The organism is Staphylococcus parequorum, assembly GCF_039237145.1.
In the GTDB taxonomy this organism is placed as follows: Bacteria; Bacillota; Bacilli; order Staphylococcales; family Staphylococcaceae; genus Staphylococcus; species Staphylococcus equorum_A.
Window position 1 is genome coordinate 865,072 of sequence record NZ_CP150682.1, and the last position, 115,343, is coordinate 980,414.

The 115,343-nt window shown below is 33.2% G+C and carries 113 protein-coding genes and 1 pseudogene (2 of these 114 only partly in view); 70 read left to right on the top strand and 44 right to left on the bottom strand.

Annotated features, from left to right (window positions below; all coding sequences use genetic code 11):
- Both AAA453_RS03935 and uidA read left to right on the top strand, forming a co-directional pair.
- Positions 1-251: the 3' portion of an MFS transporter gene (locus AAA453_RS03935; protein WP_427706426.1), read on the top strand. 1,153 nt of this gene lie to the left of the window's left edge; the window shows 251 of its 1,404 coding nt (coding positions 1,154-1,404); its start codon lies off the left edge, out of view; its stop codon occupies positions 249-251.
- Positions 252-294: 43 nt separating this feature from the next.
- The gene (gene uidA / locus AAA453_RS03940; RefSeq protein WP_427706428.1) at positions 295-2,088 is read left to right on the top strand and encodes a beta-glucuronidase; all 1,794 of its coding nucleotides are present in this window, start codon (positions 295-297) and stop codon (positions 2,086-2,088) included.
- Between the two features lie 444 nt (positions 2,089-2,532).
- On the opposite strand, the gene AAA453_RS03945 is transcribed toward uidA, so the two are convergent.
- Positions 2,533-4,257 carry a glycoside hydrolase family 3 protein gene (locus tag AAA453_RS03945; protein ID WP_427706430.1) on the bottom strand — a complete coding sequence of 575 codons (1,725 nt, stop codon included), beginning with the start codon at positions 4,255-4,257 and terminating at the stop codon, positions 2,533-2,535.
- 4 nt (positions 4,258-4,261) lie between these two features.
- Positions 4,262-5,107, bottom strand: a complete 846-nt coding sequence (locus AAA453_RS03950) for an HAD hydrolase-like protein (protein ID WP_427706432.1) — start codon at positions 5,105-5,107, stop codon at positions 4,262-4,264.
- Between the two features lie 515 nt (positions 5,108-5,622).
- Here AAA453_RS03950 and AAA453_RS03955 point away from each other — a divergent pair.
- Positions 5,623-5,808 (top strand): hypothetical protein, encoded by a 186-nt coding sequence (locus AAA453_RS03955; RefSeq protein WP_069817088.1) that lies wholly within the window; start codon positions 5,623-5,625, stop codon positions 5,806-5,808.
- A gap of 240 nt (positions 5,809-6,048) precedes the next feature.
- Here the strand turns inward: AAA453_RS03955 and AAA453_RS03960 are convergent, their stop codons facing one another.
- The gene (locus tag AAA453_RS03960; RefSeq protein WP_069817078.1) at positions 6,049-6,318 is read right to left on the bottom strand and encodes a DUF1413 domain-containing protein; all 270 of its coding nucleotides are present in this window, start codon (positions 6,316-6,318) and stop codon (positions 6,049-6,051) included.
- A 187-nt stretch (positions 6,319-6,505) separates the two neighbouring features.
- Here AAA453_RS03960 and AAA453_RS03965 point away from each other — a divergent pair, with 187 nt between their 5' ends.
- The 3 genes from AAA453_RS03965 to AAA453_RS03975 all read left to right on the top strand — a co-directional run bounded on the left by AAA453_RS03965 (position 6,506) and on the right by AAA453_RS03975 (position 8,030).
- Positions 6,506-7,210: an SDR family oxidoreductase gene (locus AAA453_RS03965; protein WP_427706434.1), complete on the top strand. Its 705-nt coding sequence runs from the start codon at positions 6,506-6,508 to the stop codon at positions 7,208-7,210.
- A gap of 86 nt (positions 7,211-7,296) precedes the next feature.
- Positions 7,297-7,797, top strand: a complete 501-nt coding sequence (locus AAA453_RS03970) for a GNAT family N-acetyltransferase (protein ID WP_427706436.1) — start codon at positions 7,297-7,299, stop codon at positions 7,795-7,797.
- Between the two features lie 47 nt (positions 7,798-7,844).
- Positions 7,845-8,030, top strand: coding sequence for a hypothetical protein (locus tag AAA453_RS03975; RefSeq protein WP_176721522.1), 186 nt, complete (start codon positions 7,845-7,847; stop codon positions 8,028-8,030).
- 83 nt (positions 8,031-8,113) lie between these two features.
- On the opposite strand, the gene AAA453_RS03980 is transcribed toward AAA453_RS03975, so the two are convergent.
- Positions 8,114-8,482 carry a VOC family protein gene (locus AAA453_RS03980; RefSeq protein ID WP_069817072.1) on the bottom strand — a complete coding sequence of 123 codons (369 nt, stop codon included), beginning with the start codon at positions 8,480-8,482 and terminating at the stop codon, positions 8,114-8,116.
- A gap of 177 nt (positions 8,483-8,659) precedes the next feature.
- On the opposite strand from AAA453_RS03980, the gene AAA453_RS03985 reads away from it, so the two are divergent.
- Positions 8,660-9,577: an ABC transporter substrate-binding protein gene (locus tag AAA453_RS03985; protein ID WP_427706438.1), complete on the top strand. Its 918-nt coding sequence runs from the start codon at positions 8,660-8,662 to the stop codon at positions 9,575-9,577.
- Between the two features lie 153 nt (positions 9,578-9,730).
- On the opposite strand, the gene hisIE is transcribed toward AAA453_RS03985, so the two are convergent.
- The 10 genes from hisIE to AAA453_RS04035 all read right to left on the bottom strand — a co-directional run bounded on the left by hisIE (position 9,731) and on the right by AAA453_RS04035 (position 18,199).
- Positions 9,731-10,360, bottom strand: a complete 630-nt coding sequence (hisIE, locus tag AAA453_RS03990; protein ID WP_069817068.1) for a bifunctional phosphoribosyl-AMP cyclohydrolase/phosphoribosyl-ATP diphosphatase HisIE — start codon at positions 10,358-10,360, stop codon at positions 9,731-9,733.
- A complete protein-coding gene (hisF, locus tag AAA453_RS03995) occupies positions 10,357-11,115 on the bottom strand; it encodes an imidazole glycerol phosphate synthase subunit HisF (protein WP_427706440.1) in 759 nt (252 codons plus the stop codon). The genes hisIE and hisF overlap by 4 nt, the downstream gene beginning before the upstream one ends.
- On the bottom strand, positions 11,112-11,816 hold the full coding sequence (gene hisA, locus AAA453_RS04000; RefSeq protein ID WP_069832714.1) for a 1-(5-phosphoribosyl)-5-((5-phosphoribosylamino)methylideneamino)imidazole-4-carboxamide isomerase: 705 nt from the start codon (positions 11,814-11,816) through the stop codon (positions 11,112-11,114). Before hisA ends, hisF begins: the two co-directional genes overlap by 4 nt.
- Positions 11,813-12,388, bottom strand: coding sequence for an imidazole glycerol phosphate synthase subunit HisH (hisH, locus tag AAA453_RS04005; protein ID WP_427706442.1), 576 nt, complete (start codon positions 12,386-12,388; stop codon positions 11,813-11,815). Before hisH ends, hisA begins: the two co-directional genes overlap by 4 nt.
- Positions 12,385-12,963 carry an imidazoleglycerol-phosphate dehydratase HisB gene (gene hisB / locus AAA453_RS04010; protein ID WP_069817060.1) on the bottom strand — a complete coding sequence of 193 codons (579 nt, stop codon included), beginning with the start codon at positions 12,961-12,963 and terminating at the stop codon, positions 12,385-12,387. The genes hisH and hisB overlap by 4 nt, the downstream gene beginning before the upstream one ends.
- Positions 12,941-13,945: a pyridoxal phosphate-dependent aminotransferase gene (locus AAA453_RS04015; protein WP_427706444.1), complete on the bottom strand. Its 1,005-nt coding sequence runs from the start codon at positions 13,943-13,945 to the stop codon at positions 12,941-12,943. Before AAA453_RS04015 ends, hisB begins: the two co-directional genes overlap by 23 nt.
- Entirely contained in the window at positions 13,938-15,200 is a 1,263-nt protein-coding gene (gene hisD / locus AAA453_RS04020) for a histidinol dehydrogenase (RefSeq protein WP_427707040.1), read from the bottom strand. Before hisD ends, AAA453_RS04015 begins: the two co-directional genes overlap by 8 nt.
- Positions 15,190-15,807, bottom strand: a complete 618-nt coding sequence (hisG, locus tag AAA453_RS04025) for an ATP phosphoribosyltransferase (RefSeq protein ID WP_069817054.1) — start codon at positions 15,805-15,807, stop codon at positions 15,190-15,192. Before hisG ends, hisD begins: the two co-directional genes overlap by 11 nt.
- Positions 15,808-15,826: 19 nt before the next feature.
- The gene (locus tag AAA453_RS04030) at positions 15,827-16,642 is read right to left on the bottom strand and encodes an ATP phosphoribosyltransferase regulatory subunit (protein WP_069817053.1); all 816 of its coding nucleotides are present in this window, start codon (positions 16,640-16,642) and stop codon (positions 15,827-15,829) included.
- Between the two features lie 255 nt (positions 16,643-16,897).
- Positions 16,898-18,199, bottom strand: coding sequence for a D-serine ammonia-lyase (locus tag AAA453_RS04035; protein WP_427706446.1), 1,302 nt, complete (start codon positions 18,197-18,199; stop codon positions 16,898-16,900).
- Positions 18,200-18,351: 152 nt separating this feature from the next.
- Between AAA453_RS04035 and AAA453_RS04040 the strand changes: the two genes are divergently transcribed.
- A complete protein-coding gene (locus AAA453_RS04040) occupies positions 18,352-19,098 on the top strand; it encodes a hypothetical protein (RefSeq protein ID WP_427706448.1) in 747 nt (248 codons plus the stop codon).
- 216 nt (positions 19,099-19,314) lie between these two features.
- On the opposite strand, the gene AAA453_RS04045 is transcribed toward AAA453_RS04040, so the two are convergent.
- From AAA453_RS04045 to AAA453_RS04060, 4 genes are all read right to left on the bottom strand, one after another.
- Positions 19,315-21,480: an RNA degradosome polyphosphate kinase gene (locus tag AAA453_RS04045; RefSeq protein WP_069832706.1), complete on the bottom strand. Its 2,166-nt coding sequence runs from the start codon at positions 21,478-21,480 to the stop codon at positions 19,315-19,317.
- A 67-nt stretch (positions 21,481-21,547) separates the two neighbouring features.
- A complete protein-coding gene (ppx, locus tag AAA453_RS04050; RefSeq protein WP_427707042.1) occupies positions 21,548-23,077 on the bottom strand; it encodes an exopolyphosphatase in 1,530 nt (509 codons plus the stop codon).
- Between the two features lie 218 nt (positions 23,078-23,295).
- On the bottom strand, positions 23,296-24,834 hold the full coding sequence (locus AAA453_RS04055; RefSeq protein WP_427707044.1) for an AbgT family transporter: 1,539 nt from the start codon (positions 24,832-24,834) through the stop codon (positions 23,296-23,298).
- Between the two features lie 279 nt (positions 24,835-25,113).
- Positions 25,114-26,190, bottom strand: coding sequence for a M42 family metallopeptidase (locus AAA453_RS04060; RefSeq protein WP_427706450.1), 1,077 nt, complete (start codon positions 26,188-26,190; stop codon positions 25,114-25,116).
- Between the two features lie 210 nt (positions 26,191-26,400).
- Between AAA453_RS04060 and AAA453_RS04065 the strand changes: the two genes are divergently transcribed.
- Positions 26,401-26,919: a thioredoxin domain-containing protein gene (locus AAA453_RS04065; RefSeq protein WP_427706452.1), complete on the top strand. Its 519-nt coding sequence runs from the start codon at positions 26,401-26,403 to the stop codon at positions 26,917-26,919.
- Positions 26,920-26,982: 63 nt separating this feature from the next.
- On the opposite strand, the gene AAA453_RS04070 is transcribed toward AAA453_RS04065, so the two are convergent.
- Positions 26,983-28,569 carry an FMN-binding glutamate synthase family protein gene (locus AAA453_RS04070; protein ID WP_427706454.1) on the bottom strand — a complete coding sequence of 529 codons (1,587 nt, stop codon included), beginning with the start codon at positions 28,567-28,569 and terminating at the stop codon, positions 26,983-26,985.
- Positions 28,570-28,767: 198 nt separating this feature from the next.
- Here AAA453_RS04070 and AAA453_RS04075 point away from each other — a divergent pair, with 198 nt between their 5' ends.
- The 4 genes from AAA453_RS04075 to AAA453_RS04090 all read left to right on the top strand — a co-directional run bounded on the left by AAA453_RS04075 (position 28,768) and on the right by AAA453_RS04090 (position 32,523).
- The gene (locus AAA453_RS04075; protein ID WP_427706456.1) at positions 28,768-29,550 is read left to right on the top strand and encodes a CPBP family intramembrane glutamic endopeptidase; all 783 of its coding nucleotides are present in this window, start codon (positions 28,768-28,770) and stop codon (positions 29,548-29,550) included.
- A 142-nt stretch (positions 29,551-29,692) separates the two neighbouring features.
- Positions 29,693-30,343, top strand: a complete 651-nt coding sequence (locus AAA453_RS04080; protein WP_427706458.1) for an ABC transporter ATP-binding protein — start codon at positions 29,693-29,695, stop codon at positions 30,341-30,343.
- Positions 30,343-31,116 carry an ABC transporter permease gene (locus AAA453_RS04085; protein WP_069817030.1) on the top strand — a complete coding sequence of 258 codons (774 nt, stop codon included), beginning with the start codon at positions 30,343-30,345 and terminating at the stop codon, positions 31,114-31,116. Before AAA453_RS04080 ends, AAA453_RS04085 begins: the two co-directional genes overlap by 1 nt.
- A gap of 234 nt (positions 31,117-31,350) precedes the next feature.
- Entirely contained in the window at positions 31,351-32,523 is a 1,173-nt protein-coding gene (locus AAA453_RS04090) for an MFS transporter (protein ID WP_069817028.1), read from the top strand.
- A 193-nt stretch (positions 32,524-32,716) separates the two neighbouring features.
- On the opposite strand, the gene AAA453_RS04095 is transcribed toward AAA453_RS04090, so the two are convergent.
- Positions 32,717-34,090 (bottom strand): APC family permease, encoded by a 1,374-nt coding sequence (locus AAA453_RS04095; RefSeq protein ID WP_427706460.1) that lies wholly within the window; start codon positions 34,088-34,090, stop codon positions 32,717-32,719.
- A 189-nt stretch (positions 34,091-34,279) separates the two neighbouring features.
- Between AAA453_RS04095 and AAA453_RS04100 the strand changes: the two genes are divergently transcribed.
- From AAA453_RS04100 to AAA453_RS04145, 10 genes are all read left to right on the top strand, one after another.
- On the top strand, positions 34,280-34,876 hold the full coding sequence (locus tag AAA453_RS04100) for a YdeI/OmpD-associated family protein (RefSeq protein WP_427706462.1): 597 nt from the start codon (positions 34,280-34,282) through the stop codon (positions 34,874-34,876).
- 287 nt (positions 34,877-35,163) lie between these two features.
- Positions 35,164-35,712 (top strand): TetR family transcriptional regulator, encoded by a 549-nt coding sequence (locus AAA453_RS04105; protein ID WP_427706464.1) that lies wholly within the window; start codon positions 35,164-35,166, stop codon positions 35,710-35,712.
- Between the two features lie 193 nt (positions 35,713-35,905).
- Positions 35,906-36,796, top strand: coding sequence for a 3-keto-5-aminohexanoate cleavage protein (locus tag AAA453_RS04110; protein ID WP_427706466.1), 891 nt, complete (start codon positions 35,906-35,908; stop codon positions 36,794-36,796).
- On the top strand, positions 36,793-37,758 hold the full coding sequence (locus AAA453_RS04115) for a 3-hydroxyacyl-CoA dehydrogenase NAD-binding domain-containing protein (RefSeq protein WP_427706468.1): 966 nt from the start codon (positions 36,793-36,795) through the stop codon (positions 37,756-37,758). The genes AAA453_RS04110 and AAA453_RS04115 overlap by 4 nt, the downstream gene beginning before the upstream one ends.
- A 1-nt stretch (position 37,759) precedes the next feature.
- Positions 37,760-38,233 carry a thioesterase family protein gene (locus AAA453_RS04120; protein ID WP_427706470.1) on the top strand — a complete coding sequence of 158 codons (474 nt, stop codon included), beginning with the start codon at positions 37,760-37,762 and terminating at the stop codon, positions 38,231-38,233.
- A 302-nt stretch (positions 38,234-38,535) separates the two neighbouring features.
- Positions 38,536-39,720, top strand: coding sequence for a betaine/proline/choline family ABC transporter ATP-binding protein (locus AAA453_RS04125; protein ID WP_427706472.1), 1,185 nt, complete (start codon positions 38,536-38,538; stop codon positions 39,718-39,720).
- A complete protein-coding gene (locus tag AAA453_RS04130; RefSeq protein ID WP_069817009.1) occupies positions 39,720-40,355 on the top strand; it encodes an ABC transporter permease in 636 nt (211 codons plus the stop codon). Before AAA453_RS04125 ends, AAA453_RS04130 begins: the two co-directional genes overlap by 1 nt.
- A gap of 15 nt (positions 40,356-40,370) precedes the next feature.
- Complete coding sequence (locus AAA453_RS04135; protein ID WP_427706474.1) at positions 40,371-41,315, top strand: osmoprotectant ABC transporter substrate-binding protein; 945 nt, start codon at positions 40,371-40,373, stop codon at positions 41,313-41,315.
- Positions 41,315-42,004 (top strand): ABC transporter permease, encoded by a 690-nt coding sequence (locus tag AAA453_RS04140; protein ID WP_069817005.1) that lies wholly within the window; start codon positions 41,315-41,317, stop codon positions 42,002-42,004. The genes AAA453_RS04135 and AAA453_RS04140 overlap by 1 nt, the downstream gene beginning before the upstream one ends.
- A 19-nt stretch (positions 42,005-42,023) precedes the next feature.
- Positions 42,024-42,785 carry an alpha/beta hydrolase gene (locus AAA453_RS04145; protein ID WP_427706476.1) on the top strand — a complete coding sequence of 254 codons (762 nt, stop codon included), beginning with the start codon at positions 42,024-42,026 and terminating at the stop codon, positions 42,783-42,785.
- 151 nt (positions 42,786-42,936) lie between these two features.
- Here AAA453_RS04145 and AAA453_RS04150 read toward each other — a convergent pair whose 3' ends face one another.
- The 5 genes from AAA453_RS04150 to AAA453_RS04170 form a co-directional block, all read right to left on the bottom strand.
- On the bottom strand, positions 42,937-43,986 hold the full coding sequence (locus AAA453_RS04150; protein WP_427706478.1) for an acyl-CoA dehydrogenase: 1,050 nt from the start codon (positions 43,984-43,986) through the stop codon (positions 42,937-42,939).
- A gap of 14 nt (positions 43,987-44,000) precedes the next feature.
- Positions 44,001-44,762, bottom strand: a complete 762-nt coding sequence (locus AAA453_RS04155; RefSeq protein WP_427706480.1) for an ABC transporter permease — start codon at positions 44,760-44,762, stop codon at positions 44,001-44,003.
- Between the two features lie 5 nt (positions 44,763-44,767).
- The gene (locus tag AAA453_RS04160; RefSeq protein WP_427706482.1) at positions 44,768-45,727 is read right to left on the bottom strand and encodes an ABC transporter substrate-binding protein; all 960 of its coding nucleotides are present in this window, start codon (positions 45,725-45,727) and stop codon (positions 44,768-44,770) included.
- A 13-nt stretch (positions 45,728-45,740) separates the two neighbouring features.
- Positions 45,741-46,481: an ABC transporter ATP-binding protein gene (locus AAA453_RS04165; protein WP_427706484.1), complete on the bottom strand. Its 741-nt coding sequence runs from the start codon at positions 46,479-46,481 to the stop codon at positions 45,741-45,743.
- Between the two features lie 356 nt (positions 46,482-46,837).
- A complete protein-coding gene (locus tag AAA453_RS04170; RefSeq protein ID WP_057513328.1) occupies positions 46,838-47,350 on the bottom strand; it encodes a DUF4242 domain-containing protein in 513 nt (170 codons plus the stop codon).
- A gap of 264 nt (positions 47,351-47,614) precedes the next feature.
- On the opposite strand from AAA453_RS04170, the gene AAA453_RS04175 reads away from it, so the two are divergent.
- From AAA453_RS04175 to pcp, 5 genes are all read left to right on the top strand, one after another.
- Complete coding sequence (locus AAA453_RS04175; protein ID WP_285324356.1) at positions 47,615-49,228, top strand: M20/M25/M40 family metallo-hydrolase; 1,614 nt, start codon at positions 47,615-47,617, stop codon at positions 49,226-49,228.
- A gap of 133 nt (positions 49,229-49,361) precedes the next feature.
- Entirely contained in the window at positions 49,362-49,802 is a 441-nt protein-coding gene (locus AAA453_RS04180) for a DUF805 domain-containing protein (protein WP_069832690.1), read from the top strand.
- Positions 49,803-50,026: 224 nt separating this feature from the next.
- Positions 50,027-50,731 (top strand): DUF969 domain-containing protein, encoded by a 705-nt coding sequence (locus tag AAA453_RS04185; protein WP_427706486.1) that lies wholly within the window; start codon positions 50,027-50,029, stop codon positions 50,729-50,731.
- On the top strand, positions 50,724-51,650 hold the full coding sequence (locus tag AAA453_RS04190) for a DUF979 domain-containing protein (RefSeq protein WP_427706488.1): 927 nt from the start codon (positions 50,724-50,726) through the stop codon (positions 51,648-51,650). The genes AAA453_RS04185 and AAA453_RS04190 overlap by 8 nt, the downstream gene beginning before the upstream one ends.
- 51 nt (positions 51,651-51,701) lie before the next feature.
- On the top strand, positions 51,702-52,343 hold the full coding sequence (gene pcp / locus AAA453_RS04195; protein WP_427706490.1) for a pyroglutamyl-peptidase I: 642 nt from the start codon (positions 51,702-51,704) through the stop codon (positions 52,341-52,343).
- A gap of 70 nt (positions 52,344-52,413) precedes the next feature.
- Here pcp and AAA453_RS04200 read toward each other — a convergent pair whose 3' ends face one another.
- Positions 52,414-52,914 (bottom strand): GNAT family N-acetyltransferase, encoded by a 501-nt coding sequence (locus AAA453_RS04200; RefSeq protein ID WP_285324352.1) that lies wholly within the window; start codon positions 52,912-52,914, stop codon positions 52,414-52,416.
- 235 nt (positions 52,915-53,149) lie between these two features.
- Here AAA453_RS04200 and AAA453_RS04205 point away from each other — a divergent pair, with 235 nt between their 5' ends.
- Entirely contained in the window at positions 53,150-53,962 is an 813-nt protein-coding gene (locus AAA453_RS04205; protein ID WP_427706492.1) for a metallophosphoesterase, read from the top strand.
- A 70-nt stretch (positions 53,963-54,032) separates the two neighbouring features.
- Here AAA453_RS04205 and AAA453_RS04210 read toward each other — a convergent pair whose 3' ends face one another.
- Entirely contained in the window at positions 54,033-54,647 is a 615-nt protein-coding gene (locus tag AAA453_RS04210; protein WP_427706494.1) for a C39 family peptidase, read from the bottom strand.
- Between the two features lie 168 nt (positions 54,648-54,815).
- Between AAA453_RS04210 and AAA453_RS04215 the strand changes: the two genes are divergently transcribed.
- Positions 54,816-55,280, top strand: coding sequence for a GyrI-like domain-containing protein (locus tag AAA453_RS04215; protein WP_069817437.1), 465 nt, complete (start codon positions 54,816-54,818; stop codon positions 55,278-55,280).
- A gap of 94 nt (positions 55,281-55,374) precedes the next feature.
- On the opposite strand, the gene AAA453_RS04220 is transcribed toward AAA453_RS04215, so the two are convergent.
- Positions 55,375-56,583, bottom strand: a complete 1,209-nt coding sequence (locus tag AAA453_RS04220; RefSeq protein ID WP_427706496.1) for a multidrug effflux MFS transporter — start codon at positions 56,581-56,583, stop codon at positions 55,375-55,377.
- A 171-nt stretch (positions 56,584-56,754) separates the two neighbouring features.
- On the opposite strand from AAA453_RS04220, the gene AAA453_RS04225 reads away from it, so the two are divergent.
- From AAA453_RS04225 to AAA453_RS04235, 3 genes are all read left to right on the top strand, one after another.
- On the top strand, positions 56,755-57,135 hold the full coding sequence (locus AAA453_RS04225; protein WP_069832923.1) for a GtrA family protein: 381 nt from the start codon (positions 56,755-56,757) through the stop codon (positions 57,133-57,135).
- Positions 57,136-57,329: 194 nt separating this feature from the next.
- Positions 57,330-58,199, top strand: coding sequence for a cation diffusion facilitator family transporter (locus tag AAA453_RS04230; protein WP_427706498.1), 870 nt, complete (start codon positions 57,330-57,332; stop codon positions 58,197-58,199).
- 66 nt (positions 58,200-58,265) lie between these two features.
- A protein-coding gene (locus tag AAA453_RS04235; protein WP_427706500.1) for an IS3 family transposase occupies positions 58,266-59,854 on the top strand; the annotation gives its coding sequence in 2 pieces (ribosomal slippage) (positions 58,266-58,967 and positions 58,970-59,854; 1,587 coding nt in all).
- Positions 59,855-60,150: 296 nt separating this feature from the next.
- Here AAA453_RS04235 and AAA453_RS04240 read toward each other — a convergent pair.
- Complete coding sequence (locus AAA453_RS04240) at positions 60,151-60,528, bottom strand: hypothetical protein (RefSeq protein WP_069817445.1); 378 nt, start codon at positions 60,526-60,528, stop codon at positions 60,151-60,153.
- A 378-nt stretch (positions 60,529-60,906) separates the two neighbouring features.
- Between AAA453_RS04240 and AAA453_RS04245 the strand changes: the two genes are divergently transcribed.
- Entirely contained in the window at positions 60,907-61,593 is a 687-nt protein-coding gene (locus tag AAA453_RS04245; RefSeq protein WP_069817446.1) for a 2,3-diphosphoglycerate-dependent phosphoglycerate mutase, read from the top strand.
- Between the two features lie 232 nt (positions 61,594-61,825).
- On the opposite strand, the gene AAA453_RS04250 is transcribed toward AAA453_RS04245, so the two are convergent.
- From AAA453_RS04250 to AAA453_RS04260, 3 genes are all read right to left on the bottom strand, one after another.
- Complete coding sequence (locus AAA453_RS04250; protein ID WP_069832925.1) at positions 61,826-62,599, bottom strand: ABC transporter permease; 774 nt, start codon at positions 62,597-62,599, stop codon at positions 61,826-61,828.
- Positions 62,599-63,294: an ABC transporter ATP-binding protein gene (locus AAA453_RS04255; RefSeq protein ID WP_427706502.1), complete on the bottom strand. Its 696-nt coding sequence runs from the start codon at positions 63,292-63,294 to the stop codon at positions 62,599-62,601. Before AAA453_RS04255 ends, AAA453_RS04250 begins: the two co-directional genes overlap by 1 nt.
- Before the next feature lie 491 nt (positions 63,295-63,785).
- Entirely contained in the window at positions 63,786-63,890 is a 105-nt protein-coding gene (locus tag AAA453_RS04260) for a putative metal homeostasis protein (protein WP_002511503.1), read from the bottom strand.
- A gap of 221 nt (positions 63,891-64,111) precedes the next feature.
- On the opposite strand from AAA453_RS04260, the gene AAA453_RS04265 reads away from it, so the two are divergent.
- The 6 genes from AAA453_RS04265 (at position 64,112) to AAA453_RS04290 (ending at position 69,628) form a co-directional block, all read left to right on the top strand.
- On the top strand, positions 64,112-65,557 hold the full coding sequence (locus AAA453_RS04265) for an MDR family MFS transporter (RefSeq protein WP_069817448.1): 1,446 nt from the start codon (positions 64,112-64,114) through the stop codon (positions 65,555-65,557).
- Between the two features lie 119 nt (positions 65,558-65,676).
- Positions 65,677-66,009, top strand: coding sequence for an ASCH domain-containing protein (locus AAA453_RS04270; RefSeq protein ID WP_427706504.1), 333 nt, complete (start codon positions 65,677-65,679; stop codon positions 66,007-66,009).
- Positions 66,010-66,199: 190 nt separating this feature from the next.
- Positions 66,200-66,568 (top strand): cystatin-like fold lipoprotein, encoded by a 369-nt coding sequence (locus AAA453_RS04275; protein WP_427706506.1) that lies wholly within the window; start codon positions 66,200-66,202, stop codon positions 66,566-66,568.
- Positions 66,569-66,611: 43 nt separating this feature from the next.
- Positions 66,612-67,220, top strand: a complete 609-nt coding sequence (locus AAA453_RS04280; protein ID WP_427706508.1) for a DsbA family protein — start codon at positions 66,612-66,614, stop codon at positions 67,218-67,220.
- A gap of 158 nt (positions 67,221-67,378) precedes the next feature.
- A complete protein-coding gene (gene adcA, locus AAA453_RS04285) occupies positions 67,379-68,935 on the top strand; it encodes a zinc ABC transporter substrate-binding lipoprotein AdcA (RefSeq protein WP_427706510.1) in 1,557 nt (518 codons plus the stop codon).
- A 177-nt stretch (positions 68,936-69,112) separates the two neighbouring features.
- A complete protein-coding gene (locus tag AAA453_RS04290) occupies positions 69,113-69,628 on the top strand; it encodes a YceI family protein (RefSeq protein ID WP_069817455.1) in 516 nt (171 codons plus the stop codon).
- A gap of 92 nt (positions 69,629-69,720) precedes the next feature.
- On the opposite strand, the gene AAA453_RS04295 is transcribed toward AAA453_RS04290, so the two are convergent.
- Both AAA453_RS04295 and AAA453_RS04300 read right to left on the bottom strand, forming a co-directional pair.
- Positions 69,721-70,500: a hypothetical protein gene (locus tag AAA453_RS04295; RefSeq protein ID WP_427706512.1), complete on the bottom strand. Its 780-nt coding sequence runs from the start codon at positions 70,498-70,500 to the stop codon at positions 69,721-69,723.
- Positions 70,481-70,819, bottom strand: a complete 339-nt coding sequence (locus tag AAA453_RS04300; RefSeq protein WP_427706514.1) for a PadR family transcriptional regulator — start codon at positions 70,817-70,819, stop codon at positions 70,481-70,483. The genes AAA453_RS04295 and AAA453_RS04300 overlap by 20 nt, the downstream gene beginning before the upstream one ends.
- A 159-nt stretch (positions 70,820-70,978) precedes the next feature.
- On the opposite strand from AAA453_RS04300, the gene AAA453_RS04305 reads away from it, so the two are divergent.
- The 3 genes from AAA453_RS04305 (at position 70,979) to AAA453_RS04315 (ending at position 72,306) form a co-directional block, all read left to right on the top strand.
- The gene (locus AAA453_RS04305) at positions 70,979-71,572 is read left to right on the top strand and encodes a DNA-binding protein (RefSeq protein WP_427706516.1); all 594 of its coding nucleotides are present in this window, start codon (positions 70,979-70,981) and stop codon (positions 71,570-71,572) included.
- Positions 71,573-72,046, top strand: a complete 474-nt coding sequence (locus AAA453_RS04310; protein ID WP_069817463.1) for an SRPBCC family protein — start codon at positions 71,573-71,575, stop codon at positions 72,044-72,046.
- A gap of 83 nt (positions 72,047-72,129) precedes the next feature.
- Positions 72,130-72,306: a hypothetical protein gene (locus AAA453_RS04315; protein WP_176721553.1), complete on the top strand. Its 177-nt coding sequence runs from the start codon at positions 72,130-72,132 to the stop codon at positions 72,304-72,306.
- 227 nt (positions 72,307-72,533) lie between these two features.
- Here the strand turns inward: AAA453_RS04315 and AAA453_RS04320 are convergent, their stop codons facing one another.
- Both AAA453_RS04320 and AAA453_RS04325 read right to left on the bottom strand, forming a co-directional pair.
- Positions 72,534-73,976, bottom strand: coding sequence for a 6-phospho-beta-glucosidase (locus AAA453_RS04320; protein ID WP_427706518.1), 1,443 nt, complete (start codon positions 73,974-73,976; stop codon positions 72,534-72,536).
- 23 nt (positions 73,977-73,999) lie between these two features.
- Positions 74,000-75,895, bottom strand: coding sequence for a beta-glucoside-specific PTS transporter subunit IIABC (locus tag AAA453_RS04325; protein WP_427706521.1), 1,896 nt, complete (start codon positions 75,893-75,895; stop codon positions 74,000-74,002).
- 168 nt (positions 75,896-76,063) lie between these two features.
- On the opposite strand from AAA453_RS04325, the gene AAA453_RS04330 reads away from it, so the two are divergent.
- Positions 76,064-76,765, top strand: a complete 702-nt coding sequence (locus AAA453_RS04330) for a GntR family transcriptional regulator (RefSeq protein ID WP_069817477.1) — start codon at positions 76,064-76,066, stop codon at positions 76,763-76,765.
- Positions 76,766-76,833: 68 nt separating this feature from the next.
- On the opposite strand, the gene AAA453_RS04335 is transcribed toward AAA453_RS04330, so the two are convergent.
- Complete coding sequence (locus tag AAA453_RS04335) at positions 76,834-77,235, bottom strand: Rrf2 family transcriptional regulator (protein WP_069817479.1); 402 nt, start codon at positions 77,233-77,235, stop codon at positions 76,834-76,836.
- Between the two features lie 201 nt (positions 77,236-77,436).
- Between AAA453_RS04335 and AAA453_RS04340 the strand changes: the two genes are divergently transcribed.
- From AAA453_RS04340 to AAA453_RS04410, 15 genes and pseudogenes are all read left to right on the top strand, one after another.
- Positions 77,437-78,255, top strand: a complete 819-nt coding sequence (locus tag AAA453_RS04340; protein WP_069832933.1) for a formate/nitrite transporter family protein — start codon at positions 77,437-77,439, stop codon at positions 78,253-78,255.
- A 189-nt stretch (positions 78,256-78,444) separates the two neighbouring features.
- Entirely contained in the window at positions 78,445-78,981 is a 537-nt protein-coding gene (locus tag AAA453_RS04345; RefSeq protein WP_069817484.1) for a GNAT family N-acetyltransferase, read from the top strand.
- Between the two features lie 138 nt (positions 78,982-79,119).
- Positions 79,120-79,872 (top strand): sirohydrochlorin chelatase, encoded by a 753-nt coding sequence (locus AAA453_RS04350; protein WP_427706523.1) that lies wholly within the window; start codon positions 79,120-79,122, stop codon positions 79,870-79,872.
- Positions 79,841-80,305 carry a precorrin-2 dehydrogenase/sirohydrochlorin ferrochelatase family protein gene (locus AAA453_RS04355; RefSeq protein ID WP_069817488.1) on the top strand — a complete coding sequence of 155 codons (465 nt, stop codon included), beginning with the start codon at positions 79,841-79,843 and terminating at the stop codon, positions 80,303-80,305. The genes AAA453_RS04350 and AAA453_RS04355 overlap by 32 nt, the downstream gene beginning before the upstream one ends.
- Positions 80,298-82,703, top strand: a pseudogene (gene nirB, locus AAA453_RS04360) (nitrite reductase large subunit NirB). Before AAA453_RS04355 ends, nirB begins: the two are co-directional and overlap by 8 nt.
- Positions 82,704-82,705: 2 nt before the next feature.
- Positions 82,706-83,020 (top strand): nitrite reductase (NAD(P)H) small subunit, encoded by a 315-nt coding sequence (locus AAA453_RS04365; protein WP_427706525.1) that lies wholly within the window; start codon positions 82,706-82,708, stop codon positions 83,018-83,020.
- A complete protein-coding gene (gene cobA / locus AAA453_RS04370) occupies positions 83,011-83,958 on the top strand; it encodes a uroporphyrinogen-III C-methyltransferase (protein WP_427706527.1) in 948 nt (315 codons plus the stop codon). Before AAA453_RS04365 ends, cobA begins: the two co-directional genes overlap by 10 nt.
- Positions 83,959-84,232: 274 nt before the next feature.
- Positions 84,233-87,916 carry a nitrate reductase subunit alpha gene (locus tag AAA453_RS04375; RefSeq protein WP_427706529.1) on the top strand — a complete coding sequence of 1,228 codons (3,684 nt, stop codon included), beginning with the start codon at positions 84,233-84,235 and terminating at the stop codon, positions 87,914-87,916.
- Entirely contained in the window at positions 87,906-89,474 is a 1,569-nt protein-coding gene (gene narH, locus AAA453_RS04380; RefSeq protein ID WP_427706531.1) for a nitrate reductase subunit beta, read from the top strand. The genes AAA453_RS04375 and narH overlap by 11 nt, the downstream gene beginning before the upstream one ends.
- Complete coding sequence (gene narJ / locus AAA453_RS04385) at positions 89,467-90,042, top strand: nitrate reductase molybdenum cofactor assembly chaperone (protein ID WP_427706534.1); 576 nt, start codon at positions 89,467-89,469, stop codon at positions 90,040-90,042. Before narH ends, narJ begins: the two co-directional genes overlap by 8 nt.
- On the top strand, positions 90,035-90,712 hold the full coding sequence (narI, locus tag AAA453_RS04390; protein WP_427706536.1) for a respiratory nitrate reductase subunit gamma: 678 nt from the start codon (positions 90,035-90,037) through the stop codon (positions 90,710-90,712). The genes narJ and narI overlap by 8 nt, the downstream gene beginning before the upstream one ends.
- 14 nt (positions 90,713-90,726) lie before the next feature.
- Positions 90,727-91,179, top strand: coding sequence for a nitrate respiration regulation accessory nitrate sensor NreA (gene nreA / locus AAA453_RS04395; RefSeq protein ID WP_069817505.1), 453 nt, complete (start codon positions 90,727-90,729; stop codon positions 91,177-91,179).
- A 9-nt stretch (positions 91,180-91,188) separates the two neighbouring features.
- On the top strand, positions 91,189-92,223 hold the full coding sequence (locus tag AAA453_RS04400; protein WP_427706538.1) for a sensor histidine kinase: 1,035 nt from the start codon (positions 91,189-91,191) through the stop codon (positions 92,221-92,223).
- Positions 92,224-92,244: 21 nt separating this feature from the next.
- A complete protein-coding gene (gene nreC, locus AAA453_RS04405) occupies positions 92,245-92,898 on the top strand; it encodes a nitrate respiration regulation response regulator NreC (protein ID WP_069817654.1) in 654 nt (217 codons plus the stop codon).
- Positions 92,899-93,282: 384 nt separating this feature from the next.
- Entirely contained in the window at positions 93,283-94,449 is a 1,167-nt protein-coding gene (locus tag AAA453_RS04410) for a nitrate/nitrite transporter (protein WP_427706541.1), read from the top strand.
- 86 nt (positions 94,450-94,535) lie between these two features.
- On the opposite strand, the gene AAA453_RS04415 is transcribed toward AAA453_RS04410, so the two are convergent.
- Positions 94,536-94,970 carry an Hsp20/alpha crystallin family protein gene (locus tag AAA453_RS04415; protein ID WP_285324175.1) on the bottom strand — a complete coding sequence of 145 codons (435 nt, stop codon included), beginning with the start codon at positions 94,968-94,970 and terminating at the stop codon, positions 94,536-94,538.
- A 383-nt stretch (positions 94,971-95,353) separates the two neighbouring features.
- On the bottom strand, positions 95,354-95,794 hold the full coding sequence (locus AAA453_RS04420; RefSeq protein WP_285324173.1) for a MarR family winged helix-turn-helix transcriptional regulator: 441 nt from the start codon (positions 95,792-95,794) through the stop codon (positions 95,354-95,356).
- Between the two features lie 457 nt (positions 95,795-96,251).
- Here AAA453_RS04420 and AAA453_RS04425 point away from each other — a divergent pair, with 457 nt between their 5' ends.
- The gene (locus AAA453_RS04425) at positions 96,252-96,608 is read left to right on the top strand and encodes a DUF3139 domain-containing protein (RefSeq protein ID WP_427706543.1); all 357 of its coding nucleotides are present in this window, start codon (positions 96,252-96,254) and stop codon (positions 96,606-96,608) included.
- Between the two features lie 453 nt (positions 96,609-97,061).
- Complete coding sequence (locus tag AAA453_RS04430) at positions 97,062-98,336, top strand: cation:dicarboxylate symporter family transporter (protein ID WP_427706545.1); 1,275 nt, start codon at positions 97,062-97,064, stop codon at positions 98,334-98,336.
- 195 nt (positions 98,337-98,531) lie between these two features.
- On the opposite strand, the gene AAA453_RS04435 is transcribed toward AAA453_RS04430, so the two are convergent.
- Entirely contained in the window at positions 98,532-98,879 is a 348-nt protein-coding gene (locus AAA453_RS04435) for a DUF4889 domain-containing protein (RefSeq protein ID WP_427706547.1), read from the bottom strand.
- A 156-nt stretch (positions 98,880-99,035) separates the two neighbouring features.
- Positions 99,036-101,138, bottom strand: a complete 2,103-nt coding sequence (gene rsp, locus AAA453_RS04440; protein ID WP_427706550.1) for an AraC family transcriptional regulator Rsp — start codon at positions 101,136-101,138, stop codon at positions 99,036-99,038.
- A 226-nt stretch (positions 101,139-101,364) separates the two neighbouring features.
- Between rsp and AAA453_RS04445 the strand changes: the two genes are divergently transcribed.
- Together AAA453_RS04445 and AAA453_RS04450 are read left to right on the top strand one after the other, a co-directional pair.
- Positions 101,365-101,940, top strand: a complete 576-nt coding sequence (locus AAA453_RS04445) for a peptidoglycan recognition protein family protein (RefSeq protein ID WP_427706552.1) — start codon at positions 101,365-101,367, stop codon at positions 101,938-101,940.
- 141 nt (positions 101,941-102,081) lie between these two features.
- The gene (locus tag AAA453_RS04450) at positions 102,082-103,524 is read left to right on the top strand and encodes a sucrose-specific PTS transporter subunit IIBC (RefSeq protein ID WP_427706554.1); all 1,443 of its coding nucleotides are present in this window, start codon (positions 102,082-102,084) and stop codon (positions 103,522-103,524) included.
- Between the two features lie 112 nt (positions 103,525-103,636).
- On the opposite strand, the gene AAA453_RS04455 is transcribed toward AAA453_RS04450, so the two are convergent.
- Both AAA453_RS04455 and AAA453_RS04460 read right to left on the bottom strand, forming a co-directional pair.
- Positions 103,637-104,575 carry a magnesium transporter CorA family protein gene (locus AAA453_RS04455; protein ID WP_427706556.1) on the bottom strand — a complete coding sequence of 313 codons (939 nt, stop codon included), beginning with the start codon at positions 104,573-104,575 and terminating at the stop codon, positions 103,637-103,639.
- A 66-nt stretch (positions 104,576-104,641) separates the two neighbouring features.
- Positions 104,642-105,262, bottom strand: coding sequence for a TetR/AcrR family transcriptional regulator (locus AAA453_RS04460; RefSeq protein WP_427706558.1), 621 nt, complete (start codon positions 105,260-105,262; stop codon positions 104,642-104,644).
- 155 nt (positions 105,263-105,417) lie between these two features.
- Between AAA453_RS04460 and AAA453_RS04465 the strand changes: the two genes are divergently transcribed.
- The 5 genes from AAA453_RS04465 (at position 105,418) to AAA453_RS04485 (ending at position 112,907) form a co-directional block, all read left to right on the top strand.
- Positions 105,418-106,707 (top strand): ABC transporter permease, encoded by a 1,290-nt coding sequence (locus AAA453_RS04465; protein ID WP_427706560.1) that lies wholly within the window; start codon positions 105,418-105,420, stop codon positions 106,705-106,707.
- A gap of 387 nt (positions 106,708-107,094) precedes the next feature.
- Positions 107,095-108,759, top strand: a complete 1,665-nt coding sequence (locus AAA453_RS04470; RefSeq protein WP_427706562.1) for a Na/Pi cotransporter family protein — start codon at positions 107,095-107,097, stop codon at positions 108,757-108,759.
- 240 nt (positions 108,760-108,999) lie between these two features.
- The gene (locus AAA453_RS04475; protein ID WP_427706564.1) at positions 109,000-110,016 is read left to right on the top strand and encodes an LLM class flavin-dependent oxidoreductase; all 1,017 of its coding nucleotides are present in this window, start codon (positions 109,000-109,002) and stop codon (positions 110,014-110,016) included.
- Positions 110,013-111,341 (top strand): LLM class flavin-dependent oxidoreductase, encoded by a 1,329-nt coding sequence (locus tag AAA453_RS04480; RefSeq protein WP_427706566.1) that lies wholly within the window; start codon positions 110,013-110,015, stop codon positions 111,339-111,341. The genes AAA453_RS04475 and AAA453_RS04480 overlap by 4 nt, the downstream gene beginning before the upstream one ends.
- Before the next feature lie 81 nt (positions 111,342-111,422).
- Positions 111,423-112,907, top strand: coding sequence for a Na+/H+ antiporter NhaC family protein (locus tag AAA453_RS04485; RefSeq protein WP_427706568.1), 1,485 nt, complete (start codon positions 111,423-111,425; stop codon positions 112,905-112,907).
- A gap of 97 nt (positions 112,908-113,004) precedes the next feature.
- Here the strand turns inward: AAA453_RS04485 and AAA453_RS04490 are convergent, their stop codons facing one another.
- Positions 113,005-113,769 (bottom strand): DeoR/GlpR family DNA-binding transcription regulator, encoded by a 765-nt coding sequence (locus tag AAA453_RS04490; protein ID WP_065338647.1) that lies wholly within the window; start codon positions 113,767-113,769, stop codon positions 113,005-113,007.
- A gap of 174 nt (positions 113,770-113,943) precedes the next feature.
- On the opposite strand from AAA453_RS04490, the gene AAA453_RS04495 reads away from it, so the two are divergent.
- Both AAA453_RS04495 and AAA453_RS04500 read left to right on the top strand, forming a co-directional pair.
- Complete coding sequence (locus AAA453_RS04495; RefSeq protein WP_069817542.1) at positions 113,944-115,026, top strand: MDR/zinc-dependent alcohol dehydrogenase-like family protein; 1,083 nt, start codon at positions 113,944-113,946, stop codon at positions 115,024-115,026.
- A gap of 46 nt (positions 115,027-115,072) precedes the next feature.
- Positions 115,073-115,343 carry the 5' portion of a dihydroxyacetone kinase subunit DhaK gene (locus tag AAA453_RS04500; RefSeq protein WP_427706570.1) on the top strand. 728 nt of this gene lie beyond the right edge of the window, so 271 of the gene's 999 nt are visible here — the first part of the coding sequence; the start codon lies at positions 115,073-115,075; the stop codon falls past the right edge of the window.

Here is a 115,343-nt window from a genome sequence, read left to right on the forward strand (position 1 = left end):
GTTACAGTTTCACTAGAAAAATATCACAAGGTTTAGCTGGTTTCCTACCAGGTTTAGCTTTAACGCTCATTGGTTATGTACCACAAGCAGCTCAATCAGCTGAAACAATAGCAGGATTAAAAGTATTGTTCTTTATTGTACCTGCTTCACTTTGTTTAATCGCAGTGATATTGTTCTTCTTTGCGTATCCATTAACTGACCATAGACATAAACAAATTGTTAAAGAATTAGCACTTAGAGAAGAATTATAATACATTTCTAATATAATTGAACTGTTATGGAAGGAGTTAAATCATGTTATATCCAGTGATAAACGAACATAGAAGTATCATTGATTTAAATGGTATCTGGGACTTTAAGTTAGAAGGTGTAGATGATCAAATTGATGTGACACGACCATTAAATACGGAATTAGTTATGGCAGTGCCAGGATCATATAATGACCAAGGTGTTACTTCAGATATTCGTAATCATGTAGGCAATGTTTGGTATGAAAGAACATTTACAATACCTAACGTGTTGAGCAACGAACGTATTGTATTAAGATTTGGTTCCGCAACACATAAAGCAACTGTATATATAGATGGTAAAGAAGTAACATCACATCAAGGTGGTTTTTTACCATTTGAAGTTGACATCGATTCGAAATTTGGTTCTGGTCAGCATCGTTTAACAGTTTGCGTGAATAATATTTTAAATGAAACCACTTTGCCAGTTGGTGAATACAGTGAAACGATTGGTAAAGATGGTAAAATAATTAAGAAAAATCCACCAAACTTTGACTTCTTTAATTACGCAGGATTGCATAGACCTGTAAAAATATATACGACGCCTAAAGTATTTATACAAGATATTGAAATTGTACCAGAAGTATTAACAGATCGAGCTAATATAAAATATAAAGTCACAACGAATGAAGCAGTGCCTACAATAGCAGTTAAGTTGCGAGACGAAGAAGATAATATTGTTGCTGAAACATCAGGTGCAGAAGGAATGATAGAAGTAGAGCATCCTCATCTATGGCAACCTTTAAATGCCTATTTATATCATCTAGAAGTGACATTGTTAGATAATGACCAAGTCATTGATATGTATTCGGAGCGTTTCGGTATTCGTTCTGTAGAAGTAACAGATGGACAATTTTTAATTAATGGAAAGCCATTTTACTTTAAAGGCTTTGGTAAACATGAAGATGCTTATTATGGTGGACGTGGTATGAATGAAGTTACAAATGTATTAGATTTCAATTTGATGAAATGGATTGGTGCCAATTCATTTAGAACGTCACATTATCCATATTCAGAAGAAATGATGCGCTTAGCAGATGAACAAGGAATCGTCATCATTGATGAGACGACCGCAGTAGGTGTGCACTTAAACTTTAGTGCTATTTTATCTGGTAGTACAACGCGAGATACATTTAAGGAAATTGGTACAAAAGCAGCACATGAAGCGGTAATTAAAGGTTTGATTGAACGTGATAAGAACCATGCATGTGTAGTAATGTGGTCTGTTGCTAATGAACCGGCTTCTACTGAAGAAGGTGCTAAAGCATACTTTGAGCCTTTAGTGAACTTAGCTAGAGCATGTGATCCACAACAACGACCGGTAACGATTGTGACAATTCTCACGTCACAACCAGATACATGTGAAGTACAAGATTTAGTTGATGTGCTGTGCTTAAATCGATATTACGGTTGGTATACACAGTCTGGCGATTTAGAAGCAGCTAAAGAAGCATTAAAAGCAGAGTTAGATGGTTGGACAGAGAGACAACCAGGTAAGCCAATTATGTTCACAGAATACGGCGCAGATACAATAGCGGGGATGCACGCAATTAATGATGAGTTATTTACGGAAGAATATCAAATACGTTATTATGAAGCCAATCATGAAGTTATAGATCACTATCCGCAGTTTATAGGTGAACAAACATGGAACTTTGCTGACTTTGAAACATCTAGTGGAATTATTAGAGTGCAAGGAAATAAAAAAGGTATCTTCACACGTGAGAGAAGACCGAAAGCAGTCGCACATTATTTCAAAAAACGTTGGGACAACATTCCTGACTTTGGATATAAAAATTAACACATAGGACTCATAATGAAGTTTAAACATAGACCCCTCTACGATGGACGATACATTCGTAGGGGGGTCGTTTTGTTAACTACTTTACATAATAAGTGATTATTATGAACGAATTCTGATATAAAAATCACTTCATTTGATATATATTAACTATTAGTTTAGTTAATATTACACCACCATTGCTTAATTTATGTATTATTTTTGTTTGAAAAGCGGCAGTGATTTGGTCCGACTCCTTACGAGTTAATAAAGTACTAGCCGAAGCGTACAAGGCTGAGGCTGTACTCATAGAAAGTGTGCATAAAAAATGCCAACAAAATCGTGAGACTTTGTCGAAAAATATAAAAGGGATTTTCCATAATTGGAAAATCCCTTTTAGTCGTTGATAAGTATTTATGTTCTTAAAAATATTTCAACAATCTAATTTATAAAACTTACTTATTATTATAATTTTGCTTGCCATTTATCTGTCCAAACTAAGTCGTTATGCGTACCTTTGAATTCACTTTCACCCATGATTTTGTCTACTGTTTGTTTGATTGTTTCTGGGTTCGAATGATATGCGTTAATATAAGCTTTGACCATTGTTGCATCGTGTAAATGCGTTGTGAAGTTTAAAGAGACAAATACTGTTGGGACTTCATGTACATACCAAGGAATTTCATTACTCATGGCAGTCCCCCATTTAATGCGGTAATTATTTTCAGCAGCGTAACCAATAATGTTTGCAAAGACAAGTGCTGCATCCACTTTTTCACGATAGTCTAGCGTTTTGCCTTTAACTCGTGTAGATCCATCGTTCAATGTCACATGGAAACCGCGTGATTCTAATTCTTGAATGATATCTTCTTCTACATTGTTTGCAGATTTATAGATACCATCTTTTTCACCTTCGATAATATATAACTGAATATTCTTATGCGTTTCAGGTCGAATCGGTAATTGATCTAAAGTGTTTTTAACTAAAGTGATACCTAAGTCAGCAGCTTCAGCACGCATTGCTAAATGTTCATCACAACCAATAATAGCTAAATCTTCTTGTGAGCGGATCAGCGTACCCTCTGCTTGTTGTTTATGCAAATTCATTTGAGCTTTAAGTCCTAAAATGCGACGAACTGCATCATTTAAACGCTCCTCAGTGATAATACCTTTATTATAACCGTTTAACATAAATTGATAATCTTCTTCTAAATCATTGAAGAATAAGAACATATCACAGCCGGCAGCAATAGCCTGTGGTACATAGTCTTCACGACGCATTGCAGCGGTCATACCTAACATATGGCTAGCATCAGTAACAACTAATCCATTAAAGTTTAAGTCTTCTTTTAATAAGCCTGTAATTAATTCGGGTGCGAGTGTAGCAGGTAAGATATCTTTATCTTCAAGCGCTGGATTTAATTTTTTAGAATAAGCGGGTTGTGCAATATGACCTGCCATAATCATTTGAACGCCACGATCGATATGATGTTGATAAACTTTACCGAAACTATCGTCCCATTCTTGTGTTGATAATTCATTCACGCCAAGTACAAGATGTTGGTCACGTTCCTCAGTACCATCTCCTGGGAAGTGTTTGATACAAGTAATCATATCGCGTTCAGAATTAAAACCATCTATAAAAGCGCTAGAATATTTTATAACTGTTTCTGCATCTGTACCGTATGCACGTGTGTTCACTATTGTATTTCGCCAATTTTGCAAAATATCTACACATGGATCGAAATTAATATGTACGCCTAAAGCTGAAGATTCACGTGCTGATACGAGGCCAGCATTATAAGCGACTTTTGTGTCTTGTGCTGCTTCACATTGTGCAGCACTTGCGATGTAGGTGCCATCTTTACAAGCCCCGTTACCACCTGAATCACAGTTTGCGGCTACTAAGACTGGAACTTTTGCGTGTTTTTGTAAATCATTGAGTAAATTTTGAACATCTTCTTTATTCCCGCCTTCATAACGTGCGCCACCAATGTGGAAACGTTCTAAGACTTCTTTATTTGTTAAGTCAGCATCATGAAACTTCTTCCCGCCTTCTAAAGAAAATAAATTAAAAAAGAGTTGTCCAATTTTTTCTTCGTCTGATAAATTTCCTAGTGTACGTTCTACCCATGAAATTTGTTCGTCATCTAAATTATAAGGTGTTGCTTTTAAATTTACTTTTGCCATAAACTTAGTTCTCTCCTTCGAAATTATTATAAAATATTGTAGTTAGGGATGATTGAATGTCTTGATTGAATCGACCTTCTTTAAATAATTTTAAATATTTATTATCAAAATCTAACCATGATTGATTTTCATGTCCTGCTAAAATAGGATAGAAATAAAGATCATGCGATTGAGCAGCATCCATGTCACCTTTAGCATCACCTAACATGATGATGTCTTCGGTATTGTAAAATTGTTTCAAATGTTCTAAACAGTATTCTTTAGTACCAGCTTCTTGAGCAAACATGCCACTTAAATAGGGTGTAAGGTGGTATGTTTCCCATTCATAAGCAACTGCGGATAAATTTGCGGAAGATACGATTGCAATATCTGCAAACGTTGAGGCATTTTTCAACGTACGTTGTACATGGTCGAAAGGACCAATACTAGGTAAGTTTTTGATATGATCATTTACACTGTGTGACCACGACAGTGCTTTTTGTAAACCTAACTTTTCAGGAGAGGCTTGAATTGCTTGTTCTAGAGCCGGATTGGAAAAAGATGCTGTTGTTTGGACCCAATGCTTTATATCTTCATAACCTTCAATGTTTAATCCTTTTGCTACAAGTTCGCTCAACATTTTTTCGAGGCCTTTAAAACGATTGATACCTCTTGTAATTTCGTATAAATTAAAAGCATTCCAACGCTCTAACACGTCTTCATTGATATCATCAAGTTGCCATTCATCTACAAGCGCAGGGCCAAAAGCACGTTCGTGTTTAATTGTCATTGAATCGATGGCACAACCATCTGAATCAACACAAATCAATTTCTTAAACTTAGGTTGATATTGTGATAAAGTTTCGATCATATTAAATGCTCCTTTCAAAAATAATTTTTATTTATAACTATCTAAACATTACGAATAAATAGTTAAAGCATTGCTAGTCTAAGCGTAGAGAATAATTATAAAGCGCTTACATTACACTATTAAAATTATCACGCTCAAAGCAAAAATACCACATTATTTCACGAAATAATGTGATAATATTCACAAATTATTCAGTTTGAAGTGAAATTTTAATAAAAAGGTTATTTTTTTAATAAAAAGCTGTTTGTGAAAGATCGTAATGAGTAACTTATAACTTATGTATGTCTATAAAAATAATGATATAAGGATACTTTCAACGACATGAAAATGGAAGAATCGCTTCAATTAATTTGAGAAGTCAATTAATAAACGATTTTAATAAATACAAAAAGATTAAAAGTGATGAATTTGTGAAAAAAATCACAAAATACTTCCAAATTAAGTCACTATCTATTATGATGAAAGTGTAGAAGATAGATAAAGCTTAGCGAAAGCAAAAATACGGAGTGATTATAATGAGAAAAGTAATTGAGGAAGTAATTTTTTCAAATGAAAGCAGTTATGATATTTACACGCATACCGGTGTAAACCAAGGCATTATCAATGATATTAAAGATGGATACAGAAGTATTGATTATATAGCTTACATTGATGCAGAGAAATTATACAACTATGGACTTGCAAAAAAAGTAGCTAGTTAATGATTTATACACTGTGTGCATCGAGTGATTTTGGAGCTGAGTATATCTCTCGTTATGACTGTGCAATAATGAAAGTTATCACTCAACTTCTAGCATGATTTTCTCCCCATTATCAACTTTCATGATTTACCGTTCGTCCGTTAAAAGCTTAAAAAGCCTACACTTACTGTTCATCCAGTAGTGTAGGCTTTTGTATTGTATATAAAGTGCAAACAAAAACGTTATCTTAGTATGATGGAATCAAATATAGGCTTTAAAATTATGTTTAATTTCATTGTAATCATAAACTAAATTATACAAGCGCATACGAATATGATCCTCGGTAGTGTAAGGTATGCGTAAATGGTCGTTTTGTTCTATAAATTTATGAAATTCACGTTCTAATTGTTTACGCTGTGGTATCTTCATATTAATCCATTCTTCTTTATCAAATAATGATTCAAATCGGAAATCAAAGCTTGTTTTACCGATTGTTTCACGTAACTTAGCTAAGCGTTCTTCAAAATTCATGAGCCATCCTCCTTTAAGCATCGAACATGTTGCTACTTATATTTATTATACACACTTACTTTATAACGAAATAAGTAATCTGACAAGATAACCAAAATTCAATTATTTATTTATCCTTACAACTGCATGATACAATGTGGAAATATAAAGAAGCAATTACATATATTAAAAAGAGAGGAAGTTATAAATGGTTGAATTGAAAAATAAAGTTGCAATTGTTACAGGTGCAAGTAGTGGAATTGGTGCAAGCATTGCGCAAGTACTTTCAAGTCATGGAGTGAAAGTGGTGTTGTCGGGACGTAATGAATCACGTTTAAACGATACTGCCCAGCGTATTCAAACAGCAGGCAATGCAGACGTTGAGACATTAGTAGTGGATATTACAGACAAAAAAGATGTTGAGCGTTTAGTCCAAACTGCAAAAGACAAATTTGGTCGTGTAGATATATTAATAAATAGTGCTGGTCAAATGCTGTCTTCAGCAATTACAGATGGTGATGTAGAAGCGTGGGATGCGATGATTGATGTGAATGTTAAAGGAACACTTTATGGCATAAATGCAGTGTTACCAACGTTTTTAGGTCAATCAAGTGGTCATATTATAAATATAGCTTCTATCTCTGGATTTGAAGTAACGAAAAAAAGTACATTATATAGTGCGTCAAAAGCAGCTGTACATGCGATAACACAAGGTTTAGAAAAAGAATTGGCTAAGACAGGCGTTAGGGCGACAAGTATTTCACCAGGAATGGTTGATACGCCTTTAAGTGGAGAAACGGATTGGGGAGAACGTAAGAAATTAGACCCTGAAGATATTGCAGAAGCAGCTATATATGCATTACAACAACCGAGCCATGTCAATGTGAACGAAGTAACTGTACGACCAGTATAGAATAATATAGGTGCAGATCCCTAACTTCAAGTAGCGCTAGGGGTCTATGATGATACTTGTAGCGATAGACTGAAAGGCGTGATTAAATGAACTTTAGATATTTAAGTGAAGCTGATGTATCACAGTATCGATTACTAAGACTCAATTCACTCCAGACAGACCCTAATGGCTTTGCTTCTACTTATGCTAGTGAGATTGAATTTCCGATTGAGAAATTCAAAGTGAGGTTAGAAAATACAGCTACTCATTTTACTGTAGGGGCTTTTGATGAAGCAACACTGGTTTGTATTGCGACGTTTTATAGCGAGACTTTAGAAAAAATAAAGCATAAAGGTAATTTAGTTTCAGTATATTGTCACCCACAATATAGACGTCAAGGTATAGCTGAGCAACTGATTCAACAAAGCATTGATGATGTGGTTGAACAAAACACAGTAAAAACAATCAATTTATGCGTGCTTAGTGAAAATAAACGTGCAATTAATTTATATGAAAAGTTAGGATTTAAGCGTTATGGAACTGAGCCGAAAGCACTATACGATGGAACTGTTTACTATGATGAAGAATTAATGTGTTTAGAACTTTAAGCTGATTTTAAACTTTGTGATTAGTAAGGCAGCAGTGGGAGAAAATGATGGAACAGTATACAAAAACAGAATTACAACAAAGTAGGGAACAAATACGCTCGCTTTTAACAAAATGTCAAAAATCGCTAACGCAATTAGAACAAAAAGGAAATCCAAATAGTCGAACGACATTATTAAAAAATAGAATTCAAGCATTAGAAATTGCTTTAACATTGATAGATGAACAATTATAATTGCATAAATGACCTAATAAACGCCTCGCACATGAATGATTATGTGCAAGGCGTATTTTTAAGGAATCTAATAAACAACCTAATTATAACCATTCAATAATCTCAATTCGATTGCCGAATGGATCATAAATATAAAAACGATCGGCACCTTCAAGTTCGTCCCCATATATAATTTCAATTGCTTTAGATTCAAGTAATTTTCTTACGTCAGTAGCGTTATGAACGAGAAAAGCAGGGTGTGCTTTTTTAGCTGGTGAGAAGTCATTTTCAACACCAACATGTAATTGTTGATGACCGACTTGAAACCACACGCCACCTTTTAAAGCTAAGTTAGCAGGTTTTGTAATTTCTTTGAATCCAAGTGTGTCGGAATAAAATGTGCGAGCTTCTGATTCACGATTGGCTGGGGCAGCAACTTGTACATGATCAATTCCTAAAAAGTAATTTTCCATTTCAGTCATCTCCCTAATATAATTTTAGAATATCAAAAGATAATTAAAAGAACAGTAATTTTATTTAGCTTATTAAATATAGTATATATTTATTTCTTGTAAAAGTATAATTAAATTGCAATTGATAATCAATTTCAATTATAATAAAGGTAGTATATAATGGGAGAGGTTATTAATTTGAAAAAAATACTATGTTTAATGTTATGTTTTATAATGTTTTTAGCGGCATGTGGTAGTGGCAATGAATCTAATAAATCAGATGCAAAAGATGATAAGGGGACGAAATCTTATACTACAGAGGATGGTAGTAAAGTTAAAATACCTAAAGATCCGAAAAGAGTCCTAGTTTTAACAGCAAATTACGGGAACTTAAAAAAATTAGGTGTTAAACCTGTTGGCATTACGAATGTATATCCAAACTCTAAATATTTAGACATGGGGAAAGTTAAGAAAATTGATCCAGAAAATGTAGAAGCTGCTGCTAAATTGAAACCAGATTTGATTATTACATATAAAGAAAATAAAAATAATAAAAAATTATCTAAAATAGCGCCAACAGTACCTATAAAAGTACAAAATATGGACTATAAAGATACTCATATTGAAATTGGTAAGTTAGTAAATAAAGAAAGCAAAGCTAAGAAACAAGCCAATGAACTATCTGAAAAGTTAGCAAAAGATGGTGAAGAAATTAAAAAAGCCATTGGGGAAGATAAAACTTTTTCAATTATGGATATTCAAGCAAAAGATATTTATCAATTTGGACCTAGGTTTGGACGAGGCAGTGAAGCAATTTACGAAGGATTTAAACTAAAAGAAGATCCTGAAGCTAAAGAAGCGATGCCAAAAGAAAAATTCATGAAAGTACCTAAAGAAAAATTCAATGACTATTCAGGTGATTATTTACTTTCACCAACAAAAGATGGTGGGAAACTGAACAATGAATTTGTTAAGTCGAACATATGGCATAATAACGAAGCTGTACAAAATGACAATGTGATTTATTATTCAATGGATGAAGCCATTTATGCTGATTTGATTTCAGTAGAAAAACAAGCAGAATTTTTCAAAAAAGAACTTTTGAAAAATAAATAAAATATAAAGTGAAAGAGAGCGGAAATATGAAATCAAATTTTGATTTCTGTACCGCTCTCTCTTTTTTATGATTTAAAATCGAATGGTAGCAATCAACTTGCGACGTTATCAAAATTAAAAAGGATTCACGTCGAAGTAAAGTAAGTGTTGTTTTTACCAATTGTCTATATCATTACGTTCGCCTTTGAAGTTATTTGAGGTCTGATGACGTTGTGCTAACACAGCTTCGACGTCTTCAAATTTAATATTTAAAGCATGTAATAATACGAATAGATGATACATTAAATCTGCAGTTTCATTTGTCACTTCATGACGATCAGACTTCATCGCGCCAATAACAACTTCAAACGATTCCTCGCCAAATTTTTTGGTAATTTTTTCAAGACCTTCATTTAACAAATATTGTGTATATGAGTTCTCTTTATTGGATTGTGCACTTGAAGTTACAGTTTGTTCTAATTGTTGGATATTAAAAGGAACGTCGGTATTAAAGCAACTTTGGCTCCCAGTATGGCAAGTTGGACCATTTGGCACAACATCGATGAGTAGTGTATCTTGATCGCAGTCTAAATGAATATTTTTAACTACTTGCGTGTGTCCAGAAGATTCGCCTTTGGTCCACAAACGTTCTTTAGAGCGAGAATAGAAACAAACAATGCCATCTGCTAAAGTTTTGTTATATGCTGCTTCGTTCATATAGCCAAGCATGAGCACTTGTTTTGTATCAACATCTTGCAAAATTGCTGGTAAGAGTCCTTTACTAAAATCAGGTTGTTGTGTCATCTAATGGGAATACCTCCTTGTGCCATCGTTTGTTTTATTTCATCTACAGTGGTTTCTTTATCGTGTAATATACTTGCCGCAAGACCTGCAGAGACATCTGTTTGTTTAAATAAATCAACAAAGTGATCTGGTTTTCCGCCACCACCTGAAGCAATGACAGGAATATTTACAAGTTGTTCAATGTCATGTAAATGTTTCACATCAAAGCCTTGTTTCATACCATCGTGTCTCATGCTTGTGATGAGTAGTTCACCTGCGCCTAATGCTTCTACTTCTTGGACCCAATCATATACACGCTTATCAGTACGTTGTTTACCACCGTGAGTATAACAATAATAGTCGTTCAGTTCGTCATCATAATTGCTATCAATAGCGATACAAATGCACTGACTTCCAAATTTTTCACTCGCTTGTTTAATGAACTCTGGATTGTTAAGTGCGCTTGAATTCAGTGAAACTTTGTCTGCACCATGATTAAGTAATTGTGAGATATCATCTAAAGTAGCGATCCCGCCGCCAACCGTAAGTGGAATAAATAATTTTTCGGCAGTTTCCTCAATGACATCAAGTACAAGATCATGACCTGCTTCTGTTCGAGAAATATCTAAAAAGACAAGCTCATCTGCACCTTGGTCATTGTAATAAAGTGCATAGTCTACCGGATTACCAATATCTCGTAACCCTTTAAATTGAATCCCTTTAACTACGCGACCATCTTTTACATCTAAACAGGGGATAATTCTCTTTTTAATCATGATAATCCCTCCCAAAAATCAGCATTGTGCGCTGCTTTACCGACGATTGCAGCATAGACGCCTAGTGATTCTAACTGTGTTAAGTCTTGTTGGTTTCGTATACCACCTGAAGCGACAATTTGTTTGTCAGATGCTTCGACTAATTGTCCTGTTATTTCAAAGTTAGGTCCTTCAAGTCGGCCATCTTTAGAAATGTCTGTATAAATAATGCCACCAAGTGGAAAGTGTTCGATTTTGTTAACTAAATCAAATAGGTCTAGTTGAGCGTCTTGTTCCCAACCATTGATTTTTACATCACGACGATAAGCATCAACAGAAATGTATATACGATTTGGATACTGATTTGCCATTTGTTCTAACCATGCTAAATCTTGAATCCCTTTCGTACCAACAATACAATAATCAATACCGTCATTGAAATATGCTTCTATTGTGTCGATGCTTCTAATACCACCACCAACTTCCATTGGTTTGTCAGTAAGTTGTCTTAACTCTTTTATATAATTTCTTTCAATAGATGATTGCTGTTTTGCGCCGATTAAATCGACAATGTGAATACGATCAACACACTTAAACTGGTTATAAAATTTGATGCTTTCTTCAGCGCTACGTGGCATTTTTTCTTCTGAATCATATTTACCTTCAGTTAGTCGCACACTTGTAGCATTGATTAAATCAATTGCTGGCCAGAGTTTAATCATAATAAGAAACCGCCTTTCAATGCTTGGTTGAGTATTGCTAATCCATCGGCTCCACTTTTTTCTGGATGAAATTGAATGCCGATATAGTGTTTATATTGAACAATTGCTGGAATGGGATCACCGTATTCAGCGAAAGCTACAACATGTTCAGACATTTCAGCTTGATATGAATGTACGAAGTATACATCTTGTGCCAATTGAGGGTGGTTGCTGATTAAATTATTCCAGCCTAAATGTGGTACAGGATAGGGTGTTTGAATCGGAACAATATTTCCCGGGAAAAGTTTTAAACCTTCGACATTTCCTTCTGCACTCCAATCGTATAAGAGTTGCATGCCAAGACAGATGCCTATAATCGGTTTATCTGTAATTGACTGTAACACTGTTGCTAAACCACGTGTTTGAATCGCTTGCATGGCATCTTTAAAATGACCAACACCAGGTAATATGATCATATCTGAAGCTTCAATTTCATTTTGCTCATCTGTCAGTATCGTTTCATAGCCCAAATGTTCCACCGCACGTTGTACATTTTTAATATTTCCTAGACCGTAGTCTATGATAGCAATCATTCAATCACACCCTTAGAAGAGGGTATGCCTTCTGAATCATTACTTGCTAAAGCTTCTTTTAGTGCACGGGCGAATGATTTGAATATGCCTTCGATTTCGTGGTGTGTATTACCGCCACGTAATAAATCAATATGTGTTGTTAATCGTGCGTTAATCACTAATGCACGAAAGAATTCATCTACAAGTTCCGTATCAAAAGTACCTACTTTTTCTTTACTTAATTGTGCATTAAATGATAAATATGGACGACCACTGATATCTACAACTGAGCGCGCAAGTGTTTCATCCATAGGAATATAGCTTACACCATAGCGTTGAAAGCTTTTGCGTTCTTTAACTAATTCTAATAATAATTGACCAAGCACAATACCAATATCTTCGGTTACATGGTGATCATCGACTTCCGTATCACCGTTTGCTTCTATTATAATTGATAATTTGCTGTGGAAAGTAAAGAGGGTGAGCATATGATCTAGAAACCCCACACCAGTATCAATCTTACTTGAACGCTGATCGTCTGCGAGAGAAATACTTAGTTGGGTTTCGGCGGTGTTACGTGTTTTTTGATAAATCATATTGAGACCTCCAATTTTTAATGATTGCGATTAATTCATCTAATTGTTCATCTGTAGCTATAGAATAACGAACATAATCAGCCATTTCGTTTTCGTCATAGACTCTAGGTAGGAAACCGTGCGCTTTAATAAATGCGCCTAAACTTTGTGCTGCAGTTCCCTTTGTTAAAACAAAGTTAGTCGAGGAAGGAAATACGACCATGATATCTGATACTAAATCATCAAACATATTGCGTAATTTCATAGCAAGTTGTCTTTGATGATTTATAAAATTGTTAAGCATTTCTGTATGTTCAAACATATATAAAGCAATATGCAAAGTAATTGTATTTAATGGATAAGGGTGCTCAATCCTTTTAATTTCTTGAATTGTTTCGGGCGTACTAATCAGCATGCCTAATCTTAATCCAGCGATGCCAAAGGCTTTTGAAAGTGTACGCATTTGTAAAATGTGCGGCTGCATCTCTATTTGATAAGTATTACCAAAATCTAAATAGGCCTCATCTATGATGAAATAGCCGCCTAATGTTTCCATCTTATCCCCAATTGCTTTTAAGAACGTCTGGGTATATTGCTTACCTGACGGATTGTGTGGATTACTCATGATAAAGAACGCGGGCTGAACTTCATCTATACGTTGCAAAATATGCTCTAAATCGAATGATAAATCTGGCTCAGCATTCACAAATTCAATTGGACGATCGACTTGATAGGCATAGGCTTGATACATGAAAAAATCTGGATTCAATGTGAGTACTGGACCTTCTGGCATAATCAGCATTAACTTTTGAATTAATTCATCAGAACCATTACCTGCAATAATTTGTTTAGCTGAAAGGTTATAATAATTTGCATAAGCTGTTTTAAAGCGCTCATATTCGTCATCTGGATAGAAATTAAATGGTGCTTCTTGAATAATTGTTGCCAATTGTGAATCGGATAATGGACGAAGTGGACTTTCATTTTTGTTAATTCTAATCATCATGTGGCTCCTTTGGTGATCTAATTTCTATAGATTGTTCATGGTTATAAAGTTGTTCAATATGAGCAAGCTTACGTGCAGAGCCTTCAATTTTCTCAAAAGTAGATTCAGATAGATCAATCACAGAATGACGTGTTAAAAAGTCATTGACGGATAAACCATTGGTAAATCTCGCAGTTTGATTGGTCGGTAATACATGACTTGGACCCGCTACATAATCACCTATTACTTCTGGAGAATAATGTCCTAAGAATAGTGCGCCTACATAACGCACGTGATTTAGGTAATCACGTGGTGAAGCTGTTTGAATTGATGCGTGTTCTGGCGCGATTTGATTCATTAAATCACAGGCTTCATTAAAATTATCTACTGAAATTAAAAAATGATTGTTTGCTAGGCTTGCTTGAACGATAGGTTGACGTTCAATTTGACTTAAAGTTTGTTGAATGCGTTGTTTGAGTTGTTGTAATAAGTCTTTATTTTCACTAATCACAAACGTTCTCGCAAGTTCATCATGTTCTGCTTGAGCAAATACATCGTAAGTTACAGCATCTAAATCAGCCGTTTCATCTATAATTAGGGCGATTTCGCTTGGACCAGCAATTTGATCGATACCTACTTGACCAAAGAGATATTTTTTGGCGTAGGCAACATACTGATTGCCTGGACCTACAATTTTATCTACTTTAGGTATTGTTTCTGTACCATAAGCAAGCGCTGCGATGCTTTGTGCGCCACCGACCTGGAATACCCTATCGACACCTGCAATATAGCAAGCTGCTAAAACAATATCAGGTAATCCTTGAGTTTGTGGAGGTGTGACAACAAAAATATTTTTAACACCAGCTACTTTAGCTAATGTAACAGTCATTAACACAGTAGAAGGATAGCTTGCTTTACCACCGGGCACGTATACACCGACACGTTCTAATGGATGATACAATTCATAACATTCATTAGAACCTTGTTGTTCCGTGGATTTAATAGATGTTTGATAAGCTTTGATACGTGAGTGACTTTGTTGAAGTGCGTCACGTAATGCATCGTCAATGCGACTATAAGCTGCTTCTAAAGTTTCATAAGGAATTTCAAGTTCTGATGTCTCCACATGATCAAGTTGTTGGTTATAAGCTTTTAAAGCTTGATCACCTTGAAGTTTTACATTGTCACAAATATCCTTAACTAGAGGATATAATGCTTCATTTAATGCGGATTGATTTAAATAGTTCTCTAAAAATGTAGCTTTATTTATAATCAATGAGAGACACCTCCAATGTTTGTATAAAATCATCTATCTCGGTTGATTTTTTAAAATAAGATTGCTTATTTGTAATTAATTTAGCATTAATGTTTTTAATTGTATCTTTTTCAACTAACCCATTTGATTTTAAAGTTGTACCTGTTTGAACGATATCTACAATGCCATCAACCATATCGACTAAACATGCTAACTCGATAGAACCAGATAGTTTTACTAATTCTACGTCTAATCCTTGGGCTTCAAAATATTTTCTGGCCGTTTTAGTATAAGATGTAGCTACCTTCGTAAAAGTTGTTGTATCGGGTTTCGCCGCTAATGCAAAGTGGCAAGCACCAAAAGGCAAATCAAGTAAATTATTGATTGTGTAATTACCTTCTTCTAGGATGTCACTACCTACGATGCCTACATCTGCAACGCCCTGTTCGACATAAATAGGTACATCGCTTCCTTTAACTAAAACAAATTGGATTTCTCCTACAGAGATGAGTAACTGACGCTCTCTCTGTTCCAATGCGCGTACAAGTTCTTGTTCATCTACTTCATTCAAATAAGCAATGAAACTTTTTAGTAATCTTCCTTTTGCTAAAGCTACAGTAAGCATGATGTTCTCTCCTTTTTAATTAAAGTATAAACCCAAGTCCAAAGCCTTCTAACTCACCTTTGTAAAAACCACCTGTAAGTTGTTGTGCTTTATTATTTTTAAGATGACATCTCATAAAAGCACCTTTGTAATAAGAACGCGGTGGTTGTGGGGTGATATCTAAGTGAATATCAGTTATGTGTTGAGATTTAAACCACTGTTCCCATCGAAGTAATGCTTGTATTGTACGATGATCATGTGGGAATAACTGACTTAATAAATCAAGTTGTTCTGTTGTCTTAGTAGTAAGTAATTGAACTACCGGGTGCGCTATACCTAATTGAGATGTAAGTTCTGAAATATTGCGTTCCTGTATGAGTTTCAATACCTCTTTGGTTTGTTCTTTAGGAGATAGAAGTAAATCTATCAGTTGATAATGACCTAAAATCACAAAATCAATATCATCATTTAAAGTTGTTTTGATATAGTCATAAAAAGTGATGAAGTCATTTTGCATATCTGTAATGGTTGGATTGTAATGTTCGATACCTAACTGAGTATAGACTTCATTATCACGAACAATAGGGCCGGTGTACGCGACACTTTGATATTGTGGTGGATAATTACTGTAATAACGTAATAATTGATCGGTAAAATCATTGCGTAATGCAAAGATATGATGGTCATGTTGCCAGAAACTGCGCTCAGTCATTTGCTGTAAATCGTCTGTAGTCAGTGTTCGCCACGACAGTGATTCGATAAAACTGAAATCTACAAGTTTGAATCCAGCTTGTTCAAAATGTTTTAAAAACGCTAATTCAAATTCTTTGTTATTAATAAGTGTTGTTGTATTCATAATATGACCATCCTTTGTCTTTTTACTTTGTCACTCTACCGAACTAAAGTGGATTGATAAAGAATACTTTAACATAGTTATTTTTTAAATTCAATAAATATTCTGAAAATAGATATTTGATTTAAATGAGATAACTAAAAGTTTCTTATTAAAAAATGGGAGAAAATGATTAAAAAGGAGCGGGAATATGATGAAATCGAACTTTGATTTCATATTCCCGCTTCCAATTATCTAACTAAATAGTGATCAGCTATTTTAAATTAAACTCTGACCATAGATGACGTATTTCATCATTTCTTCTTTTGGTACCATGTTTCCACCTGTAGCCCACACGATGTGGTTGGCATTTTCTATATGAATCCCTTTGTTTTTAGCGTGTTTTGTAGCTTCAGCAATGCCAGCAAAACCTGAAGCGGCAGATGGTTCGATAAAGATATCTTCTTTTTCACTTAACATATATAAGTAGCGATACATTTGCTTATCCTCAACTGTAAATGTGCCATATAAAAGTGTATTCATGATTTGACCGACTAAGCGGGAAGGGCGTGACACAGCAAGTCCATCGGCATCGGTACGTCCGTCTAATCCAATATCAGTCACTGAAATTTCATCGTGCAATTGCGTCATCATGCCAAGTAACATACAAGGTGCATGGGTTGGTTCGGCAAAAATACAATAAACGTGTTCACCAAAGACTTTTTTCAATCCAAAAGCAACACCACCAGGTCCGCCACCAACGCCACACGGTAAATAGACAAAAAGAGGGTGGTCAGCATCTACTTGAATATTTTGACGCTCTAATTGTGTTCTTAGGCGTAATGCAGCTACAGTATAACCTAAAAATAAATCAGCAGAACCTTCATCATCAACAAAGTGACAAGATGCATCATGTTCTGCACTTTTTCTACCCTCAGCAACAGCAAATTGGTAATCAGATTGATGTTCCACGACTTCTACACCACGCGCACGTAGTAAGTCTTTTTTCCATTGACGGGCATCACTAGACATGTGTACAGTAACACTGAAACCAAGTTTGGCACTCATTATACCTATACTTAAACCTAAGTTGCCAGTTGAGCCAACAGAAACATTATATTTACTGAACAATTCTTTATAATGTGGTTCATCTAGAATACGATAATCATCTGTCCATTTGAGACCACCATGTTCCATTGCTATCGTTTCAGCCAGCTTAAGGACTTCATAAATACCACCTCGAGCTTTGATAGAACCTGAGATAGCAAGATGGCTATCGCATTTAAGCCATAACTTCCCGTTAGCTCCATATTGTTCCGTTTGAGAAAGGTGGTTGTGCATAAAGGGTATGGGCTTTAATGGTGATTCAATTAACCCATGATCTTTCTCTGTTTCAGGAAATACTTTGCGTATATAATTACTAAATCGTTCGAGACGTAATGCTGCGTCCTCCATATCTTCTATTGAAAATGGCAGTGTTTCAACTTGACGAAATTTGGGATTTTCCCAAAAGATAGGTTTATATTGTTGCATATCATTAATTAAAGGGAAATTTTGTTTTAATTTTTTTAATTCAAGCATAAAAATCCTCCTATAATACGAAATCTTTCATTTATTAATTATAGCAAAAATAGTGTGTTAAAATGCGAATGATACGAATGATATCATTTGATGCGTCGTTTTAAAAAATATCAAATCAATTATCAACTAGAGCGTAAATAGGAGCGATAACAATGAAAGTGTTTATATTTGGTGCGAATTGTTATTTAGGTAGTCAATTAATTAAGAAATTACAAAAGCATCATGAAGTTTATACAAATAACAATATTGCGCATTTGAATAGTGGTTTTATGGCAACAAATGTATTCCAAACTTATGAATTGCAACGTACTTTAAAACAAATGCATCATATTATATATATAACGAATAAAGCAGCGCTTCCCAATGCATATTTACAAGGGCATTCGCATAGTATGCATGTGTGGGCTATTGAAAATATATTACAGACCTTACCTTCATATAGTGACAAGAAGATTCACATATTAAACGTGGAAAAAAAGTATAATAATCATTTTAAAAATTTATTTGATTCGCAAAACGTCAAAGTAATCGATATGTCAGCATCTAAAGTTATAAACAAAATAGGTAAATGCTCAAGACCTATGCAAAATAAATATAAAAAAGTCTATTCATTTCAACATATGTTACTTACAAAAGAAATCAATGCAATACAACTTGTTGGTATGTATGAACAATATTTAAAAGAATGTAGTTTAGGATGGATTAGAATTAAGCAAACAGAGCAACGTTTTGAAATTAGCTTGAAGTTTCTTCCATATCCATTAATAAAAATGGAAAAAGCATACAGCTCACCAACCAATTTCATTTTAAAAGTAACAGGCGGTTTACTAGTAAGTACAAAAGGAGAAAAAAATGGGATGCTCGAATTTAGAACGTCGCATCGAGTTATAGATGTGTGATTGGTTTGAACCATTATGAACCCGCATTGCCTTGGCTAGTATATTTATTATCACAAGCTCCGATACACAAGTGGGTGATGTCTAAACTTTATAATTATGTGTGGAAGCACTATTAATATATAATGGCTAGCGCTATTGTATGGCAAAAAACATAATAAATAGCGCTGGGTGCTCACTTTTAAACGGAGCATTCAGCGCTATATTTAATGTAGTGGATTATTTTTTGAAGGTGCGACGTATTTTAGAGAACCAACCTTGAGGTGAATTGGCTGATACAACATGAGGTTGTGGCTGCGATACTTCATCTTGAAGTTGTTGACCATAATTCACCGCTTCCTTCATTAAATAAGCTTGAGAGTTCAATGGTGACAAGTTATTTTGGATGTAATGATAACGTCCATGTGCGTCTTGAAAACGTCCTTTTTGATTATCAGATAGCTGAAGGTTCATATAATCTAATAAACGTTTGGCAATGACTTTGTCTTCAACAGGAAATAAGATTTCTACACGTTTAATCATGTTACGTGTCATGGCATCTGCTGAAGATAGATAGATTTTTTCATCTCCATTATTGTGGAAATAGTAAATGCGTGAATGTTCTAAAAAGCGACCCACGATACTCACGACTTCTATATTTTCACTAATACCCGGAATACCTGGTTTGAGACAGCAAATACCACGAATAATAAGTTGAACTTTTACGCCGGCGCAAGAGGCTTCAAATAATTTAAGAATAATATCTTTATCTGTTAAAGAGTTCATCTTCATTATAATATTGCCGTTACCATGTTCGTGATGTGTTTGAATTTCATTGTCTATGCGTGCTAAGAAGACATCTCTAATATCAAATGGCGCAACGATGAGTTTATTGTAAACAGGTTTGACTGAATACCCACTAAGATAATTGAAAAAGTTTAGAGCATCTTCAGCAATTGCATCGTTGGTAGTAATTAAGCCCATATCTGTATATAATTTAGCCGTTTTATCATTATAGTTTCCGGTTCCTAGATGAATAAAGGAAGTGAGTTTATTATTGATACGTTTGACTACAAGGGCAATTTTACTATGCGTTTTTAAATGGGTCATCCCATATATAACGTGACAGCCAGCATCTTCTAACATTCTTGCCCAATGCACATTATTTTCTTCATCAAAACGTGCTTTTAACTCAACAAGTACGGTAACTTGTTTCCCATTTTCAGCAGCCGTTTTCAAGCTATTAATAATAGGAGAATCTTTACTTACACGATAAAGCGTTTGTTTAATAGCAATTGTGTCTGGATCTTCAGCGGCTTCACGTATAAAGTCGACAATAGGTTCAAACGATTCGAAAGGATGATGGAAGAATATATCTTTTTTTAACGATAAATCAAATACATTATGATTACCTAAAGACTGTGGTGTCTGTGGCACGTACTTTTTGTATTTTAAGTGTTTCAATTTATTAGATAAGTGATCAACTAAATTAGATAGCATCGTTAAATCTAACGGCCCGTCTACGAAATAAACCTCATCATCATGTACTTCTACTTGGTTCATAATCCACACAATGTCTTCATGTGTAGCGAATCGGCCATCTACTTCTAAACGTACAGCAGTGCCACGTTTACGCTCCTTTAAAAACCTTTCAATTTCAATGAGGAGGTCTTCCGCACCGTCTTCATGTATAGTTAAATCAGCATTTCGAGTAATTCTAAACGTAAAAGTATTTAATACTTCATATCCACTAAATAAATCATTGATAAAATGCGTAATGATGTCTTCAACCATAATAATGAATTGCGTATCGCCTTTATTTAATGAATAAAACCTTGGTATTAAGGAAGGTATTTGAACAATTGCAGAGTTAATGGCATCTTCAGTATCTATATCAACAAAGATATTCAGGCTTTTATTATTTAGTTTTGGGAATGGATGATAGGCATCTATTCCTAATGGCGTTAACGTTGGTAAAATGCCCGTTTTGAATTCTGATTGTAATTGAGATAATAACGATTCAGGTAATTCATCTGGTTGAACAATTTCAACTTTATGTTGGCGTAAATCTTCTACCAATTCGTTATAACGCTTATATTGTAAGTCAACATTTTGTTTATTTTTGATATTGATTTGATTAAGTTGTTGTTTTGGTGTTAATTGGGCTTTGTTTTCTGGTTTGTCATAACCCATTTTGACTTGGTCTTGTAACCCAGCTACACGTACCATAAAGAATTCATCTAAATTCGAACTAAATATCGAAACAAAATTAAGTTGTTCAAGCAATGGATTGTTTTTATCACTTGCTTCTTGTAATACGCGATAGTTAAAATCTAACCAACTGAGTTCTCTATTATTAAAGTATTGTGGTAGGTTCAAATCTTTTGCTCCCAAATTTCTATGCATAACTCTAATTACACCTCGTTGTAGTCTGAATATTGGATTTTGCTACGTATAACTTATCATATAAATTTTAAGATTTTGTAAAGATGATAGATAGGTCATCTTTTAAGATTTTTTCAATATGTTTTTTCTGCCTCAAGGATTGATATTCTTCAGCGATAGGCTCACCGTTGTAGTATACATATAAGGTGTAACCATCATCATTTTGTTGTAATTCTACTTGCTCTACAGAACTCGTATGAGACACATTAAGCGCATTAACAAACTTGATAATACCGCCTAAGCATTGGATGTTATCTAGTTCTTTACCGCGCAACCACTTTGTTTCATGACTAAAGAATTTTAATAACGACTTATTTTTAAAACTAGCAAGTAAAGCGAGTTTCACTCGATCTTCGTGTGGAAAACCATCAATCATTGAATTCGCGATAATATAATAAGTGTGCGGTGAGCTTGAATCAGCATCAATAAATCTCCCTAAGTAATACAAAAAAGAACCCTCGGCAAATAGTTCGTTTTCTTTTTGAGTGACCTCTAATTTTTTAAAGCCTATTAATTGTTCTAATAATGTTTGTGCTAACTTCACACGTTGTTTTGCACTTGTTTCCTCAATACGATATTCATTAGCTAAATGGTATAACGCGTCTTTACGAATATTCTCTTTTCTAAATTCTTCAGGATGACGTTCAGAAATTAATTTCATCGCATAACCTTCACGCAGTCCTTTTCGAGAAAAAGTGAATTGCTTCGCGTTAATTCTATTAAATAATGACTTGAAGACAGCTACTGCAGGTAGAATAATGTCTACACGATCTCTACTTAGACCATCTATATCTTTTAAATCATCATATGAACTTTTTTTAATGATTGAGTAGACTTCATCAATATGCGCTTCAGTCATTGCATAGTTGTGAACCCCGCCGATAGGATATGAGTGTTCAGATTGATGAATGCGCGCGACATTACGTGCAGAACCCCCAATACCAACTAAAGTAACTTCTTGATTTTTTAACCAAGAAAGTTGCTCAAATTGTTTAACTAAAAACTTTTCCATATTTTTGATTGCTGATTTATCATTATGGTCTTTACCCTCAAAGAATCGATGGGACAAAGTAACGACACCAAATGGAAAACTATGCGAATCTATTAGTTTTTTATCTTTAAAAAGTGTAACTTCTGTAGAGCCACCACCGATATCGATAGATACGCCGTCATTAACGTCAGTAGTATGTGTAATAGCGTAGAAACCATAAAATGCTTCTTCTTGTTCTGAAATAACTTTAATGTTGATGTTAAGTGTTTTCTTGATATGTTCTATAATCTGATCTTGGTTGATAGATTGTCTAATGGCTGCAGTTGCTACCGGATGTAATTCATCTATATTAAACTTGTCAGCAACCTTTTTAAAACTGCGCAATGCTTTAGTTAATACTTCAATACCGTCATCATTCATGGCCAAATCTTCAGTTAAATATTGGCTTAATCTTGCCGGTGTTTTGATATTTAATATTTCATTTAATCCTGTTTTATGATCAAATTCAAAAATAACGAGTCGAATGGTATTTGAACCAATATCTATTAATCCTATACGTTCCATAATTTCCTCCTAAGTAAATGAGGTTATTTTACTTTACTTGTACTGTATTTACCCTTTTCTTACTTATATATTACAACATTTATAAAAAAATGTGATCTATAATTTTAATATTACTTAATAAAAGTATAACTACACTTTGGTTATTTCAGAGATTAGTGTGGTTGAAAGTAAAGAGACAGACACGGAAATGATTCCTACGTGTCTGTCTCTATTTTAATAACTTATTTTACATGTAAAGGGCCACCTGGGCCAAGCGGCCAACCTAATAAATACCAAGCAATCATGAATAATGGCCACACGATACTTAATATAATTGTATAGGGCATTAGACTAGATAATAAAGAACCTAATTTCATATCATTATCATATTTTTGTGCATAAGATAATAGCAATGGCAAGTAGGGCATCATAGGTGTAATTGGGTTACTAATGGAATCACCAATTCTATACAGCATTTGAGTCAATGCTGGATGGAAACCTACAATGATAAGCATCGGTATGAAAATAGGTGCTAAAATACCCCATTTGGCAGATGCACTACCAATCAATAAATTAATCAGTGCACTTAATAAGATAATACCTAGGATAAGCACAACGCCGTTCTGACCTTGAAGTATTGAAGCACCTTTAACGGCAACGATAATGCCTAGGTTACTCCACTCTAAAAAGGCAAGTAACTGAGCTGCAAAAAACACAATGACAATAAAAGAACCCATAGATGACATTGAATCAGCTAACATTTTTCCTAAGTCTTTAGAACTTTTAAATTCTTTTACCATAATGCCATAAACTAAACCAGGAACTAAAAATAATACTAAAATAATTAGGCCGACGCCGTTAATGATAGGTGCATCATTCAGTAAACTACCTGTGTTAGCATTCCTCAGAAAACTTTGTTGCGGTATAGCTAAAATGATAAGCAATATAATTAATACAAAAAAGCTGATATTAGCCCAAAAGACGGCACGGTTTTCTTGGGGTGTGAGTTTTGAATTAGAATCATCTGCTTGAATAGCTGAATTAGAATCATCAAATTTACCTAATCTAGGAATGACAAAACGCATAGTAACCCAATATACGGAAGGCAATAAGACGAGCACACTTGCTGCAATAAAGTACCAGTTCATTGCTACGTTGACATGCACACTATCAGAAACAATACTTGTAGCTGGTTTTGTAAATGCATAAAGCAATGCGTCTGACATACCAATCATGACATTTGCAGAGAATCCGCCAAGTGCAGATGCGTAAGCCATTGCTAAACCTGCAATAGGGTGGTAGCCCAATTTAATAAAGACCATAGCTGCTAATGGGGGTAACACAATCGGCGCTGCATCACCAGCAGCATTGCCTAAAATACCTATAATAATAATGACCGGCACAATGAAATGCTTAGGTGCCTTATGTACGACTTGAATCATTAATTTATCGAAGTAACCTGTTTTTTCTGCTACGCCAATACCAAGCATGACTGCAAGGACAAGACCTAATGCCGGAAATTCTGAAAAGTTTTTTATGGCGTCATTCAGAATCATCGATAGTCCATCTTTACTTAAAATACTTTTGATTGCGATGGTATCGCCTGTGCCCGGATGTTTTACGGAAATCTGAAACAATGATACAACCCAAGTAAGTATTGCGAGTCCTACACACATTAAGAAAAATAAAATGCTAGGGTCAGGTAATCTGTTTCCAACTTTTTCTACAATATTCAAAAATCTATTTATTAGCGTTGGCTTATCTTTAGTATTCGAAACCATCATAACGACCTCCCTAATAAGTTATCGGTAGTATAACAAATTAAGAATAAAAATAGAATAAATATTCTGAAAACTTTATAATTTTCAAATTTTAAATATATATTTCATATATGAACGTTCGTGTATTTATTTAAAAATTTCATTTGAAAAGTATAAAAAAAGAGAGGGGATAGAAAATCAACTTTTGATTTCTGTCCCGCTCCCGTATAGCTTATATAAATTCACACTATGTTTGTTGTAAAGTTATATTTGAATACTGTGTCTCAGTTAACTCGTAGCTTACCAAATGATTTGATCAACCACATCGTCATTAAGAGATTTAATAATTTCTGTAACTAAGGCTACTGAATTTTTGTAATCATCCGTGTGTAACACAGAAACATTGGAATGCATGTAACGTAATGCGACGCCAATAGCGACAGTTGGTATCCCTTCATTCGCTACATGAATACTTCCTGCGTCTGTGCCGCCGCCAGCAGTAGTGTCTAATTGAATCGTAATATTATGTTTTTTAGCCACTGCTTTAATATGTTTCATAAAACCAACATGACCAATATTAGATCCATCCATTAAAATAACAACAGGACCATTACCAATTGCTGTATCACTTACTTGACCAGACATTCCAGGTGTATCATATGCGACAGCAACGTCTACAGCTATAGCTAAGTCAGGTTTAATCTTGTTGGCAGCTACTTTAGCACCACGAAGACCAACTTCTTCTTGAACATTGGCACCTGAGACAAGATTGATGTCAATCGTCTCGTTCTTAAGGTTTTGTAATACATCTACTGCAAGTGCACAGCCGTAACGGTTATCAAAAGCTTTTGCAGTTAAATATTTATTATTCGCTAATGCTTCGAATTCACTATAGGGTGTGACCATATTACCTAATTCAATACCGAATTGTTGTGCTTCTTTTTTACTTTTAACTCCAATATCAATAAACATTTCTTTCATATCAACGTTTTTTTTGCGTTCTTCCGGTGATAATACATGTGGCGGTTTTGAACCGATAATACCTCTGATTTTTCTACCGTCATCTGTAGTTACCGTTACTTTTTGAGAGAGCATGACTTGGTTCCACCAGCCACCAATAGGGGTGAATTTTAGGAAACCGTCATTATCTATTTTAGTCACCATAAAGCCGATTTCATCTAAGTGACCAGCAACCATTAATGTTTTATTACTTGTAGTGGCAGTCTTTTTACCGAAAACACCGCCTAGATTGTCTTCTATGATTTCATCGCTTACTTGTGTTAAATATTCGTGCATTAAAGATTTAACTGCCATTTCGTGGCCTGCAATACCATCAACATCTGTTAGAGATTTTAATAACTTCACTGAATTGTTCATATAATGCCTCCCATTAAAATTGATAACTTTATTTTAACATGAAGTATGCGATTACATAGCATTTTGACTGTAAGGGGGGATTAAGCAGTGAGAAAAGCCGTTAGTTTATTTGAAAAATAAAAATCCCTACTAAATCACTCAGACTAAAAGTGTGCATAAAAAGAATAAGCATGTTTCAATATAAATATAGACAAAGTGGAGGGATTTTATATGACAGAAGTTCAACATCTTACATTAGGTTCATCAAATGCACCTGTTAAAGTGGAATCATTTATAAATTTGGCTTGCCCATATTGTAAAAATTATTTTAAAGCCGCAGATCAATCATTAAAACCACTGATAGAGCAGGGGAAAGTACAACATGTAATTAAGCATTTTGATAAAACGAAGCAAGGATTATTAAAAGGTACGGTTGCAAATATTCATTTAGATTATCAAAATACTGATGAAACACTAGAAATTATACGTAAATTGTATGACACTCAAAAAGAATGGTCAGTTGATTTTGCTACTATAGAAGAAAAAATGCAGCAAGAGTTTAACTTATCACCTCAGAAAGAAGCTGATGAACGCGCTTTAGCGATTACTGAAGAAGCATTTAGTCGTGGAATCAAAGGCATACCAACAGTATTCATAAATGATAAGAAATTTGAGTTCAATCCATTAGAAGATGCGCAAAGTACAATAGAAACAAAACTAACGCAACAAATAAATGAAGCAAGTCATTAGAAAAAAGCTCTATTACTTTGAAAAGCAGTTTAATTGCTTTTAAGGAATAGAGCTCTCTTTATGTCATCGATGTTGATCAATCAGCTTCAATTTATAGTCTCGTATAGATTGGATTCCGCCATCTTTATTTTTAATAATAAGATGGTCTTTGGATATTTGAGTAGGTGATTCAACACCAACCGCAGCAGCTATATTAAATAACCCTTCATGTAAGCTTGTTACAAAATTAGTGACACGATATTTTTTCTCATCGATAATCAGTCCTCTTTCAAGTTTAGGATCCGTAGTAGCTACACCTACTGGACAAGTATTCATATGACATTGTTGACTCATTATACAGCCGACACTAATCATCATGCCACGTGCCACGTTCACTAAGTCTGCGCCAAGTCCTAAAGCGATTGCGATTTTATCCGGTGTGATAAGCTTTCCGGATGCGAAGATTTTAACACGATCACGAATGCCATGCTTTTCAAGCAATGAAGTTACAATAGGCAAAGCCGTAAATAAAGGTAAACCAACACCATCTTGCAATTCTTGGAAAGTTGCACCAGTGCCGCCTTCACCGCCGTCAACAGTTATGAAGCTAGGATATTGATTTGTCTCAACCATAGTTTGTACAAGTTTTTCTACTTCTGAAACTTTGCTTACAACAATTTTAAAGCCAACTGGTTTTTGAGCTTGTTGCTTGAGCTGAGTCACCCAATTAAGTAAAGCTTTTGGACTATCAATGTTATCGAAGCGGTTAGGTGAATTAATGGTTTTCCATGGTTCAACCATACGTATATTTGCAATTTCTTCTGTTACTTTATTACCTTGCATATGACCACCACGCGTTTTGGCACCTTGAGCGAGTTTTATTTCAAAAGCTCTAATCTTATCTCTATGTGCTAACTCAAGAAAAGCATCTATATCAAATACGCCTGTTTTATCACGTACGCCGAATAATCCTGGTCCAATTTGAAAGATGAGATCTACGTCTCCAGAAAGATGGTGCTCTGATAAGCCACCTTCGCCGGTATTCATCCAAGTACCTGCTTGACCAAGTCCTTTAGACAGTGCAGTGATTGCATTACTACCTAATGCACCATAACTCATACCAGATTGGCCAACTAAGCGCTTAGGTTTGAATGGATGCTTAAGTTCTGCACCTAAAGTGATGCGGTTTTCTTCTGATATATAGTAAGGATTAAGTTCAGCTTGAATTTTATGTTCATCACGATTGAACAGACGTTCATTATCGATTTCATAGATAAAAGAAGAAATCATAGGTGACTGATCAATGTGTAATTCTGATGTTTGTAAAGGAAACATTGTATTTTGTAAATAAAACCCATCTTCGTAATCTTCTTGCGTACCAAAACTCGTCATTCTAGAATTATATTTTCCAGCTAATACGATGTTAGTAAAATCATTTCTGGAAAATGGTTTACCTTTCGTATCCGCTAAGAATAAATATTGACGGAGTTCAGGACCAATTTTTTCTCCAAAATAACGAACACGTGCAAGTAATGGGTAATTACGTAATACACTATGTTGCTTTTGGTGCTTATCTTTAAATAGTAAAAATCCCCCAACAATTAGTACACTTAATAAAATTAGCACTAAGATGATATTTACGATGAATTGTAATATTGTCAAAATCGTCATGTAACATCCCTCCCCATTTATATATATATATATATATTACAACAAAATGCGCTTTTTACAATATGATAACTACTATAAAGTTAGGCTGGCCAATATACTAGTGTTGAGGATAGATACCGAATAAATATATTATAAAATGTATATAAGTAATTTAAATCATGGTATATTCGTTGTATACAATGATAAGGAAGGTGTCATATGGCTCAACAGTCAACTCAAGAGATCAAAAAAACACACAATGAAAAAAATATATGGAACAAGGACAAGATTGTAAAAAAAGATTTTTGGCTATTTCCTATATATATTGTTGCGAGTAATATAGTTCCTATTATTTTCTTTGTTTTAATATATGGAATATATTCTATTATTGATATAAAAAATGAATCATTTGTTACTGATGAAAATATATTAATCATGGGCGCAGTCATTGCAGAAATAATTATTCTATATAGCTTTTATGCAATGCATAGAAAAGATAGAATGATATCAATTGCAATGAATAGATTTAAAAAAGTGCCTCGATATCTATTGATGATTATTGGTGCATATCTATTAATTTTAATTTTAAATTCAACATACGCTTGGTTAATGGAATTTTTGCCTAAGTCATTACAATATAATGAAACACAAAATCAAATGTTCTTAGAAGAAATGTTCTCTGATAACAGGATGTTACCATTTTTGTTTATTGATATTGTGATTTTAACGCCTATTATTGAAGAACTATTATTTAGGCATTTAATCATCCATGAACTAGGCAAAAAAATTACATATGGTTTTGCCACAGTCCTGTCAATTATACTTTTTGCAGGTGTTCATGTGATTGGTGCTACATCTCCATTTGAGATAGGGTCCTATATTATTATCGCGATGGGGATTGCTTTTGTTTATTTAAAGAGTGGTATGAATTTAGCGCTGGCTATAACGTTACATGCTGTAAATAATTTAATTTCATTCATAGCTATTGTTTTTATGAAATAAAAAATAAGTAAATGAAATTTGATGAGCGACATATTAATTATTAGGTGAACGCCTTAACCAAACTCATTGTGAGAAAAGACTATTAAAATAATAGATTTAGGGAATAAGTAATATCAAATGATTCATATTTTAAGGAGGACAGATGATGTTAGAAGTTAAAAATGTTTCTTACAAAATAGACAATAGATACATCATCGATAATATCAATTTGAAGATAGAAAAGGGAGATACAATTGCTATTATAGGGCCTTCTGGAAGCGGTAAAAGTACATTGTTACGATTGCTTAATAATTTAATTAGCCCAACGCATGGTGAAATATATTTTAACGGCAAAGCTTATGAACAAATTAAACCTGAGTCATTACGTATGGACATTAGTTATTTATTACAAGAAAGTGATTTATTTGATCTTACAATTGGTGATAACATGGCGTTTCCTGCTGTAGTTCGAGAGGACAAATTTGACCGTAAAAGAGCTAAGAAGTTATTAAAAGCTGTTGGCTTAGGTCACTATAATTTTAATACAAGTGTAGAGCATCTATCAGGTGGAGAAAGACAGCGTATTACAATTGCTAGACAATTAATGTATAAACCTCAAATACTATTGTTAGATGAAGCTACAAGTGCATTGGATACGCAAAATAGTGAGAAAGTAGAAGACCTCATTTTCAAGTTTGCCGCTGAAGGTGTTGCGATTTTATGGATTACTCATAGTACGAATCAGAGTATTAAACATTTTCAAAAAAGAATCCGAATTGTTGATGGCAAAATAGACAAACAGGAGGATTTATAATGAGCACAACAGCTTTAGTGTTAACAGGGTTACTCCTAATCTTTCCTATGATTGTATCTTATAAAGAAAAATTACATATTATTAAAGATTTACTCGTAGCAACAACACGGGCTGTCGTTCAACTTGTTATTTTAGGATATCTTTTGCATTTTATCTTTGATGTAAACCAAAAATGGTTGCTCCTATTATTTGTACTAATTATTATTATTAATGCTTCTTGGAATACAATCAGTAGAGCATCGCCAGTGATGCATCATGTGTTTTGGATATCTTTTGCAGCAATATTTATTGGTGTTGCATTACCATTAGCAGGCGTCATTATCACAGGTGCTATTCAGTTCAAGCCTAATGAAGTCATTCCGATTGCAGGTATGCTTGGGAGTAATGGTCTGATTGCTATTAATTTAGCCTATCAGAATTTAGATAGAGAATTTGTTAAAGAGATGAGTAGGATTGAAGCTAAATTAGCGTTAGGTGCTACACCGAAACTCTCTTCTAAAACGACAATACGAGAAAGTGTAAAGACAGCAATTGTACCAACAATAGATTCAGTTAAAACATATGGGATTGTATCTATACCTGGTATGATGACAGGGTTAATTATTGGTGGTGTTGATCCATTAGAAGCTGTGAAATTTCAATTGATGGTCGTGTTTATTCATACAACAGCAACAATCATGTCAGCACTAATTGCTACATACTTAAGTTACAAACAATTCTTTAACCATCGCAATCAACTGATAGGACGTCACTTACACGCGAAACAACGCTAATTTTATAGAAGAAATTCAGTCAGGGAGCATCTAAAATAGGATGCTCCCTTTATTCATTGTTGCTTTTAACTTTATGAGCTAATTAATGAATATTGCAGTAATTTGTGAATTGTTAAATGATATTTATAAGTCAGAGATTGAACTAAGTAAATGTATTCAAACCTGTTGACGAATGGTTTATAATATAGTGGTTATGTAAAAATTGCAACGAAATGAAAGAAAGGAGTGAAACGTATGTCAGCTATGCGAATTACAACCTTTATTTTAAGTATATTTATCGTAGGTATGGTTGAAATGATGGTTGCTGGGATTATGAATTTAATGAGTAATGATTTAGGTGTTTCTGAAGCAATTATTGGTCAGTTAGTAACTTTATATGCAATTACCTTTGCTATTGCAGGACCAATCTTGGTTAAAGTCACAAATCGTTTTTCACCAAGACCAGTTTTATTATGGGCATTAGTAATGTTTATGTTAGGAAACGTAATTATTGCAGTTGCACCTGATTTTACTATTTTAGTATTTGGACGTATTTTATCTTCAGCAGCTGCAGCTTTAATTGTAGTGAAGATACTAGCATTAACTGCTTTATTAACGGCACCTCAACATCGTGGGAAAATGATAGGTATCGTTTATTCGGGTTTTAGTGGTGCTAACGTATTCGGTGTGCCGATTGGAACAATTATTGGTGACTTAGTTGGTTGGAGATTTACATTTCTATTTATAGTGGCTGTAAGTATACTTGTTGGTATTCTTATGTACTTTTATGTACCTGATCCAGAGTTTAAAGCTTCTACAACAAGTACAAGTAGTCAAAAACGTGGCAGCAGTTATTCTAAAATCTTAAGACCTGCAGAAATTACAAAATATTTAGGGATTACATTCCTATTATTAGTAGCGAATTCCGTTACATTTATCTACATTAATCCGTTAATGTTGTCTAGTGGTCATGATTTATCATTTGTCTCTATAGCATTATTAATCAATGGTATAGCAGGTGTGATAGGAACTTCGATGGGCGGAGTACTATCAGATAAATTAACAAGTAAGCGCTGGTTAACGATTGCAACTTCAATATTTATTCTTATGATGTTAATCTTGAATGTTTTCTTACCAGGTACTGGCTTGCTATTAATGGTCATCTTCATTTGGAACATCATGCAATGGAGTACAAATCCGGCAGTTCAAAGCGGTATCATCGAACACGTTGACGGTGATACGAGTCAAGTTATGAGTTGGAATATGTCGAGCTTAAATGCTGGTATTGGTATCGGTGGTATCATCGGTGGCTTGGTTGTTTCGAAAATAGATGTTTTAGCTGTAACTTACTTTAGTGGTGCCATTGCTTTAGTAGCACTCATATTGGTTATAAGTTTAAAAAACGTAGCAAAATATAATAAAGCATAGGTAACATTAATTCAGAGCATCAAAAATTGTTGATTAGCTCACAAAAATTAGTGATAAAGAAGCTTTAGTTATAAGTAAATTAAGATTTAATTTTAAGTAGAAAACAGAATTTTGGGAAGTCAAATATTAATGAGGACGGACACATGTTGATTGAAAAAATTGATGTCATGTGTCCGTCCTCATTTTTATTAAGTTATAGATTATTAGAAACGTTGATTTGTTTTTCGGGGGAATGCTTAGAATTTAGTTGTATTTCACTAATGTTTAAATGCGCTTTTTTATTTGAGAAATGAGCAATAAAAGCTGAGATAATAATATATATAAAGGTACCTATGATATAACCTAATTTTAAATCTGAAATGAGCAAATAAGATTGGCATAGCAAGACTATAATTGCACATATAGCTATTGTCACCAGAATAGGATAAGGGACTTTAAATGGGGACTGTTTATATGCTTCGGGATATTTTTTGGGTAATTGTGTCACAGCTAAGGCTGGAAATGCAAATACGATGAGAGAGATGCCTGTACCAAGTTGTGCAACAACATCTAAAGACATACCTGTAATAATAGGCAATGCACCAATAATGTAAAAGATAAGTAATAGCCAATGAGGTGTACCAAAACGTTTGTTTACTTTACCTAAATATTTAGGTAAATAACCATCATGAATTGCCACTAATAAACTTTTTGTTACCCAAGTAAAAGTCGAATTAAGTGTTGTTGCTAAAGCAAACATTGCGCCACCCACCATGAAGAAGATAAATGCCGGGGTTGGTAATACTTCTTTTGCGACACTCGTTAAAGGTCTACCTGCTACTTCTGGAATAGGTAATACACCTACTGCAATTGAGGCAATAAATGCGTATAATAATCCGACAAATATAGTAGCAACAATAATAACAATTGGAATGTCCCTTTTAGGGTTTTTCATTTCTCCACCAAGTTCAGCAACCACTTGAGCACCTCCTGTCGCAAAAGAAACAAGGCCTACAGCAGTAAAGAAGCCGGTGAAACCATCTGGGAGCATAGATTTCGTATTAAATACACCAAAGTTAACATGTGGAACACCAAATATGATAAAGCAAGACAAAGCCACTATTAAAGTGACTACCATGATATTTCCAATAATAGAGGCAGATTTAATACCAACGATATTTACGATAAATAAAATAGTTAATAATGAGAAGGCGACAGCCCTAACCGGTACTCCAGGGAAAAGACCTTCTAAATATTGTGCGAATGACAATGCATATAATGACAACGTAATCTGCAAAAAGATAAATAATAGTAACCAAAAAATGCCTGTCTTTGGAGACAATAAACGACTAGTGTATTGATACATTCCGCCAGTAGTAGGTAATGTCGAACCTAATATTGCGATTGGGAGCATCGTAAGTAAGGTGATGAGGGCAGATAAAATAAATGCAGGTGTTATGCCGCTACCAGTCATCTGTATACCAATTCCAGTCAGTGACATGACACCAGCACCTATGATTTGCCCGATAGCTATACCCAGGACGTCAGTTAAGCCTAGTACTTTTTTTAAATTTGTTGCTTGTTGCATTAAAATCACCTCTAAATTCTATGTAATAGTCTAAATAATAAAAAAATCATAACATAACAAACATTTAATTCATAGTACATCAATCGGAAAACTTGGTATAAATGTTAAAAAGATTAAATATAGATAAAATTAATCATTTCATAGTAGAATAAAGATAAATAAATTAATTAAAAAAGAGGTGCAATTTTTATGACTAATGAACACGATCATATTAAAGTAAATGCATTTATTGATAGATTAAAACAATGGCAAGATGAATTTAAAATAATGCGTGAAATTATTAGAGAAACTGAATTAGTAGAAGATTACAAATGGATGCATCCTTGTTACACGTTAGACAATAAAAATGTTGTGATTATTCAAGATTTTAAACATTATTGCGCGTTACTTTTTGAAAAAGGATCTATCATGGAAGACCCATACCAATCACTTATCCAACAAACGAAAAATGTCCAAGCTGCAAGACAGTTGCGCTTTGAAAGTCTAGACGAAATTGAAAAACGAAGAGATGAAATTAAATGGTATGTTGAAGAAGCAATAAGAATTGAAAAATCAGATAAGCAAGTGCCAATGAAAAAAACAGCAGATTATGAAATGCCGGAAGAACTACAAATAAAATTAAATGACAGCGCTGAACTTGAAGAAGCATTTTATAATTTAACACCTGGTAGACAAAGACAATACATGTTCCATATAGGACAAGCTAAAAGAGCGACAACACGTGAAAAACGCGTTGAAAAATATGTGGATCATATTTTAGAGGGTAAGGGTATAGATGATAAATAATATAGACTTGAACTTGATATTAAAAGAACGAAGTAAGTTTACAAAGTAGCAACTTAATTTAAGTAAACTGAAAAAAGTGTAGAATGATTTTTAAGAGGTATTCATATTTATTTCAAATAAAATAAAACATGTGTTTAGTTCATATCGCTTGTTTAAGGGTCATTATTTTAATTAATAATAAAAAGATACAGTTGCAACTTTAACAATTATCGTTTATAGTTTGCTCGAATATAAAAAGTGTTATGAGAAATCAACTCGTAAAGTACTTTTAGAGAGAGGGTGTATTAATGCCAAGAGTTTCTAAACGGATACAATTACTAGAAGCAGCTGCTTCTATCGTTAATGAACAAGGTAGTGAATATTTAACTTTAGATGCTGTTGCTAAGAAAGCAGGCGTAAGTAAAGGTGGCTTGTTGTATCATTTCAAAAACAAATTTGCATTAATTCAAGGACTTGTCGACCATGCAGACGAAATATATCGAATTAACGTTGATAAACATGTGCAAGGTAATGACCAACAACAAGGCAAGTGGATACGCGCATTTATAGAGGCCACGCGCGAATATAGTTCTGAAAATGCATCTATCACTTCAGGAATGTTAGCTGCACAAGGTATAAATAGTAATTTATTATTACCTTTGCAAGACACATATAAAGAATGGCAATTCAATATTGAAAATGATGGCTTAGACAAAGTTGATGCGACAATTATTCGAATGGCAGTCGATGGACTATGGTTGTCTGAAATATTTGGTTTAGCTGCCATTGATGATTCGATGCGAGCTGAAGTTTTAGAAAGATTAACAGCTTATACTAAAAATGAAAAAATCGATTGAAAAGGGTCGATAAAATTAGAAATTATAAAAAAATAATTAAATGAAAAATTCATGTAAAGCACTGATAATATAGGGATAGTCAATGATTCAAAATTGATTAATCCCTTTTTTTATATGTTATAAGGTTGAAACTAAACCGTCTGGTTGGTACACTAATCGATGTATTAAAAAACTTTGTTGGAGGTTTATATTAATGAAGAAAGTTATGCTAACAGCAGCTATAACAGGTGCTGGAGATACTACAGAAAAAAATAAAAGTGTTCCTGTAACACCTCAAGAGATTGCTGATTCAGCGATAAAATGTGCAAGAGCAGGAGCGACTGTGGCACATATACATGCTAGAGACCCAGAAACAGGTGGCATTAGTCATAACGTTGAATTTTTTAAAGAAGCAGTGAAATTAATTAGAGAAGCAGACGAAGATATTGTTATAAATATTACTTCTGGTGGGGGCGGAGACTTCATTCCGAACCTAGAAGATCCATATACTGGTGCAAAAGGAACAGACATGCAAACACCAGAAGAAAGACATGAACCTGTAGGCGCATTATTGCCAGAAATGTGTACCTTGGACTGTGGTAGTGTCAATATGGGTGATACGCTTTATTTAAGTCCAGCAGGTTGGTTAAGAGAACAAGCACAACTTGTTAAAGATGCTGGGGTTAAACCTGAGTTAGAGTGTTTTGATAGTGGGCATATTTCGTTTGCTAAGCAACTTATAAATGAAGGTTTAATTGAAGGAGAGCCGATGTTCCAATTCTGTCTTGGCATTCCATGGGGCGCAGAAAATGACGCGGAAACGATAGAATACTTTAAGACGCGTATACCTGAAAATGCACATTGGTCAGCATTTGGTATTGGCAGAATGCAATTTCCAACAGTAGAAGAAGCGGCTAAACGTGGAGGCAATGTACGTGTGGGCCTAGAAGATAATTTATATTTGGCAAAAGGTGTCAAAGCAACAAATGAACAACTCGTTGAAAAGGCTGTAGAAATATTAAAAGGTTTAGATATAGCACCAATGACGCCCGCTGAAGCGCGTAAAAAATATCAACTTAGAGATCCAAAAGGAGGCACAAAATGAAATTCGCAGTCGTAGGTACAGGCGTTATTGGTAGTGGATGGATTACAAGAATGTTAGCACATGGACATGAAGTAATTGCTACTGATCCAAGTGAAGGTGCATATGAAAGCATGTTGAAACAAGTAAAACAAAATTGGCCATATGCTGAAGAACTTGGCTTAGCAGAAGGTGCTTCATTAGAAAACCTTACATTTACACCTTATTTAGAAGAAGCAGTTAAAGAAGCAGATCATATACAAGAAAATGTGCCTGAAGTTGGATCAATAAAAGAGCAAGTGCTTACAGAAATAGACTTTTATGCACGACCTGATGCAACAATAGGCTCAAGTACTTCAGGTATTAAACCTTCAGAATTACAGCGAAACTTGCAACATCCAGAACGTTTAGTTGTCGCTCATCCTTTCCATCCGGTATATATTTTACCGCTTGTAGAAATTGTTCCAGGACAATTAACTGCGGAAGCAACGACAGTAAAAGCTGAACAAGCTTATGAAAGTATCGGCATGGACGTATTGCATGTAAGACATGAAATAGAAGGTCATATTGCTGATAGATTAATGGAAGCACTTTGGAGAGAAGCATTGCATATTGTAAATGATGGCATAGCTACTACAGAGGAAGTAGATAAAGCATTCACACATGCAGCAGGCTTACGTTACGCACAATATGGACCGTTCATGACTTTCCATTTGGCAGGTGGAGAAGGCGGTATGCGCCACATGCTAAAACAATTTGGACCAGCTTTGAAAAAACCATGGACTAAATTAGTAGCACCAGAATTAACGAAAGATTTATATGATGAAGTTGTTAATGGTTGTGAAGCTTCATCACAGGGCCAAACAATGTCAGAGCTTGATCAAAAGCGCAACGAATTCTTAATCAAAGTTAAAAAATTAGCAGAAGCATATTGGCCAGAAGATACACCATCAATGAAAAAAGCTACAAGCCCATCGGTGTATTAATATGATACATTCACAGTTTGAATATACGACTAAAGTGAAAGATATTTGGGTGGATCACAATGGTCATATGAATGACGCTGAATATAATCGTGTGTTTAGTGATGCGACAGATGCTTGGCTTGCTTATCTAGGATTAGATAAAGAGACGATAGCACAAAAGCAATACACAGTATTTACTTTAGAAAACCATGTGATGTATTTAAAAGAAATTAAAGTCGATGAATACATCTCGGTTAATGTTGAGTTATATGATTATGATGCGAAACGTTTACATGTATTTATGACGTTAACAGATGCAAATCAATCTCGTTGTGCAACTTATGAAGTGATGCTCATGGGGATGAATACAGCTGTAGATAAGCCCGAAGCATTTCCAGAAATGATAAAAAAAGCGATTGAAGATTATGCTGCTACCAATATGATTGAAAATCAGCCCAAAGAGCTTGGTCATCTGATTGGTATTAAGCATAAATAGTATAATTGAAATCAATTTGAAACGATTGATTAACTACGTTTATTGAATGTTTTAAGAAACAAAATTCATGAGTATAAATTGTTTATTTTTATTAATTAAGGTATCTTATTGTATAGGGTAACAAAATCAAATTTTAATTTATTGTATAATTGATTTGTTTTTTAACAACCAAAACGAATAAATTAGGGCTATTTGTAGCTATGTTGTTACTTATTTTAGGATTTGTATAACATCCACAAGTAGTCCTAAATTTATTATGAAATATTTTTAAATTAAATATGTACATAGAAAGGGATTGAACCATGTTAAGTATTAAAAACTTATCAAAAGTCTACGGTGGTGGGAAGAAAGCTGTAGATAACATAACATTAGATGTTGAATCTGGTGAATTTATTGCGTTTATAGGAACAAGTGGTAGTGGTAAAACAACTGCTTTACGAATGATTAACAGAATGATAGAAGCTACTGAGGGACAAATCACAATCAATGGCAAAGATGTCAGTAAAATGAATCCAGTCGAATTACGTAGAAAAATTGGTTATGTAATTCAACAAATAGGACTTATGCCTCATATGACGATCAGAGAAAATATCGTTTTAGTGCCAAAATTATTAAAATGGTCACAAGAAAAGAAAGAGCGTAAAGCGAAAGAATTAATTAAACTCGTAGATTTACCAGAAGAGTTTTTAGATAGATATCCTTCCCAATTATCTGGGGGACAGCAACAACGTATTGGGGTAGTGCGTGCGTTAGCAGCTGAACAAGATGTCATATTAATGGATGAACCATTTGGTGCATTAGACCCGATTACGAGAGATACATTACAAGATTTAGTGAAAGAATTACAACGAAAATTAGGTAAAACATTTGTTTTTGTTACACATGATATGGACGAAGCGATTAAGCTAGCAGATAAGATTTGTATTATGTCTGAAGGACAAGTTATACAATTTGATACGCCAGACAATATCTTACGTCATCCTGCAAACGATTTCGTTCGTGATTTTATAGGTCAAAATAGATTAATTCAAGATCGTCCAAACATGCGTACAGTTAAAGATGCAATGATTAAACCTGTAACTGTACACGCAGATCGTTCACTGAACGAAGTAGTTAAAGTCATGAGAGAACGTCGTGTAGACACTATTTTTGTAGTAGGTAATAACAATAGATTACTGGGCTATTTAGATATTGAAGATATTAACCAAGTATTACGTTCAAACAAAGAGCTTATCGATACAATGCAACGTGATATTTATAGAGTAAGAATAGACAGTAAATTACAAGATTCAGTACGTACAATTTTAAAACGAAATGTAAGAAACGTTCCGGTAGTGGATAAAGATGGTGAAACATTAATTGGATTAGTTACGAGAGCAAACCTAGTGGATATTGTATATGACAGTATCTGGGGCGAAATAGATGAAGATGACAATGCGAATCAACATGCAATTGTCGAGCCCGAAAATGTAGGAGCTGATAAATAATGAAAGATTTCATAGAGCAATATGGTGGGCAACTGATATCAAAAACAGCTGAACACTTTTATATCTCAATGATCGCATTGTTAATCGCAATCGTAGTTGCTGTTCCATTAGGCATTATCTTATCCAAAATGAAAAGAACTTCAAATATCGTACTCACAATTGCTGGTGTGCTTCAAACAATACCAACGCTTGCGGTATTAGCTATCATGATACCGATATTTGGTGTGGGGAAATTACCTGCAATTGTAGCATTATTTATCTATGTACTTTTACCAATATTGAATAATACTGTATTAGGCGTCAAAAATATAGACAATAATATTAAAGAAGCTGGTACAAGTATGGGAATGACGAAGTTACAACTTATGAAAGATATTGAGTTACCGTTAGCTTTACCACTTATACTAGGTGGCATTCGATTATCATCTGTATATGTAATCAGTTGGGCGACGCTAGCAAGTTATGTTGGTGCAGGCGGATTAGGTGACTTTGTATTTAACGGGTTAAATTTATATGATCCATTGATGATTGTAAGTGCAGCAGTGCTTGTAACAATTTTAGCTTTAGTTGTAGACGTATTACTTTCAATAGTCGAAAAATGGGCTGTTCCAAAAGGATTAAAAGTATCCAGATAATATAAGGAGGACATTATGAAGAAGTTTAAACAGTATAGTATCGTGCTTGTACTGTGTCTGACGGTGTTGTCTGGATGTAGTTTACCTGGTTTAAGTGGTAGCAGCTCAGATAATGAAGTTAAAATTACAGCACTTGCAACGAGTGAATCACAAATTATGTCTCATATGTTGAGACTCATTATACAACATGACACAGATGGTAAGATTAAACCATCATTAATTAACAATTTAGGTTCAAGTACCATTCAACACAATGCTTTAGTGAATGGAGACGCGAATATGTCAGGGGCAAGATACAATGGCACAGATTTAACAGGTGCTTTAAAAGAAGACCCAATAAAAGATCCTGAAAAAGCGATGACAGCGACTCAAGATGGGTTCCAAAAGAAATTTGATCAAACATTCTTTGATTCATATGGTTTTGAGAACACATACGCATTTATGGTTACTAAAGAAACAGCTGAGAAATATAATTTAGAAACTGTTTCAGATTTAGAAAAATATAGTGATGAGTTAAGACTTGGCGTAGACAGTTCATGGTTACATCGTGAAGGTGATGGTTATCCAGGATTTACGAAAGAATATGGATTTGACTTTGATACAGTGCGTCCAATGCAAATCGGACTTGTATATGATGCATTAAATTCAAAAAACTTAGAAGTAGCAGTTGGTTATTCAACGGATGGACGTATTGAGGGGTACGATTTAAAAGTACTTGAAGACGATAGACAATTTTTCCCACCATACGATACGAGTGCAGTAGCAACGAATAGTTTATTAGAAAAACATCCAAAATTAAAACCAATTATTAATAAGTTGAATGACAAAATATCAACAGAAGAAATGCAAAAGCTTAATTATCAAGCAGATGGTGAAGGTCAAGAACCAGCTGTTGTAGCTGAAAATTTCTTGAAAGAACACAACTATTTTGAAGACGATAAGAAAGGTGGTCAAAACTAATGGAAGGTAATTTATTACAGCAATTAGTCGAATATTATTCAGTCAACTTTGGCTACCTATGGGATTTATTTATTAAGCATTTATTAATGTCAGTATATGGCGTTTTATTTGCAGCAATTGTAGGTATACCATTGGGCATTATCATCGCTAGATATAAAAAATTATCATGGACGATTATTACAATTGCCAATATTATACAAACTGTACCAGTTATTGCGATGTTAGCAATTTTAATGTTAGTGATGGGCTTAGGTCCAAACACAGTTGTTTTAACAGTGTTCTTATATGCATTGTTACCTATAATTAAAAATACTTTTACAGGTATTATTGGTGTTGATGAAAACATTAAAGATGCTGGTAAAGGTATGGGTATGACACGAAACCAAGTGTTACGTTTGATTGAGTTGCCGTTGTCTTTATCTGTAATTTTAGGTGGTTTAAGAATCGCACTTGTTGTAGCAATTGGTGTTGTAGCAGTTGGCTCATTTATTGGAGCACCAACTTTAGGTGACATTATTATTCGTGGTACAAACGCAACAGATGGCACGACGTTTATTCTTGCAGGTGCAATTCCAATTGCATTAATCGCAATTCTAATTGACGTTGGATTGAGATTTTTAGAAAAACGTTTAGACCCTTCTAATAAAACACAGAAAAAAGAAAAGCATAAGCCTCAAAGTATTAATTAATAAAGGGTAGTGATTAAAGTTGGCAATTTTATCAATTAATTATAATTCTAAAACAATAGGTATGCATCATCATTTTATGGTGATTTTACCGGAAGATGAAAGTTATTTTAATAAAGCAGCACAACCGAAACCACTGAAAACTTTATTATTACTACATGGTCTTTCAAGTGATGAAACTTCTTATATGCGTTACACAAGTATCGAACGTTATGCTAATACGCATCAATTAGCTGTCATTATGCCAAACGCGGACCATAGTGGATACAGTAACATGGTTTATGGCCATAACTATTTTGATTATGTATTAGAAGTGTTAGATTATGCGCATCAAATTTTACCATTATCTGATAAAAGAGAAGATAATTTTATTGCTGGGCACTCTATGGGTGGCTATGGCACCATTAAATATGCTTTATCACAAGGGCATCGTTTTGCTAAAGCTTGTCCGTTATCAGCAGTGTTTAATGGTCAACATCTTATGGATTTTGATTGGTATGATTTCTCAGGTGAAGCTATAGCAGGAATAAGTAAAAGGGTTAAAGGTACTGATTTAGATCCATATCATTTAGTCGATCAAGCAATAGACCTAAATAAAGTTATTCCGGAGTTACTCATTATGTGTGGCACGGAAGATGATTTACATGAAGATAATCAACAATTTATCAAGTATTTAGATGAAAAAGCAGTTCCATATCAATTTGAAGATGGACCTGGTGAACATGATTATGCTTATTGGGATCAAAGTATTAAACGTGCGATTGAATGGTTTGTAAAGGTATAGCATAAAAAAATGTCGATAAAGTCTCAGACTTTATCGACATTTTTTGTGCGCAATTTCCGGGATTGAAATTATATAAAGTTATATGCACATAAAGTAAATATATAAAATGTAATTTTCTGTTTTATGGTAGTGATCACTTTTCTAAATTAATCTATTTAATTGAAGCATTAGTACTTTTGAATTCTTCTTGTAGTTTACCTAAATGTCTTAATGTTGGCGTTAACGCTGCAAAGAAAAAGCCTTCTTTTAATTTACGTGCTTGAGGTGCACGAGGTGAATATGCTCTAGAACCACCATTAACCATGGATGCTTGATTGACTTCAAGTAGTAAATAACCGGCTTCTTTTTTCAAATTAATTAAGTCACCAAATTGATCCTGTAAATCATTAGTATCTAATAAATTGTAAAATTGTTTTTTTATATTGTCGTAACGTGTTTCAAAGTCTTGAACATCATATTCTAAATACTTGTTAATACCATTTTGTGCATTAGAGAATTTATGAATTAAATCAAGTGATGAACGCACAGAACCTAATGCAATCGGTATTTGTAACGCTACAAATTGTGGACGGATCTTAGACGCGAATGTTTTTGCATCGTGTGTAATAATATGTGCTTCAGGTATGTGCACATCATTCATTTCAATTGAAAATGTTGCTGAACCATTCACACCTAAGAAGGTAGACATTTCATTTATATTAACGCCTTCTTGATTGGCTTGAACGATAAACATTACAAGTTCATCTGATGTTTCAGATTTAGAAATAGCACCAAAATAATGCTCTGCAGCAATGTTACTAATCGCAGGTAATCTACCATTCACAATGAATTGATTATCATTATAATGATGTGACAAGTTGAATGATTCTAAATCATTAAATGATTTCATCGGATTTGATAATCCTGTAGCACCTAAAATCTCTCCTGATAGTAATTGCTGTTGTAAATCTTTATTTAAATGAGGCTGTTCTGCATTTTGTAAATAGGTAGAAAAGGCCAGTTGGCACCATAAACAGAAGCCAGTTGTCAGACAAGACTTTGATACTTCTTCGATAACTTCTGAATTTGCTTTGACATCATTTTCTTTAAAATATCCTTCTTTAAATAAATTTTGAATGAAGGTTTTAGGATAGTGTGAACCGTCATCAATTTCTACTAAATATGGATCTAATTCGTTTTCAATATGTGTTTTTAAACTCATAAATATGCTCTCCTTTATTCACCAAAACGTGTTAATATCATTTTCTCTAAATAACTAATGATGCGATCAATTAAGAACCCAAATACCCCAATAAAGAATATGGCAGATAAAACATCTTCTAAATTCAACATATTCCGTGAATCAACAATTAAGAATCCGAGTCCAGATTGTGCGCCAATCATTTCGCCAGAAACTAAGAATATCCAACTTGTTCCAACTGCCATATGTATACCGCCCATAATATGTTTAAATGCACCAGGGAAGAGGATATTTCGATATAATGACCATCCCCTTAAATTTAAATTAGATGCAATCTTCAAATATTGTGGTTCTACATTTCTAATCCCTTTGATTGTATTAAAAACAATTGGGAAAAATGCGGCGATAAAGATAATTGCCATTGCAGGTAAACTCCCGATACCAAACCATAAAACGACGAATGGCGACCACGCAATAGGGGAGACGGGTCTAATTAATTGAAATAGAGGTTCTATTGCATCAAAGAATGCATTACTACGGCCTAATAAAAAACCAACAGGAACCCCTATGATAACTGCAAATCCAAATCCTACAATAAAGCGAAATAAACTAATACCTAAGTGTGAAAATATTTCCCCGGTAATAATGAACTGCCATATACTTTCTGCTACTAGTAAGGGTCCCGGTAAAAGAATAGGCTGGTAATCTCCAATCCAAATTACGCATTGCCATATAAATAGGAAAATAATAAAAGTAATGATTGGTAATGTCCATTTTTTGGCTATATTAGCTGTCATTTCATTTACCCCTCCTTATATAGCGTAGGATCAACAAAATCTTTATAAGCAGGTGCTTTAAAAAGTTTATGATCATTTACTAAATCTGTAATTTTACTGTAACCGTCTTTTTTAATCGTTAAATCGCCGTATGAAGTCCACTCTGCTGATTGTTCTAGGACTTTTCTGTCTTGTTTGAAGTTTTTGGCCATGACATCGACACTTTTATCTTTATTGTTCATTTTATAACCAGCTTGTTTATAATCTGACATAAACTCTTTGGCAACTGTATGATGTTGATCAATAAGATCACTTCTAAGTACAAGTGCGCAACAATAAGCATCTGGAACGATATCATTACCATGTTTTAAAGTGTCGCCTTTGCCTAATTTTTCTCCAAGTGCGCCGAATGGTTCTGCTACAGAATACCCCGAAATTCGATCTTCGCTTAACGCTGCAGGCATTTCTGCTGGAGCCATTTCATGATAACTAAAGGTATCAGATTTTAAGTTCATTTGTTTTCGCATTTTTTCTAGTAATAAATAATGTGTTGAATAACGATGTGGGATAGCAAAACTGTATTCTCCGTGATTGTGAAAATCAGAAGCTTCTTTACCTTTTTGTCCCATAATCACATTGCCCTCATGATGACCTAAGGCGACTGCTTTAATATCTGAACCTTTTTGCTTTGATTTCATCGCAAGTTCAATCAGTGTAGATGCGCCATCGATTTTACCGCTGTTCAAAGCATCCATAAGGTCTGGCCAATTATTAAAACGTATGAGTTCAAGTTTGTAACCAGATTTTTTAGATTTTTGTTGAATTTCTTCTGTCATCATCAAATTTGCTGAATGTGTTATTGGAAGATATCCTATTTTTATAGTTTGCTTTTTATTGTCGCCATTTTGACTATCTTGATTTTTATTCGTGCTACAACCTGAAAGAATAAGAAGGAGTATTAAAGTAAAAGCAATATATTTTTTCAATTTCTAACACTCCTTATAAATGATATTCTGGCTCTGCCATATGGTGATTTAAAGCAAATTTTTCCATAATATCATTTCTTACTTTTAATAAATGACTATCATTACGGTTACGAGGATGAGATTGTTTGATATTATATTGGCTGATAATCTCACAACCATCACCGAGGAGCACAATATTATCTGAAAGATAAATTGCTTCATCAATATCATGCGTAACTAAAATGATTGTTGCTTTTGTGCGCTCTTTTAAACGGACAAGTTGATCTTGTAATTTATAACGTGTAAAGGCATCTAAAGCGCCTAAGGGTTCATCCATGAGTATGACATTCGGTTGATGTACTTGTGCTCTACAAAGCGCAACACGTTGCTTCATACCACCTGATAATTCTTCTGGGAATAATTTCCCTTTATGATTTAAATCTACGGTTTTTAACTGTTCATTGATGTCTTCATTGCTTATGTATTGAGACAAACCAATACGTATGTTGTCGTTAATATTTTTCCAAGGAAGTAAGTTGTGGTGTTGAAATATCATTAAACAATCAGGTGATGGTGTTTGTTTAATTTTTCCATCAATATTTACTACACCTGAAGTTGGTGTTAAAAATCCACCAATAATATTTAATAACGTCGATTTACCACAACCACTTTTACCTATAAAAGTTACGATGTTACTTTTTTCTATATTTAATTCAAAATCATTAATGACTTGGTTATCGCCAAATTGATGTTGAACATGGTCAATGTGAATCATTACAACACCTCGATTAATCTTATCGTTTTAGTATGGTTTATTCTGACACTAAAGGGCTATGCATACACATAGCCCGTGAAGTGATTGATTTTAATGTTTTATTTTGAAAAAAGTGCATAAGAACTACTCATCTCAATTTCATTGAGAAGCAGAATTAAGGATTACAATAGCTAAGCTATTGCATAAGAACTACTAATCTCAATTTCATTGAGAAGCAAAATTAAGGATTACAATAGCTTTAGCTATTGCATTAAGAAAAACTAATGACTAAAAATCACTTTTAGAATTAAGGATTACAATTGCTAAAGCAATTGCATAAGAACTACTAATCTCAATTTCATTGAGAAAGTAGTTCTTTATATTTTCTCGATATCATCGATAGGTGTATCTACAGCTTTACGTGCGCGGCGAACAGCATCTTCATCCGGTGCATCGTATAAACAGATACATTTTGACATATCTTCACATACGTAAGTACGTTGGAATTGTACTTCAGGTACTTCTTCATAATGTACTGAGTTTTTCTTTTTACGTGCTAAATATTGATCCATAGAAACGCCTTCTGGAATATTCCAAGTTACGAGGTAATCTACATGAGCATCACCTTTTTTTACGTCTTCTAATTCTTTACCAACTAAACGTACTTCTTTAACAAGGTTGATATTAATTGAAGCATCTTCTAAAAATTGTTTCGCTTCAGTATCATCATTAGCTTCAACGATAAAGTATCCGTGTGTAAGGTCTTCTGTCGCCTGTACTTCGATAAGTGTTGGCACTTCGCCCGTTGTTAAATCAGCTGCTTTCTTTTCTAATTCGCTTTTATTTGATGCAAATGCTAAATCATTTGCTTCTAGTAAATATAATGTCATAAATATTAACCTCCAAGATTGATAATAAGTGAATAATACAACAATCCCTATCAGATTACAAGGATATAATAGAATGTAATTTTAATTTTCAGAAAACTGTTAATTAATTTATAGAATATTAGAGTTAAGAAGTATCAATGCTAACTGCGTAGCGATTGAGAAAGAGTTAAAGTGTTAAAATATTTATTTTTTAATTAAATCTATTGCTATTGAATTTCAATACATATTATACTTGAGAAAACGCTTACAAATAGAGGGGATAAAGTGACAAAATTGCTATGGCAATCATACGAAAATCGATTAAATTTATTAAAGAGATTAGTGAATCATCAAACCGTGACGAATTCTGAAGGTGAGCTAACATTTCCAAACTTCATCAAGCAGCAATTGTTACAACTTACATATTTTCAAAAACATAAAAAACATATTCAAATGACACAAACTGAAGATGATAAGGAAGCTGTCGTTGCATTTTATCAAGCGGACACATCAGCAAAAACAATTGTGTTAATAAGTCATTATGACACTGTAGGTGTAGAGGATTATGGGAATTTTCAGTCCAACGCGTTTAATCCAGATGAATTAAAGTCATTCTTTTCTCAAAATCATGATTATTTAAATGCAGAAGCAATTGAAGACTTAAAGAATGACTCCTATTTATTTGGGCGAGGAACAATGGATATGAAAGCAGGGCTAATGTTGCATCTTTCATTAATTGAATTAGCCAGTGTTGAAGCATGGGACATTAATTTAATTTTAGTTACAGTACCCGATGAAGAGGTCAATTCTTCAGGGATGCGTAAAGCAGTAGAAGCAATCGCTCAGTTAAAGCAACAATATCAATTGGATATACAACTTCATTTAAATAGTGAACCTACTTTTCAACAAGCTGGTGCGGATGAAAAGCATTATATATATTCAGGGTCAATTGGAAAAATTATGCCTGGCGTATTATGTTATGGCAAAGAAACGCATGTAGGTAACCCATTAGATGGTTTGAGTTCTAACTTCATGATGAGTTATATTACTCAAGCGATTGAATACAACAATGTATTTAAAGAAGTTTTTGAAAATGAAGCGACGCCAGTTCCAGTATCACTGCATACAAGAGATAATAAATTGGCATACGATGTCCAAACACCATTCAGAACAATAGGATTATTTAATGTTTTTCTTTTTAAAAATAAGCCTGATGATGTGTTTAGACAATTTATCGATTCAGTGGTACACGCTACAGAACGCTGTGAAAGTGATTGGCTCTCCATATTAGAAGAGCAAGAGAGACAATTTGATACGAAAATTAATGTGCTAACTTATGATCAATTAAAGCAATATGCCATTAAACAACATGGAGTGGCCTATATAACTAAGCAAATTGATAAGGCAATTCAAGAAACAGATGAGTTACATTTACAAAGTGTCAATGTTGTTGATACGTTAATGCAAACCTGTAAAGATATTGCACCGGCAGTAGTGACATTTTTTGCAACACCATATTATCCTGCAGTTAATTCGTCTTACGATAAGCGTATTGAATCAACGGTCAAATTAGTGCATCGAACGTTGCGCGATCAATTTCAACGTCAAAGTGAACGTATTCACTATTTTAATGGTATTAGTGATAGTAGTTATTTGAACTTTGATGGAGATATGGAACAAATTGTTGCTTATGAAAAAAATACGCCTAATTTTAATAAAACATATCAACTACCATTTGAAGCAATAAAAACTATTAGCGCGCCGATATTATTATGTGGACCCATAGGTAAAGACGCGCATAAAGTCAGTGAACGTTTGCATAAAAAGAGTGCATTTGAAGAATTACCTGTTGTTTTAGAACAAATTATTAATTCTTATATTGAGTCAGCAAAAGAATAAGAATAACTTGTAATATTTTCTTAAATAAATTTTTATATTCTATGGCTTGTTAGTGTATAGGTTAGTGCGATATATTAGTGAATATATTCATTGCACAGGTATTTCCATAAGAAGAAAATGGAGTGGTAACAATATGATAGAGGCGTATAAAAGTTTTTGGAAGAGGTATGCTGACTTTAAAGGGAAATCAGATAGACTAGAGTTCTGGACACCAGTATTGGTTCATATCATTGGCATCTTTATCGTAGCGTTAATCGGCGCAATTAGCTTTTTAGCGGGCGTTTTTATTGTCGCAGCAATTTTATCTGCACTTATTGGTATATTTGCTTTAGCAATCATGGTACCTATGGTTTCAGTAACATTAAGAAGATTTTATGATGCAGGTAGAAAAAGGATTACTGCACTCATTTTAATTATTTTATCGATAGTCGTTAATATCTTATTTGATATTATACAAATCAATAGCGTTGCAATGATCTTAAATGTTGTATCAATAATTTGTACGATTATATTGATTGTTGAGACACTATTGCCTTCACGTGACGTTCCTGAGTCAGAATTGAAATGGTTATAAAATTGGTTTTTGATAGTCAATATTAAAGTGAATAACATTTATTTATGAAGTAAAACTTTTTCTAGTTAGCCTTGTAAGGGTGGAAATAAGAAATCACAATTTGATTTCTTGTTCCACTCTTTTTTTGTAGATTTTAGTAAAAGTGAGTTATCAATATAATTTTTCTGAAAATTCATTGTATTTAGGAATAATAAATTTATACTATAGTAAAAAGGAGGGATTTTATGGAATGGTTAAAATTAATTGGTATTTTAATTATCATATTAGGATTTGTCTTTAAAATCGACACGATTGCAGTAATTTTAATCGCCGCAGTGGTTACTGGAATTGTATCAGGATTAGATTTATATGCAATTCTAGATACATTAGGGGAGGCATTTGTTGATAATAGGCTGGTGACGTTGTTCATTTTAACTTTACCGATGGTTGGATTAATTGAAAGATTTGGATTGAAAAAACAAGCATCTAATTTAATAGGAAAGGTAAAGCGTGTAACGAGTGGACGATTGCTGACAATTTATTTAGTGATTAGAGAACTAGCGGGTGTGGCGTCGATTCGTATAGGGGGACATCCACAATTTGTCAGACCACTTATTAATCCAATGGTACAAGGTGCATTAAAAACACGTTATAACTTAAAAGATGAAGAGGTCGATGCAACGGATATCGAGAAGATAAAAGCACAAGCGTCTGCAATGGAAAATTATGGTAATTTCTTTGGACAAAATTTATTTGTTGGTGCGGCAGGTGTGTTACTTATGGTTGGCACGTTTCAGTCATTAGACATTAAAGTAGATGCAATAGATCTTGTGTTAGCATCATTACCAATTGCAATTATCGTTTTCATTATCGTATGGATTAATAATATAAGGTTTGATAAGTATTTAGATAAAAAGTATGGCACGAAGCAGGTGAATAAAAATGACTGAAAACACATTGAATAATATTTTAGAGCTCTTTTACATATTGATAGGTTTACAATTACTTTATACAGCGTATCGTGTATTAAAAGCTTCGTCACATCAGAAAAAGTATGGAACAGCACTATTTTGGATTTTGCTAGCAGCGACTTTTATCATAGGGCCTTATATACCAAATGTAATAAACGGTATATTTATTTTAGTAATGGGTGGATTAACATTATTTAAACAAGTAACAATCAAAAATATCATTGATGTCGATGAAGGAACAGGGGATAAAGGTGCAAAAAAATATGGTAATAAATTATTTGTTCCAGCTATTATACTAGCTGTGGCTGCCATTGCAGTATCAAATTGGACGCCCTTAGGTGGGGCAATTGGTTTAGGTATATCCTCTGTTTTAGGTTTAATAGCAGCTTATGTTGTAATTAAACCTAATGGCAAATATGTGCTCTATGATAGCGACAGATTAACACAACAGATTGGCACTGTAGGTATATTACCTCAGTTTTTAGCAGCTTTAGGTGTGCTATTTACTGTGAGTGGTGTTGGAGATGTTATTTCTAAAGGGATATCTTCATTCTTACCAGAAGGCAATCATTTATTAGGTGCTGCAGCATATATATTAGGCATGGTATTATTTACGATGCTAATGGGCAACGCTTTTGCAGCCTTTACTGTTATCACAGCAAGTATTGGTATTCCATTTGTTATAGCGCAAGGTGGAGACCCTGTTATAGCTGGTGCTTTAGCAATTACAGGTGGATTTTGTGGAACGTTGTTAACGCCTATGGCAGCAAACTTTAATACATTGCCAGTAGCATTATTAGAAATGAAAGATGAATTTGGTGTTATTAAAGCACAAGCACCTATCGCGTTTCTATTAATTTTTGTACACATTGGTTTAATGTATTTTTGGGCTTTTTAAATCATGATTACTGTAGAGTTAATCAATTAAAAAAAAGGAGGCTATTAGACGATGAATATATTAGTAACGGGATTTGACCCTTTTGGTGGAGAAAGAATTAATCCTGCTCTAGAAGCTGTCAAACTTTTGCCAGATGAAATTGAAGGTCATAAGATAGATAAATTAGAAATACCTACTGTTTTTCATAAAAGTAAAGAGGTCGTTGTAGAACAATTAAGACAGAAGGAATATGATATTGTTTTAGCTATTGGACAGGCAGGGGGCAGGTTTGAATTAACTCCAGAACGAGTTGGAATTAATATAGATGATGCGCGTATTCCAGATAATGAAGGGAATCAGCCAATTGATGAAGCGATTCAAACAACTGGAGCATCTGCTTATTTTTCTAATTTACCGGTTAAACGTATGACAGAGGCAATAAAATCACAAGGTGTACCTGCACGCTTATCAAATACTGCTGGCACATTTGTATGTAATCATATTTTATATCAACTTGGTTACATACAGGCAACGCAGTTTCCAAATATTAAATTTGGTTTTATCCATGTGCCATTTATACCTGAACAAGTTACAGATAAGCCAGAAAAGCCATCGATGTCTATTCAAACGATTGCTAAAGGTTTAAAAGCCGCGCTTGAAGCTGTCATTGAATCAGACAAAGATATCAAAGTGGTATTAGGAGAAACACATTAAAAGATGTACACTATAAAAAAAGAGACTGAGACATGTGCTATGTCCCAGCCTCTTATTTTTTATGATGGTATTAATGATCGTGTTCTGTTCTTGTGAAATTCATTCTTATTTCGTTATATGTTTTACCGAGATAGGTAGGTTTTTTCTCAGATGTTCGTTTGAAACCGATCTGTTCATAGAAATGGATGGCATTATCATTTTCTTCAACGACCCACAGCATTACGTTATCTGGGTAAGACAATTCTAATGCACGTTGAGTTAGCGCAAAACCAATCATATGGTGTTGATAATCTTCTAATAGATATGATGAGAAAATTTCACTCCAATCATCTGAAGCAACCGATGTTTGTGACTTGCCATAGGAAATAAAACCTACAATTTCATTATTTACAATAGCGACTAATGTGGGTACATCATGCAAGGAGGACTGCTTGATAAATTGTTCTTTATCAAGATTTTCTAAGTAATCATTCTTAGCTATGTCATTGTATGTTTCTAGCCAGCTTTCATAATGGACCATCGCTTTACCGTGCTTATCTTTTTCGGACAAGGCTCTAATCGTAAACTCCATAGAATGTCCTCCTTTATATACTAAATTGATATTATTATAGCATCATTTATTTTTAAAAAGAAATGTTTACACTTTTAATAGTAATGTAAAATAAATATATTACGGGATGGTGTTATATTATCGGTTAATATTTATTTTATTAGTTAGCACAATTCAAAAATGTGCGGATTACTTAATGAACTATATGAGAATATGTAATAATGATAGTGTTATGAAATAGAGGAATGTGATAAAGATGAAAATAGGTATGATTTCAGATTTGCACGTAGATAGACATAAGACACTGACACCTGAAGACTATCAACAAGTATTAATTAAAGTGATAAATCAGCGTGACATAGAATTGTTGCTTATTGCAGGGGATATCTCTAATAATTATAACTTAACGCAACAATTTATTGAGCGCATTGAAAGTACGACGCAAATAAAAGTGTTATTTATTCCGGGCAACCATGATTTTTGGGCAACAGATACAGGTGCTACATCATCCGAGATTTTAGATTTTTATATGTCGATGGAGACGTGCTTAATTGGTAAACCTTATGACATCAATGATGAGTGGGCCATTGTCGGTAACACAGGTTGGTATGATTATACGTACGCGGATCCTAAATTTTCAATAGAGCGAATTGCTCGTAGAAAATATTACGGTGCAACATGGCAAGATAAAGTGAAAATTGATTGGCCTATGGAAGATAGAAAACTATCTCGCATTGCAGCCAAACAAACGGCAAAGGATATTGAAAAAGTTAAACACAAAAAAGTGATACTTATGACACATATCGTAACGCACCCGAAATTTGCAGTTCCAATGCCACATCGTATATTTGATTATTTTAATGCGTTTATAGGAACATCAGATTTTGATACTTTATACCAACAATATGATATTCGCTATAGCATCATGGGGCATGTCCATTTTAGAAATGCATTTGAAGAACACGGTGTCACATACATTTGTCCATGTTTAGGTTATCAAAGAGAATGGCGTTCACCTGATATAGAACAAGAAATCAATCATGCATTATATAGTATTTCAATTTTTTAGTAACCTTGTAGGGGCGAGAACATGAAATCAAATTAGATTTCTACTTCGCCCCATTTTTATTTCTACAACATTATGATGGGTGAATATAAAAACTCATGCGGCCAGGTGCATTATAACTTTGTTCTAATTTAGCTTTTTTAATTTTAATAATTTGAAATTTATTCGGTATGATTGCAGGAACAAGTATTATTTTACCTAAATGCGACCATAGTGGATCAATATAATAATAATAATGTTCGTCATAACCAATGAGTACAGTTACATGAATGTTGGACACTAACTGAGTTGGATGGTTATCTAATTTAAATGTACGTTTCGCAGGACGCTGTCCTAGCACAGTGTGATAAATCACCACTGGTTGGCCTTGATCGATTATGCTACATAGCGCATTTAAAGATTGCCCAGTACTGTCATTGATATGTGCATCGTATTGTTTTAAATACGGAACTAAAGCAGTCGGGAATATTGTTTGATGATGACCCCATTTAATCCATAGATAATTACCCACATAACCTTTATGAGGATTATTTGCATGTCTAGGCCAATGTTTCATAATTTGAGTAGCTGGAATAGCGTGTGCATTAAATTGTAGTATCATGGCAGCGGATACGCCTTCACATCCCATAATCATTGGAATAGGAAAAAGCTGACTAATTGGTTTTACAGATAAAATTTTTCGACTCATGCTATGGCTCCTTACTTAATTTGTAAAAAGGGACTTGTTTTGAAATTTATTTTATTATATAACCATTATTTGAAGATGCATATTAAGATGCCTTTATATCTATATAATAGTTCACGATAGAAATCGCATATGCATTTTGGTTATAATAACAAAAAGGGGTGGATGTGTATGGAATACAGATTAGAGACGCTATCACGGACTTCAGTTTTAGGTGTCAAAAAGGAGTATACGACTGGTCAAAAAGCGCAAGAAGATATATTTAATTTCTGGATGGATTTTGATGATAAAGGGAAGAAACAGGAATTAATGCCACTAGGTAATAATCAATTGCAAGGGCTATTGGCTGTTTATAAACCTCATGCTAATGGTGAAGTCCATTGCCTCATTGGTGTTACCAATGATACGGATGAAGCGCAATGGCAGCGAACAGAATTATCTGAGGGTAGATACATTGTCTTTGATGCTAAAGGGCCAGTACCTGAGTCTATTAAAAAGGGTATGGAAAAGATAAATAGACATATTTTACCTACATTAGATTACGAATTTCGCGATGCGCCATTTTTTGAGTTGTATAAAGAAGGGCCCATAAGATCAGAAGAATATATTACAGAAATATGGCTTCCTATCGTTTAGATAAATCATAGTAACACAAAATTAAAGGGAGCCTCCAAAAAATTTGGAAGCTCCCTTTAATAATAGGACTGGTGTCCCACCTGTTTTATATAGACTATTTGTTCAATACACTTCTTCTGGTAGTGAATTTTAAGCCAAGTTCTAATGAAATAATTAGCACCGTAGTAATAACTAAAATCGTTAAATATGGCATGACACTATATCCGCCTTGTAAACCAACTAAGGGTGATATCACACCACCTAGAATAAATTGGAAAAGACCGAGTAAACTAGAGGCGTTGCCACTTCCGCCTGTACGTGATTCCATCGCTAATGTAAAGCTTAGCGGGCCAATCCCTGTTACTGGGCAAACATTTAAGAAGAATGCGATGACTAAAACCCAGGTCGGTAAGTGTAATATGAGTGTGATACAAATTAATACGACGCCTGCAATTTGTATCATTGTTAGTGCAATCAGTAATACATAACGATTTATATAGCTAACTAAAATAGCAGTGAGCTGACTCATGATAATTAACCCGATACCATTAATTGCAAATAGCACACTAAATTGTTGGGGGGTCATATCATAAATTTTTTGTGTAATAAAAGGGGCTGCAGATGAAAAGCTGAATAACATCACATATGTCAGTCCTTGCAGCAACATAGGAATAACAAAAGCTGGTTTTTTCAACAAATAACCAAAGTCTTTAAAAATGGTGCCGAAGTTAAGTTTTGAAAGATCAGCTGTTCTTGTTTCTTCCATTTTGAAAAGGGCGAAAAAGAATATGATCATACTAACAATTGTTAAAATAAAGAAAATAGCTTGCCAGTTTGAGACACTTAAGGCATAACCACCGATCAGTGGAGCGATAATAGTAATAATCCCATTCACGACAAGAAGTGAAGCTAGACCTTTGGCTAAGGCTTTTCCTTTATGTAAATCTCCTATAGAGGCCTTAGCTATGACGATGGCTCCGCCACCAGTCAAACCTTGTATCAAACGAATTGTTAATAAGGTAGACATAGCGTTTGCGAATACTGCAATAAATGAAGCAATTGCATATAATATGATAATAATCAACGCAATCTTTTTACGTCCATATGCATCTGACAAAGGTCCAAAGATAAATTGTCCTATTGCAAGTCCTATCATAGCCAAAGACAGTGTAAGTTGCGCTTGAGAAGCGGTTGTATTAAAATCACTTTGTACACTTGGTAATGATGGAACGTACATATCTATTGTTAAAGGACCAAAAGTAGTCATAATACCCAACACAATAATAACCATTAGCGGTAGTTGGCGATTTGAAGTTTTGTCCATGTTAAGTGCTCCTTTAAATTTCTCTCTAATGCATTATTACATACAAGTTTAATTATTCTGTAACTAAGTAATTATCCCATATGAATTTAGAAATGCAATGATAATTTACATACTAAAAAAACAAATAGAACGTGCGAAATAATTATAAATATGAATCAAAGGAGTAAGTTCATGAATTTAAATAAAACCCACTATGAAATTATAAAGTTCATCATTGTTGGTGGCATTAATACATTAAATTACTACATCGTCTACCTTATCTTATTAAAATTAATAGATTTAAATTACTTAGTCAGTCATGTAAGTGGGTTTATGGTTAGTTTTATAATTTCATATTATTTAAACTGCCATTTTGTATATAAAGTAAAACCCACATGGCGTAAATTTATTCAATTTCCATTAACGCAGGTTGTGAATATGGGCATGCAGACATTGCTATTGTATATTTTCGTACAGTGGCTTCATATTTCTTCAGTAATAGCACCGTTTGCAGGGTTAATTATAACGATACCTATAACTTTCGTTTTATCAAAATATATACTTAAAGACTGAATTTTTAAGGACTTAAAAATAAAGTTAGAACAGTGATAACTTTACTTTTTGTACAATTTAACAACTTTATTTAGGAAAGGCTAAAAAAATAATTTTACTATTTATATTAAATAATTTTTGAATAAAAATTGTTGTAAATATGCTTGGGATAGGTCATAATAAATGTTCTATATTAATTAAGGTGGACATCAGACATGACACAAAATGAAAATTTGAAAACAGCGCAAAAAGGCGCTTATTTAAGTTTAATTGTATATATCGTTCTTTCAATTGCCAAATTTATTGTTGGCTCTATGTATGATTCAGCAGCAGTTAGAGCAGATAGTTTAAACAATATGACTGATATTGTAGTCTCGTTAGCGGTTATTATAGGACTGAAAATTTCTATTAAACCTGCAGATAAAAACCATCCATATGGACACTTAAAATCAGAGAATATTTCAACGTTACTCGTTTCGTTTATTATAATGTTTGTAGGTATACAAGTTGTGATAGAAAGTGTTCCTGAGATTTTTTCTAAGGATCACCATGCACCTAATGTAATTACAATATATGTCAGTGTGATAAGTGGCATCATAATGCTGATAGTATTTTACATTAATCAAAAATTAGCTGAACGTACGAATAGTAGTTCGCTAAATTCAGCGGCAAAGGATAATTTATCAGATGCGTTAGTCAGTATCGGAACAGCTGTAGGCTTAATTTTTACACAATTTGGTTTGCCAATCCTTGATACAGTACTCGCAACGGTTTTAGGTTTACTTATTATATACACTGGTTTTAGAATATTTAAAGAATCAATCTTTACACTAAGTGATGGGTTTAATGAACAAGAATTAGAAGCTTACAAAAATTATGTTTTAGAAATAGAAGATGTGATTGATGTGCAAAATATTAAAGGTCGATACCATGGCAGTAGTATCTTTGTAGATGTAACTATTGTCGTTGAATCGGATTTATCTTTAGAAGATGCGCATCATATCTGTGATAAAGTAGAACAACATATGCATGAAAAGGGTATTTCTTCAGTTTATGTACATCCCGAACCAGCATCTATACAATAATTGAAATTAAATCATATTCAAGCTGTCGACAATTGATATGCTCCCTCCAAAGTAGACATTTAAAAAATGAAAACTTTGGAGGGAATTTTTATGTCTAAAACTTATAAAGTAAATACAGAAACTTTTCTTTTAGCTTTTAGAATGATGGAAAATGGTGTAAGTGCTTCAAGCGTTATAAAAGAACTGAATATAAATTTAAGTAAATCAATGTTAAATGAAAAATATAGCAATTTTAAAATCAATGGTATTAAATCTATAATGCCATCTTTAAAAAATAATACCTATTCTAAACATTTCAAAAGAAACGTTGTGGAGGAATATTTCAATACTGAATTATCAAGTTATGACTTAGCTTATAAGTATAATATTCCTAGTTCGGGTACTGTTAGATCTTGGATAAAACGTTATACTGAGGGTATAGAAAACAAAACATATTCCCCTAAATCCGAGGTGTATACAATGAAGGCTAGAAAAACAACTTTAAATGAACGTATTGAAATTGTTGAATATTATATCGCGAATGAAATGAACTATAAGGCAGCCTCCGAGAAATTCAATGTGACCTATGGTCAACTATATAACTGGGTAAAAAAATACAAAGAACATGGTAGTGATGGTCTAATTGATAGTCGTGGTAAGCATAAACCTAAATCAATTATGACGGATGAAGAAGTGTTGAAAGCTGAAATCAAAGCTTTGAAAGAGCGTAATAAATATTTACAAATGGAAAATGAAGTATTAAAAAAGGAGGAAATTATAGAAAGAGAGTTGATGAATCAAAAATCAGACAACAGGCATCGTACAAAACGATAGAAGCATTAAAATACAAATATCCAATCTTAAAATTATGTGAAATATTAGGAGTTTCCAGATCGGGTTATTATAAATGGCTTCATCGAACAGTAAGCAAATTAGAACAGGAAAACTTAGATTTAATGGATACTATTCAAACAATATACGATAAATATAAAGGGATTTATGGTTATCGTCGAATCTACATATACATTCGCCTCAAATTAGGAAAAACAGTTAATCATAAGCGTATTTATAGATTGATGAATAAAATGAATTTAAAAGCTACTATTCGTAAGAAGAAAAAGAGGTACATTAAAAGCAAACCTACGGTTACTGCAGAAAACATTTTAAATCGTCAGTTTAATGAATCACGTCCTAATACCAAGTGGCTGACAGATACTACTGAATTCAAAACCAAAACAGGACAAAAAGTTTATTTAAGTGCTATATACGATTTAGGTTCAAAGAAGATTATCAGTTATGAAATGAATACAACTAATAATAATGAGTATGTTTTCAACACGCTTAGAAAGGCAATTAACCAAGTTGATAATACCCAAGGTATTGTATTTCACAGTGATAGAGGCTTCCAATACACAAATAGCAGATTCAAGAAAATATTGGATGAAAACAAAATGATACAGAGTATGTCTCGTGTTAGTCGCTGTATAGATAACGGGCCGATGGAAGGTGTTTGGGGCATTATTAAAAGTGAGATTTATAAAGGAAATAAAAATTACACATTTGAAACTGTTAAATTAGCTAAAAAAGTTATAAGTGAATATATAAACTTTTTTAATAACGATCGAATTACATTAAAAATGGCTGACCGCATACCTAAAGGTATGAAGTCAGCCTAAAACAAATTTCAATTATTTAGTTGTCTACTTGACTGGGTGCAGTTCAATTGTTGACAGTTTTTGTTGCAATTTTTTCGTATATATAAATTCCAAACACGCTTGCATAGGGTGCAGCTTAATATAGTAGTCTTCGGCTTGTGCTATAGATGCGAGTAAAAAGTTAGTGAAAGTTGTAGTTGTTTGATAAATACATGAGTTAATAACATAAAAAGGGACCTGAAAGTAATTTCAGGTCCCTTTTTATGTTATTTTACAACAAGCTATTCTTACACGTAGTGCTTGAATAGTAGCATTAATTACCACCAGCCATTAGCTAGACGGAAATCGATTGCTGCTTCTATTGAACCGTAACGGTCCTCAGCATAGTTAATCATACCTTTAGTTTGTTCTTCAACTGTGCCAGTGCCCCAAGCTTCTTTAGTTTGTCCTAAACCTTTATAGCCCAATTCGTTTACTGCTTCAGGGTCCCCACTTGATTCAGGCATTACAATATTATCCCATAGTGCTTTAGTACCGCCTGCTTCTATAAATTCACTGTATACATCATTGTTAGCTTGCGTAGTTTGTTGTGTTGACGTCTCAGCTGCGTCTGCTGTTGATACGCTTGAACTCACTCCTAAACCAGTTGCTGCAATAGTAATCGATGCGAAAGATGCTAATAATAATTTTTTCATTTTTTAAAATCCTCCTAATTGATTTACCTGTATACAAAGTTAAATATCACAGGTTATGTTTTTACATTTAAATACTTAAAAATTTAATGAATAATAGTTATTTACTGTTTTCTTAATTCAACGTTTATAACTGTAACATCAAAAAATGATGAGTAGGTTACAGAAAAATAAAAAGAAAGTATCTTTTATGAATAAATGAATACAATCATTTCAAAATAAAGTGTAAATTGTTATAATTTTAATATAGAAATGCGATAGTTAGTGCAGGAATAGGTGAGTGGCCAGCTTTGCAACTATAAACAATCAGTATTATTGCTGTAACATTCCTGTAAATATCGCATAAAATCATATTTTACTTAATGGAAAGAAGGAAATATTATGCCAAAATTAATTTTATGTAGACATGGGCAAAGCTTATGGAATGCTGAAAACTTATTTACAGGATGGGCAGATGTAGACTTATCTGAACAGGGGAAAAATGAAGCAATCACCTCTGGTAAAAAAATAAAAGATAAAGGTTTAGAAATTGATATTGTTTATACGTCTCTGTTAAAAAGAGCTATTAAAACAACATATCATTTGTTAAATGAATCTGATCAGTTATTTATACCAATTATAAAATCTTGGAGATTAAATGAACGTCATTATGGCGGATTGCAAGGTTTAAATAAAAATGATGCTCGAGAAGAATTTGGTGAAGATCAAGTTCATATTTGGAGACGGTCATATGATACGCCACCACCAAAACAAAATGAAGAACAAAGAAATAGTTACTTAAATGATAGAAAATATGAACTTATAGATAGAAGAGTTATGCCAGAATCTGAAAGTTTAAAAGATACCTTGGTCAGAGTTATACCATATTGGAATGATCAAATTTCTCAACAGTTATTAGATGGTAAAACAGTGTTAGTTTCTGCTCATGGTAATTCATTACGCGCACTAATTAAGTATTTAGAGGATGTATCTGACGAAGCTATTGTTAATTATGAAATAAAAACAGGCGCACCTCTTATTTATGAATTAACAGATGATTTAAAAGTGACGGATAAATATTATTTATAATGAAAGATAAGTAATAAACTGGATAAAATATATAACAGCCCTGAGTTTTATGAATTCAGGGCTGTTATATATTGTCGATAAAGTTTTTGACCTTGTTTGGTAAATTTCTATAAACTTTTAAAAATTATGATTTCAAATATAAGATACATTTTAATTTTATGATTGCTTATTTATCTAGAACACGTCTTATGCATGCGTATCTGATTCTAATAACTTATCTTAGGATTAAAAATTAAACGTTCTTTTTTCTAAAGACTAAAACTACTAATATTAAGAAAACTACGATATATGCAATATTTCCAATAAATAATTCGTGTAATTCTAATTTTGTCATTTTTTTGTATATATCATTATCGAGAATTTGGACACTTAGATTCAACATATTAATAGGGTTCCATTTAAGCCATTCCCATTGCTCAATAGCCATAAATAAAATACCAGCGAGTATCGAAGTAGCAAAATAGAAAACAATACCGACAGCAATTGAGACGCCCGGACTTTTAAGTATACAAGAAAGTAACAACGTTAAACTCAAAATGAGCCACATACCTACATAAGTTGCTAATGATGTTAATAATAAACTTTGTAATGGAGATAATTGTTCTCCTGAGTGTTTTAAAATATCGATGTCAGAGAAAAATATAAGGTTAAGTAGTAAACTAATTAGAATACAAAGTACAAATACAATTAGAGAGTAGATGAACAAGGCAATAAACTTACTTAAAATAATACTTGTTCTTGTGTAATTTCTATAAAGTAAATTTTTAATTGTACCGTAATGGAATTCCATAGTAATAATTGTACTCGCTTGAATTATCATTAAAAAGATAATCCAAGAAAAGCCACTATAACCTTGTTCCAGTAGCAACTTCGACTCAATTACATTCGAATAGTTTTTGCTTAAAATAGCTAAGCCAATCATGATAATAAAAATAATTATTGGTATAATAATTGATGATTTCTTTTTGAAAATTTTATATAATTCTTGGTTTACCAATGTTCCCATTATTTTCTCTCCTCCTTATGATCGATGATATTAAGCAATACATTTTCCAAATCACTTTCATTCGAATTATTGAGTTCTTCCATTGTTGTTTCTTTAACGATAGCCCCATTATCAATAATTAAAATCGAGTCAGTAACTTTAACGAGTTCACTTAACATATGACTTGATATGAGGAATGAAACACCTTGTGCTTTGAGTCTTAAAATAGTTTCTCTCACATTTCTCACTGCTTTTGGATCTAATCCGTTCATAGGCTCATCTAAAATAACGAGTTGAGGTTGGTTTAAAAGCGAAAGTGCGATACCTAATTTCTGTTTCATTCCTAAAGAATATGCTTTTGCTTTTTTATTTATAAACGGAGTCATTTCTAAAATTTTTATAATTTGTTCCATATTTTCTTTGTCTTTATCTTCATTAATTAAGTTCATGTTTTCGTAACCGGTAAGGAAAGGGTACACTCCAGGGTTTTCAATTAAAGCGCCGATATGCTTATTATTCATAGATCCATGTAGTTTAAGCGAACCGGATTGATAATTAGAAAGCCCTAAAATAACTTTCATTAACGTTGTTTTCCCAGCTCCATTAGCACCGACTAAACCTACGACTTCTCCCTGCTTAAGAGTGAATGATATGTCTTTTAAAATTTGTTGTTTCTTAATTCTTTTATTAATATTTTCTAAAGTTAAAAGCTGCATAAAATTCTCCTTCCAAATAAAATTATTGGTGTGCAATACTATTTTACCAAAAAAGGAAGAGCAATAATATACTTTAATTATATTATTTTTATGAATACAAACTATCTTGAAGAAAAAGTAAAAGGCGGGGACATGTCACATGTCTCGGCCTCAATTTTTATATTGGCAGTGGCTGACTGAATTGAAAATACAGTCATATCTGGATTTTAAAGAACTACTACTTCATTTATGAAGACAAGTAGTTCTTATGTAAGAGTTTCAGCGCTTGTATTCCATTTTCTAGTCAGCTATGTAGGGCCTGGGCTCATACGACGAAATGTCATTAGAAAAATTAGATTTCTGTCCCACTCCTATGCATCTTTATCACTTAGTAATATGGAATTTAATTTATGTAGAAAATCCGCATAATTTAATAGAAATTGACAAACATCATTCTGGAGGGAATTTAAGCTGTCATTATAATTTTGAATTATAGTATTTAAGTAGATATATTATTTATTGCGCTTATGTTGCTGAATGATCTTACGCGCACGTTTTCGTGTTTTTATGTTGGGGCTATTTAGGTTACGACGTGCTGTTTGTACATCTAATTTCATAAAATATGACCTCCTTTATCTATGTGTATTATGAAGTATCAGAAACAATTTGTAAATAGTAATTATTACGATTTGAAGATGATAATTTTACATTAAAAAATAATTTCTCCTATTTGTAATGTTTTTAAGTTTATTTGATGTGATGTTGTTGAAATATATGTATAATGCATAAATGCAGCTATTTTATGGTTGATAGACTAATAAGAAAACAGGAGACAAATATGAATCAAAAAACCAAAATATTAATGATATTAATGATGTTGCTTGGCGGTTTCTTCGGACTTTTAAATGAAACGTTATTAACAACAGCATTACCAAGTATAATGAAAGATTTTCAAATAGATTACACACAAGTGCAATGGCTCACAACAGCCTTTCTATTGACTAATGGGGTAGTTGTCCCATTATCAGCAATGGTGATTCAACGATTTTCAACTAGGAAAGTATTTTTAACAGCAATATTTATATTCTTTATAGGTACAATTATTGCAGGATTTAGCCCTAACTTTTCAATTCTTTTAGGCGGAAGAATTGTTCAAGCATTAGGATCTGGAATTATGTTACCACTTATGATGACTACAATATTAGACATCTTTGAACCTCATGAACGTGGTAAGTATATGGGGACATTTGGTTTAGTTATTGGTTTAGCACCAGCCATAGGGCCAACGTTATCGGGTGTACTTGTTGAATACTTCGATTGGCGTTCACTTTTCTTTGTTGTTGCACCAATCGCAGCATTAACATTCATCGGCGCACTTAAGTTTGTGAAAAACGTGGGCACGAATAAAAAAGTGCCAGTTGACGTATTCTCCATCATATTATCCATACTAGGATTTGGTGGTTTACTCTATGGTACAAGTTCGATTTCACGTGATGGTTGGAGTGACCCAGTAGTTTTAACAACTGTAATAGGCGGATTGATCTTAGTAATAACTTTCATTGTTCGCCAAACAAAATTAAAAACGCCATTACTAGACTTTTCAGTATTCAAAAACAGTCAATTTGCTATAGGTATTATAATTATGGCATTTACAATGATATCAATGATTGGATCTGAAACAATATTACCAATGTTCGTTCAAAATATAATGAAAGACTCAGCACTTCAATCTGGGCTTATATTATTACCTGGCGCTATTGTAATGGGGATAATGTCAGTAGCTTCAGGATTTTTATATGAGAAGTATGGTGCTAAAATATTAGCATTAATTGGTATGTCCATTGTGGTAGTAACGACTTCTTACTTTGTAATCATGGATGAACATACTTCATCAGCAATTCTTGCAACGGTATATGCAATTCGTATGATAGGTATTGCACTAGGATTGATGCCATTAATGACACATACAATGAATCAATTATCACATGAGATGAATGCACATGGTTCATCAATGACGAATACAGTACAACAAATTTCAGCTTCTATTGGTACAGCTGGTTTAATTACTGTGATGACTCAAGTTTCTAAAAATTTCACACCTGATATGAGTAATTATAAGGGTATTGGAAAACAAGAGATGGCAGCTCAAATACAACATGAAGCTTTATTAAGTGGCTATCATGGAGCATTTTGGTTTGCTGTTATTATTTCTATTATCAGTTTACTCAGTGTGTTTATGCTGAAAAGTCAGCGTAAAATACGCGCAGAACAAAAAGAATTATAATAGATTAATCGTACGAAGCACTATAGACAACACTGTAATTAGATTTGTAATTGTGATATTTTTAAACATAAATAACCTCATAAATACAAGAATGGAGTGTATGTATCATAGAACATTCGATGAAATTAAATAATGAACCATTTCATTTAGTTAAAAATGGGACGAAAACAATTGAAGTAAGATTAAATGATGAAAAAAGGCAAGAAGTACAAAATGGAGATACCATTATTTTCACAAATCTCGAGACGGATGAACAAATCAACGTAGTCGTCACAGAAACAGTGGATTTCCCTTCATTTCAAGCGTTGGTTAATCAATATACAAATCAAGAAATTGGTGCTAAAGAGGAAGAACAGCTTTCTCAAAAATTAGCAGCCATATATCAAATATATTCGCAAACTGACGAATTAAATTATGGTGCATTAGCAATTAAAATACGCTTAACAGATTAAGAATAAATTCGGCCTGGCATAAATTGTCGAGCCGAATTTTTATTCGTAAAAAATCAAAAATTTAAAAAGAATGAATTTAAAATCACTCTAGAACATTTAAGTTATTCATTGTATGATAATATTTATGGAAGAAGTATATTTTAAAGGTGATTCATGAGTAGTTAAACTGGATTTAGGAGTGTGCCAAATAATGAAAAAATTATTGATCATGATCGCTATATCGACGGTTATTGTAGCAGGCTGTAGTAGTGGAAAGTATGCTGATAAAATAGATAAAGCAGTAAATAAACAACAAACATATCAAGAAAACTTATCTGAAAAACAAAAAGGTGATCTTGAAGAAAAATTCGACAAAAAAAATGCGAATATATACGTTTATGAAAAAGGTAAATATGTCATGCTTGCTTATAAGCCTTTTAAAGAAGACGAAGAGGTACATTATTATACTTATAAATTTGAAGACGACAAAGCAAAACATTTAAAAGATTTTAATTCGAAAGCATATACACACAAACATGAACCTGACTATAAAGAAGAAAATATGGATATTAAAGAATAATTTTATTTACTGATATCTAAAATTGAGGTGTTTTGGAAAGCATATGAAAAAATTATGGCTATGTTTAGGTTTAATAGCTACTATGTTATTAATAACTGCTTGTTCAAGTGATGAGGATGCACATAAAGATGACAAGCAAAGTGCCAATGGGAAAATTAAAATTATAGAATACGGTGATTTTAAATGTTCTTATTGTAAAAAAGTAGAAAGTAATATTATGCCTAAACTTAAAAAAGATTATATAGACAAAGATAAAGTAGATTACCAATTTGTGAATATGGCTTTTCTTGGTGATGATTCAATTATTGGATCGAGAGCCGGGCATGCAGTACAACAAATTGCACCGAAACAATATTTAGATTTTCAAAAATTAATGTTTGAACAGCAAGGCGATGCTGAAAAAGAATGGATAACTGAATCACTAGTAGATAAACAAATTGATAAATTAAGTATCGACAGTAACCAAAAAGAAAAAATTAAAAAAGATTATAAAACTGAAGATAGTAAATCATGGAAAGCAGCTAAGAAAGACCAAAAACAAGCTGAAGACAAAAATATTGATACAGCGCCTACAGTTTATATTGGTGGAGAAAAAGTAGAAGATCCTTATGATTACGATAATTATAAAAAATTAATAGAAAAAAATAAGTAAGTAAATGGTCTAAAGTACAAAATTGTAATAACAATGTGCTTTAGGCTTTTCTTTTACTCAAAAATAAATCGTAATCATTATTATTTAGTATTGCGTTTTGTTCGGAGGGAGTTTATAATTTTAAATCGTAAGCGTTACTATTTGAAGGAGGATGTAGAATGAAAAAAACACTATACATAATATCTTTGGTCATTTCATTTGCAATTGTCATAGCAGGATGTGGCAAAGCTGATACGAATGAAACAGGAAGTGAAGGTGACAAAGATAAAATAAAAATTAATACAACAGTTTTTCCATTAAAATCATTTGCTAAAGAGATTGGAGGAGAACATGTTTCAGTAGAATCAATTTATCCAGCAGGCACAGACTTACATAGCTATGAACCAACTCAAAAAGACATAATTAATGCGAGTAAATCAGATTTGTTTTTATACACAGGGGACAACCTAGACCCTGTTGCTAAAAAAGTGGCTTCAACGATAAAAGAGGATGATAAAAAATTATCGCTAGAAGATAAATTAGACAAGTCCCAGTTACTTACAGATCAACATAGCCACGACGAAGAAGATACACATGAGCACGAACATAAGCACGAGGGACATCATCATGGAGGATATGATCCGCATGTTTGGTTAGATCCTAAATTTAATCAAACTTTCGCCAAAGAAATCAAAGATGAATTAATTAAAAAAGATCCAAAACACAAAAATGATTATGAAGAAAATTATAAAAAACTAGACAAAGAACTAAAAAAAATAGATAACAAAATGAAAGATGTTACGAAAGATAAACAAGGTAATGCTGTGTTTATTTCTCATGAATCAATAGGTTATTTATCTGAAAGATATGGTTTTGTACAAAAAGGTGTTCAAAACATGAATGCAGAAGACCCATCTCAAAAAGCTTTAACAGAAGTAGTTAACGAAATTAATAATTCAGGAGCAAAATATATTTTATATGAAGATAATGTCTCAAATAAAGTTACAGATACAATTCGTAAAGAAACAAAGGCTGAACCATTAAAATTTTATAATATGGAATCACTTAATAAAGAACAACAGCAGGATGAGGATTTAACCTACCAATCCCTTATGAATAAAAATATAGAAAATATTGATAAAGCTTTAAATAACGATATCAAAGTAAACGATGACAAACAGCAAGGCAAACATGAAAAAGCTATTTCAGAGGGTTACTTTAAGGATGATCAAGTTAAAGATAGACCATTAGCTGATTATAAAGGTGATTGGCAATCAGTTTATCCATATTTGAAAGATGGATCATTAGATGATGTGATGAAGCATAAAGCTGAAGAAGATGATGCAATGACAGCAAAAGAATATAAAGCATATTACGAAAAGGGTTATAAAACAGATATAGATAATATCAATATCACAAGCGACTCAATTACGTTTGAAAAGAACGGTAAAAAAGCGACAGGTAAATATAAGTATGATGGTAAAGATATTTTGAAATATGAAAAAGGCAACAGAGGCGTAAGATATACATTTAAATTAGTAGGTAATGAAGATAAAGCTTTACCTAAGTATGTCCAATTTAGTGACCATAATATTGCACCTAAGAAAGCACATCACTATCATATCTTTATAGGTAATGATAAAGAAAAAGTGATGAAAGAATTAGATAATTGGCCGACATATTATCCTAAAGCATTAAATAGTAAAGAAATTAAAGCAGAGATGTTAGCGCATTAACTATTCTAGTTACTGTAAATTAATTTACTTTTTAAATTTAAAATGAATAAAAAAGTGAATTAAGGGAATGAAATTAAAGGAGATGAAAAGTTCGGACTTTTCACTTGATATAATAAATATATCTGGTATACTAAATGTATCAACTAAAACTAATAATACTTTGGAGGTATGTTTTTTATGACAACATTTAATTTTGACCCAGCACATTCAGTAGTAGAATTTTCAATTAAGCACTTAATGATTTCTAACGTTAAAGGTAAATTTAAAGATTTCGATGTAAACTTAGAAGGTGACATCAATGATTTAAGTTCACTTAAAGGTACAGCCGTAATTAAAGCAGAATCGGTTGATACAAACGTAGCAGACCGTGATGGTCACTTACGTACTGGAGATTTCTTTGATACTGAAAACTATCCAGATATTAAATTTGAAATTACTTCAGTAGACGAAAAATCTGTAACTGGTAATTTAACAATTAAAGATGTAACTCAAGAAGAAACATTTGATGCTTCTTATGAAGGTACAAGCAAAAACCCATTAAATGGTGCACAAACTGCAGGATTTATTGTAAATGGTACAATCAATCGTGAAAAATATGGAATGACATTTAACCAAAAACTTGAAACAGGTGGCGTAATGGTTGGTAAAGATGTGAAATTCCAAACAAGTTTAGAATTCGCTTTAGAAGACTAATATAAAAATAAATGTTTAAGATTTAACGCTTATTAAAAGAAATAGCTACTAGATAACCTAATATAGGTATCTAGTAGCTATTTTTATATAGATTAATGACTTTCTTCTTTTCTCTCACGCCAATATTTAAAGAGTATATAAATACTAAGACTCCAGAGAATAATTATAGTACCGATACTAGCAATTAATACGAAGTTATAGCTTGTATGATCTCCACCAGTAAATATTTTTCCAATAAGGTCTGGGAGACATAAGATTAATATTAAAAAAGCAAAATATTTTTGTTTTATTACAAAACAAGTAATCATCGTTATTAATAAAAGTATTAGTCCAATTATAAAGTTAGTAGTTTGATTGGGTGACCAAAAAACAAATAATGGATGGTTACGTAACACGAATTCACACAGTAAGTAAATTCCGAAAATCAAAGGTGCAATAACAAAAGCTGCAACATATGTTTTCTTACTATCGCCCCATCGCATAATTACTTTTTTTACTACAAATAATATCAACACAAAAGAACCAATAAAGATGAATAAAATATAGAGTATTAAAGATAAACTTAACTGAAATGAATTGTCCAGCATTCTTGGAACAATTGTCATTACAATCATAAATGAAATGATATAGAGTACATATTTATGAATACCTTTAGTTAAACTCAATTCTTTAGAAAAGTTATCAGCATAATTTTTGATAGGCGTGTTTAGTAAATTATCAATATTATCATTGCTTTCTTCAGCGATTGTAATATGATCACGTAATTCTTCCTCAATCGCATTAATTTCATCTTCGTCCTTGCCACGAAATAGCAATTCGATTCTTAATTTTAATAAAAAATCTTCAGCTTTTTTAGTCAACAACGTCAACACTCCTCATTAAATTATTCATACCATTGTTTAAATAGTTCCACTTACTTTTGAAATTTGATAATTCTTTTTTACCGTCTTCAGTTAATAAATAATACTTACGTTTTGGTCCGCCAGTATCTGATTTTTTAGTTATCGTAGTGACATATCCATTTTTATTTAGTCGTAATAATACTGGATATATACTGCCATCACTAATTTCAGGGAATTGTTGAGATTTTAATTTATCTAGAATTTCATAACCATATGTTTCACCTTGAGAAATCAGTCCCAATATGGCGCCATCTAACAATCCTTTCATCATTTGATTTGAAATTGACATGTAATCCCTCTTTTCACTATCTTATAATATAAGATAGTTGGAATTGTACGCTTTGTCAACTACCTTACGATAAAAGATAGTAAGTCATAATTAATATTTGTTGATAAATAATTAAGCGATGAAATGGGTATAGTGATACATAAGATAGGGGGAGATCACATGGCGACAGATTTACCAAAAATAGGACGGCCTGCAACCCAAGCTCTTAATGATATAGGTGTCGTAACGTTAGAAGAAGTTGTACAATATGAGCGAACAACATTATTAGGCATACATGGTATTGGTCCTAAAGCGATTGAAATACTTCATGTAGCATTAACAGATATCGACTTAAATTTTAAAAATGAAACGGAGTCAGATTTACCATTTAAATTAACGGGGGATTTAAATTGTGATAATGCACCCAAAAGGAAGATAATGTTAGATTTTTTAATAGGCTCAATATTAGTAGATAAAGTGCAATTATTGGAAGCTGTTACAGCAGATTTTATATGGGAGGTTCCTGGCGCTTTTGAATTGCATGGTTTTGAAGCGTTTTATGATGAATTAAACGCACATAAAGTCGATATTGATTCATTGGAAGTGACCCATAATATTTCTCATGGTAAATTAGGAGCGATACATGGCACTCAAATTGCTCAAAATGGAGATACAATTTATTTTGCGGACTTCTTTGAATTTGAAAGCCATAGTAAAAATGCTAAAGTAAAAAAGATAATATCATATGTAATTATGGATAAAGGAGAATCGTAAATGACAGTTCAAGTTGAGGAAAACAAAATAATTTTTACGAGAGATTTTAATACAACGGCACAAAATATATTTAAAGCGTATACTGACCGTGCTTTATTTGAACAATGGTTTCACCCACAAGGTGCAAAGACTGAAGTATTTAAATTTAATGTTCAGACTGGTGGACATGCATTTTTCGCTATACGTGCGCCTCAAGGTACAAGCTATACTGTGACTAATTATAATGAAGTGAAAGAACCGACGCTAATTGATTATTATGATTACTTTGCAGACAAAGATGGTAATATTGATGAAAAAATGGCAGGTATGCATAACATCATTCATATAGAAGAAAACAGTAAAGGTTTGACTACGATAAAATCTATAGCAGAATTGCCAGATCCTAAAGCAGCTCAACAATTGTTGGATATGGGTGTAGAAGAGGGTATGAATAGTACTTTTGATAATTTAGAGACACTTTTAACAAAATTATAAGAATAGTCAATAAGATGTTGGAAATTACCTGTTTATTCCAACTCTCTTTTCGATATAATAGTATATGAAAAGAGGTGAGTGTATTGAATAAACGTTATGTTAAAGTACTTGGACTATATTCAGTGAGTACGCTAGTACCCGCGTTATTTTTAAATGAAAAAAGTTTGAGTCATACTACATTTAAATGGTTTATACGTACATTAACAGGATATGGTATTTTTGCCTATGGTTTACATGTGTTAAGTAGGTATAAAAACTAATATTTTATATAAAAAGAGAGTAGTACGGAACTCTAATTTTTCTAATTAGAGTTCCGTACTACTCTTCATACTGACGACAAAGTCTCAGGCTTTGTCGTCAGTTCTGTTTGCGCATACTTAAGTAAATCAATATCCTTCATAATGCTTAACTTAGGTAGTAGTCAAAAGCATTAGTCTATGACTAGTACTATTACCACAGGTGTCAGTGAAAATTACAGTCGTTATTATTAATTTAATGATTCACCATTTGTTTCAATAACATTGCGATACCAATCAAAAGAATCTTTCTTTCTGCGTTCTAAAGTACCATTGCCTTGGTTATCTCTATCGACATAAATTAAACCATAACGTTTTTTCATCTCTCCTGTAGTGAAAGAAATAATGTCTATAATACCCCATGGTGTATAGCCCATTAGATCAACACCATCTTCGTCAACTGCTGTGATTGCTGCATTAATATGTGCTTTTAAATAATCGATACGATACGTATCATGAATTTTACCGTTTTCATCAATTTCATCTACAGCACCAAAGCCATTTTCAACGATGAAAAGTGGTATTTGGTAACGGTCATATAATATATTCAAAGTATAGCGTAGACCTGTAGGATCAATGGCCCAACCCCAATCACTTTGCTGAATGTGAGGATTATCGACAGAATTCGCTAACCCACCATTGGTAACATTTTCTCCAGTATATGATTTTGCATCGTGTTTAACAGCAGTAGACATATAGTAGCTAAAACCAATATAATCAACTTTACCTTCTGATAAAATTTTGTCATCTCCTTCTTGCCAACCAATATCATAATTCTTTTGTTCTAACATTTTATTTGCATAGCTAGGATAGTAGCCTCGAACTTGGACATCTGGGAAGAAGAAACGTAAACGATTTGCTTTTACAGATTCCATCATATCTTCTGGATTACAAGAATAAGGATATATTGCTACATGAGAAATCATTAATCCTATTTCAAAATCAGGGTTAATTGCTCTACCTATTTTTACAGCTTTTGCACTCGCGATTAATTCATTATGAGCGACTTGATACAGTACTTCTTCTGGGTTTTCATCTTCTTCTATAAGGACGCCTGAGTTTGTCCATAAGAAAATCGGATTATCTATATCCATTTGGTTATTAATTTCATTAAAAGTCATCCAATATTTAACTTTATCCTTGTAACGCTTGAATACAGTTTCTGCAAATTGAGCAAAGAAATCTGCTACTTTTCTATTTCTAAAACCACCATATTCACGTGCTAAATGTAATGGCATTTCAAAATGAGACAAAGTAATCACTGGCTCAATACCATATTTTAACAATTCATCAAAAATATTATCGTAAAATTGTAGTCCTGCTTCATTAGGTTCTATTTCATCTCCATTTGGGAAGATACGAGACCAAGCGATTGATGTACGTAAACAATTTAATCCCATTTCATTAAATAATGCGATGTCTTCTTTATAACGATTATAAAAATCTATACCTACATGATTTGGGTAATATTTATTTGGGTCTACATCTTGTGTGATTTCACGAGGCTTGCCATGTTCTCCATTAGTCATTACATCAATAACACTTAAGCCTTTTCCGTCTTTATCGTAACCACCTTCAAATTGATTGGCAGCAAGAGCGCCACCCCATAAAAAGTCTTTTGGTAATTTAGTCATTATTATATACTCCTTTATTCTTATTATTTATTTATAATTGTTAGTAATGCATCATTTTGCGAAACTTGTACTGCATCCGTAGTAATTACTTCACTAAATTCAGCTGAATTAGTGACAATGATTGGAATTACAGTATCGTATCCACTTGATTCAAGCCACTTTTGATTGAAATGCAATAAAGGTTGTCCTAGTTTGACTTCATCATTTTCATTAACTAGTAATTCAAAACCTTCTCCTTTTAACTCCACAGTTTCTAAACCAACATGAATCAATAGTTCTACACCGTCAGGAGATGTAATGCCAATTGCATGTTCACTTACAGCAATCATACTTACAGTGCCTTCAAGTGGTGCGTGAACTGTATTATTTGCAGGTTTTATAGCAATACCTTGACCCATCATACCTTCTGAGAAAATAGGGTCATCGACTTCAGTTAAAGGAAGGATTTGCCCATCTAAAGGACTATGAATAAGTGTTTCAAGATTGCTATTTGTTGAAACTGCTTGTGGAATAGTACTTGAGTTAACTTCTGTGTCTTCTACTTCCTCTGTCGTATCATGACCATAACCTAAGAATTGAATTAATATGATAGGTAAGATGATAGCAATTACTGATCCTAATAAAATGCCCCAAATAGATGAAGGGTTATCAGGACTATATCCATTAATAATTGTTATAGGGCCAGGCAGCCCTGCGTATGCATAATATTTAGGATTAAAGAAACTTGCAACAAATGCACCTAAGGCGCCGCTGATACATGCAATAATAAAGGGTTTTTTAAAGCGTAAATTGATACCATATATTGAAGGTTCAGTAATTCCAAAAATGCCTGTAACACCTGCTGAAGAAGCGACACGTTTAATTTCTGTACGCTTAGATTTAATTAACACACCTATAACAGCACCGATTTGAGAAATAACGGCAATTGTTTGGAAAGCTTGGAATGAATCACTTTGATGTTGCTCAAAGTTTGCTAAAACCATAGGCGTGATGCCCCAATGCACACCGAATATTACAAAGATTTGCCACAAACCGCCAATAAGTGCGCCAGCTAACCATGGCGCAACTTCAACGAGAAAGTTGAAACCAGCGGCAATACCATGTGCGCCAAGTGTAGTGATTGGTCCAATAACGAGTAATGTAACAGGAACCATAATGACGATACTTAAAAATGGTGTGAATAAAGGTCTTACTACATCATGTATCCATTTGTTTAAGTATTTTTCAATATAGGATAATATCCACACTAAGAAAAGGGGTGGCAATACAGATGAAGTGTAACTTGTCTCTGTAAGCGGCATGCCAAATAATTTAATTGTTTCACCGCTTTGTATTCTTTCTACCATTCCTGTTAAATCAGGACTCACCAATGCTGCAGTACAAGCAATTGCAATATAAGTATTTACATTAAAATGGCGTGAAGCAGTAATTGCGATGAATATTGGTAAGAATGTGAAAGGGGCCCAGGACATGAAATTAAAAACTTCATAAGTGCCTGTGTTTTCAAAGGATGGAATAATCAGTTTTATGATTATTAATAAACCTTGTAATATACCAGCAGCAGCTAAAATGTAAATAAATGGTGCGAACACTGCAGACATCGTCGCGATGACACGGTTAAGTATTGACCCTTTATTTTCAGATTGTTCATTATCATCCGATGGTTGTTCACTTGTTAAAGCTTCAAAAAATTTAAATACTTCACCGACGTTATTTCCTATGACAACTTGAAATTGACCATTATTTTCCACAACAGTCACGACACCATCTATTTCCGATACTTTTTTCTTAGCATTTGGAATAGATCTTTTTAATACTAATCGTAATCTGGTTGCACAGTGCGTGCTATTGACAAGGTTTGCTTCACCCCCAACTGCCTCTAATATACTTTGTGCGAGTATTTTATTTTTGTCTGCCACATTTCCCAACCCCTTTAATAAGTTAATCAACACGATTTGTGTAATCGTTTCCTATATTCTAATTGTACCGGTACAATTTGTAAAGACCCTTACAAATAAAAAGTTCGGTAGTTTAAATTAGCATTCATGTTATAATTGGGTGAATTTTAATATAAAAGGGGTAAGTGTATGCTCAAGTATGAACAAATTGCTCAACAAATGAATGAATATATAGAAAGTGGTCAATTTCAAGCAGGGGATAAATTACCAAGTGTTGAGGCATTAAAAATAAAATATGATGTGAGTAAAAGCACGATTATTAAAGCTTTGGAAATATTAGAAAAACAAGGGAATATTTATCAAGCACGCGGTAGTGGCATCTATGTGCGTAATAAAAAAAGAGATGGATATCTTAATCTCTTTTCAACTGGCGGTTTTAGTGATGAATTTACGGGACTAAATGTAACAAATAAGGTATTGCGCGTTGAGGAAGTCATTGCACCAGAAAGCGTTCGGCAAAAATTAAAGTTAGACAAAGATACATTAGTCTATGTTTTAGAGCGTATTGTTTATGTAGATGGTGAAATATTTTGTTTCGAGCAGTCGTATTTTAATAAAGATATCGTGCTATTTTTAAATGAATCTATAGCAGAAAAGTCTATTTTTAAATATTTAGAACAAAACTTAAAAGTGAAGATTGGGTTCTCAGATGTTTATTTTAATGTAGATAAATTGGAAGAAGAAGAAGCTGAATTATTAGAATTGGATGAGGGCGATCCTTGCTTAAATTATGAACAAGTATTTTATACAACAACCGGCATACCATTTGATTGTTCGCATCTGATATACCATTATCAGAACGCTCATTTCTATATTCCTTCACAAAAATGAAACACTTGGTTATCTTGTTTTACTTAATGAAAATTAAGCATATAGCAAGATAATCAAGCGTTATTTATTTAAAAGCGATCAATGACACTTTTAATCGTATAGGTATTAAGTTTATTTACAATCGTTTCGTCTACATCACTATATATTTCATCAAGTGCGTGGGTAATATTTTTCCCTACAGGACAATCTGTGTTCGTATGACCATGAATTTTTGCGAAATGGGTAGTGTTAGAAAAAATCAGCTTATATAAATCACCTAACCTAATATCATGGGATGCGCTAGATAAACTATAACCCGCGATGCCTTGGCTACTCTGTATAAAATTACCGTCTCTTAAATAACGGCATAATTTTCTCACTAAAGTGGCGTTACTATTAATACTGTCAGCGATATATTGACTTGAAACAGGTTCATTTTTTATAGCTAACAGAGAGAGAATATGGATTGAAACAGAGAATTGTGTATTCAAGTATATGCCTCCTTTAGGTTTACTTGTGTGTATTTCTAGTACAAGTAAAGTTTACGTTATTTTAAACTAACGCGCAATATATTAAATTTTAAAATTGAAAAACTTATTTTTTGACTATTAAATATCAAATGAAACTAATATAATAACATTATTGGTATAGATAAATTATCATTTTTTTAAATCAAAAAGGGGGCATATTTCTTGGTAGATAATAATAAATCCATTAAGGACACTTACATGTCGAGAGAAACGATTGATAATATTAATAATCAAGTACAAATGAAGGAAGTTTTGTTTGATAAGACACCTGGTCGTTATGCGCTTAAATCAATTATGTCAGGATTCTTACTAGCAATTGTAACGGTATTTATGCTAGCTATAAAAACACAATTTGCAGGTACAAATGAAGGTTTAATTAATTTAATGGGAGCTATTTCATTCAGTTTAGCCTTGGTTTTAATTGTACTGTCACATTCAGAATTATTAACGAGTAACTTTATGTTTTTAACAGTTGGTTGGTATTATAAAGTTATTGGCATGAATAAAGCATTGGGTATTATGATGGTATGTTTTCTATTTAATATAATAGGTGGATTTATCCTGTTTGGTTTAATGAAATTCACCCCGATTATGACCTCAGACATGGTTGCAAGCTTAACGAAACTTGTTAATGGTAAGACGATAGATGCCACATGGTATGGCATTTTAGGTAAAGCCATATTTTGTAATTTCTTTATTAATATTGGTATTTATTTATCAATTCAATTTAAAGACGGTCTAACTAAAGCATTTTTCATTGCTAGTGGCGTCATTGTCTTTGTATTTATGGGTTATGAGCACGTTGTATTTAATGCAGGGCTATACGCAGGTATGGTGTTTTATGATTTTGATGTAGTCGCATGGTTACACGTATTGAAAAATATTGTGTTCGCCTTTATAGGTAACTATATTGGTGGTGGTATTTTCGTTGGTCTAGTTTACGCATATTTAAATGGTAAACGAAATAGCTTACATAATTAATGGTATTCATAATAGTAACAAGCACGATCATAATTTATTTTGTGATGGTGCTTTTTTCGATTTTTAAAACATAATAATTGACTCAATAATTAAGAAGCCATATTGTATTGATATGATTGTAAATGGTTTATGATTTTTTAGGGATGTTATCTATGAATGAATAAGCTATAAATGAGAAGGAGTGACAAAATGTCTGAATATAATATAAGAGTTGCTGTGGAATCAGACGCGGAGGCATTACAAAAATTGATGTATGAATCTTTTACCCCATTAAGAGAATTAGGTATAGATTGGCCATCAGTTAATGCGAATGTTGAATTAGTTAAAAAGAATATTAAAACAAGTACGATGTTTGTACTAGAAGATGAGCATGAAATAATTTCAACACTTACTGTACGTTATCCTTGGGAAGGAAAACGTCGTATCTCAATATATCCGTTTGTTTGGTGGTTCGCTACGAAGCCGTCATATGATGGTAAAGGTATTGGAAGTCAGTTGTTAAAATATGTTGAGGAGACTTATTTAAGAGACACACTTAAAGCACCAGCAGTGACGCTTGGTACATCAGCACGTTTACACCCTTGGCTACTAGATATTTATAAAAAACGTGGCTATGAAATATACGGTGAGCATGAGAGTAACGATGGAGATTTAGGAGTTATTATGAGAAAAGTGCTTATACCAGAAAGTTTTGATGAAGAAGTGTTAGGTACGCCACCATTTTAATAAATTGAATAAAATGCATAGGGAATCCCATTAGTAATTGAATAAGGGGATTCCCTATTTTTAATTTGTTATGTGATTTTATTCACAAAAGCAACTGGATTTATATTACAATGCAAGTGTAAAGAAAGGGGGCATCACATGACAGAGCATATACTTGTTATTCATGGCATGAATAAAGGGAAACAAAATAAAGAACTTCATGATTTTTTGGAGCAATTGTTAAGTCGTAACGTACATGATTATCATATTGCTTTCTTAGAAAGTAAAAATCAATGTCTTGAACAAGTACTAGACAAACTTATTCAACAGGGTACTAAAAGTTTTAATATCATTCCACTTTTGCTTTTTCCAGCAAAGCATTATTTAGAAGATATCCCTATGATTTTAAAACTTTATGAGTATAGATATCCACATATTGAATATAAATTTGCTGAGCCACTTGGCACACATAAATTAATGACAACGCTAGTTAAACAGAAAATTTTAGCTAAAGTTAAAAGGCATCCTAAAATACAGCATATTATTTTAATGGCTCATGGCAGCGAACGTTATCGTCATCCTGATATTGCTTTATGGCAGTTAACTCAAGCGTGTGATGTTTTTGAAACACCTATTTCTATGATGACATTATATGGTGACTACAGTTATCGCTTTAAGTTACAGCACTATTTAAAAAATAATATAGACATATTGATTGTCCCCATATTTTTCTACGACGGCTTTTTGGTGAACAAAGCAAAATACCATATAGCACATATGAATGATGATTGTAATATTCATTATGCATCAGCTATTAATTTTGAACCTTTGCTCTCAATGATAATCACAGAAAGAATTAAACAATTAGAGGTGTTAGAAAGTGTATCCAATTCAACTCAACTTGTCAGATAAACGTGTTGTAGTGGTTGGCGCAGGTAAAGTTGCGTATAGAAAAGTGCGACAACTTATTAAGGAAGATATACAGTCGCTAGTTATTATAAGTAAAAAATTTTTACCAGAATTTTTTGAAATGGAATATCCTAAAATGAAGTTGTTTACAAAGTGTTATGACAGCGAAGATATTAAACATGCGGATATTATTTTTGCTGCAACAGATGACGAAGATATTAATAATCTAATTAAGCAAGAGGCGAAGCCTTATCAACTTGTTAACCATATCAGTGATAAAGCGCAATCTGATTTTTATAATATGTCAGAAATAAAATACAAAGACATAAACATTCATTTTAGATCAAATGGCACAAATTGTAGCGGAGTGAAACAACTATCAAAGGCGGTACAAACATTTTTAAATGAAGTGTATGAGGAGGAAGACGATGTCTAAAAAGCAGTTAGTAATGATTGGTAATGGTATGGCGGGCATACGCACGATTGAAGAAATATTAGAACGCGATGCACAACAATATAACATAACGATTATCGGTAAGGAACCCTATCCAAATTATAATCGAATCATGCTATCAAATATATTGCAGAAAAAGATGACAGTGGATGAAACCATTATGAATCCTTTTGAGTGGTATAAAGACAATGATATTCAGCTGATTACGAATGATCCAGTAGTAGAGATTAATCGAGAACTAAAACAAGTGATTACGGCTGATGGCCTAAGATGTCATTACGATATTTGTATATTTGCTACGGGTTCAAGTGCTTTTGTATTACCTATACCAGGGGCGACTTTACCGAGCGTAATAGGTTGGAGAACGATCGAAGACACTGAGCGTATGATTGGAATTGCTAAATCAAAGTAACATGCTATCGTAATTGGCGGTGGTTTGCTGGGATTAGAATGTGCACGTGGATTAATGGACCAAGGTATGGAAGTCACTGTGGTACATCTTGCTGAATGGCTTATGGAAATGCAATTAGATAGAAAGGCTGCAGATTTGTTGAAAACAGATTTAGAAGCACAGGGAATGAACTTTAAATTGCAGGCAAGTACACAAGAAATACTTGGACAAGAAGATGTTACAGGCGTGTTGTTAGCAGATGGAACAACATTAAAAGCAGATATAGTGGTCATGGCAGTTGGTATTCGACCGTATACACAAGTTGCACAGGAAAGTGGCTTAAAAGTGAATAGAGGTATTGTCGTTAATGATTATATGCAAACGAGTGATGAAACTATTTTTGCAATAGGTGAATGTGCAGAACACAATGGTAAAGTATATGGATTAGTTGCACCATTATATGAACAAGGTAAAGTGTTAGCAGACCATTTAACCGGTCGAGAAACAGAAGGTTATCGAGGTTCCACAACATTTACTTCTTTAAAAGTTTCGGGCTGTGATTTATATAGCGCTGGTCAAATTACAGAAGGTATAGATATCCAAGGTGTAGAGGTTTTTGATAGTGTTAATAACCACTATAAGAAAGTGTTTTTGAAAGATGACAGCATTGTTGGAGCAGTTTTATACGGAGATATTGATGATGGTCCGAGATTTTTTAATATGATGAAAAAACAAGAACCATTAGAGGATTACACAATGGTTTCACTTATGCATAAGGGCGGAGAAACGCGTGAAATAAGTATTGTTGACATGTCAGATGATGAGACAGTATGTGGATGTAATGGTGTCAGCAAAGGTAAGATTGTGAGTGCGATTAATGAACATGGCCTTACAAGTGTAGAAGCAGTCACAAAAGAAACAAAAGCTGGCAATTCTTGTGGTAAGTGTAAAGGACAAATTGGTCATATTTTAGAGTATACATTAGGTGATGATTTTGTTGATTCTAAACCATCTGGTATATGCGCATGTACTGAGCTCACACGTAATCAAATTGTTACTCAGATAAGAGCAAAAGGGTTGAAAACGTCTAAGGAAGTACGCCATGCGCTCAATTTTAATGATAAGGCAGGTTGTCCAAAGTGTAGACCAGCTATTAATTATTATTTGAATATGGTTTATCCATTTGAGCACAATGACGAAATTGAATCACGCTTTGCAAATGAACGCTATCATGCCAATATTCAAAATGATGGCACATTTTCAGTAATTCCCCAAATGCGCGGCGGTGTTACGAATGCAGATCAATTAATACGTTTAGGAGAAGTTGCTAAAAAATATGATGTGCCATTAGTGAAAGTGACAGGCTCTCAACGTATAGGCTTGTATGGTGTTAAAAAAGAATTACTACCACAAATATGGGCTGATTTAGGTATGCGTTCTACTTCAGCCTATGCGAAAAAGACGCGCTCAGTTAAAAGTTGTGTCGGTAAGGAATTTTGCAGATTTGGTACGCAATATACTACACAATTAGGTATTCGTTTAGAAAAAACATTCGAATACATCGATACGCCACATAAATTTAAAATGGGTATCTCTGGTTGTCCAAGAAGCTGTGTAGAATCCGGTGTTAAAGACTTTGGTGTCATCAGCGTTGAAAATGGATTTCAAATTTATATTGGGGGCAATGGCGGTACGGATGTAACAGAGGGAATGCATTTAACTACCGTCGAAACAGAAGATGAGGTCATTAAATTATGTGGTGCGATGATGCAATATTATAGAGAAACCGGTATTTATGCAGAACGTACTGCACCGTGGATAAAACGGTTAGGTTTTGAAAATGTTCAAACAGTTTTATTAAATCAAGAAAGACAAGACGATTTGTTTAATCGTATTATGGAAGTGAAAAAAGCTATAGAAGCTGAACCATGGACACACATTTTAAATAATGAAGCAGCACAAAAAATATTTGAAGTGGAGAAAGTTTAATTATGAAAGCATTAGAAAAAATAAAAGTAGCAATGGTCGATGAGCTTGTTCCTTTAGTTGGCAAAAAGGTAATCATAAATGATATCGAAATTGGCCTATTTTTAACAGAATCAGGTGAAATACACGCAGTTCATAATAGATGCCCCCATAAGCAAGGACCACTTTCAGAAGGTACAGTGAGTAGTGAATTTGTATATTGTCCTTTGCATGATCAAAAAATAGATTTGAAAACGGGTCTCGTACAGCCACCAGATACAGGGTGTGTGGATGTTTACGCTGTAGAAATTCATAATGGAGCTGTGTATATATGCCTATAAATACTTATGGCAAAGTATATCTCATAGGTGCTGGACCTGGGCATCCGGAATTATTAACAAGAAAGGCCGAACGTCTCATTCGAAGTGCAGATATCATATTGTATGACAGATTAGTCAATCCATTCATTTTACAATTAGTAAGACCAGAAATTGAAATTATAAATGTGGGTAAGGAAGCATACCGTAAGCATATACAACAACAAGTCATAAATGAAAAGTTAATTTCAGCTGCAAAGCAACATAGATGTGTTGTTAGATTGAAGGGTGGAGATCCGGCAATTTTTGGTAGAGTCCATGAAGAGGTTGTTACATTATCACAAGCAGGCATTGATTTTGAAGTTGTACCAGGTATTACAACAGCGAGTGCTGCTGTAGCCTCAGTAGGTTTAGGATTAACAATTCGAAATATCGCTCATAGTGTCACTTTTGCTACAGGATATCTGAATAAAAGTAATCAGCAACAAGTTGATGTTACAACACTTATAAACGGAGGTACGTTAGCTATTTATATGGGTGTGAAGCGATTGAGTGAAATTATGAAGGATATATATCAGACTACACAAGTTGATTATCCAGTCTTGCTCATATTTAATGTTTCTTCTTATAATGAAAAACACATCATAGGTAGAGTAACTACAATTGCGGAGCAGGTTTCTGATGATTTAGACCATATATCACCTGGCATGGTGATTGTTGGAGATATAGCAGCCTGTGAAAATATTAAAAGTGCTTTAAACCAAAGTATTCCTAAGAAATATTTAATTACTGGACTGCGTTTAGAAGCAATTAAACAAGCATTTGATATCTATGAAAAAGATGGATGGTGCATAATTAATCCTGATGAAAAGCATGAACTTCATCACAGCCAACAGTTGTTTATAGAACAACAATTAATGCAGCATTTTGATGAAGAAATTCACACTAAGGATATAAAATAAGGTGATTTCAGAGGATAACTGATAACACCAAAATAAAAAGATGATGAGGCTGGGACATATCACATGTCTCAGCTTTTATATTTATGTCTTATTAAATTGCTTTTGCACACGAGTAGATGCTTAAAAACTAAGGGTATTTCCATCTCTTATTAGGTGATTCCCTAATATTTGAAATTTGTGAAAAAATGTACAATTTAGTTAAGCAGTGAATGAAGTGAACCATAGAATCCTACTTTAAAAATTTTACTGGCAATGATCTGAGAGGGTGTTTTCAATGAAAAAATTTGGATTAAGCTTTTTTAAGCCGACTGAAAAATTTAATGGTAACTGGTCAGTCTTAGAAAGCAAGAGTCGGGAATGGGAAAAAATGTATAGAGAAAGATGGAGTCATGACAAAGTAGTTAGAACGACTCATGGCGTGAATTGCACAGGTTCTTGCTCGTGGAAAGTATTTGTGAAAAATGGTGTGATTACATGGGAAAATCAACAAACAGACTATCCAAGTTGTGGACCTGATATGCCTGAATTTGAACCTAGAGGCTGCCCACGTGGTGCTTCATTTTCTTGGTATGAATATAGTCCTTTGAGAATTCGTTATCCATATATCCGTAAAAAGTTGTGGGAACTTTGGGTAGAAGCCCTAGAAACTCATGATAATAATACGATAGAAGCTTGGGCGTCCATCGTAGAAGATGAGGAAAAAGCAAAAATATATAAACAAGCACGAGGCAAAGGTGGATTAGTGAGAACGAATTGGAAAGACGTAGGTAAACTCATATCTGCACAAATTATTTATACCATTAAAAAATTTGGTCCAGATAGAATAGCTGGTTTTACACCGATACCTGCCATGTCTATGTTGAGTTATGCTTCTGGTGCACGATTTGTGAGTTTACTTGGTGGAGAAATGTTGAGTTTTTATGATTGGTATGCAGATTTGCCACCTGCTTCACCTCAAATTTGGGGTGAACAAACAGACGTACCTGAATCCAGTGATTGGTATAACGCTTCTTACATTATGATGTGGGGTTCTAATGTACCGATGACCCGTACCCCAGACGCACATTTTATGACTGAAGTTCGATATAAAGGAACGAAAGTGGTATCAATTGCACCTGATTATGCAGAGAATGTGAAATTTGCAGACAATTGGTTAGCGCCACATCCTGGTTCTGATGCAGCACTTGCGCAAGCGATGACGCATGTCATACTACAAGAACATTACGTTAATCAACCCAATGCGCATTTTATAAATTATTCAAAACAATATACAGATATGCCATTTATTATCATGCTAGATAAAGATGAAAATGGTTTTAAAGCAGGTCGTTTCTTAAGAGCAAATGACTTAGGCGAAACAACAGAGCATAGTGAATGGAAGCCTGTCATTTTTGATAAAATCACTCAGGACTTAACGGTTCCAAATGGCACAATGGGACAACGTTGGGAAAAAGAAAAACAATGGAATTTAAAACTAGAAAATGAAGACGGTAGTAAAATTGATCCAGCACTGAGTCTTGTAGAAGATCATTTTGAATTAGAAAAAATACAATTTCCATATTTCAATAATGAGGGTAATGGCATTTTTGTACGACCAATTGCGGTTAAAAAAATTACCCTTGCAAATGGAGAAGAACGCTATATAACTACAGTTTATGATTTAATGACAAGTCAATATGGTGTAAAAAGATTTAATCATGAATTAGAAGCTAAGGACTACAAAGATGCAAATTCATATTATACACCTGCATGGCAAGAAACGGTGACTGGTGTGAAACAAGATGTAGTTACACAAGTGGCACGTGAATTTTCGCAAAATGCAATTGATACAAAGGGTAAATCGATGATTATTATGGGCGCAGGTATTAACCATTGGTTTAACTCAGATACGATTTACCGTTCTATCTTAAATTTAGTATTACTATGTGGTTGTCAAGGTGTGAATGGCGGCGGATGGGCGCATTATGTTGGCCAAGAAAAATGTAGACCAATTGAAGGATGGAATACACTTGCATTCGCTAAAGATTGGCAAGGACCACCGAGATTACAAAATGGTACAAGTTGGTTCTACTTTGCAACAGATCAGTGGAAATATGAAGAGTCTAATGTGGATAGTATAAAATCCCCATTAGCAGAGAATATTAAGCATCAACATCCAGCAGATTATAATGTGCTAGCAGCTAGATTAGGTTGGTTGCCTTCGTACCCACAATTTAATAAAAATAGCTTGTCATTTGGTGAAGCAGCAAGAGATGCGAATGAATTTAATGATGAAGCGATTTTAAAACGCGCAGTAGATTCAGTGAAATCAAAGGAAACACAGTTTGCAATTGAAGATCCTGATTTGAAAAAGAATCATCCAAAAACGTTATTCCTTTGGCGTTCTAATTTAATATCTAGTTCTGCGAAAGGGCAAGAGTATTTTATGAAACATTTACTCGGCGCGAAGTCGGGATTATTGGCAGAACCGAATGAAGAAGTAAAGCCAGAAGAGATTCAATGGAGAGACGATACTGAAGGTAAGTTAGATTTACTTGTATCACTAGACTTTAGAATGACTTCGACACCGCTTTACTCAGACATTGTCTTGCCTGCTGCAACATGGTATGAGAAGCATGATTTATCATCTACGGACATGCATCCTTTTGTACATCCATTTAATCCAGCGATAGATCCTTTATGGGAATCACGTTCAGATTGGGATATTTTCAAATTGTTAAGTAAAGAAGTATCAGACACTGCGAAAAAACATCTGACAAGCGTATACAAAGATGTCGTAACTACACCTTTAGCGCATGATACACAACAAGAAATATCAAATGTGAACGGTATTGTAAAAGACTGGACTAAAGGTGAAGTAGAAGCCATTCCTGGTAAGACAATGCCAAGCTTTACAGTTGTTGATCGAGACTACACAAAAATATTTGATAAATATGTCACACTTGGTCCTTTATTAGAAAAAGCTAAAGTGGGTGCGCATGGTGTGAGTTTTACAGTGTCAGAACAATATGAAGAGTTGAAACATATGGTCGGTACTTGGAATGATGAAAAAGAAGATTCAGTGAGAAATGGTAGACCTAGAATAGATACTGCAAGACGTGCAACAGATGCTGTATTGAATCTGTCTTCAGCTACAAATGGCAAATTATCACAAAAATCTTATGAAGATTTAGAACAACAAACAGGTATGCCATTAAAAGATATTTCTAGTGAACGTGCATCAGAAAAAATAACTTTTTTAAATATGACGGCCCAACCAAGAGAAGTTATTCCAACCGCAGTGTTTCCTGGTTCAAATAAAAATGGACAGCGTTATTCACCTTTTACAACGAATATTGAGCGTTTAGTTCCATTTAGAACATTAACAGGACGTCAAAGTTATTATATTGATCATGAAATATTCCAACAATTTGGAGAAAACTTACCTGTCTATAAACCAACTTTACCACCAATGGTATTTGGGACAAGGGATAAGCATGTCACGATGGATGATCAAACGCTCGTATTACGTTATTTGACGCCACATGGTAAATGGAATATTCATTCTACTTATCAAGACAATCAACATATGTTGACACTATTTAGAGGTGGCCCAACAGTTTGGATTTCAAAAGAGGATGCAAAAGCACATGACATTGCAGATAATCAATGGCTAGAAGTCTACAACAGAAACGGAGTTGTAACGGCTCGAGCAGTTGTGTCGCACCGTATGCCGAGAGGTACGATGTTTATGTATCACGCTCAAGATAAGCATATTGAGACGCCAGGCTCTGAAATTACTGAAACAAGAGGTGGCTCTCATAATGCACCAACACGAATACATTTAAAACCAACACAACTTGTAGGTGGTTATGCGCAAATCAGTTATCACTTTAATTATTATGGTCCTATTGGAAACCAAAGAGATGTTTATGTAGCTGTTAGAAAACTGAAGGAGGTTGACTGGCTTGAAGATTAAAGCACAGATCGCAATGGTATTAAACTTAGATAAATGTATAGGTTGTCATACTTGTAGTGTAACTTGTAAGAGTACATGGACAAACCGCCCCGGAGCAGAATATATGTGGTTTAACAATGTAGAAACTAAGCCAGGTATTGGTTACCCAAAACGATGGGAAGACCAAAAACAGTATAAAGGTGGATGGTATTTAAATAAAAAAGGGAAACTAGAGCTTAAATCTGGTAGTAAATGGTCAAAAATAGCGTTAGGTAAAATATTTTATAATCCAGATATGCCAGTGATTAAAGACTACTATGAGCCGTGGACGTATAATTATGAACACCTTACGACAGCTAAAGCAGGTAATCATTCACCAGTCGCTAAAGCACATTCTCTAATATCAGGTGAGAAATTAGATTTGAATTGGGGACCTAACTGGGAAGATGATTTAGCAGGTGGACACGTTACTGGACCAGAAGATCCTAATATTCAACGTATTGAAGAAGATATCAAATTTAAATTCGATGAAACCTTTATGATGTACCTACCAAGATTATGCGAGCATTGTTTGAACCCGAGTTGTGTTGCTTCATGTCCTTCTGGTGCAATGTATAAACGTGACGAAGATGGGATTGTGCTAGTCGATCAAGAGGCTTGTCGTGGTTGGAGATATTGTATGACAGGTTGCCCATATAAAAAAGTTTATTTTAACTGGAAAACAAATAAAGCAGAGAAGTGTACATTTTGTTTCCCACGTATTGAAGCAGGCACGCCTACAGTATGTTCTGAAACTTGCACTGGTCGTATGAGATATTTAGGTGTTTTATTATATGATGCCGATAGAGTTGAAGAAGCGGCTAGTGCAGAAAATGAGCAAGATTTATATGAAAAACAACTCGATTTATTCTTAAATCCATATGATGAATCAGTGATTGAACAAGCGCAAAAAGATGGCGTTTCAATGGAATGGATTGAAGCAGCTCAAAATTCACCAGTTTACAAACTCGCTATTGAATATAAACTTGCGTTTCCATTGCATCCTGAATATCGCACTATGCCAATGGTTTGGTATTGTCCACCATTGAGTCCAATCATGAGTTATTTTGAAGGGCAAACGGCAACAGATGCAAATAGAAATCCTGATATGATATTCCCAGCGATTGAAGAGATGAGATTACCAATTCAATATTTAGCGAATTTATTTACTGCTGGAGATACAGAATCAATTAAAATAGCGTTGCAACGTATGGCAATTATGAGAAGTTATATGCGTGCAGAAGTGACAAACAAACCATTTGATACAGATAAATTATCAAGACTTGGATTAACTGAACGCCAAACAAAAGATATGTATCGCTTGTTAGCTATAGCGAAATATGAGGATCGCTTTGTAATTCCAACATCTCATAAAGAAGACTATATAGATACGTATCGTGCTCAAGGTAGCCAAGGTTATGGTGGAGAATACTTCGGTTCTAATTGTGAAGGATGTGGCGTACCTGTTGGTACAGCATCTGAAAAATCAGGACAAGAGATATACAATGAAAATTTCTATGGAGGGATTTTCCGTGATTAATTTAACGCAGTATTATTATTATCAAGAAACTTTTGGCTACTTAGCTCAACAGTTGGAATTTCCTGAAAAATTGACATTTCATCCGAAAACATTTGAAGAAGTGATTGATTTGAGCCATCCAGCGTATGATGATTTATTAATTTATCGTGAAAAGATGCATGAATGCAGCCTGTTGGAAATTAAACAATTGTATTCAGACACATTTGATTTTAATAAAAAGGCACCACTTTATATGACTTACAATAAATTTGATACACAAAAGGAACGTGGACAGTTACTTGCTAAATTAAAAGTACTATACGAGATGTTTGGATTGGAAATGGCAGCCAACGAATTACCAGATTTTTTACCCTTAATGCTAGAATTTTTATATATTGCACAATGGCAAAATGATCCACGCGCACAAGGAAATATTGAATTTGTCATCATGATTATTGAAGATGGTACCTATGCGATGGCACAGCAATTAAAAGAAAAAGATAGCCCATATTATTACTTGATAAAAGGCTTAAGAGCTACTTTAAAAGCGTGCATCGAACCTGTATCAGAGGTGAAGACAAATGTTTAATCAATTTTTATGGGTGATTGTACCTTATCTGTGCGTAGCTATTTTTTTCATTGGGCACATTGCACGATTTAAATTTGATCAATTTTCATGGACTGCTAAATCTAGTGAATTTATTGAAAAGAAACAATTGAAATGGGGCAGTCTCATGTTCCATTTAGGCATAATTCCCGTAGCTATGGGGCATTTTGTAGGCTTAGTTATACCTGCATCTTGGTTATCAGCAGTAGGTGTTAATGATCATTTGTATCATATAGGAGCAGTGTATATTGGGAGTATATTTGGTATAATAACTATGATAGGTATGTTGTTGCTAACCGCACGCCGTGTAACTAAAAAGAACATTAGAAAATTGAGCTCTACCTCAGATATTATTGTGAATTTTTTACTTTTATTCATTGTTTTTATGGGCTGTTATGCTACTTTAGTGACAAATGCAACGATACCAACATTTGATTATAGAGAGACAATATCAATATGGTTTAGACAACTATTTATGTTTTCTCCTGATGCTACTTTAATGACGCAAGTACCACTCACGTTTAAGATGCATATACTTCTAGGATTTGTGATTATGGCTTTTTGGCCGTTTACTAGATTAGTCCACGTATGGAGCGTGCCACTAACTTATGCAAGTCGTAGTTACATTATTTATCGAAAGCATAAAGTGTGAATGGAGGCAAAAGATTGAGCCTATTATCTTTTAATGAACAAGTGAATTATCAAGCCGTTTTAGACACGCTACGTATTGAAGAAGGTTTTGATTTTGCAGGATTGGCATTTTACAAAGATGAAAACCAATTTTCACCTATAAAATGGAATTATGTATCTGGAAGTACCAATGCTCGCTATAAACTCATTGTGCTTAGAATAGGTAAAGGGATTGCAGGAAATGTGATGAAAACAGGTAAGCGAATGGTGATAGAAGATATCAATCAATTTCTCTTACCGAGCGAAAAACATAAATATCCAATCGTATTATGTGAACGGCTAACAGCAGTGATAGCAATACCATTATGGTATGAAAATCACGTTTATGGTGTGCTATTATTAGGTCAAAGAAATAATAGACCACTACCTCAAACATGTCACTCTATTTCAATCGCAAATAAATTGGGTGTTTTTAATGAAGAAGACTAGGTGATTTTTATGAAAACGAATCAAATGGAAAATATAGACCAATTGTTAGTTCAATATTTTAATAATACAAGTGAAAAAATAGTGTTTGTTGATAAACATGGTCAAGTGATAGCGATGAATAAAGCTGCTCATGATATTATTTCACCGGATAATGACTACCAAGAAATGACTAATACGATATGTAGTCACTGTGATGGGTATACAAATGAATATGATTTACAGTCATGTACAAATTGCTTTTTAGAAGCTGAGTCAGTTGGAAATACAAGTTTTCAAGTATTTATGAAAACGACGCGTGGTACGGTTGAACCTTTTACAGCGACATATCAAACTATTGATGAAACAAAAGATATTAAAGCATTTACATTACAAAACGTTTCACCTCAAATAGAGCGTCATGATAAGATGTATCAGCGAAAAATGATGCAAAAAACGATATCTGCACAAGAAAATGAAAGAAAAAGAATCTCACGTGAATTACATGACAGTCTCGTACAAGAAATGTTAAATATCGATGTGGAATTACGATTGCTAAAATACCATAGAGAAATGCAAACTTTGGTAGATAACTCTAAGCGTATAGAAGGATTAATGTCCAAATTGATAGATGATATTCGTAATTTATCTGTTGAATTGCGACCGTCATCTTTGGATGATTTAGGTTTAGATGCAGCATTTAAAACCTATTTCAAACAAGTTGAAGCCAATTATGGCATACGCATAGAATATCATTCTAACCTAGCTTCACATCGCTTTGATAGTGAGATTGAAACAGTCGTATATCGTGTTGTTCAAGAGGCGCTGTTTAACGCAATAAAATATGCCGGTGTAGATACTGTCGATATTGATTTGCATGTAAACGATCATAAATTAATTGCAGAAATTATAGATAGAGGCAAAGGCTTTATAAAAACAGATCAACCACAAGGTACCGGACTAGGACTTTATGGTATGAATGAACGCGCAGAACTCGTCAATGCAGAAGTAAGTGTAGATACACAAATTGATAGAGGTACGATTGTTACATTAGAAGTTCCAATATAAGGGAATAAGGAGAAATTAATTTTGAGAATAGTGATAGCAGATGATCATGCTGTTGTGCGCACAGGATTTTCTATGATTTTAAACTATCAAGAAGATATGGAAGTCGTTGGGACAGCAGCTGATGGTGTAGAAGCGTACCAGAAAGTAATGGAATACAAGCCAGATGTTTTAATTATGGACTTAAGCATGCCACCGGGTGAATCAGGGCTTATTGCAACAAGTAAGATTTCTGAGAGTTTTCCAGAAACAAAGATATTGATATTAACGATGTTTGACGATGAAGAATATTTATTTCATGTATTAAGAAATGGTGCAAAAGGTTATATTTTAAAAAATGCTCCAGATGAACAGCTTTTATTGGCTATAAGAACCGTTTATCAAGGTGAAACTTACGTAGATATGAAACTCACAACATCGCTAGTAAACGAATTCGTTAACAATTCCTCTCAAGATACTCAAGCGAGTAATGATCCTTTTAAAATTTTATCTAAAAGAGAAATCGAGATTTTGCCTTTAATTGCAAAAGGCTATGGCAATAAAGACATCGCTCAAAAGTTATTTGTATCTGTTAAAACGGTGGAAGCACATAAAACACATATCATGCAAAAACTAGACTTGAAAACGAAACCTGAATTAGTTGAATATGCAATGAAGAAAAAACTAGTCGACTTTTAAATCACATAGATTCATCAATATAGTGTTAGCTCGAAAAATGATTGTCCTATTCAATCATTTTTTCGCGCTAACTTTTTTTATAAAAGATTTGTTTACTGTGCTGTGAAACCGAAATATAAAGTAATAATAATGGCTAATGAATATAGGGGAAACCACCCATTAACTTAAGGGATAATCCTTATGTTAATTTTTTCACAATAATCATAAAATGAAAGTGTAGCCAGTATTTTGTAAACAAAAAGCATTTTTTAATTCGCTTATATTACACCAGTTTTAACTTTCATAAATATTAAATAATGCCCACATTTTTAAATTATAGAGTAACTGCGAAATACTGGCTATTTAATCATTGAAATTAAATAGATGAAAATGAAGGTGAAATGAATGAACAAAGCAAGTGGTGGTTTCCAACTTAGCTTACAAACGCTAAGTCTTGTAGTTGGATTTATGGCTTGGAGTATTATATCTCCATTAATGCCTTTTATCTCCCAAGATGTTAATATCACGGGGAATCAACTTTCAATTATTTTAGCAATACCCGTTATATTAGGTTCTATTTTAAGAGTACCATTTGGATATTTAACTAATATAATTGGTGCTAAATGGGTGTTTTTCTGTAGCTTTATTATTTTATTATTTCCTATTTACTTTTTAAGCCAAGCTCAAACGCCGGGTATGTTAATGGCTTCTGGTTTCTTCTTAGGTGTTGGGGGCGCAATTTTCTCAGTTGGTGTCACTTCAATACCTAAATATTTCCCTAAAGAAAGAGTAGGACTTGCTAACGGCATTTATGGCGTGGGGAACATTGGTACTGCAATTTCTTCATTTTTAGCTCCACCTATTGCAGGTATGATTGGATGGCAAACGACAGTTAGAGGCTATTTAATTGTTATTGTATTATTTGCAATTTTAATGTTTTTACTGGGTGATGCGAATGAGAAAAAAATAAAGGTGCCACTAGTTAAGCAGTCTAAAAAATTAATGAAAGATCTTAAGCTTTATTATTTATCATTATGGTATTTTATTACATTTGGTTCTTTTGTAGCGTTTGGATTATTTTTACCGAATTTTTTAGTTCAAAACTTTAACATTAGTGAAGTAGATGCTGGTATTAGATCTGGTATCTTTATCGCGTTAGCCACTTTTTTAAGACCACTGGGTGGGATTTTAGGTGACAAATTTAATGCAGTTATTTTATTAATGATAGATTTTGTATTTATGATTATAGGCGCAATTATTTTAGGATTTTCAAGTCATATATTATTGTTTACAGTCGGTTGCTTACTTATTAGTATCTGTGCAGGTACTGGTAATGGTCTCGTATTCAAACTCGTTCCATTCTATTTTGCAAAAGAATCAGGAGCGGCGAATGGTATTGTTTCAATGATGGGTGGGCTTGGTGGTTTCTTCCCTCCAATTGTTATATCATATGTTACGATGATGACCGGTACGAGCCATTTAGCATTTATATTTTTAGCATTCTTTGGTGTTATTGGCATTATTACCATGCTACATATCGTAAAAAAAGAAAATTTGAGACTGATCTCTTAAAATAGGCAGAAATTAAAATTAAGATAACAAATAGCGCTACATTTCCATAAGTTGGTAATGTAGCGCTATTTGTTATCTATGAATGTTTAGTCTATTTCGATGTTTGATTTCGGTTGTTCTTTTTGCTCTTTTTTAGGCAATGTTACAGTGAGTAAACCATTTTCATAAGAAGCTTTGATACTACTATCATCAACATTTTCAAATGGGAATTGACGGCTCAAATCACTGTGGTTACGTTCTTGGTGTAATGCACGTTTAGTGTCGTTTTCATCTTGAACTTCGACAGTTTGTTTACCTTCAATCGTTAGTAAATTATTTTCAAATTCTAAACTAATATTTTCTTTTTTAATACCTGGAAGTTCAGCTTCAACGATATAGGCGTTGTCTAATTCTTTAATATCTGATTTAATACCCTCAGTGCCAGGAAATTGTTCGAAAATTTGTTTCCCAAAATCTCTGAATAAATCACCTGGATTTACATCGATAAACGGATTGTTAAAATTTTTATTTTCAAAAGTCATGCTACATCTCTCCTCAGCGTAGTTTAATTGTTATATTTAATCGAATCGAATGGAATTGAAGTTTAAGTAATAAAAATTATAAAATTAAGGTGAACACTTGGTTTACCTTACAAATACATTATAATAAAATAGTCAAAGAAAATCAAAGTCAAACTATTAATCATTGTATTCATATTATTTTAGCATGAAAGTTGAAATATTTTGAAATGAAACGCTAGGATGTAGAGCCTGTTTTATAACAAGTGATTGTATAGTTTAGTTTCAGGAGTAAAGTAAAATAAGTGGGGATTGTAGTAAGTAGGATTAAAAAGAGGTGAGTCGAAGATAAAAATGTTATGTATGTATTACATTGTCCCATTTAACCTCAACAAACCCCATATGAATTAAATATCTTTCGCGAAATGTTTATTAACAAATTTTTGCAGTGTATCTTTTAAATCTATAGCTTCATCTATGTCCATGTCGAATTCACTAAAAACTTTTTTTGAAACTTTTGAAAGTGGTTCTTGCACGTTTGTCCCTTTATTAGTAAGTGCAATTTGCAAGTTACGTTCGTCATCAATCTCACGAGTTCTTGTTACGTAACCTTTTTTCTCAAGTTTTTTTAACAAAGGTGTAAGTGTTCCAGAATCTAAAAAGACACGCTCACCAAGCGTCTTAATATTAATTTTTTCGTCCACCTTAATTGCGAGTAAAACGATATAACCTGTATATGTTAAATCATACTCTTTTAAATGAGAAGTATACTTCTTAATTATTTCTTTAGAAGAAACATAAAATAGAAAGCATAGTTGCTGTTCCAGGTAGCTGTCCTTTTCCTCCATTTAATCACCCCTTTTGAAATTTAACCATATTATGAACACCATTCATTGTCAAGGAACGGTTGCGCACCTCTATATATAGCTTTTTATACTATTTTTTAACTATTATCTTATTAAATAAGTAAAAATTTAATGCTATAACATTCCGCACGTCTTAATTACCTTGAATTCATATAAAGATTATAAGCTTTAAATTAATACGACTAACTTTGAAATGAGATTGAAGTATTAAATGATATTAAGAAATGTTAACTTGATGTTTGGATTAATCTGAAATATAAGGAGATTTTGTTACAAAACAGTTATAACGCTTTATAATTGTATTATAATCAGTCATACTATTAATATTATGAATTTTAATGAGCGAGTATTAATGATTTGAGTAAGATATAACTTATATATTAGGTTAATGACTTACTTTACTATAGAAAGATATCGCGTTAACTAGAGGAGATTATAAATGAAGACATTTTTTAAAATTGTGGGTGTATTAATTATAGCGCTTATAATTTCAATTGTATTATTCTTTGCCATGAGAACATACCAAGGGCATAAACACTTAGAATTAGTTGATCATTATATGAAAGACCAAAATTTGACAGAGAAAATTAAATCTGAAGAAACGCTGTACAGTGCTAAAAAAGGTTTGTTTTATAAAGAAGTTAAATTTAAAGATGATCCAAAATATACTTATGTAGTTCAACCCATCAGCATGACTACAGGAATTGTAGTTCAAGGTTTTGATCCAGAGACAAATAAAGATATCAAAGGCGCTAAGCATAATGCATTTAAAAAAGATTATAAAATTAAAGACTAACTATAAAATTAATCATACAAAAAACGTATCTACAAATAGTGTAGATACGTTTTTTTCTATGACTCAGCAAACTATCAATAACATTTCATTGTAAAATAACACGTTACACAAATATAAAAAATGAGGATATACGTAAAAATAAGGGAGGCATAAGGCCATTTTATATAGGTTGAATAGGTGTGAGGCTATGACATAATAATATGTCTCAGTCTCACTTATTTCTAGTAAGCTTTGACGGGTTGGGATCATACGAAAAAATCTTGTGAGAAGTATTATGTTTCTGTCCTACTCCTTTTTATGAAAATTATAAACTGATTATGTTACTTAAATATTATTTATATTCGTATAAATTCACTTAAAGTATAAAATGAGTTTTTTAGTAGAATTTTTTGTGATTACAAAAAAAGCTATTCTGATATAATTAAGCGATGTCAGAAGAAGGAGCGTAACATCATGGCAATTATTAGAAGAATTAGTTTACCTATGCAGGTAATTATTGCATTGGTATTAGGTGTGGTCGTAGGTTTATTACTCTATGGTCACGATGAAGTCGCAAACTATATTCAACCGTTTGGCGACGTCTTCTTGAATTTAATAAAAATGATCGTAATACCAGTTGTTTTTTGTTCATTAGCTTTATCTATATCAAACGTAGGTGAATCTAAAACGGTTGGTCGTTATGGCTTTAAAACAATCTTGTATTTTGAAATTATAACAACAATAGCAATAGGTTTAGGACTAATTTTTGCAAATATATTTAAACCGGGTAGTGGACTAGACCCAGATAAATTACCAAAAGGTGACATTTCAAATTATGAAACTTCAGCTAAAGCTGCTGAGGAATCTACATATGGAAATCATTTAATCGATACAATCGTTGGTATAGTACCAACAAACTTTTTTGAAGCTTTAACTGCAGGTGAATTATTACCTATCATTTTCTTTTCTGTGTTTTTTGGTGTTGCATTATCAGCGATTGGAAAGAAAGCACAACCAGTTAAAGATTTTTTAAGTGGTTCGTTAGAAGCTATATTTTGGATGATTAATAAAATTCTTAAATTAGCGCCAATAGGTGTTTTCGCATTCATTTGTACTACAATTATGACATTTGGAGCTTCAGCATTGTTACCATTATTAAAATTGTTACTTGTTGTTATTGGCGCAATGATTTTCTTCGTTGTTGTCGTTTTAGGCATTGTAGCAAAAATGTGTGGTGTTAGTATTTTCTCTATAATGAAAATATTAAAAAATGAATTACTGTTAGCATTTTCAACTTCCAGCTCTGAATCCGTACTTCCAATCATTATGCAAAAAATGGAAAGATTCGGTTCACCAAAGGACGTTACGTCATTTGTAGTACCAATAGGCTATACATTCAACTTAGATGGTTCTGCATTATATCAATCCATCGCTGCATTATTCGTTGCGCAAATGTATGGTATTGATATGTCAATAGGCCAGCAACTAATGCTTATGCTTACTTTAATGGTTGCTTCAAAAGGTATGGCAGGCGTCCCAGGTGTTTCAATTGTCGTTCTCATAACAACATTAACTTCTATGGGTCTACCAGCAGAAGGATTAGCACTTATTATTGGCGTGGATCGCTTGTTAGATATGTTAAGAACATGTGTAAACGTTATGGGCAACGCCTTATCAACAATTGTAATTGCCAAATGGGAAAATGTTTATGATAAGGAAAAAGGCGAAGCATATTTGAAATCAATATAATAAATTTAAATCTGACATTTAAAACACTAAGTAGAGAAATAATTACTACTTAGTGTTTTTGTATAGATTAAGCAATTTGATAAAAGTGTTGGTAAAATCAAGTAAGAAAAAAGCAGTTAAATTTCCACTTAAGAAAATTTAACTGCTTTTATTTTTATGACGGAAAGTACTTTAGCATTTGCATAATCACTTGGATTACATGCCTTTCATTTCACCCATGTCATGAATTTTCATCATTAAGCCATGTGGCATATCGTCATGATCGATAACTTCCATTTCGCTATAAGTATCGTCACCTTCAGCTTTTACTAATTTAACAAAATCTCCACTCTTAGGTGAAAATCCAGATTCAGAAGGTAACTTCACATCTTCTTCTATCTTTTTATCTTTTTCGCTGATTACTTTTTCAGCTGTTGTACTGTTTTCCATATAACCATAATAAGTCTCTTTTGGACCACTAGACATCATCATAACGATTAAAACAATAGCAACAATTAACATCACTGAACTAATAACAATTGCAAACATTTTTTTGTTTTTCAAAGTTGAAATCTCCTTTATATCCGTTTCTTCTTTTATATCTGAAATGCTAAAATAATGCAATTATAAAGTGGATAATTATATTCGTTTTATAATAAATAGTACGATTTTAGACTTATTTATAAGATAAGCTAATTTAAGTATAACATTGATTGCTATTTAGGATGGTGAGATACGTATATACTTTAGCTCGTCATAATGAAGTTCAAACTCTAGAGGATTCGCTGTTCGTATAAATTGTTTTATCTCAGCTTTTGGCGTATTTGCTTGTTCTATATAATGCAAGAGTGTGCGTTCGATATAGGTTTCATTTAATAAAGGTGGTAGGGCGTAATCAATAAAACCATGTTCTCTGTTAAGTGTTTGTATAAATAGCATTGCCTTAGTAGGTAATACATGAGGTCTTAGGACAAATTTATGTACTTCTTGTGGTGAAAAGCGATGTTTCAATGAATTAAATAATAATATGTGTATATTTTGAAAATCTTTAAAAACGATATAATTTTCATGGATTGATAAAGGCTTGCCAATAAAAGGTTTTACAATTTGATATAGATACATTAAAGGCTCATATATTCCGTGACGATTCATTAATGCAATATCCATGCTATCTTTAGTCATTAATTCGTAACCTACGCCACACCCGCGATTGAGCATAATTAATATATGACACATTAAGTCGGCAGTTTCTAAAGGTGTATTTTCTTTATATAATTTAAAACACTTTTTGGTGAGTTTGGTATATACAAATTTAGAAGTGTGAATTTGTGATGCGTCAATGAGTTGGTTATAGTAATCAAAATAGCTCATTGAATGATTAAACATATTACTTTTTTTATTAAGCAATGATTGGATATCTTTTTGTTCAATATCAATAAAGTAAAAATCAAAGTTAAATCTGCGTAATATATCAAATGCACTTTTTAAGGCATGCGTTTGTTTGATCACGCCTTCAACTGTTATAGCTAATTTTACATGTATATTTAAATCTTGTACTTTAATATATAAACGGTTGATTTCTTTTAAGGACAAATGTTCAGCATCGAAAAGCATTATAAAATTATAGTTAGATTGTTGTTGATGATAATCATTTTTATATTTTAAAAATTGTAAGATGATATCTTGAATAAATTTAAATTGCTGCCTAGATTTAATCTTAATTGCGATACCTACATTGTTTGAAAACAATGAATCAATGAAGTCAATCAAACCAGTGAAACTCAACTTTTCTAAAGCTAGCTTACTAATATTATTAATCATTAAATAGGATTCGGATAAATCAGTAAAATTGAGATTGGTGTTTAAAGTTGATTGAACTATATCCATTAGGTCATCAATGTGAATAAAAAGCGTCGGTGTTTTTGCAATATCTTTGTAGGTTAATTGATCCAATTCGATATTCATTTGATTAGATGGCAATGGCTTTTCTACTGAAATAGATTCGAAATAGGGGATATAATTACTAACATCTTCGTTAATTAGCTTAATAGGCATACGTTGTAATACCATGAACTTTTTCCTGTATTCATTAGGTGTCATATTCAAGTGGTTTTTAAATTGATTTGTATAATTTGGATAATGGTTAAATCCCATATTTTCTGAGATGGCATGGATTGTCTCTTTACTATGTACTAATTCTGCTAAGGAGACGGCTACCTTTAAGCTAGCAATATAATGTTTGAAACTTATACCTAAGTATTTCTTGAACAAAATAGAGATATACGGTGCTGATATATAAAAAGAATTAGAAATATCTTTTGAAAAAATAGGCTGAGTGATATGAGCTTTAATAAATACAGTGATTTTATTTAATAAATTACTTTCAGATTGAATAGAAGGTACATAAATAAAATCTTGTTTAATTTTAGCTTCTTTATTTAAAATAGTAATAAGTTCAATGATATTTGAAGATTTCGTATCGTTTAAGCGACTTAATTGCTCAATCATAGTTAATGTTAAATATTTGATATATTCACTAGAATTTATCAATTTGAAATTATAATAACAATGAAAGAATGATTGATCTATTTCCGCAAATTGCTGTACAGGTATTGTTAATTCAACAAGTTGTTCAGCGTTCGTTATATGATATAAATCGCTATGATTGATGACGATAAGATTGCTGCCAACAGACTCATGTTTCCCATTGATTACGACGTCAAGTTGGTTATTTAAAGAAAATAACAAGATTACTCGGTCGATACAACGTCGTGTGTATGTACTTAAATATTCATGAATACATAGTGTTGTACTTTCCATCATAAAAGCAACTCCTAATAGAAAAAATGATTTGTTGAACAAATTCCATTATATAATAAAATGTTGTGAACAGTAACACTTTAAATATAAATGTTTTTGAATATAATGTTGTTATAACGATGTAAAAATTAAATATAGAACAACTTAAAATGAGGCACGTATAAATTTTCACTATACAATAACACATTTTTAATTCATATACGTATTTTTTAGAGGAGGTTATTCATTTATGAATCATATTTATTCCAACTTTTATACCACATATAATAAAATAACTGATTTAAAACCTTATATATTAGGCATTGTACTTCATGATGATGCTGAGAATTATACTGCCAAAGATTATATAGATTGGCTAAATAATAGAATCGAAAAAAATGAACTTGAAAAAGGATGGGCAAGTGTTTATGTAGATACGGATACTTGCTATTGGTTTCACCCAACAGAATATGTTGAATGGCATTGTGGTAACGCCTATGCCAATACACATTTTATAGGTATAGAACGATGCCAATCTAAAAGAGATGGTGTGCTTACAGATCAAGAATTTATGGAAAATGAAGAAGTTAGTTTTTGGGTTGCTGCGCTATTATTAAAAAAATACAATTTACCAGTTAACAGAAATACCGTTAGAATACACAAAGAATTTTTTAAAACTGAATGTTCAGACAGGGCATGGAAGATTCATCTTGAAGATGCACAGACAAATCCAGAATCTATAATAAAACTAAAAGATTATTTTATAACTAAAATTAAAGGATATTATAATAAAGTTGGTGATTCTGAACTCGAAAATATAGGCTGATTATCATTTAGTATGTGGCATATATCTCTTGGAATAAGTAGTGTAAAAGTTCATTTAGCTATTGCGTAAATTATTGGAACCGGTTACAATTAAAATATTCATATTTATGGAACCGGTTCTATTTAAATGGGAGGTATAGAGATGAACTATAAAAAATCTGCTGCAGAAATACTACAAGCAATCGGTGGAGAAGAAAATATAGATGCGATGGCACATTGTGCTACACGATTACGTCTTGTTCTTAAGGATGAAACCTTAGTAGATGAAAAAGAATTATCCGAAATGGATGTTGTGAAGGGAACATTTTCTACCGGGGGCCAATATCAAATTATTATAGGTTCGGGTACTGTGAACAAGGTATTTACAGAGTTAGAAAGCATAACAGGTAAAGAAGCTGCTACGACATCAGAAGTAAAAGCAGAAGGTAATAAAAACATGAATCCATTCCAGAGGTTTGTGAAAATGTTATCTGATATATTTGTACCAATTATTCCTGCAATCGTAGCAGGTGGTTTATTAATGGGGATTAATAATATTCTAACAGCACCAGGTATTTTCTATGATAAACAGTCGTTAATAGAAGTACATAATCAATTCAAAGGTCTGGCAGAAATGATTAACATCTTTGCGAATGCACCGTTTACGCTACTACCAATTTTAATTGGATTTAGCGCTGCTAAACGCTTTGGAGGAAACGCCTTTCTTGGTGCAGCCTTAGGGATGATTCTTGTTCATCCAGAGTTAATGAGTGCCTATGATTATCCCAAAGCTTTAGAAGAAGGGAAAGAAATACCTTCTTGGAATGTACTTGGTTTGGAAATAAATCAGGTAGGTTATCAAGGGCAAGTATTACCAATGTTAGTAGCTGCTTATATTTTAGCTAATTTAGAAAAGGGTTTACGTAAAGTAGTACCAGCTGTATTAGATAATTTATTAACACCGTTACTTTCAATTTTAGTAACTGCATTTTTAACATTTTTATTTGTTGGACCTATCACACGCACATTAGGTTATTGGTTGTCTGATGGACTAACATGGTTATATGAATTTGGTGGCGCAATTGGAGGACTTATTTTTGGATTGTTATATGCGCCAATTGTAATTACAGGTATGCACCACAGTTTTATTGCAATTGAAACACAACTCATTGCAGATAGTGCTTCCACAGGTGGTTCATTTATTTTCCCAATAGCAACGATGTCCAACATAGCGCAGGGTGCAGCAGCTTTAGCCGCATTCTTTATTATAAAAAAGAACAAGAAATTAAAAGGTGTAGCATCTGCTGCGGGCATCTCAGCACTTTTAGGTATTACGGAACCTGCAATGTTTGGGGTGAATCTAAAATTAAGGTATCCATTCATTGGAGCGATTGTAGGTTCAGGTATTGGTTCAGCTTACATCTCATTCTTTAAAGTTAAAGCAATTGCTTTAGGTACTGCAGGACTTCCAGGTTTTATATCTATTAGCGGCCAGAATAACGGTTGGTTACATTATGGTATCGCCATGCTCATTACCTTTATCGTAGCCTTTGCGGTTACGTATGGTCTATCTTTTAGAAAAAACTATAAAAATGAAGTAGGATAATTATATAAATTCTAGTGAGATTTAGACTTTTGCTATAACGCATAAAAATAAACCCAACGTTAATTACAATGTGGGTTTATTTTTATGATAAATATCAATTTTTAGGATGCCTTCAAAGCTTTTGTTTACGCCATAAAAATGCGCCGACAATCGTCACGATGACTAATGAAATAGCAATGACAATCAGCCATGATACATAGCTGTGATCATCTATAGGTAAGGGTACGTTCATACCAAAAAAACTAAAGACCAATGTAGGCAAGGTTAAGAAAACAGTAAACAACGTTAATGTCTTCATCGTATTGTTCATTTCATTAGAAAGTAACGAGGCGTAAGAAGTTGTAATACTCTCTAAAATGTCCGTATATAATTTTGTGGTTTCTAAGGCTTGGTTATTCTCGATAACCAAATCTTCCAACAAATCTTCATCTTCATCAAAACGCTTAATCGCAGGTAGTCGGAATAATTTTTTGATAATGGCTTCATTGCCTTTAAGTGCAGCAAGAAAATATACTAAACTTTTCTCGACTTCCATTAAATTATAAAGTTGTTTATTCGTGACATTATTTTTCAAATCACGTTCGATGCGTAATCTTGTTTTATTAAGTAATCTAAGATTTCTATTATAGTGGTTGGAAATTGTCAGTAATATATTAAGCGCAAAGCGACTATGAAAATGTAGATTAATATTTTGGCGATTAAACTTTTCAAGAAACTCATTTTCAGTATTACATACGGTTATTATTTTTTTGTTACCAATGATGATACCTAAAGGAATAGTAATAAATGAAAGTACTTTTAAGTTTGTATCATTAACAACTGGGATATCGAGAATGATTAGTGAATAACGTGTATCTTCATCATACTCTACACGAGCGCTTTCTTCTGTATCTAATGGGTCCCGAACAAAGTCGTCTGGAATACCGTATAAATTTATTAAAGATTCAATTTCTTCCCAATTTGGATCAACTACATTTACCCAGGAAGCGGATTGATCTAATGGAGATTCAACAATCTCATGTGTTTGTGTGTGTTTATATGCAGTAATCATAATACAAATAGTTCCTTTCTCTAAAATTCTTTTTAATACTAGCGAAGAAATACAAAGATGACAAGTTTAATTTGTGAAATCAGTATGTTGGTGCTCATTTGCCATAAGACGTAAAGGACCATTAAAGATAATTTTAAACAAATAATCAACTACCGTCTCTGGATTCATTCTATCTTCATCTTGTACCCAATGCTTAATAAATGAAATCATGGCCCCTGCAGTATAACTATGAAAATAGTCTAAAGGAATATCTGCAATTGTATTGTTATTTGAAACATTTTTTTTCATATTATTCAGCATGATATCGGAAATTTTATTTTCAATTTGACTTTTACGTTCCAAGCTAAAAATAACTTTGTAGAAATCTATATGATCATATAAATAAGTCACTACTTTTTTTAAAATATCTTCTGTAAAATGCTTAGTAAAGGCCTCTAAATCATCATTCTGCATAATGACTTTATCGAAATCAACTGCAGACGATAAAGCTAAAGTATATTCATCTTCCATATCAGAAAGTAAAATATATTTATCTTCATAGTGTAAATAAAAAGTACCACGGTTCACATCGGCTAATTGTGTAATATTTTGTATCGTAATTTTTTCTAAATCTTTTTCTTCAAGCAATTGTATAAAAGCATTTTTAATTGCTGTTTTCGTTTTACGGACACGTCGATCTTCTGGCATAGTCGTCACCTCATTAGAGTTAATTAACAATATGTATTTATATGTTGATAAACAAACAATATGATTGTTATTGCATATTGAATATTCGATTAACCTCATTATAATAAACAAAGTAATCAATAATCAACACGATGTTTAATAAGGAGGTAAATAATATGAATATATTTAAAAGCAAATTACTTTGGGTTGCACCAATAGCGATATTAATTATACTTGCTATTTTTTCAATTGGATTTTATCCTGCATATAATCCCCAACCGAAAGAGATGCCGATTGCAATTGTGAATCACGATGAAGGGACATCTATTCAAAATAAAGATATAAGCATAGGTGAAAATTTAGAAGATAAATTAAAGGATAGTGACTCAAATGAAATAAAATGGGTCAATGTAGATAGTGAAAAAGAAGCACGCAAAGGATTAGATGAACAAAAATATTTTGGTGCTGCAATTTTCGAAAAAGACTTTTCAAAAAATGCGATGAGTAAAACTCAAAAGGTAGTAATGGATAGTAAGAAACAAGAAATGGAAGATAAAGTGAAATCAGGTGAAATGCCAGCTGCTCAAGCTAAACAAATACAACAAAAAATGAGTGAATCGAGTAGTAGTCAAGGTATAACAGTTAAGCAAGCTGAATTTAAAACACTTACGAACAGTGGGGCAAATATGCAAGCTTCACAAATGTCATCCAGTGTACTCACAGGTATAGGAGATAATCTGAATAAGCAAATTTCTGAGCAGGCGCTAGATACATTAGATAAACAAAATGTAAAAGTGAATGCGAGCGACATCAAAGATATTACAACGCCAGTGAATGTAGTAAATAAAAAAGTGAATGAAGTGAAGGACCACCAAGCTAGCGGTAACGCGCCATTCTTAATGTTTATGCCAGTGTGGATAAGTTCAATTGTAGTTTCAATATTGCTATTCTTTGCATTTAGAACCAGTAATATTGTTAAAATTTCGCAACGTATCATTGCTTCATTAGGTCAAATGATTCTAAGTGTAATCACAGCATTTATTGGTGGATTTGGGTATGTTTATTTCATGTCAGGCGTGTTAGGTTTTGACTTCCCTGATATAAATAAAATAGCAATTTATATATCTATTTCCATTCTAGGATTTATAGGATTAATCTTGGGTGTAATGACGTGGCTAGGTATGAAAGCAATACCTATTTTCTTTATTGCAATGTTCTTTAGCATGCAACTCGTAACCTCGCCAAAACAAATGTTACCTAAATTCTATCAAGACTATATAGTGAATTGGAATCCATTTACGCACTATGCTGAATATTTACGAGAATTACTCTATATGCATCAGTCATTAGAAATGAATTCAACGATGTGGATGTTTGTAGGATTTATCATTTTCGGTATCATTTCATCTCTCTTAGCAGCAATAATTAGAAAGCATAGTGGAAAACGTTCAGAATTACCATCTTAAACAAAGTAATTAACTGTATATTACAATCAATTAGAGAAAAATTGAATTAGAATTAAGATCAAATAAAAAAGGCTTCCCAAAATTTGGGGAGCCTTTTTTTTATTACTTACACCTCAATAAAAACATGAAAATGAGAATTAATTAATTTGAATATATTTATACGATTAAATTCATTAAAAAGACATAATTATTTTACACGTAAAATCAATAAAATAACTAGGGAAATACTGATAACAAAGCGTTTTATAAGGGGTCTGATACATCGTTGAAATATGATTGCAAAAACATTTAGAAATATCCCTCTAATTTTAATAAAAAATTAACACTAAATTTACAAATATGCGTTATAATTCACATAGTTTACAAATAATTTAAAGAGGTGTAACAATGGATTCATCTGTTATGGAGATAATTTTCACTTTTATCGGTGGATTAGGTATATTTTTATACGGGATTAAGCAAATGGGCGACGGCTTACAAGCTTCAGCAGGAGACCGTCTTAGAAGTATATTAAATAAATTTACGAGCAACCCGCTTATGGGCGTACTTGCAGGTATGATAGTTACGATTTTGATACAAAGTAGTTCAGGTACAACAGTAATTACGATTGGACTTGTAAGTGCAGGATTTATGACAATGCGTCAAGCCATTGGCGTTGTAATGGGAGCGAATATAGGCACAACGGTTACAGCATTTATTATAGGTATTGATCTTGGTGCATATTCGTTACCAATATTAGCTATTGGTGCATTTTTAATATTCTTTGTTCAAAAACGTAAAGTTAAAAATATTGGTATGATTTTATTTGGTTTTGGTTCGCTATTCTATGGATTAGAATTAATGAGCGGCGCCGTAAAACCACTTGCTAATTTAGATGGTTTCCATCAATTCATGTTAGACATGTCAACGAATCCAATTTTTGGTGTAGCAGCAGGTACAATCATAACAGTTGTCATCCAAAGTTCGAGTGCCACAATTGGTATACTACAAGGGTTCTTTGCGAACGACTTAATTAGTTTAAATGGTGCTTTGCCAGTATTATTAGGCGACAATATAGGTACAACAATTACAGCAGTACTCGCAAGTTTAGCTGGCTCACTTGCTTCAAAACGTGTAGCAGCAGTACATGTTATGTTTAACGTAATAGGTGCGGCAATATTCTTAGCGATTTTACCTATATATCAATGGGCTGTCGAATGGATGCAAGGCGCAATGAACTTAAATCCAGAAATGACAATTGCATTTGCACACGGCACATTTAATGTAACAAATACATTAATCCAATTACCATTTATATTTGTCTTAGCTTGGATCGTTACGAAACTTATTCCAGGTGAAGATATCAATGAAAAATACAAACCTAGACATCTAGATAAAAATTTAATTAATAGAGCTCCAAGTATCGCTTTACAAGAAGCACAAGATGAAATCCAAAACATTGGACGCATGACATTCTCTTTATTAGAGAATGTGAGTGAATATAATGAAAAAAATGAGAAAAAAGTACTTCAAAAGCATGCCGCTATTAATAATATGCATGAAAATGTAAAAGAATATTTAACGAAAATATCTGAGAAAAAGATATCTAAAAAAGATGCAGAAAGAATGTCAGTGTTATTTGACGTAAATCGTACGATGTTAAAAGTAGCTGGATTATCTGAAGCATATATATTAGATTTGAAACAATTGCATAATGAACCAGTACAAATCTCTGATAAAGCTACACAAAGTATCGATAAACTCTATTCACACGTGAACACGTCATTCGAAAAATCAGTTGAAATGTTTAGCGTATATGACAAAGTTAAAAAAGATGAAATTGTTAATTTAAGTAATGATTCATATACACTTGAACACGATTTAAGAAAAAAACATATTAAGCGTTTAAGTTCAGGTGAATGTTCACCAGAAGGTGGTCTGTTATATCTAGATATGATTGCTATACTAGAACGTATCGGCTATCATTCGAGAAATATATCAGAAGCAATGATTGATATTGACGAACTTTCAAATGAAGAAGAAACAGAACATACTGTAGGTTGGACTTACTAAAGTTTAATTAAATATAAAGTTAAAAGCTGAGAAAGTTTGTTGTAAAACAGACTTTCTCAGCTTTTTTTATGTTGTTGAAAATTAACCAATATTGCTATAGCTGACACAATAAAATACATGTATCAAACCAATTCAATTTTAATCCTTAGTAAAGAGATAGGGATACTTGACAAAATGTCATAGAAGGCATAATATTACATATAATAAAATTTTCAGAAAACTGATATGGGGGGACAGCATGTGACAGCCATTAGCATTCTTGATCAAAGTCCAATAGATAAAAATGAAACAGTAAACGACGGTATAGCTCGTACCGTTGAATTGGCACAACTAGCAGATAAATTAAATTATACAAGGTACTTTGTTGCTGAACATCACAATATAGAAGAAGTAGCTGGTACGAGTCCGGAGATACTTGTAACACATATATTGAATCACACAAAAAATATACGTGTAGGTTCTGGTGGCGTAATGTTGCAACATTATAGTCCATTCAAAGTTATAGAACAATTTCATTTCATTAGTCATTTAGCACCTGGAAGAGTCGATTTAGGTATAGGTAAAGCACCGGGAGGCTTTCCTTTAGCAACACAAGCGTTGCAAACAGAATTCAAGTCACCTCAAACAAGCTTCAATGATAAATTTCATTTATTAAATCAATTTAATAATGGCGATTTTTCTGAAGACGAAGATTATCGACAATTACAAACAACGATTCGCAATAATGAAATACCTACACCACAAATTTATCTACTAGGTGGTAGTGAACGTTCTGCTCAATTTGCTGCTACAGAAAAAGTTGGGTTTATATATGCATTTTTCATAAATTCAAATATTGAAACATTACAACAAGCCCTTAAAGATTATAAGCAACAATTTCCTGAAGGCAGAGTCATTGTAGGAGTAGCTGCCGTTGTATCAGAGAATAAAGAAGAACAAGCAATAGTTAAAGAAGGTAGCACAAATTACGCTTTACATTTCGAGGACGGTAGAAAAATCACTGTCAATACAAAGGAACAAGTAGAAAAATTTAAAAAACAAAGTGACGAAGACTTTGAAGTTGAAGAAAAACAAATAGATGTTTTTAATGGTTCCGCAGATGAAATTAAGCAACAGCTCAATCAATTAAATCATGACGGCAATATAGATGAATTTATGCTACATATGCCAGTTCAAAATCATAAATTAAGAATTAAAACAGTAGAACAACTAGCTATAACGAATAACAAAGAAAAGCAGAAAGAAGGGGTATTATGAGTCAAAATAAAATCGATTTTGGAATCATGTTAAACGGTCCTGGTGGTCATATGCATGCTTGGAAATCTAAAGACGTACCGAGTGATGCCAGTACAAATTTTGAGTTTCAACTTGATGTCGCTAAAAAAGCTGAACAAGCAGGATTCAGTTTTGTATTTGTAGCAGATGGATTATTTATTCATGAGAAATCTATTCCACACTTTTTAGATAGACATGAGCCGTTAACATTTTTAGCTGCGCTTGCGCCGGTAACTCAACGTATTGGGTTAGTTGGTACCATTTCAACGTCATATAGTGAACCCTTCACTGTTGCTCGACAACTCGCAACAATCGATAAAATCAGTCACGGCCGTGCAGGCTGGAACATAGTAACTTCGCCACTTGCTGGTAGTGCTGATAATTATAGTAAAGGAGACCATCCTGAACATGATGTCAGATATGATATTGCTGAGGAACATCTTCAAGTCGTTCAAGGATTATGGGATTCTTACGAAGATGATGCCTTTACATTTGATGTTGAGACTGGTGCATATTTAGATAAGGAAAAAATGCATACGTTAGATTATAAGGGACAATATTTTCAAGTTAAGGGCCCATTAAATGCCAGTCGTTCAGAGCAAGGTCAACCTGTCATATTTCAAGCAGGTGCATCTCCTAAAGGACAAGCATATGCAGCTCAATATGCTGATGCAGTATTTACTTTAGGTGAATCACTGGATATTGCTAAAAGTAATTACGACAGTATTAAATCACAAGCCAAAACGTTTGGGCGTGATCCACAAAACATTAAAGTATATCCTATATTATCCCCAGTTATTGGTAAGTCGAGCGATGAGGTAGAAGCACGCTTTGATGAAATAAAATCATTGGCGACAATTGACGAAGCTTTAGATTACTTAGGCAGATATTATGATCATCATGATTTCAGTCAATATGATCTCGATGCACCGTTTCCAGATTTAGGTGAAGTGGGGCAAAATAGCTTCCGTGCAACTGCAGATTCTATCGCGGCACGTGCAAAACAAAATAATTTAACATTGAGAGATGTTGCTTTAGAAGAAACAGCTCGTCGCTCTCCTTTCACTGGAACTTATGAAGAAGTAGCAAACTTACTCATTGAATGGTTTGAACATGGCGCAGCAGATGGATTTATCTTCGGGCCTCATATTAACGGACCTGTATATGATGAATTTTTAAATAATGTATTACCTATTTTAGAAGAAAAAGGTTATTACGATAAAGCATATCAAGGAGATACATTACGCGATCACATTGGTATTCCTTTTAAAGAAAATAGATATAGTAAGTCAGAAGTAACACATTAATACTCAATAAATAATAAAGTGGATAGACGCATATGGTTTTATAATGTTGTGTCTGTTTTTTAAATATAAGGAGTGAAGTTCATGTCAGAATCAAGTACAACATCATATGAACATGTAAATCATAGTAACGTCAACAACACCCTAGAGCAAACTGAAACAAAAGTGAAAAGAAAATTCCAATTACCTCATGTGCTAATAATGATGCTTATTATGATGATGTTTGCTTGTTTATTGACGTATGTCATTCCTGCTGGACAATTTGATACGAGTAAAGACGGATCAATGATACAGGGAACTTATCATGCGATTTCACAAAGTCCAGTGAACCCATTTTATGCTATTACACTCATACTTAATGGGGGGATACAATCGGCCCAAACGATTACACTATTATTATTTATAGGTGGCGCAATGGGCGGTATATTACAATTAGACTCTGTGACAAAATTAACGAATTATATGATTTTTCGTTTCGAACATGCAGGTGCATTACCATTAATTATCGGGTTGTTTTCTTTGATGGCGTTTATCGGCTTCTTCGTTGGTGGAGATCAAATGATCGTGTTCGTAACGCTTGGCGTCATACTCGTAAACCGTTTGAAATTAGACCCTATTATGGCACTAGCGATTACATTCTTACCTTTGTATATGGCATTTTCAATTTCTCCATCAGGTATGGCTAAAATTGGCCAAATTGTTTATCCTGAAGTAGCGCTATATTCTGGTTATGGTGGAAGAGCTATCATGTATGCAGTGTTTTTAATTATCACCTTGTTATATGTGATTTGGTACGCAAGAAGAGTCATTAAAGATCCCAATAAGAGTATGATGCCGACGCATACGTGGCTGTTTAATCATAAAGACAAAAGTAATGATGATATGGCAATTGAAGATAGACAAGTAAATTGGAGAGATATCATCGTAGCTGCATTAGTCATTGTGACGCCGATTATATTAGCCTTAGGTAATGGTATGTTAAACTGGACAGAAAAATACGGCAATGGTGTATTTATTACTGTTTTTGGCATTAGTTTTGTTTTAGCCTATTTAATAAAACAAAAAGGGACAACTGCAATGGTTGATGGATTTTTGGAAGGTGCTAAACCGATGTTGGTCGTAGCATTTGCGATTATCATGGCAAATACAATTAGTGTTATTTTAGAAAAAGGAAAGATATTAAGTACAATTGTAAACAGTCTTACTACACAACTTGATGGTTCATCATCTGGCATGGTAGCTGTTATCGTCTTTATTGTCGTAGGTGTATTTAATTTCCTAGTACCGTCTGGTTCAGGATTAATGAGTGTGATGATTCCTATTTTACAACCTGTAACTAATGCGTTAGGCGTTAATGATCAAATGCTGTTAACCTCTTTATCGTTTGGTGGAGGGTTAGGTAACTTAATTACACCAACTTTAGGTGCAACAGTAGGTGCTATCGCGATTGCCAAAGCAAACTTTGGTTCGTGGTTTAAATTTATGATACCACTGTTTCTAATTTGGATTGTCGTTGGTTCAGTTATACTTTACATCTTTACTGCTGTAGGTTGGAGCGGCGGCGTTTAAAAAATAACAAAAATATAAGGAACAATGATGTACTGTAATATTTTAGAAGTCATATTTAACTTTTAAAATAACAGTTTTCATCATTGTTCCTTTTTATTTATTGTGCAATTGTAAGCGTGAAAGGGACGTCATGTGTCCATTTTTGAGTTGGTGGTTCATCCGTTATGACTTCGGTGATATCACTGATTTTGGCAAAGGAAAGTGTAGAAGAAATATCGAATTTACTTTTATCAATAAGTGCAATTACATTTTCACTTTCTCGTACCATTTGTTTTTTTAATTGAACTTCAGGTAGTGAGAAGTCTGTTAATCCATTATCAAGTGTAAAGCCATTTGCGGATAAAAAGAAATAATCAATATGATACATTTCTAATATTTGTGAATCTATATTACCAGTAATAGCATTTGAGTCCTGGGAAACAAATCCTCCAACTACTAGAACAGTTAAATGGGGGTTCTCTTTTAAAAGTACCGCATTTTCTAAACCATTTGTAATAATTGTAAGTTCCATAGTAGTTTCTGCTAATAATTTTGCTAATTCATATGTTGTAGAGCTTGCATCAATCATAATGCATTGTTGGGGTTCAATCTTTTTTAATGCATATTTACTAATTTTATACTTTTCACTATGTTTTTGTGTCAGACGATAAGAAAAGTTTAATTTAGAAGTCATATTTTCAGTTACTTTTGCACCACCGTGTGTTCGAGTGACTTTGTTTTCACTTTCTAAACGTCTAAGATCACTCCTAACGGTTGCTTCTGTCACACTTAAATAATCTGAAAGCTGTTTAACAGTCGCACGTTTGTGTGATTTTATATAGGTATATATATGCTCTCTTCGTTCATCCGCGTACATTTTCATATGAATCATATCCTCCTTCGTATCATAAACTATTTTAACATAAATCGTACACAAGCAAATAAAAACAAGACAAAACGAAAATAAATGAAAAAATATTTGAAAGAAACGAAAAAATATATTAGAATTGTAGTTGTAAATGAAAACGCTTTCTAAAAAGTGGAGGAGCTGTTAATAATGACAAAGAAAAATTATCCGGAAAAAATGAATGCTGTTGTAGCTTATGCACCTGGAGAATATAAATATGAAACTGTAGATACGCCAACAATTGATAATCCTAAGGAGATTGTCGTTAAAGTAGAAGCTTGTGGAATTTGCGCAGGTGATATTAAAGCATATGATGGGGCACCTAGTTTTTGGGGTGATGAAACACAGCCGTCATATATCAAAGCACCTATGATACCTGGACATGAATTTATTGCACGTATTGTAGAAAAAGGTAATGAAGTCACAGATTTTGAAATTGGTGATCGTGTAATTTCTGAACAAATTGTACCTTGTTGGGATTGTAGATTTTGTAACCATGGACAGTATTGGATGTGTGAAAAACATGATCTATATGGCTTCCAAAACAATGTAAACGGTGGTATGGCAGAATATATGAAATTCACGAAAGAAGCAATTAATTATAAAGTGCCGGAAGATATGCCAATTGAAAAAGCAATTTTAATAGAACCTTATGCATGTAGTTTACACGCTGTACAACGTGCAAATGTTAAACTCGGTGATTTTGTTGTGTTATCTGGTGCAGGAACTTTAGGTTTAGGCATGGTGGGTGCTGCTAAAAAATCAGGAGCTGAAACGTTAGTAGTGCTAGATATGAAAGATGACCGTTTAGAATTAGCAAAAAAATTCGGCGCTGATATTGTTATGAATCCATCTAAGGTAGATGTCGTCAAAGAAATTAAAGCGCTGACTGAGGGGTATGGTTGTGATACTTACATCGAAGCAACCGGTCATCCTAAATCAGTAGAGCAAGGTTTGAGTGCAATTAGAAAATTAGGTCGTTTTGTAGAATTTTCGGTATTTGCAGATCCCGTTACCGTGGATTGGAGTATTATATCAGACCGTAAAGAATTAGACCTAATGGGTAGCCATTTAGGACCTTATTGTTACCCGCTTGTTATCGATGGTATAGCAAAAGGAGATTTCCCAACAGATGGTGTTGTGACGCATCAATTAGCACTTAAAGATTTTGAGGAAGGTTTTGAACTAATGAAAAAAGGTGATCAATCATTAAAAATCGTTCTGGTACCTTAAACAGCTAAGTACAAATACAGAGCATCGTAAAAAGGAGAGAATTGAAATGAAAAAAATGATTAATAACCCCGATAATGTCATTGAAGAGTTAATGACAGGTTATGTGATTGCCTACCCTGACTATATTAGACGTTCAAAACTTCATCAAAGGGCGTTAATTGGAAAGAAACGTGATACGAATCGAAAAGTAAGTGTATTAATAGGTGGTGGTTCAGGACACGAACCAGCGTTTCTGGGTTATGTAGGTAAAGGTATGGCAGATGGTGTCGCTGTCGGTAATATATTTGCTTCTCCATCTCCTATTCCAATACAAGCTG

Coding starts and splice junctions, on each gene's coding strand:
- AAA453_RS04415 (WP_285324175.1), bottom strand. CDS start 94,970: ATGACTTTTGAAAATAAAAATTTTAACAATCCGTTTATCGATGTAAAT.
- AAA453_RS04375 (WP_427706529.1), top strand. CDS start 84,233: ATGAAAAAATTTGGATTAAGCTTTTTTAAGCCGACTGAAAAATTTAAT.
- AAA453_RS04345 (WP_069817484.1), top strand. CDS start 78,445: ATGTCTGAATATAATATAAGAGTTGCTGTGGAATCAGACGCGGAGGCA.
- AAA453_RS04330 (WP_069817477.1), top strand. CDS start 76,064: ATGCTCAAGTATGAACAAATTGCTCAACAAATGAATGAATATATAGAA.
- AAA453_RS04365 (WP_427706525.1), top strand. CDS start 82,706: ATGAAAGCATTAGAAAAAATAAAAGTAGCAATGGTCGATGAGCTTGTT.
- AAA453_RS04485 (WP_427706568.1), top strand. CDS start 111,423: ATGTCAGAATCAAGTACAACATCATATGAACATGTAAATCATAGTAAC.
- AAA453_RS04300 (WP_427706514.1), bottom strand. CDS start 70,819: ATGTCAATTTCAAATCAAATGATGAAAGGATTGTTAGATGGCGCCATA.
- AAA453_RS04030 (WP_069817053.1), bottom strand. CDS start 16,642: ATGAATACAACAACACTTATTAATAACAAAGAATTTGAATTAGCGTTT.
- adcA (WP_427706510.1), top strand. CDS start 67,379: ATGAAAAAAACACTATACATAATATCTTTGGTCATTTCATTTGCAATT.
- AAA453_RS04310 (WP_069817463.1), top strand. CDS start 71,573: ATGACAGTTCAAGTTGAGGAAAACAAAATAATTTTTACGAGAGATTTT.
- AAA453_RS04420 (WP_285324173.1), bottom strand. CDS start 95,794: ATGGAGGAAAAGGACAGCTACCTGGAACAGCAACTATGCTTTCTATTT.
- AAA453_RS04245 (WP_069817446.1), top strand. CDS start 60,907: ATGCCAAAATTAATTTTATGTAGACATGGGCAAAGCTTATGGAATGCT.
- AAA453_RS04120 (WP_427706470.1), top strand. CDS start 37,760: ATGATACATTCACAGTTTGAATATACGACTAAAGTGAAAGATATTTGG.
- AAA453_RS04125 (WP_427706472.1), top strand. CDS start 38,536: ATGTTAAGTATTAAAAACTTATCAAAAGTCTACGGTGGTGGGAAGAAA.
- uidA (WP_427706428.1), top strand. CDS start 295: ATGTTATATCCAGTGATAAACGAACATAGAAGTATCATTGATTTAAAT.
- narI (WP_427706536.1), top strand. CDS start 90,035: ATGTTTAATCAATTTTTATGGGTGATTGTACCTTATCTGTGCGTAGCT.
- AAA453_RS04220 (WP_427706496.1), bottom strand. CDS start 56,583: ATGGACAAAACTTCAAATCGCCAACTACCGCTAATGGTTATTATTGTG.
- AAA453_RS04065 (WP_427706452.1), top strand. CDS start 26,401: ATGACAGAAGTTCAACATCTTACATTAGGTTCATCAAATGCACCTGTT.
- AAA453_RS04200 (WP_285324352.1), bottom strand. CDS start 52,914: ATGGAGTTTACGATTAGAGCCTTGTCCGAAAAAGATAAGCACGGTAAA.
- AAA453_RS03980 (WP_069817072.1), bottom strand. CDS start 8,482: ATGGAAAATTACTTTTTAGGAATTGATCATGTACAAGTTGCTGCCCCA.
- AAA453_RS03945 (WP_427706430.1), bottom strand. CDS start 4,257: ATGGCAAAAGTAAATTTAAAAGCAACACCTTATAATTTAGATGACGAA.
- AAA453_RS04250 (WP_069832925.1), bottom strand. CDS start 62,599: ATGGGAACATTGGTAAACCAAGAATTATATAAAATTTTCAAAAAGAAA.
- AAA453_RS04275 (WP_427706506.1), top strand. CDS start 66,200: ATGAAAAAATTATTGATCATGATCGCTATATCGACGGTTATTGTAGCA.
- hisG (WP_069817054.1), bottom strand. CDS start 15,807: ATGCTTACTGTAGCTTTAGCAAAAGGAAGATTACTAAAAAGTTTCATT.
- AAA453_RS04100 (WP_427706462.1), top strand. CDS start 34,280: ATGACTAATGAACACGATCATATTAAAGTAAATGCATTTATTGATAGA.
- AAA453_RS04495 (WP_069817542.1), top strand. CDS start 113,944: ATGACAAAGAAAAATTATCCGGAAAAAATGAATGCTGTTGTAGCTTAT.
- AAA453_RS04080 (WP_427706458.1), top strand. CDS start 29,693: ATGATGTTAGAAGTTAAAAATGTTTCTTACAAAATAGACAATAGATAC.
- AAA453_RS04090 (WP_069817028.1), top strand. CDS start 31,351: ATGTCAGCTATGCGAATTACAACCTTTATTTTAAGTATATTTATCGTA.
- AAA453_RS04400 (WP_427706538.1), top strand. CDS start 91,189: ATGAAAACGAATCAAATGGAAAATATAGACCAATTGTTAGTTCAATAT.
- AAA453_RS04305 (WP_427706516.1), top strand. CDS start 70,979: ATGGCGACAGATTTACCAAAAATAGGACGGCCTGCAACCCAAGCTCTT.
- AAA453_RS04165 (WP_427706484.1), bottom strand. CDS start 46,481: ATGATTCACATTGACCATGTTCAACATCAATTTGGCGATAACCAAGTC.
- AAA453_RS04185 (WP_427706486.1), top strand. CDS start 50,027: ATGGAATGGTTAAAATTAATTGGTATTTTAATTATCATATTAGGATTT.
- hisB (WP_069817060.1), bottom strand. CDS start 12,963: ATGATTTATCAAAAAACACGTAACACCGCCGAAACCCAACTAAGTATT.
- AAA453_RS04140 (WP_069817005.1), top strand. CDS start 41,315: ATGGAAGGTAATTTATTACAGCAATTAGTCGAATATTATTCAGTCAAC.
- AAA453_RS04240 (WP_069817445.1), bottom strand. CDS start 60,528: ATGAAAAAATTATTATTAGCATCTTTCGCATCGATTACTATTGCAGCA.
- rsp (WP_427706550.1), bottom strand. CDS start 101,138: ATGATGGAAAGTACAACACTATGTATTCATGAATATTTAAGTACATAC.
- AAA453_RS04460 (WP_427706558.1), bottom strand. CDS start 105,262: ATGCCAGAAGATCGACGTGTCCGTAAAACGAAAACAGCAATTAAAAAT.
- AAA453_RS04480 (WP_427706566.1), top strand. CDS start 110,013: ATGAGTCAAAATAAAATCGATTTTGGAATCATGTTAAACGGTCCTGGT.
- AAA453_RS04190 (WP_427706488.1), top strand. CDS start 50,724: ATGACTGAAAACACATTGAATAATATTTTAGAGCTCTTTTACATATTG.
- AAA453_RS04230 (WP_427706498.1), top strand. CDS start 57,330: ATGACACAAAATGAAAATTTGAAAACAGCGCAAAAAGGCGCTTATTTA.
- AAA453_RS04270 (WP_427706504.1), top strand. CDS start 65,677: ATGAAATTAAATAATGAACCATTTCATTTAGTTAAAAATGGGACGAAA.
- AAA453_RS04350 (WP_427706523.1), top strand. CDS start 79,120: ATGACAGAGCATATACTTGTTATTCATGGCATGAATAAAGGGAAACAA.
- AAA453_RS04450 (WP_427706554.1), top strand. CDS start 102,082: ATGAACTATAAAAAATCTGCTGCAGAAATACTACAAGCAATCGGTGGA.
- AAA453_RS04055 (WP_427707044.1), bottom strand. CDS start 24,834: ATGGTTTCGAATACTAAAGATAAGCCAACGCTAATAAATAGATTTTTG.
- AAA453_RS04110 (WP_427706466.1), top strand. CDS start 35,906: ATGAAGAAAGTTATGCTAACAGCAGCTATAACAGGTGCTGGAGATACT.
- AAA453_RS04015 (WP_427706444.1), bottom strand. CDS start 13,945: ATGATTAGAATTAACAAAAATGAAAGTCCACTTCGTCCATTATCCGAT.
- AAA453_RS04045 (WP_069832706.1), bottom strand. CDS start 21,480: ATGCATAGAAATTTGGGAGCAAAAGATTTGAACCTACCACAATACTTT.
- AAA453_RS04445 (WP_427706552.1), top strand. CDS start 101,365: ATGAATCATATTTATTCCAACTTTTATACCACATATAATAAAATAACT.
- hisF (WP_427706440.1), bottom strand. CDS start 11,115: ATGATTAAAAAGAGAATTATCCCCTGTTTAGATGTAAAAGATGGTCGC.
- AAA453_RS04260 (WP_002511503.1), bottom strand. CDS start 63,890: ATGAAATTAGATGTACAAACAGCACGTCGTAACCTAAATAGCCCCAAC.
- AAA453_RS04130 (WP_069817009.1), top strand. CDS start 39,720: ATGAAAGATTTCATAGAGCAATATGGTGGGCAACTGATATCAAAAACA.
- AAA453_RS04210 (WP_427706494.1), bottom strand. CDS start 54,647: ATGAGTCGAAAAATTTTATCTGTAAAACCAATTAGTCAGCTTTTTCCT.
- hisA (WP_069832714.1), bottom strand. CDS start 11,816: ATGATTAAACTCTGGCCAGCAATTGATTTAATCAATGCTACAAGTGTG.
- cobA (WP_427706527.1), top strand. CDS start 83,011: ATGCCTATAAATACTTATGGCAAAGTATATCTCATAGGTGCTGGACCT.
- AAA453_RS04490 (WP_065338647.1), bottom strand. CDS start 113,769: ATGAAAATGTACGCGGATGAACGAAGAGAGCATATATATACCTATATA.
- AAA453_RS04170 (WP_057513328.1), bottom strand. CDS start 47,350: ATGACATTATATTTACTAGAAGCAAATGATTTAGCATTTGCATCAAAT.
- AAA453_RS04430 (WP_427706545.1), top strand. CDS start 97,062: ATGGCAATTATTAGAAGAATTAGTTTACCTATGCAGGTAATTATTGCA.
- hisH (WP_427706442.1), bottom strand. CDS start 12,388: ATGATTGCTATCATAGACTACGGTCTAGGAAATATTAAAAATGTACAA.
- AAA453_RS04225 (WP_069832923.1), top strand. CDS start 56,755: ATGAATTTAAATAAAACCCACTATGAAATTATAAAGTTCATCATTGTT.
- AAA453_RS04035 (WP_427706446.1), bottom strand. CDS start 18,199: ATGCTTGAATTAAAAAAATTAAAACAAAATTTCCCTTTAATTAATGAT.
- AAA453_RS03965 (WP_427706434.1), top strand. CDS start 6,506: ATGGTTGAATTGAAAAATAAAGTTGCAATTGTTACAGGTGCAAGTAGT.
- AAA453_RS04135 (WP_427706474.1), top strand. CDS start 40,371: ATGAAGAAGTTTAAACAGTATAGTATCGTGCTTGTACTGTGTCTGACG.
- AAA453_RS04205 (WP_427706492.1), top strand. CDS start 53,150: ATGAAAATAGGTATGATTTCAGATTTGCACGTAGATAGACATAAGACA.
- AAA453_RS04150 (WP_427706478.1), bottom strand. CDS start 43,986: ATGAGTTTAAAAACACATATTGAAAACGAATTAGATCCATATTTAGTA.
- AAA453_RS04410 (WP_427706541.1), top strand. CDS start 93,283: ATGAACAAAGCAAGTGGTGGTTTCCAACTTAGCTTACAAACGCTAAGT.
- AAA453_RS04470 (WP_427706562.1), top strand. CDS start 107,095: ATGGATTCATCTGTTATGGAGATAATTTTCACTTTTATCGGTGGATTA.
- AAA453_RS03960 (WP_069817078.1), bottom strand. CDS start 6,318: ATGAATTTTGAAGAACGCTTAGCTAAGTTACGTGAAACAATCGGTAAA.
- AAA453_RS04425 (WP_427706543.1), top strand. CDS start 96,252: ATGAAGACATTTTTTAAAATTGTGGGTGTATTAATTATAGCGCTTATA.
- AAA453_RS04280 (WP_427706508.1), top strand. CDS start 66,612: ATGAAAAAATTATGGCTATGTTTAGGTTTAATAGCTACTATGTTATTA.
- AAA453_RS04180 (WP_069832690.1), top strand. CDS start 49,362: ATGATAGAGGCGTATAAAAGTTTTTGGAAGAGGTATGCTGACTTTAAA.
- AAA453_RS04455 (WP_427706556.1), bottom strand. CDS start 104,575: ATGATTACTGCATATAAACACACACAAACACATGAGATTGTTGAATCT.
- AAA453_RS04465 (WP_427706560.1), top strand. CDS start 105,418: ATGAATATATTTAAAAGCAAATTACTTTGGGTTGCACCAATAGCGATA.
- AAA453_RS04115 (WP_427706468.1), top strand. CDS start 36,793: ATGAAATTCGCAGTCGTAGGTACAGGCGTTATTGGTAGTGGATGGATT.
- AAA453_RS04070 (WP_427706454.1), bottom strand. CDS start 28,569: ATGACGATTTTGACAATATTACAATTCATCGTAAATATCATCTTAGTG.
- hisIE (WP_069817068.1), bottom strand. CDS start 10,360: ATGACACAACAACCTGATTTTAGTAAAGGACTCTTACCAGCAATTTTG.
- AAA453_RS04075 (WP_427706456.1), top strand. CDS start 28,768: ATGGCTCAACAGTCAACTCAAGAGATCAAAAAAACACACAATGAAAAA.
- AAA453_RS04105 (WP_427706464.1), top strand. CDS start 35,164: ATGCCAAGAGTTTCTAAACGGATACAATTACTAGAAGCAGCTGCTTCT.
- AAA453_RS03955 (WP_069817088.1), top strand. CDS start 5,623: ATGAGAAAAGTAATTGAGGAAGTAATTTTTTCAAATGAAAGCAGTTAT.
- pcp (WP_427706490.1), top strand. CDS start 51,702: ATGAATATATTAGTAACGGGATTTGACCCTTTTGGTGGAGAAAGAATT.
- AAA453_RS03950 (WP_427706432.1), bottom strand. CDS start 5,107: ATGATCGAAACTTTATCACAATATCAACCTAAGTTTAAGAAATTGATT.
- AAA453_RS04215 (WP_069817437.1), top strand. CDS start 54,816: ATGGAATACAGATTAGAGACGCTATCACGGACTTCAGTTTTAGGTGTC.
- AAA453_RS04320 (WP_427706518.1), bottom strand. CDS start 73,976: ATGACTAAATTACCAAAAGACTTTTTATGGGGTGGCGCTCTTGCTGCC.
- AAA453_RS03975 (WP_176721522.1), top strand. CDS start 7,845: ATGGAACAGTATACAAAAACAGAATTACAACAAAGTAGGGAACAAATA.
- AAA453_RS04095 (WP_427706460.1), bottom strand. CDS start 34,090: ATGCAACAAGCAACAAATTTAAAAAAAGTACTAGGCTTAACTGACGTC.
- AAA453_RS04255 (WP_427706502.1), bottom strand. CDS start 63,294: ATGCAGCTTTTAACTTTAGAAAATATTAATAAAAGAATTAAGAAACAA.
- AAA453_RS04155 (WP_427706480.1), bottom strand. CDS start 44,762: ATGACAGCTAATATAGCCAAAAAATGGACATTACCAATCATTACTTTT.
- AAA453_RS04040 (WP_427706448.1), top strand. CDS start 18,352: ATGAAAGTGTTTATATTTGGTGCGAATTGTTATTTAGGTAGTCAATTA.
- AAA453_RS04060 (WP_427706450.1), bottom strand. CDS start 26,190: ATGAACAATTCAGTGAAGTTATTAAAATCTCTAACAGATGTTGATGGT.
- AAA453_RS03970 (WP_427706436.1), top strand. CDS start 7,297: ATGAACTTTAGATATTTAAGTGAAGCTGATGTATCACAGTATCGATTA.
- AAA453_RS04265 (WP_069817448.1), top strand. CDS start 64,112: ATGAATCAAAAAACCAAAATATTAATGATATTAATGATGTTGCTTGGC.
- AAA453_RS04290 (WP_069817455.1), top strand. CDS start 69,113: ATGACAACATTTAATTTTGACCCAGCACATTCAGTAGTAGAATTTTCA.
- AAA453_RS04085 (WP_069817030.1), top strand. CDS start 30,343: ATGAGCACAACAGCTTTAGTGTTAACAGGGTTACTCCTAATCTTTCCT.